Annotated in this window: 83 protein-coding genes, 1 tRNA gene and 2 pseudogenes (1 of these 86 running past the window's edge); 53 read left to right on the forward strand and 33 right to left on the reverse strand. The window is 63.8% G+C overall.

Going from position 1 to position 84618, the window contains the following annotated elements:
* The 13 genes from gbpA to gspM form a co-directional block, all read left to right on the forward strand.
* On the forward strand, positions 1-1068 hold the 3' portion of the coding sequence (gbpA, locus tag AC07Y9_RS19855) for an N-acetylglucosamine-binding protein GbpA (RefSeq protein ID WP_102679658.1). The gene continues 426 nt to the left of window position 1, outside the view; the window shows 1068 of its 1494 coding nt (coding positions 427-1494); its start codon lies beyond the left edge, outside the window; it ends in the stop codon at positions 1066-1068.
* A gap of 63 nt (positions 1069-1131) precedes the next feature.
* Entirely contained in the window at positions 1132-1653 is a 522-nt protein-coding gene (locus AC07Y9_RS19860; protein ID WP_102679659.1) for a cytochrome b, read from the forward strand.
* The gene (locus AC07Y9_RS19865) at positions 1650-2201 is read left to right on the forward strand and encodes a type II secretion system protein N (RefSeq protein ID WP_053262607.1); all 552 of its coding nucleotides are present in this window, start codon (positions 1650-1652) and stop codon (positions 2199-2201) included. Before AC07Y9_RS19860 ends, AC07Y9_RS19865 begins: the two co-directional genes overlap by 4 nt.
* A complete protein-coding gene (gene gspD / locus AC07Y9_RS19870) occupies positions 2198-4099 on the forward strand; it encodes a type II secretion system secretin GspD (RefSeq protein ID WP_102679660.1) in 1902 nt (633 codons plus the stop codon). Before AC07Y9_RS19865 ends, gspD begins: the two co-directional genes overlap by 4 nt.
* Positions 4096-5580, forward strand: a complete 1485-nt coding sequence (gene gspE, locus AC07Y9_RS19875) for a type II secretion system ATPase GspE (protein WP_102679661.1) — start codon at positions 4096-4098, stop codon at positions 5578-5580. Before gspD ends, gspE begins: the two co-directional genes overlap by 4 nt.
* Before the next feature lie 2 nt (positions 5581-5582).
* Positions 5583-6797 carry a type II secretion system inner membrane protein GspF gene (gene gspF / locus AC07Y9_RS19880; RefSeq protein WP_102679662.1) on the forward strand — a complete coding sequence of 405 codons (1215 nt, stop codon included), beginning with the start codon at positions 5583-5585 and terminating at the stop codon, positions 6795-6797.
* Between the two features lie 12 nt (positions 6798-6809).
* Entirely contained in the window at positions 6810-7244 is a 435-nt protein-coding gene (gene gspG / locus AC07Y9_RS19885) for a type II secretion system major pseudopilin GspG (RefSeq protein WP_009045575.1), read from the forward strand.
* A 1-nt stretch (position 7245) separates the two neighbouring features.
* The gene (gspH, locus tag AC07Y9_RS19890; protein ID WP_102679663.1) at positions 7246-7728 is read left to right on the forward strand and encodes a type II secretion system minor pseudopilin GspH; all 483 of its coding nucleotides are present in this window, start codon (positions 7246-7248) and stop codon (positions 7726-7728) included.
* Positions 7712-8086, forward strand: a complete 375-nt coding sequence (gspI, locus tag AC07Y9_RS19895; RefSeq protein ID WP_102679664.1) for a type II secretion system minor pseudopilin GspI — start codon at positions 7712-7714, stop codon at positions 8084-8086. The genes gspH and gspI overlap by 17 nt, the downstream gene beginning before the upstream one ends.
* On the forward strand, positions 8083-8685 hold the full coding sequence (gene gspJ, locus AC07Y9_RS19900; RefSeq protein ID WP_102679665.1) for a type II secretion system minor pseudopilin GspJ: 603 nt from the start codon (positions 8083-8085) through the stop codon (positions 8683-8685). The genes gspI and gspJ overlap by 4 nt, the downstream gene beginning before the upstream one ends.
* A complete protein-coding gene (gene gspK, locus AC07Y9_RS19905) occupies positions 8678-9550 on the forward strand; it encodes a type II secretion system minor pseudopilin GspK (protein WP_102679666.1) in 873 nt (290 codons plus the stop codon). Before gspJ ends, gspK begins: the two co-directional genes overlap by 8 nt.
* Positions 9551-9554: 4 nt before the next feature.
* The gene (gene gspL, locus AC07Y9_RS19910; RefSeq protein ID WP_102679667.1) at positions 9555-10637 is read left to right on the forward strand and encodes a type II secretion system protein GspL; all 1083 of its coding nucleotides are present in this window, start codon (positions 9555-9557) and stop codon (positions 10635-10637) included.
* A gap of 3 nt (positions 10638-10640) precedes the next feature.
* A complete protein-coding gene (gene gspM, locus AC07Y9_RS19915) occupies positions 10641-11111 on the forward strand; it encodes a type II secretion system protein GspM (RefSeq protein ID WP_053262616.1) in 471 nt (156 codons plus the stop codon).
* Positions 11112-11124: 13 nt separating this feature from the next.
* On the opposite strand, the gene AC07Y9_RS19920 is transcribed toward gspM, so the two are convergent.
* The 3 genes from AC07Y9_RS19920 to AC07Y9_RS19930 form a co-directional block, all read right to left on the reverse strand.
* Complete coding sequence (locus AC07Y9_RS19920) at positions 11125-11841, reverse strand: MOSC domain-containing protein (protein ID WP_102679668.1); 717 nt, start codon at positions 11839-11841, stop codon at positions 11125-11127.
* A gap of 130 nt (positions 11842-11971) precedes the next feature.
* A complete protein-coding gene (locus tag AC07Y9_RS19925; protein ID WP_007923205.1) occupies positions 11972-13189 on the reverse strand; it encodes an MFS transporter in 1218 nt (405 codons plus the stop codon).
* A 123-nt stretch (positions 13190-13312) separates the two neighbouring features.
* The gene (locus AC07Y9_RS19930; RefSeq protein ID WP_087092051.1) at positions 13313-14218 is read right to left on the reverse strand and encodes a LysR substrate-binding domain-containing protein; all 906 of its coding nucleotides are present in this window, start codon (positions 14216-14218) and stop codon (positions 13313-13315) included.
* 238 nt (positions 14219-14456) lie between these two features.
* Between AC07Y9_RS19930 and AC07Y9_RS19935 the strand changes: the two genes are divergently transcribed.
* The 7 genes from AC07Y9_RS19935 to AC07Y9_RS19965 all read left to right on the forward strand — a co-directional run bounded on the left by AC07Y9_RS19935 (position 14457) and on the right by AC07Y9_RS19965 (position 21011).
* Positions 14457-15575, forward strand: a complete 1119-nt coding sequence (locus tag AC07Y9_RS19935; RefSeq protein WP_102679669.1) for an ABC transporter ATP-binding protein — start codon at positions 14457-14459, stop codon at positions 15573-15575.
* Positions 15576-15590: 15 nt separating this feature from the next.
* Positions 15591-16511, forward strand: coding sequence for an ABC transporter permease (locus AC07Y9_RS19940; RefSeq protein ID WP_102679670.1), 921 nt, complete (start codon positions 15591-15593; stop codon positions 16509-16511).
* Positions 16508-17317 (forward strand): ABC transporter permease, encoded by an 810-nt coding sequence (locus AC07Y9_RS19945; RefSeq protein ID WP_162096075.1) that lies wholly within the window; start codon positions 16508-16510, stop codon positions 17315-17317. The genes AC07Y9_RS19940 and AC07Y9_RS19945 overlap by 4 nt, the downstream gene beginning before the upstream one ends.
* Before the next feature lie 27 nt (positions 17318-17344).
* A complete protein-coding gene (locus AC07Y9_RS19950; RefSeq protein ID WP_102679671.1) occupies positions 17345-18379 on the forward strand; it encodes an ABC transporter substrate-binding protein in 1035 nt (344 codons plus the stop codon).
* Positions 18380-18440: 61 nt separating this feature from the next.
* A complete protein-coding gene (locus AC07Y9_RS19955) occupies positions 18441-19904 on the forward strand; it encodes an amidase (protein ID WP_102679672.1) in 1464 nt (487 codons plus the stop codon).
* 78 nt (positions 19905-19982) lie between these two features.
* Positions 19983-20059: transfer RNA gene (locus AC07Y9_RS19960), tRNA-Met, on the forward strand.
* Between the two features lie 361 nt (positions 20060-20420).
* Complete coding sequence (locus tag AC07Y9_RS19965; RefSeq protein ID WP_007923204.1) at positions 20421-21011, forward strand: acyl-homoserine-lactone synthase; 591 nt, start codon at positions 20421-20423, stop codon at positions 21009-21011.
* A gap of 30 nt (positions 21012-21041) precedes the next feature.
* On the opposite strand, the gene AC07Y9_RS19970 is transcribed toward AC07Y9_RS19965, so the two are convergent.
* Positions 21042-21767 carry an autoinducer binding domain-containing protein gene (locus tag AC07Y9_RS19970; RefSeq protein ID WP_102679673.1) on the reverse strand — a complete coding sequence of 242 codons (726 nt, stop codon included), beginning with the start codon at positions 21765-21767 and terminating at the stop codon, positions 21042-21044.
* 429 nt (positions 21768-22196) lie between these two features.
* On the opposite strand from AC07Y9_RS19970, the gene AC07Y9_RS19975 reads away from it, so the two are divergent.
* The 13 genes from AC07Y9_RS19975 to AC07Y9_RS20035 all read left to right on the forward strand — a co-directional run bounded on the left by AC07Y9_RS19975 (position 22197) and on the right by AC07Y9_RS20035 (position 34765).
* On the forward strand, positions 22197-22688 hold the full coding sequence (locus tag AC07Y9_RS19975) for a PhzA/PhzB family protein (RefSeq protein WP_101339097.1): 492 nt from the start codon (positions 22197-22199) through the stop codon (positions 22686-22688).
* Positions 22689-22715: 27 nt separating this feature from the next.
* Positions 22716-23207, forward strand: coding sequence for a PhzA/PhzB family protein (locus tag AC07Y9_RS19980; RefSeq protein ID WP_007923191.1), 492 nt, complete (start codon positions 22716-22718; stop codon positions 23205-23207).
* A gap of 22 nt (positions 23208-23229) precedes the next feature.
* The gene (locus AC07Y9_RS19985; protein WP_007923189.1) at positions 23230-24432 is read left to right on the forward strand and encodes a 3-deoxy-7-phosphoheptulonate synthase; all 1203 of its coding nucleotides are present in this window, start codon (positions 23230-23232) and stop codon (positions 24430-24432) included.
* 15 nt (positions 24433-24447) lie between these two features.
* The gene (locus AC07Y9_RS19990; protein ID WP_102679674.1) at positions 24448-25071 is read left to right on the forward strand and encodes an isochorismatase family protein; all 624 of its coding nucleotides are present in this window, start codon (positions 24448-24450) and stop codon (positions 25069-25071) included.
* 20 nt (positions 25072-25091) lie between these two features.
* Positions 25092-26981: an anthranilate synthase family protein gene (locus AC07Y9_RS19995; protein WP_371858210.1), complete on the forward strand. Its 1890-nt coding sequence runs from the start codon at positions 25092-25094 to the stop codon at positions 26979-26981.
* 2 nt (positions 26982-26983) lie between these two features.
* Complete coding sequence (locus AC07Y9_RS20000; RefSeq protein ID WP_053262624.1) at positions 26984-27820, forward strand: PhzF family phenazine biosynthesis protein; 837 nt, start codon at positions 26984-26986, stop codon at positions 27818-27820.
* Positions 27817-28485, forward strand: a complete 669-nt coding sequence (phzG, locus tag AC07Y9_RS20005) for a phenazine biosynthesis FMN-dependent oxidase PhzG (RefSeq protein WP_102679676.1) — start codon at positions 27817-27819, stop codon at positions 28483-28485. Before AC07Y9_RS20000 ends, phzG begins: the two co-directional genes overlap by 4 nt.
* 111 nt (positions 28486-28596) lie before the next feature.
* Entirely contained in the window at positions 28597-30429 is a 1833-nt protein-coding gene (gene asnB / locus AC07Y9_RS20010) for an asparagine synthase (glutamine-hydrolyzing) (RefSeq protein ID WP_102679677.1), read from the forward strand.
* A gap of 304 nt (positions 30430-30733) precedes the next feature.
* Entirely contained in the window at positions 30734-32572 is a 1839-nt protein-coding gene (gene ggt, locus AC07Y9_RS20015) for a gamma-glutamyltransferase (protein WP_102679678.1), read from the forward strand.
* Positions 32573-32747: 175 nt separating this feature from the next.
* The gene (locus tag AC07Y9_RS20020) at positions 32748-33248 is read left to right on the forward strand and encodes a GNAT family N-acetyltransferase (protein ID WP_102679679.1); all 501 of its coding nucleotides are present in this window, start codon (positions 32748-32750) and stop codon (positions 33246-33248) included.
* Positions 33249-33688: 440 nt separating this feature from the next.
* The gene (locus AC07Y9_RS20025) at positions 33689-33979 is read left to right on the forward strand and encodes a DUF3077 domain-containing protein (RefSeq protein WP_102679680.1); all 291 of its coding nucleotides are present in this window, start codon (positions 33689-33691) and stop codon (positions 33977-33979) included.
* A gap of 106 nt (positions 33980-34085) precedes the next feature.
* Positions 34086-34388, forward strand: a complete 303-nt coding sequence (locus tag AC07Y9_RS20030; protein WP_007926255.1) for a type II toxin-antitoxin system HigB family toxin — start codon at positions 34086-34088, stop codon at positions 34386-34388.
* 5 nt (positions 34389-34393) lie between these two features.
* Entirely contained in the window at positions 34394-34765 is a 372-nt protein-coding gene (locus AC07Y9_RS20035; protein WP_092417716.1) for a helix-turn-helix domain-containing protein, read from the forward strand.
* A 6-nt stretch (positions 34766-34771) separates the two neighbouring features.
* On the opposite strand, the gene AC07Y9_RS20040 is transcribed toward AC07Y9_RS20035, so the two are convergent.
* Positions 34772-35254 (reverse strand): hypothetical protein, encoded by a 483-nt coding sequence (locus AC07Y9_RS20040; protein ID WP_081359787.1) that lies wholly within the window; start codon positions 35252-35254, stop codon positions 34772-34774.
* The gene (locus AC07Y9_RS20045) at positions 35254-36006 is read right to left on the reverse strand and encodes a hypothetical protein (protein ID WP_146021759.1); all 753 of its coding nucleotides are present in this window, start codon (positions 36004-36006) and stop codon (positions 35254-35256) included. Before AC07Y9_RS20045 ends, AC07Y9_RS20040 begins: the two co-directional genes overlap by 1 nt.
* Positions 36007-36229: 223 nt before the next feature.
* Between AC07Y9_RS20045 and AC07Y9_RS20050 the strand changes: the two genes are divergently transcribed.
* The 3 genes from AC07Y9_RS20050 to AC07Y9_RS20060 all read left to right on the forward strand — a co-directional run bounded on the left by AC07Y9_RS20050 (position 36230) and on the right by AC07Y9_RS20060 (position 38530).
* Positions 36230-37042 carry a MerR family transcriptional regulator gene (locus AC07Y9_RS20050; RefSeq protein ID WP_102679682.1) on the forward strand — a complete coding sequence of 271 codons (813 nt, stop codon included), beginning with the start codon at positions 36230-36232 and terminating at the stop codon, positions 37040-37042.
* Between the two features lie 108 nt (positions 37043-37150).
* On the forward strand, positions 37151-37867 hold the full coding sequence (locus AC07Y9_RS20055; RefSeq protein WP_102679683.1) for a purine nucleoside phosphorylase YfiH/LACC1 family protein: 717 nt from the start codon (positions 37151-37153) through the stop codon (positions 37865-37867).
* Between the two features lie 87 nt (positions 37868-37954).
* Entirely contained in the window at positions 37955-38530 is a 576-nt protein-coding gene (locus AC07Y9_RS20060; RefSeq protein ID WP_102679684.1) for a hypothetical protein, read from the forward strand.
* Positions 38531-38539: 9 nt separating this feature from the next.
* Here the strand turns inward: AC07Y9_RS20060 and AC07Y9_RS20065 are convergent, their stop codons facing one another.
* The 5 genes from AC07Y9_RS20065 to AC07Y9_RS20085 are packed head-to-tail and all read right to left on the reverse strand — an operon-like array spanning position 38540 to position 41408.
* The gene (locus AC07Y9_RS20065; RefSeq protein WP_009045601.1) at positions 38540-38893 is read right to left on the reverse strand and encodes a gamma-glutamylcyclotransferase family protein; all 354 of its coding nucleotides are present in this window, start codon (positions 38891-38893) and stop codon (positions 38540-38542) included.
* A 15-nt stretch (positions 38894-38908) separates the two neighbouring features.
* On the reverse strand, positions 38909-40003 hold the full coding sequence (gene ddlA, locus AC07Y9_RS20070) for a D-alanine--D-alanine ligase (RefSeq protein WP_102679685.1): 1095 nt from the start codon (positions 40001-40003) through the stop codon (positions 38909-38911).
* A 46-nt stretch (positions 40004-40049) separates the two neighbouring features.
* Entirely contained in the window at positions 40050-40529 is a 480-nt protein-coding gene (locus tag AC07Y9_RS20075) for a GNAT family N-acetyltransferase (protein WP_102679686.1), read from the reverse strand.
* A 49-nt stretch (positions 40530-40578) separates the two neighbouring features.
* Positions 40579-41220, reverse strand: a complete 642-nt coding sequence (locus AC07Y9_RS20080) for a LysE family transporter (protein WP_102679687.1) — start codon at positions 41218-41220, stop codon at positions 40579-40581.
* A 41-nt stretch (positions 41221-41261) separates the two neighbouring features.
* Positions 41262-41408, reverse strand: coding sequence for a helix-turn-helix domain-containing protein (locus tag AC07Y9_RS20085; RefSeq protein ID WP_102679688.1), 147 nt, complete (start codon positions 41406-41408; stop codon positions 41262-41264).
* A gap of 61 nt (positions 41409-41469) precedes the next feature.
* Here AC07Y9_RS20085 and AC07Y9_RS20090 point away from each other — a divergent pair, with 61 nt between their 5' ends.
* From AC07Y9_RS20090 to AC07Y9_RS20100, 3 genes are all read left to right on the forward strand, one after another.
* Complete coding sequence (locus tag AC07Y9_RS20090; protein WP_102679689.1) at positions 41470-41811, forward strand: DUF190 domain-containing protein; 342 nt, start codon at positions 41470-41472, stop codon at positions 41809-41811.
* A 67-nt stretch (positions 41812-41878) separates the two neighbouring features.
* Complete coding sequence (locus AC07Y9_RS20095) at positions 41879-42688, forward strand: AraC family transcriptional regulator (protein WP_102679690.1); 810 nt, start codon at positions 41879-41881, stop codon at positions 42686-42688.
* Between the two features lie 88 nt (positions 42689-42776).
* Positions 42777-43166, forward strand: a complete 390-nt coding sequence (locus AC07Y9_RS20100) for a cupin domain-containing protein (RefSeq protein ID WP_009045608.1) — start codon at positions 42777-42779, stop codon at positions 43164-43166.
* A 189-nt stretch (positions 43167-43355) separates the two neighbouring features.
* Here AC07Y9_RS20100 and AC07Y9_RS20105 read toward each other — a convergent pair whose 3' ends face one another.
* On the reverse strand, positions 43356-44759 hold the full coding sequence (locus AC07Y9_RS20105) for an MFS transporter (protein ID WP_102679691.1): 1404 nt from the start codon (positions 44757-44759) through the stop codon (positions 43356-43358).
* A 114-nt stretch (positions 44760-44873) separates the two neighbouring features.
* Here AC07Y9_RS20105 and AC07Y9_RS20110 point away from each other — a divergent pair, with 114 nt between their 5' ends.
* On the forward strand, positions 44874-45758 hold the full coding sequence (locus AC07Y9_RS20110) for a LysR family transcriptional regulator (protein WP_102679692.1): 885 nt from the start codon (positions 44874-44876) through the stop codon (positions 45756-45758).
* 177 nt (positions 45759-45935) lie between these two features.
* Here AC07Y9_RS20110 and AC07Y9_RS20115 read toward each other — a convergent pair whose 3' ends face one another.
* Complete coding sequence (locus AC07Y9_RS20115; protein ID WP_102679693.1) at positions 45936-46535, reverse strand: flavin reductase family protein; 600 nt, start codon at positions 46533-46535, stop codon at positions 45936-45938.
* Between the two features lie 167 nt (positions 46536-46702).
* On the opposite strand from AC07Y9_RS20115, the gene AC07Y9_RS20120 reads away from it, so the two are divergent.
* Both AC07Y9_RS20120 and AC07Y9_RS20125 read left to right on the forward strand, forming a co-directional pair.
* On the forward strand, positions 46703-47476 hold the full coding sequence (locus AC07Y9_RS20120; RefSeq protein ID WP_102679694.1) for an SDR family oxidoreductase: 774 nt from the start codon (positions 46703-46705) through the stop codon (positions 47474-47476).
* Positions 47477-47671: 195 nt separating this feature from the next.
* A complete protein-coding gene (locus AC07Y9_RS20125; RefSeq protein WP_053262645.1) occupies positions 47672-48589 on the forward strand; it encodes a LysR family transcriptional regulator in 918 nt (305 codons plus the stop codon).
* 38 nt (positions 48590-48627) lie between these two features.
* Here the strand turns inward: AC07Y9_RS20125 and AC07Y9_RS20130 are convergent, their stop codons facing one another.
* From AC07Y9_RS20130 to AC07Y9_RS20145, 4 genes and pseudogenes are all read right to left on the reverse strand, one after another.
* Positions 48628-49188 carry a methyl-accepting chemotaxis protein gene (locus AC07Y9_RS20130; RefSeq protein ID WP_256580935.1) on the reverse strand — a complete coding sequence of 187 codons (561 nt, stop codon included), beginning with the start codon at positions 49186-49188 and terminating at the stop codon, positions 48628-48630.
* A pseudogene (locus AC07Y9_RS20135) lies at positions 49171-49944 on the reverse strand (PAS domain-containing protein); the annotation flags it as partial. The gene AC07Y9_RS20130 and the pseudogene AC07Y9_RS20135, both read right to left, overlap by 18 nt.
* 236 nt (positions 49945-50180) lie before the next feature.
* Complete coding sequence (locus tag AC07Y9_RS20140; RefSeq protein ID WP_232539795.1) at positions 50181-50612, reverse strand: methyl-accepting chemotaxis protein; 432 nt, start codon at positions 50610-50612, stop codon at positions 50181-50183.
* Between the two features lie 108 nt (positions 50613-50720).
* Positions 50721-51788: pseudogene (locus tag AC07Y9_RS20145) on the reverse strand (PAS domain-containing protein); the annotation flags it as partial.
* Here AC07Y9_RS20145 and AC07Y9_RS20150 point away from each other — a divergent pair.
* A complete protein-coding gene (locus AC07Y9_RS20150; RefSeq protein WP_007928830.1) occupies positions 51712-52221 on the forward strand; it encodes a RidA family protein in 510 nt (169 codons plus the stop codon). The pseudogene AC07Y9_RS20145 and the gene AC07Y9_RS20150 sit on opposite strands and share 77 nt — an antisense overlap.
* On the opposite strand, the gene AC07Y9_RS20155 is transcribed toward AC07Y9_RS20150, so the two are convergent.
* Positions 52218-52550: a DUF2790 domain-containing protein gene (locus tag AC07Y9_RS20155; RefSeq protein ID WP_102679697.1), complete on the reverse strand. Its 333-nt coding sequence runs from the start codon at positions 52548-52550 to the stop codon at positions 52218-52220. The genes AC07Y9_RS20150 and AC07Y9_RS20155 overlap by 4 nt on opposite strands.
* A 333-nt stretch (positions 52551-52883) precedes the next feature.
* Between AC07Y9_RS20155 and AC07Y9_RS20160 the strand changes: the two genes are divergently transcribed.
* A complete protein-coding gene (locus tag AC07Y9_RS20160; RefSeq protein ID WP_102679698.1) occupies positions 52884-54212 on the forward strand; it encodes an OprD family porin in 1329 nt (442 codons plus the stop codon).
* A gap of 689 nt (positions 54213-54901) precedes the next feature.
* Here the strand turns inward: AC07Y9_RS20160 and AC07Y9_RS20165 are convergent.
* The 3 genes from AC07Y9_RS20165 to AC07Y9_RS20175 all read right to left on the reverse strand — a co-directional run bounded on the left by AC07Y9_RS20165 (position 54902) and on the right by AC07Y9_RS20175 (position 60806).
* Positions 54902-58066, reverse strand: coding sequence for an efflux RND transporter permease subunit (locus tag AC07Y9_RS20165; RefSeq protein WP_102679700.1), 3165 nt, complete (start codon positions 58064-58066; stop codon positions 54902-54904).
* A gap of 35 nt (positions 58067-58101) precedes the next feature.
* Positions 58102-59334, reverse strand: coding sequence for an efflux RND transporter periplasmic adaptor subunit (locus AC07Y9_RS20170; RefSeq protein ID WP_102679701.1), 1233 nt, complete (start codon positions 59332-59334; stop codon positions 58102-58104).
* 206 nt (positions 59335-59540) lie between these two features.
* Complete coding sequence (locus tag AC07Y9_RS20175) at positions 59541-60806, reverse strand: TolC family protein (RefSeq protein ID WP_053262653.1); 1266 nt, start codon at positions 60804-60806, stop codon at positions 59541-59543.
* 432 nt (positions 60807-61238) lie between these two features.
* On the opposite strand from AC07Y9_RS20175, the gene AC07Y9_RS20180 reads away from it, so the two are divergent.
* The gene (locus tag AC07Y9_RS20180; RefSeq protein WP_007930804.1) at positions 61239-61913 is read left to right on the forward strand and encodes a heavy metal response regulator transcription factor; all 675 of its coding nucleotides are present in this window, start codon (positions 61239-61241) and stop codon (positions 61911-61913) included.
* 126 nt (positions 61914-62039) lie between these two features.
* On the opposite strand, the gene AC07Y9_RS20185 is transcribed toward AC07Y9_RS20180, so the two are convergent.
* From AC07Y9_RS20185 to AC07Y9_RS20200, 4 genes are all read right to left on the reverse strand, one after another.
* Positions 62040-62945: a cation diffusion facilitator family transporter gene (locus tag AC07Y9_RS20185; protein ID WP_007930163.1), complete on the reverse strand. Its 906-nt coding sequence runs from the start codon at positions 62943-62945 to the stop codon at positions 62040-62042.
* 117 nt (positions 62946-63062) lie between these two features.
* Positions 63063-63611: a UDP-4-amino-4,6-dideoxy-N-acetyl-beta-L-altrosamine N-acetyltransferase gene (gene pseH / locus AC07Y9_RS20190; protein WP_007930162.1), complete on the reverse strand. Its 549-nt coding sequence runs from the start codon at positions 63609-63611 to the stop codon at positions 63063-63065.
* A 62-nt stretch (positions 63612-63673) separates the two neighbouring features.
* Entirely contained in the window at positions 63674-64195 is a 522-nt protein-coding gene (locus tag AC07Y9_RS20195) for a hypothetical protein (protein ID WP_256580933.1), read from the reverse strand.
* Positions 64196-64390: 195 nt separating this feature from the next.
* Positions 64391-65713: an MFS transporter gene (locus AC07Y9_RS20200; RefSeq protein WP_009045625.1), complete on the reverse strand. Its 1323-nt coding sequence runs from the start codon at positions 65711-65713 to the stop codon at positions 64391-64393.
* A 170-nt stretch (positions 65714-65883) separates the two neighbouring features.
* Between AC07Y9_RS20200 and panB the strand changes: the two genes are divergently transcribed.
* Entirely contained in the window at positions 65884-66699 is an 816-nt protein-coding gene (gene panB / locus AC07Y9_RS20205) for a 3-methyl-2-oxobutanoate hydroxymethyltransferase (protein WP_102679702.1), read from the forward strand.
* On the opposite strand, the gene AC07Y9_RS20210 is transcribed toward panB, so the two are convergent.
* The gene (locus tag AC07Y9_RS20210; protein ID WP_102679703.1) at positions 66687-68069 is read right to left on the reverse strand and encodes an aminotransferase-like domain-containing protein; all 1383 of its coding nucleotides are present in this window, start codon (positions 68067-68069) and stop codon (positions 66687-66689) included. The genes panB and AC07Y9_RS20210 overlap by 13 nt on opposite strands.
* A gap of 4 nt (positions 68070-68073) precedes the next feature.
* Positions 68074-68307 (reverse strand): Pathogenicity locus, encoded by a 234-nt coding sequence (locus AC07Y9_RS20215; protein ID WP_102679704.1) that lies wholly within the window; start codon positions 68305-68307, stop codon positions 68074-68076.
* A 114-nt stretch (positions 68308-68421) separates the two neighbouring features.
* Between AC07Y9_RS20215 and AC07Y9_RS20220 the strand changes: the two genes are divergently transcribed.
* The 3 genes from AC07Y9_RS20220 (at position 68422) to AC07Y9_RS20230 (ending at position 73147) form a co-directional block, all read left to right on the forward strand.
* Positions 68422-69840 (forward strand): short-chain fatty acid transporter, encoded by a 1419-nt coding sequence (locus AC07Y9_RS20220; RefSeq protein WP_085532497.1) that lies wholly within the window; start codon positions 68422-68424, stop codon positions 69838-69840.
* 269 nt (positions 69841-70109) lie between these two features.
* Complete coding sequence (locus tag AC07Y9_RS20225) at positions 70110-71810, forward strand: acid phosphatase (RefSeq protein WP_102679705.1); 1701 nt, start codon at positions 70110-70112, stop codon at positions 71808-71810.
* Positions 71811-71950: 140 nt separating this feature from the next.
* The gene (locus tag AC07Y9_RS20230; RefSeq protein WP_102679706.1) at positions 71951-73147 is read left to right on the forward strand and encodes a hypothetical protein; all 1197 of its coding nucleotides are present in this window, start codon (positions 71951-71953) and stop codon (positions 73145-73147) included.
* Between the two features lie 102 nt (positions 73148-73249).
* Here the strand turns inward: AC07Y9_RS20230 and can are convergent, their stop codons facing one another.
* Positions 73250-73894: a carbonate dehydratase gene (can, locus tag AC07Y9_RS20235; protein ID WP_007930139.1), complete on the reverse strand. Its 645-nt coding sequence runs from the start codon at positions 73892-73894 to the stop codon at positions 73250-73252.
* Positions 73895-74044: 150 nt separating this feature from the next.
* Here can and AC07Y9_RS20240 point away from each other — a divergent pair, with 150 nt between their 5' ends.
* Positions 74045-74440, forward strand: a complete 396-nt coding sequence (locus AC07Y9_RS20240) for a hypothetical protein (RefSeq protein WP_053262658.1) — start codon at positions 74045-74047, stop codon at positions 74438-74440.
* 109 nt (positions 74441-74549) lie between these two features.
* Here the strand turns inward: AC07Y9_RS20240 and rimI are convergent, their stop codons facing one another.
* Positions 74550-75002 carry a ribosomal protein S18-alanine N-acetyltransferase gene (rimI, locus tag AC07Y9_RS20245; RefSeq protein ID WP_007930137.1) on the reverse strand — a complete coding sequence of 151 codons (453 nt, stop codon included), beginning with the start codon at positions 75000-75002 and terminating at the stop codon, positions 74550-74552.
* A complete protein-coding gene (locus AC07Y9_RS20250; protein ID WP_053262659.1) occupies positions 74995-75780 on the reverse strand; it encodes a hypothetical protein in 786 nt (261 codons plus the stop codon). Before AC07Y9_RS20250 ends, rimI begins: the two co-directional genes overlap by 8 nt.
* A gap of 180 nt (positions 75781-75960) precedes the next feature.
* On the opposite strand from AC07Y9_RS20250, the gene mksB reads away from it, so the two are divergent.
* Genes mksB through mksF form a run of 3 tightly spaced genes read left to right on the forward strand, consistent with a single transcriptional unit; the run spans position 75961 to position 80775 of the window.
* A complete protein-coding gene (gene mksB, locus AC07Y9_RS20255) occupies positions 75961-77241 on the forward strand; it encodes an Mks condensin complex protein MksB (protein ID WP_172963000.1) in 1281 nt (426 codons plus the stop codon).
* The gene (mksE, locus tag AC07Y9_RS20260) at positions 77231-77935 is read left to right on the forward strand and encodes an Mks condensin complex protein MksE (protein ID WP_007930132.1); all 705 of its coding nucleotides are present in this window, start codon (positions 77231-77233) and stop codon (positions 77933-77935) included. Before mksB ends, mksE begins: the two co-directional genes overlap by 11 nt.
* Positions 77932-80775 carry an Mks condensin complex protein MksF gene (gene mksF / locus AC07Y9_RS20265; RefSeq protein WP_007930131.1) on the forward strand — a complete coding sequence of 948 codons (2844 nt, stop codon included), beginning with the start codon at positions 77932-77934 and terminating at the stop codon, positions 80773-80775. Before mksE ends, mksF begins: the two co-directional genes overlap by 4 nt.
* Positions 80776-80837: 62 nt before the next feature.
* Here the strand turns inward: mksF and AC07Y9_RS20270 are convergent, their stop codons facing one another.
* The 3 genes from AC07Y9_RS20270 to AC07Y9_RS20280 are packed head-to-tail and all read right to left on the reverse strand — an operon-like array spanning position 80838 to position 84403.
* The gene (locus AC07Y9_RS20270) at positions 80838-83141 is read right to left on the reverse strand and encodes a PqiB family protein (protein ID WP_102679707.1); all 2304 of its coding nucleotides are present in this window, start codon (positions 83139-83141) and stop codon (positions 80838-80840) included.
* The gene (locus AC07Y9_RS20275; protein WP_102679708.1) at positions 83134-83757 is read right to left on the reverse strand and encodes a paraquat-inducible protein A; all 624 of its coding nucleotides are present in this window, start codon (positions 83755-83757) and stop codon (positions 83134-83136) included. Before AC07Y9_RS20275 ends, AC07Y9_RS20270 begins: the two co-directional genes overlap by 8 nt.
* Positions 83744-84403: a paraquat-inducible protein A gene (locus tag AC07Y9_RS20280; RefSeq protein WP_102679709.1), complete on the reverse strand. Its 660-nt coding sequence runs from the start codon at positions 84401-84403 to the stop codon at positions 83744-83746. Before AC07Y9_RS20280 ends, AC07Y9_RS20275 begins: the two co-directional genes overlap by 14 nt.
* Positions 84404-84618 lie beyond the last annotated feature (215 nt).

An 84618-nucleotide genomic window follows, 5' to 3' on the forward strand; every position in this document is an offset into this window, starting at 1 on the left:
ATCACCAAGAAAGACTGGAACCCGAACCAGCCGCTGACCCGCGACTCCTTCGAGATGACCCCGCTGCTCAATGAAAACGCCGGTGGCGTGCGTCCGCCGGCCGGTGGCAAGACCCAGCACAAGGTCAACATTCCTGCTGACCGCAGCGGTTACCACGTGATCCTGGCGACCTGGAAGATCGCCGACACCGCCGCCACCTTCTACCAGGCCATCGACGTCAACATCGACAACGATGGCGCACCGATTCCCGACTGGAAAATCCTCGGCGCGGTACAGCCTGAACAACTGCGTGTCGGCGACAAGGTCAGCACTCGCGTGTTCACCAATGCCGGCGAACAGCAGAACCGCCAGACCCGCCTGAACATCGAGACCGCGGAACAGGCCCAGGCCAACACCTGGCCGTTCCTGTTGGCGGAAAAGGTCAACAAGGCCAATGCCGGCTATGTGATGGGCGAGCTCAACGCCAACAACGAAGTCGTGCCCAACTACGGCAAGAACACCATGTACGCCAAGAACAACAGCGACGTGGTGCGTGTGGAAATCCAGAAAGAGCAGCCGAGCATTCCTGGCGAGCTGAAACTTTCCGGCCTGCAGGCCGAGTACACCCTGAAGGACAACGCCACCGACCTGCACTTCAACGCCATTGCCCAGGGCGGCAAGTACACCATCAGCTCGACGGTCTTCAACGGCAAGAACGAAAGCATTGCTCACGTACAAGCCGAGCCTGGCAACAACACCCCGCACTTCTCCATCCCGCTGCGTAATGTCAGCGAAGGTGAGTACGACGTGGTGGTCGTGGCTAAGCCGGAGAAAGGCGAGCAGCTGCAACAAAGCCAGCGCATCACCCTGAAAGCCGAGGAAGTGGGCGGCGGCGGTGATTACGACTTCGTCTTCCCCAAAGGCCTGACCGGCTACAAGGCCGGCACCAAGGTCCTGGCCAAGGACGGCAACGTCTATGAGTGCAAGCCGTTCCCTTACAGCGGCTACTGCATCCAGTGGAACGCTGGCGCCACTCAGTTCGAGCCTGGCGTGGGCAGCAACTGGAAGGACGCCTGGATTCGCAAGTAATCCATAACCTGACCAACCGCAGCGTGGTGCCTCGGCACCGCGTTGCGGACCTTGGGAATCGACATGAATCACCCTCACTACTCAAGACCGCGCAGGCTGCTGCACTGGCTGTTCGCCGCCGTTGTGCTGTGGGCCACGATCAGCGGCTATGCCAGCGCCCTGTTGCAGCCGCCAAGCTCGGTCCAACAGGCGATCGCCTTTATCAATGTCTCGCTGACCACCCTGCTGGTGCCGCTGTTCGTCCTGCGGCTGTTCTACCTGGTGCGTCATCCCGCTCCGCCGGCGCCTGTCCACCAGAGCGCGGCTGAGCGCAAGCTGGTGCATGCCGGGCACGCCGCCCTGCTGGTCACCCTCGGCACCGTGCTGTTCAGCGGCGTGCTGATGATGTCGCGCCCGATCGACCTGTTCGGCCTGCAGCTCCCGCAACCCTTGCAGGACCCAGCGGCCATCACCTTTTTCGAAGAGCTTCACCACTACAGTTGCATGGCCCTGGCCCTGCTGGTGGCCGGCCATATCGCCGCGGTGATCCTCCACCAATGGCGCGGGCAGGGCGTGCTCAGACGCATGCTGCCCAAACGCCCATGAAAACGCTGCTCTCATGGCGCCCGCGCGGCGCCGGCCAGCGCTATCTACTGCCCGTAAGCCTGGTCGCCCTGGGTCTCTGGCTGACCTGGCTCGGCCTCGACAGCTGGACCTACCGGCAAGTCGTGGCGGGCCAGCCGGTGCCGAGCGCGGTACCGAGCGCCAGCGCCGAACAGCGGCTGCCCGCGCCCCTGGACGATCGCAACATCGCCAGGGTGTTCGGCGCCGTGCCGGTCGAATTCGACAGCGCGCAGGCCAGCCTGCCGCTGGTCCTGCTCGCCAGCCTGCTGGGCAACCAGCCCGAGCAATCCAGGGCCCTGATCCAGTACGCCGACAGCCGGGCCTTCTACTCCCCGGGCGAACGCCTGCCCGACGGCACGCTGCTCAAGAGTGTCAGCGCCGATCAGGTGGTGGTGCTGCGCAACGGCCGTGAACAGAACCTGCTGCTACCCGGGCGCCAACTGCGCCTGCTCAGCCCCCAGACAACCCCACCGGAGGTCGCCGACCGAAAAGCCACGGCCCTTCTGCGAGCGATAGAGAACACACCATGAAACTGTCCAAGATTGCAGGCGCCGTGCTCAGCCTCGGCCTTCTTTTGAGTGCCCTGCCCAGTACCGCGGCCCTCACCACCCAGCGCCTGTGGACGCTGAACATGAAGGACGCCGAACTGCGCGACCTGGCCAGCGAAGTCGGTGAAATCACCGGCAAGACCCTGGTGGTCGATGCCCGGCTGCAAGGCAAGGTCAGCGTGCAATCGTCCAGTGCGCTGGACAAGGACGGTATCTACTCGCTGTTCCTCAGCGTGCTGCGCAGCCAGGGTTTCGTCGCCCTGGACCAGGGCGACCGGGTGCTGATCGTGCCGGCGGTGGAAGCCAAGACCAAATCCAGCGAGCAATCGGGCGATGAGTTCGTGACCCGGGTCCTGGACCTGCGCAACGCCAACGCCGCGGAAATCTCCGGAGTGGTCCGCCCGCTGGTGAGCGACGACGCCTATGTCGCACCCTCGGCCAGCTCCAATGCCCTGGTGGTTTCCGATAGCGCCAGCAACGTCGAGCGCATCCGCCAGGTGGTCAGCGAACTGGACCAGGCCGGCAACCGCTCGTTCAGCACCGTGGCGCTCAAGCATGCCTGGGCCAGCGATGTGGCCCGCACCCTGAACGAAAGCATCAGCCAGACGGGCAACGGCCCCAGCGACGCCAAGGCCGTGGGCGACGCCCGCAGCAACCGGGTGATCCTCGCGGGTTCCGCCCAGGCCCGCCAGCGCATGGCCGATCTGGTCAGGGCCATCGACGTGCCGAGCAATGCCAATGACAGCGCGCGGGTGGTACGCCTGCACCACAGCGATGCGAAAAAACTCTCGAAGCTGCTCGACGGCATCGGCAAGCGCCTGGAAGACGGCAATCGCGGTGGCGGCGAAGGCAAGGGCAGCGGCAACTCGATACTGGTGAGCGCCGACGAAAGCCAGAACGCCCTGGTGCTGATGGCCGACCCGGCGCAACTGAGCATGCTCGACAAAGTCATCACCCAGCTGGACCAGCCACGGGCCCAGGTGCTGGTGGAAGCGGCCATCGTCGAAGTCAGCGGCGACATCAACGAAGCCCTCGGCGTGCAATGGGCGGCGCGCGCCGGCAACGTCGCCGGCGGCACCAACTTCAGCGGCACCGGCCTGTCGATCGGTACGTTGCTGAGCTCGGGCAAGGACAAGAACATCACCCTGCCGGACGGCGCCATCATCGGCATCGGCACCAGCAATTTCGGCGCGCTGGTCACCGCCCTGTCCAGCGACTCGAAGAACAACCTGCTGTCCACCCCGAGCCTGCTGACCCTGGACAACGAAGCGGCGGAAATCCTCGTCGGCCAGAACGTGCCGTTCCAGACCGGCTCGTACACCACCGACACCGCCGGCGCCAGCAACCCCTTCACCACCGTGGAGCGCCAGGACGTCGGCGTGACCCTCAAGGTGACGCCGCACATCAACGAGGGCAACACCCTGCGCCTGAAGGTCGAGCAGGAAAGCTCGGAGCTGGCCAGCGCCCCGCCCGGCATCACCACCAGCGACGTGATCACCAACAAGCGCTCGGTGAAAAGCACCATCCTCGCCGACGACGGGCAGATCATCGTGCTCGGCGGCCTGATCAAGGACAACGTCAAGACCCAGGTCAGCAAGGTGCCGGTGCTGGGCAGCATTCCCCTGCTCGGCCGGCTGTTCACCAGCACCAAGGACGTCACCGAAAAGACCAACCTGATGGTCTTCCTGCGGCCGACCCTGGTGCGCGGCAGCGCCGATGCCGTCAACGTCAGCCAGCGCAAGTACGACGACCTGCGCAAGCTGCGCGCCAACGGTGACAGCCGCAGCGGCCTGGCCCTGCCCGCCGACTCGCGCCAGCTGTTCGATGCCGCCCCGCAGGATGGGACCCTCGACATGCGCGCCAGAGAGCCACGCCGATGAACCCGGTCGCGCGCCTGCCCTTTGGTTTCGCCAAGCGCCATGGGGTCCTGCTGGAGCCCCTGGAGAGCGGCCTGCGGCTTTACTGCCGGGCCGACACGCCGGTGGAAATCCTCGCCGAGATCCGCCGCTGCCACGGCCCGCTGCTGGGCCACCGGATACTCGACGCCGAGGGTTTCGCCGAACTGCTGGCCGAGCACTATCGCGATGGACGCGACGACGCCATGCAAATGGCCGAGGGCCTGGGCGACCAGATCGCCGGCCAGGACGACCTGGCCAGCCTGGCCGAACAGCTGCCGCAGATCACCGACCTGCTGGAGCAGGAAGACGACGCGCCGATCATTCGCCTGATCAACGCGATCCTCGGCGAAGCAGTGAAGGTCAAGGCTTCGGATATCCACCTGGAAACCTTCGAGCAGCACCTGTCCGTGCGCCTGCGGGTCGACGGCCTGTTGCGCGAAGTGCTGCGCCCGCGCCGGGAACTGGCGGGCCTGCTGGTGTCGCGGATCAAGGTCATGTCCAAGCTCGACATCGCCGAGAAACGCATCCCCCAGGACGGCCGCATCGCCCTGCGCATCGGCGGCCATGAAGTGGACGTGCGGGTCTCCACCCTGCCTTCGGCCTACGGCGAGCGGGTGGTCATGCGCCTGCTCGACAAACAGGCCGGGCGCCTGGACCTGGGGCGGCTGGGCATGGCCGAGGCGATCTGCGACAAGCTGGAAGACGCCCTGCGGCGCCCCCACGGCATCCTGCTGGTCACCGGCCCCACCGGTTCCGGCAAGACCACCACGCTGTATGCCGGGCTCAGCAGCCTGAACAACCAGACACGCAACATCCTGACCATCGAAGACCCGGTGGAATACCACCTGGCCGGCATCGGCCAGACCCAGGTCAACACCAAGGTCGACATGACCTTCGCCCGTGGCCTGCGCGCCATCCTGCGCCAGGACCCGGATGTGGTCATGGTCGGCGAGATCCGTGACCGGGAAACCGCCGACATTGCCGTGCAAGCCTCCCTCACCGGTCACCTGGTGCTGTCAACCCTGCACACCAACAGCGCCATCGGCGCCGTCACCCGCCTGCTGGACATGGGCATCGAGCCCTTCCTGCTGTGCACCTCGCTGCTCGGCGTGGTCGCCCAGCGCCTGGTGCGGGTGCTCTGCGGCGATTGCAAGAGTGCCGCGCCCGCCGACGCCGCGGCCTGCCGCCAATTGCACCTCGACCCGCAGCAGGCCCCGGTGCTCTACCACCCGGTCGGCTGCCCGGCCTGCCAGCACAGCGGCTATCGCGGCCGCCAGGGCATCTACGAACTGGTGCTGTTCGACGAACCGCTGCGCCAGTTGATCCATGAGGGGGCTGGCGAGGCCGCCTTGACCCACTACGCGCGCCAGCATGCCCACAGCCTGTTCGCCGACGGCCGGGACAAGGTGCTGCAAGGCGTCACCAGCGTCGAAGAACTGCTACGCGTAACCCGGGAGCACTGATCGTGGCCGCCTACGAATACCTCGCCATGTGCAACGCCGGGCGCAAGACCCGTGGCGTGCAGGAAGCCGACAGCGCGCGGCAGGTCCGCCAGCTGCTGCGCGAACGCAACCTGATCGCCCTGCAGGTCAAGCCGGCCCGCGGGCAACAGGACCGCTCCGGCGCCACGCTGACCAGCAGCCAACGCCTCAGCCCGGCGCAACTGGCCTTGCTCACCCGCCAGCTGGCGACCCTGGTCCAGGCCGCTCTACCCCTGGAAGAAGTGCTGGCCGCCGTCGCCGCGCAATGCAGCAAGCGCGCGCAGCAAAGCATGATGCTGGCGATCCGCGCACGGGTGCTGGAAGGCCATGACCTGGCCCGAGCCATGGGCGAATACCCGTGCGCCTTCACCTCGATGTACCGGGCCACGGTGGCCGCCGGTGAACGCGCCGGCCACCTGGCCCAGGTGCTGATGCAGTTGGCCGACTACACCGAGGCCCGGCATGCCGCCCGCCAGCAGCTGCAGCTGGCCATGCTGTACCCGAGCATCCTGCTGCTGGCGGCCTTCGGCATCGTCGGCTTCCTGCTCAGTTTCGTGGTGCCGGATGTGGTCAAGGTGTTCATCGACAGCGGCCAGCAACTGCCGGTGCTGACCCGCGGCCTGATCGCCACCAGTGACTTCGCCCGGGACTACGGTCTGCTCCTGCTGCTGATGCTCGGCAGCCTCGCCGCCGGCCTGCGCGTGGCCCTGCGCAAGCCCGCCCTGGCCATGCGCTGGCATCAGGCCCAACTGCGCTTGCCGGTGATCGGGCGGGTCATCCAGGCCAGCAACAGCACCCGTTTTGTCAGCACCCTGGCGATTCTCGGACGCAGTGGCGTGCCACTTGTTGATGCTCTGGAGATTTCCGCCGAAGTGGTCGCCAACCAGCAGATTCGTACTCGTATGAAAGACGTGGCGCGTGCCGTACGCGAAGGTAGCGGGCTGACCCGGGCCCTGGAACAGAGCGGCGATTTCCCGCCGATGATGCTGTACATGATCGCCAGCGGCGAACGCTCGGGGGAACTGGACGGCATGCTCGAACGTGCCGCCCACCAGCAGCAGACCCAGCTGTCCAACGGCATCGCCATGCTGGTCGGGCTGTTCGAGCCGGCGATGCTGGTGTTCATGGGCGCCAGCGTGCTGGTGATCGTCCTGGCGATCCTGATGCCCATTCTCAACCTCAACCAACTCATCACCTGAAGAGCACACAACATGCGCAACCCTTCCCGCCAACGCGGCTTCACCCTGATCGAGATCATGGTGGTCGTGGTGATTCTCGGTGTCCTGGCCGCCCTGGTGGTCCCGCAGATCATGAGCCGTCCGGACCAGGCCAAGGTCACCGCCGCCCGCAGCGACATCAAGGCCGTGGCCACCGCCCTGGAAATCTACAAGCTCGACAACCATCACTACCCGTCGACCCAGCAGGGCCTGGAAGCCCTGGTGAAGAAACCGGCAGGCATGCCGGCGGCCCTCAACTGGAACCCCGACGGCTACCTCAAGCGCCTGCCCAAGGACCCCTGGGGCAACCCTTACCAGTTCCTCGCCCCGGGTCGCGAAGGTTCGGCCTACGACCTGTACTCCTTCGGTGCCGACGGCCGCAACGGCGGCGACGGCACCAACGCCGACATCGGCAACTGGGAGCCTTGAAGTGCGCAAGCCAATGGCGGGTTTCACCCTGCTGGAGCTGCTGGTGGTCATGCTGATCATCGGCTTGCTGGCCGGCATGGTCGGGCTGGTCCAGAGCGACTCGGGCGGGCAGAAGGCCCGGCGCGAGGCCGAGCGCCTGCAAAACCTCATTGGCTTGCTGCGCGAAGACGCGGTGCTGAACAACCTCAATCACGGCCTACGCCTGGCGTCCGACCACTACACAGTGCTGAGCCTCGACCGTGGCGGCCAGTGGCAGGCCGACAAACGCTTCAAGGAACACCGGCTGCCCGGCGAGCTGCGCCTGAACCTGCAGGAGCCACCAGGCCAGAATCAAAGCCTGGGCCAGGGCAAGGAGCCGCAACTCTGGGTGCTGGCCAACGACCAGATCTCGCCCTTCAATCTGCTGCTGGAATACCGCCAGCAACCGCTGCTGTCGCTGTCCAGCGACGGTGTCGAGGAGGTGCGTCTTGCCCCGGTGCAATGAACAGGCGGGCTTCACCCTGCTGGAAGTGATGGTCGCCCTGGCCATTTTCGCCGTGCTGTCGCTGTCGCTCTACAGCGCTACCGAACACCTGATCGGCAACAACGGCGGCCTCAGCGAACGGACCCTGGCGCAATGGCTGGCGGACAACCGCCTGAACGAGCTGCGCGCCGGCATGCGCCAACCCCAGAGCCAGCGCCAGGAACCGATCCGCTTCGCCGGGCGCGACTGGCTGCTGACCAGCGAAACCGCCGCGGCGCCCGACCCGCGCCTGTTGAAGATCGTGCTCGAAGTCTCCACCGACACCCCCATGCCGCGGCAGCGCGCGCGCCTGGCCGGTTACCTGGAGGCCCGCCCATGAAACGCCGGCAACAGGGCTTCACCCTGCTCGAAGTGCTGATCGCCATGGCCCTGTTCAGCCTGCTCGGCCTGGCCTGCTATCAACTGCTCGAACGCATGATGCACACCGACCAGCGGATTCATCAGCACGAACTGCAACTGCGGCGCCTGCAACGCGCGGTGGGCATCTTCGAGCGCGACCTGACCCAGGCCATCGCCTACCCGGTCAACGGCAGTTCGGCGCGCCAGGCCCTGATCGGCGAGCCCGGGCGCATCCAGCTGGTGCGGGGCGGCTGGAGCAATCCCTTGCAGCAGGCACGCAACGACCTGCTGCTGGTCACCTATCGCTGGAGCGACAAGCAATGGCTGCGCGAATACCGCAGCCCGGTGGACGGTCCCGACCTGTCCGGCACTGCCGCGCAACAACTGCTGCTCGATGGCGTCCGCCTCGAACGCCTGCGCTACATCGACGACCAGGGTCAGGCCCATTCCAACTGGCCCGTCGGCCAGGCACCGCTGAGCCTGCCCCAGGCCATCGAGCTGGAACTCGACGCCCCCGGTTATCCCGGCCTGCGGCGGGTGATCCTGCTGCCGGGCTTCAAGGGGCTGGACCATGGTTAAGGCTTGTAGACAACGGGGCATCGCGCTGATCAGCGTGCTGTTGATCACCTCCCTGGCGACCCTGATCGTCAGTGACATGCTGGCCCGCCAGCGCCTGAGCCTGATCGGCAGTTCCAACCAGCTGTTGCAGCAACAACTGTGGCAACTGGCGCTCAGTGGCGAAGCCTGGGCCCGCGGCCAACTGCGCGATGACTGGCGCGACGAGCCGGAACCCAAGCGCGTACACCTGGGCCAACGCTGGGCCCACAGCACGCCGACCTTCGACATCGACGGCGGGCGTATCCGCATCCAGCTGCAAGACCTCGGCGCGCGCTTCAACCTCGGCACCTTGCGCACGCCCAACGACCGCATCAGTCGCCTGCGTTATCAACGCCTGTTGCAAGTGCTCGGCCTGCCGCCCCACGACCCCAGGCGCCTGCCGCCGGTGCGTGGTTTCGACGGCAAGCCGCTGGCCTGGAACGACAGCAGTGAGCTGATGCGCCTGGAAGGCGTCGACACAGCGGTCATGGAACGCCTGCGGCCCTGGGTCAGGACCACGCCGGGAGCCCTGAACCTCAACACCGCCCCGGCCGAACAGCTGGCCAGCCTGGGCCAGCTCGACCTGGCCCAGGCCACCGCCCTGGTGCAGGCGCGTCCCGCCGATGGCTACAAGACGGTGCAGGAGTTTCTCGACGCCCCCGTGCTGAAACAGCACGAGATCAACAGCCAGGGGATCGATGTCAGCAGCCGCTATTTCCAGGCGGTGCTGGATGTCGAACTGGGCGACCGCCAATTGCGCCTGATCAGCCGCCTGCGCATCGAGCAGGACGGCCAAGTCAGCGTACTGCAGCGCACCCTCGCCGCCCCTTCCCGTTTTCCGGAGTAACCCCATGCAAGCCTGGCTTTACCTCGCCACAGTGAATGCGGACGACGAGTCGCCCGTCACCTGGTGGCAAACCAACGGCGAGCCGGTGCACGGCACGCTGCAACAGGCGGCGGTGCTGGCCGGCCAGCGCCTGACCCTGCTGCTGCCGGCGGAAATCGCCAGCCATCACCGCTTCGACGTACCGCCGCGCAGCGGCCGCTGGTTGCAGCAAGCCATCCATTCGGTGCTGGAAGAACGGCTGCTGGACGACCCCGAGCAGTTGCACCTGGCCCGTGGGCCGTTGCAGGCGCGGCGGCACTGTCGCCTGTTCGCCCTGCAACGGCAGTGGCTGGAGCAACTGCTGGAACGACTGGCCAGTCATGGCCTGACGGCCGAGCGCATTCATGTCGATGCCGACTGCCTGCCGGACAGCCAGGCCCTGGCCCTGCGCTGCCACGACCGCTGGCTGATCGGCGGGGCCTGCCAGCAACGCCTGGCGCTCGACGACCAGGCCTTCGAAGAGCTGGCCCCGCTGCTGCCCGACACCCTGCAACGCAGCGAGGAAACGCCCTGGTCGCTGTTGGCCCAGGGCAGCTCGCAAGCCATCGATCTGCGCCAAGGGGCATTCGCCCTGCGCAACCCGTCGCGCACGCCATGGCGGGTGCTGCTGGCAATCCTGGTCATCGCCTGCGGCGCTCAAGTGACCCAGGACGTGGGTCATCGCTGGTTGCTGCAACACAAGGCCGCCGAGGTGACCGAGGCCAGCCTGGAACTCTGGCGCCAGCGCTTCCCCGACGAGCCCCGGGTGATCGACCTCGCCCGCCAGGTCCAGGCCCGTGCCCAGCAGGCCGGCCAACCCCGGCAAAGCCTGGCACGCCGGCTCGACAGCCTGGCCAGCCAATGGACCGGCAGCGATGGCGGCGATACGCGAATCCGCCGGCTGGACTACCAACAGGCGCAAGGCTGGACCCTGCAAGTCAACGCGCCGGATTTCTCCACCCTCGAACGTCTGCGCGAAGCCCTCGCGCAGCAGGGCGCGAATGTGCAGGCCGACTCGGCCGTGCTCGCTCCCGACGGGGTCAGCGCCCGCCTGAAAATCACGGACTAACCCATGACCACCCTTTTCAATCGTTACTCGAACCGCTGGCAGCAGCTACCGGCCCGCGACCGCCTGGCCCTGAAGCTGCTCAGCCTGTTTCTGGCCGTGACGCTGTTCTGGACCCTGCTCTGGAGTCCTCAGCGCCAGGCCCTGCGCCAGGCTGAACAGCAGTTCCAGGAGGCCCTGCAGTTGCAAACCGATCTGCTCAAACTGCCCTCGTCCACCCAGGCCCGCGGCCCGCAGGCCAACGGTCGGACCCTGGCCGGCCTGATCACCGCCAGCACGGCCGCGGCCAACCTGAGCATCGAACGCATGGACAGCGAAGAATCCGGACGCCTCAATCTCAACCTGGGCGGCGCGCTGCAAGACCTGCTGACCTGGCTGGACGACGTGGAAAACCAGGGCGTCAACCTGGTGTCGCTGCAGTTGGAGGTCGACCCTCAGGCCCTGGTCCAGGCCCGCCTGACCCTGGAGGCGAACTGATCGCGCCCGCCGCTCAGCGGGCCGACTCCTCATCGACCCGCGCAGTGCCCAGCAGGCGCGGGCCCCAATCCTCGACCGCCGCCTGCTCGACCCGACGCTCCAGGGTGCGGCGCCAGGAGGGCACCAGCGGCAGCTCCAGGCACAGACGAATCTCCTCCACTGCCACCTCGCGGGAAAACAGCACCGCGCTCAAGCGCGACAGCGGCCACTGCTCGAAGGGGCGCTCGACCTGCTGCAACACGTCCCCGGCGCTCAGGCTGCCCGCCTCCAGCACCCGGTAATACCAGCCAGTGCGCCCACTCTGCTGGACCCGCAGCGACATGTCTTTCACGGCAAAGCGGTCATTGAGTTTCCAGCACGGCATGCGGCCCTGGGACACCTCCAGCAACACACTGCCGACCCGGACCCGGTCGCCCAGGCAGACGTTCTGCTCGGTCCAGCCGTGGCTACTGAAGTTCTCGCCAAAGGCGCCCGGCTGCTCCAGCAACGCGTGCGGCCCCAACTCGGCGGCCCAGGCGGCGTAATGCTCGCGGGGATAGTGATGAATGGCTTTCTCGGTGCCGCCATGCACCCGCAAGTCGCCCTGCTGGTCTTCCAGCAGGCCCAGGGGACCGACCTGCAGACTGCCGGTGCGCGGGGTCTTGGCGATCGCGCTCATGGACCCCGGCCGGCTGTAGGCCACGGCGCGGCCAGTCAACAGGGCATCGAGGGTTATACGCTCAGGGGTCATTACCTTACTCCATGGTTTCAGCGGCGAACGGATGTTCCCGGCAGATCAACTCACTGTCGGCAGGTGCCAGCGGCTCTTCGGCCAGGCCCAAGCTCGGCACGTCCCGGGCCCTTTGGTTCAAGGCCTGCACTCAGGCTTTTCGGGTCCGCGGCAGGAAGATCGCCAGCAGGCCGAACAGCGGCAGGAACGAGCACAGGAAGTACACGTACTCGATGCCGTGGATGTCCGCCAAGTGGCCCAGCAGCGCCGCGCCGATCCCGCCGAACCCGAACATCAGGCCGAAGAACACCCCCGCGATCATGCCGACGTTGCCCGGCACCAGCTCCTGGGCGTAGACCACGATGGCCGAGAACGCCGACGCCAGGATGAAGCCGATCACCACGCTGAGCACACTGGTCCAGAACAGGTCGACATGGGGCAGCAGCAGGGTGAACGGCGCCACGCCGAGGATCGAGAACCAGATCACCGCCTTGCGCCCGATCTTGTCGCCGATCGGCCCGCCGAAGAAGGTCCCGGCCGCCACCGCGCCAAGGAACAGGAACAGGTGCAGCTGCGAGCTGGCCACCGACAGGTCGAACTTCTCGATCAGGTAGAAGGTGAAGTAACTGGTCAGGCTGGCCATGTAGAAATACTTGGAGAACACCAGCAGCCCCAGCACCACCAGGGCGCTGAGCACCCGCCCCCTGGACAGGCCGTGGGTCGCCGCCTGCCCCTGCTTGAGCTTGAACAGCTTGAGGTGGTTGGCGTACCAGCGGCTGATGGCATAGAGCAGCGCCACGGCGAACACCGCCAACAGGCCGAACCAGGCCACATTGCCCTGGCCGAAGGGAATGATGATGGCCGCCGCCAGCAGCGGGCCGAAGGCCGTGCCGGCATTGCCGCCGACCTGGAAGGTCGATTGCGCCAGGCCATAACGCCCGCCGGAGGCCAGCCGCGCCACCCGCGAGGCTTCCGGGTGGAAGGTCGAGGAGCCGACACCGATCAGCCCCGCCGCCAGCAGGATCAAGGCAAAGCTGCCGACCTGGGACATCATCAGAATGCCGATCAGGGTGCAGACCATGCCCACCGGCAACAGGTACGGCTTGGGGTGGCGGTCGGTGTAATAACCGACCCACGGCTGCAACAGCGAGGCCGTGAGCTGGAAGGTCAGGGTAATCAGGCCGACCTGGGTGAAGGTCAGGCCGTAGCTGGCCTTGAGCATCGGGTAGATCGCCGGCAGCACCGCCTGGATCAAGTCGTTGATCAAATGCGCCAGCGCCACCGCGCCAATGATGCGCAGCACCAGGGGGCTGCTGTGTGAAGGCGCGGGAGTCGCCACGGAGGCGGACTGAACATTGCTGATAGCCATGAGAGTTTCCGTACAGCAGATGGATGCGCAGTTGCAGGGGTGGCCAATGTGCCATTTTTCGGTGCGCCGCGGCTATCCCCTTAGCTTGCTAACGACTTGAATATTTTCCTGAACTGTCCACGCTCACTGGCCAATCACCGCCTCCGGGAAGTCCGCTTCCAGCTCGGTTTTCAACCATTGGATAAACCACTGCACATCCGCCGAAAGCTCTTGCGACGGGGTCAACACCCGATAGCTTTCCAGCTTCACCTGATCGTCCAGTACCCGCATCAGCCTGCCCGCCTTGAGCTCCTCGCGCACCAGCACTTCGTTGGCCAGGGCAATGCCCTGGCCGCTTTCGGCCACCGACAGTGCATGGTCGTTGTTCACGTAGATCAGGTCGCTGGTGAGGTGGATATCCAGGCCGTTGGCGGCGAACCACATGTTCCACCACTCGCCGTCGTCGAAGTGGATCAGCTCGTGCTTCACCAAGTCGGCCGGGCTGTGGACAGCGTCGATGCTCGCCAGGTACGCCGGGCTGCAGATCGGAAACACCCGCGGGCAGATCAGCGTCGCCCGCGAGCCGGCGTATTGCCCGTCCAGGCCATAGGCGATGCCCAGGTCGGTGGTCTTGGCATCCACTTCGGTGAAGGTCGAGTTGGGCTCGATGGCGAATTTCAACCCCGGGCGCAAATGCCGCATGGCTTCCAGCCGCGGGGTCAGCCAGCGCTTGGCGAAGCCCGGCACCACCATGATCCGCAGCCAGCGTTCGGCGGCCTTGGGCCGCACATCCTTGCCGGCCTCGATGATCAGTTGCAGGGCCGCAGCGATCTTGCGGTGGTATTTCTCCCCCGCCGGCGTCAGGGTGACGCCGCGCGAAGTGCGCTCGAACAAGGGCGTGCCCAGCCATTCCTCCAGCAGCTTCACATGGCGGCCAATGGCCGGCTGGGTCACGTGCAGGGCTTTCGAGGCTTCGACATAGCTGCCCAGGCGGGCGGCGGCATCAAAGGCACGCACGGCGTTGAGCGGTGGCAAACGGTGCTCAGGCATGGTTGGAAACGCCTTTAGCTATTAAATTATTTAACAGCTGCTATGTTAAAATTGAAGTTTCGCCCCCGCAACCCCTCACTGATAATCGCCTGCAGCAGAACAATAAAGAGCCTGCAAGACCGGCTCGCCACACACCCGAACACATCTCGATCCTGCCCAGAACAATAATATCCATGGCCTTACCACGCAGCGTCGTGCAGACGTTTGCCAAGGGCGATGGGGGAATCGGAGGTTACGCATGAATGCCCTGCATTCGCTGCAAACGCTGGCTGTGTCTATCCGCGCCGTACGCAAAGTCTATGGCGATCCACACACCGGGCCGGTGGCGCTGAAAAGCATCGATCTGGACATCCGCGACAACGAATTCTTCACCCTGCTCGGCCCGTCCGGCTGTGGCAAGACCACCTTGCTGCGGATGATCGCCGGGTTCGAGTTTCCGACCCAGGGCGAGATCCTGCTCTACGGCGAGAACATCGCCGACCGCCCACCCTTCCAGCGCCCGGTCAACACGGTGTTCCAGCACTACGCGCTGTTTCCGCACATGAGCATCGCCGAGAACCTGGCCTTCGGCCTGGAATCCCAGCCCATGGGCAAGGTGCTGGGCAAGGCGCAGATCGCCGAACGGGTACGGGAAATGCTCGCCCTGGTGCAGATGGAACGCTTTGCCACGCGCAAGCCGAGCCAGTTGTCCGGCGGCCAGCAACAGCGTGTAGCCCTGGCCCGCGCCCTGGCGCCCCACCCCAAGGTGCTGCTGCTCGACGAACCGCTTTCGGCCCTCGACCTCAAGCTGCGCCAGGCCATGCGCGAAGAGCTGAAAAGCATTCAGGCCAGGACCGGCATCACCTTTATCTTCGTCACCCACGATCAGGAAGAAGCCCTGACCATGTCCGACCGCATCGCCGTGCTGTCGGAAGGCGAGGTACAGCAGGTCGGCCGACCCGAGGATATCTATGAACGTCCACGCAACCGCTTCGTCGCCGACTTCATCGGTGAAACCAACTTCATCGATGCCAGCGTGACCCGCGTCGAAGCCGGCCTCGCCTGGTTCGCCGGGCCGGCCGGGCATCCACTGCCCGCCCAGCCATGCAGCGACGTCAGGGTCGGCGCGACTGTGGCCCTGTCGGTACGCCCTGAACGCCTGCACCTGCTGCCACAAGGCAGCGAAGGCGCTCTGCCGTGCCGGATCGAGGCACAGGTCTACCTGGGCACCGACCTGCAATACCAGGTCAGCCTCAGCGATGGCTCGCGCCTCACGGTGCGCACACCCAACAGCGTCGACCAGAGCCAGCGCTTCGCGGTGGGCAGCCAGGCCGGCCTGTTGTTCGACCGAGGCAGCGCCAGCGTCCTGCTGGATTGAGCACGAGGGTTCGTCATGCACACATCATCGCTATCCAACACCCTGGAACGGCACAAGGCCTTGCACAGTTTTCTCGGGGTCAGCCCGGCGCTGCTGGCCATCGCCCTGTTTCTGATCGTGCCGATCCTGATCGTCATCGGCTACTCGCTGATGCAGGCCAACCCCTATGGCGGGGTCGACCCGGTCTTCAGCAGCGACGCCTACACCGCCCTGCTGTTCGAGCGGCAACTGGACGATAGCCTGGCCTTCGCCGACTCCTACCTGATCATCGCGCTGCGCTCGATCGGCATCGCCGGGCTGACCACGGTGATTACCCTGCTGATTGGCTTCCCGGTGGCGGTGTGGCTGGCCATGCAACCGCCACAGCGCCGCGGCCTGCTGATCTTCCTGATCACCGTGCCGTTCTGGGCCAACCTGCTGATCCGCACCTACGCCTGGATTCTGTTGCTACGCGGCAGCGGCGTGATCAACAACAGCCTGATGGGCCTGGGGCTGATCCACGAGCCTCTGCCAATGCTCTACACCGACGGCGCCGTGTTGCTGGGGCTGGTCTACACCTACGCGCCCTTCGTGGTGCTGCCGATCTACGCGACCCTGGAAAAAATGGACACCCGCTTGCTCGAAGCCGCCCAGGACCTGTATGCCGGGCGCATCCGCACCCTGCGCAAGGTGGTGCTGCCACTGGCCAGGCCGGGAATCCTGGCCGGCGCCATCCTCACTTTCGTGCCCTGCCTGGGGGCGATGATCGCTCCGGAACTGCTGGGTGGCGGTACCCGGATGATGCTCGGCAACCTGATCTTCCGGCAGTTCAGCGATGCGCGTAACTGGCCGTTCGGCGCCGCGCTGTCGTTGGTACTGATGGCGGCGGTGATGCTGGTCCTGACGCTGTATGCCCTGCGCGCCCAGCGCCAGCGCATTGCCCAGGGAGGTGTGTGATGCTGCGCCTGTTCAAGCGAAACGGCCTCGGCGTACAGGACTTTCCTGGCTTCGGCGGCTTCAGTTTCCTGTTCTACCTGTACCTCTACGCGCCGATCCTGGTGCTGGTGGTGTTCTCCTTCAACGCCAACCAGTCGGCCACAGTCTGGACCGGTTTCAGCCTCGACTGGTACCGCGCCGCCTTCGCCAACCAGGCGCTGCGTTCGGCGGCCGGCAACAGCCTGCTGATCGCCGTGTGCGCCAGCATGATCGCCACCGCCATCGCCACCCTGGCGGCGCTGGGGACTTCCCGCGGCGCGAAGTTCAAGGGCCTGCAACTGTCCATGGGCGCCATCATGCTGCCTCTGGTGCTGCCGGAAATCGTGGTCGGTGTGGCCACCCTGGCGCTGTTCTCCACCATCGGCCTGTCCTTGGGCTACGGCAACCTGATCATTGCCCACACGGTGTTCTGCATTCCGTTCGCCTACCTGCCGATCCGCGCGCGGCTCAACGACATGGACCTGTCCCTGGAACAGGCCGCGGCCGACCTCTACTCAGGCCCGTGGCGCACCTTCCGCAAGGTCACCCTGCCACTGCTGATGCCAGGGATCGTCTCCGGTCTGATGCTGGCCTTCATCGTCTCGCTGGATAACTTCGTGATCTCGATGATGGTCTCCCAGGCCGGCACCACCACCTTGCCGATCTTCATCTTCGGCCTGTTGCGCATGGGCGTGACACCCGACGTCAACGCCGTCTCGACCCTGATCCTGGGCGTCTCGGTGCTGTTCGTCAGCCTCTCTTATCTGCTGGGCAAAAAACACGCTTGAACCTTCCACTGACCTTGGGGAAAAGACATGAGCAAGTTGATCGCAAGCCTCGGCACCTCGCTGCTGCTGAGCCTGCCACTGGGTGTACACGCCGCCGAGAAACTCAACGTGGTGAGCTGGAGCGGCTACTTCTCGCCGCAGATCCTCGCCAAGTTCCAGAAGCAGACCGGCATCGAGGTCACGGTGGACTCCTACGATTCCAACGAAACCCTGCTGGCCAAGCTGAAACAGGGCGGCACCGGCTATGACCTGGCGATCCCTTCGCACCAGTTCGTTCCGATCCTGGTCAAGGAACAGTTGCTGGAGCGCTTCGACCCGGCCAAGGAACCCTACTACGCCGGCCTCGTCGACAATCTGAAAAAGCCCACCTGGGACCCCGAGGGCGCCTACTCCGTGCCCTTTATCTGGGGCACCACCAGCGTGGTGCTCGACGGCGAGCGCTACAAAGGCCCGGCCGACAGCTACAAGGTGCTCTACCAGCCACCGGCCGAGCTGCAGGGTCGGATCAATATGTTCGACTCGGTCAGCGAAGTGATCGACATGGCCAGCCTGTACCTGGACATCCCGCTGTGCAGCGAGGACCCCAAGCAGATGCAGCAGGTGCTGACCCTGCTCAAGGCGCAGAAACCCTTCGTCAAGACCTACAGCTCCAAGGCCGGCTCGATCCGCGAGAACCTGGCCTCGGGCGAGATCGACATGTCGATGTTCTGGGGCGGCTCGTCGATGCGCGCCCGGGAGATGAAACCCAGCCTGAAATACCTGTATCCCAAGGAAGGCGTGCTGGCCTGGGTCGACAACATGGTCATACCCAAAGGCAGCCAGAACCCGGCGAACGCCAAGGCCTTCATCGCTTTTCTCAGCGCACCTGAAAACGCCGCGATGACCCAGAACTTCCTCAAGCACCAGAGCCCGGTCAAGGGCGTGGAAAGTTTCCTCGACGCCGGCCTCAAGGACGCACCGGAACTGCACATTCCCGAAGGCACCAAGGTGGTGTTCAGCCAGACCTGCGGCGAAGGCGCGATCCGCCTGGCCGACCGCCTGTGGACCAACCTGATGCGTTGACCCGTACCGCCCCGCCAGCCCGGCGGGGCGCTTCTCCAGCCGTTTGAAAGGCAACCCTGCCATGACTTCCAATAACATCAGCGAACTGGTCCTGCTGCAGGCCCACGAACTCGCCGAACGCATCCGCCTGCGCCACGTCTCGTGCCGGGAAGTGATGCAGACTTATCTTGCCCATATCGAGCGGTTCAACCCCAGGGTCAATGCCCTGGTCAGCCTGCAACCGGCCGAGCAACTGCTGGCCCAGGCCGACGCCCGCGATGCCGAACTGGCCCGCGGGCAATACCGTGGCTGGATGCACGGCCTGCCCCATGCGATCAAGGACCTGTCCCTGACCCAGGGCATCCGCACCACCCTCGGTTCGCCGCTGTACAAGGATTTCGTGCCCGCGCGCGACGGCATCATGGTCGAGCGGGTCAAGGCCGCCGGGGCGATCATCATCGGCAAAAGCAACACCCCGGAATTCGGTCTCGGTTCGCAAAGCTACAACCCGCTGTTCGGCACCACCGCCTGCGCCTTCGATGCCAACAAGACCGCCGGCGGCAGCAGCGGGGGCGCCGCCGCGGCCCTGGCCATGCACCTGGTGCCAGTGGCCGACGGCAGCGACATGATGGGCTCGCTGCGCAACCCGGCGGCGTTCAACAACGTCATCGGTTTCCGCCCCTCCCAGGGCCGCGTGCCCTTCGACGACAGCAGCGACCTGTTCTTCGACCAACTGGGCTACGAAGGCCCCATGGGCCGCAGCGTGCGCGATACCGCGTTGCTGCTGTCGGTACAGGCCGGCACCGATGCCCGGGCGCCGCTGTCCATCGCCGAATCCGGCGCTGCCTTCACGGCCCCGCTGGAGCGCGACTTCAAGGGTACCCGCCTGGGCTGGCTGGGGGACTTCAACGGCTACCTGCCGATGGAACCGGGCCTGCTCGCGCTGTGCGAGGCGACCTTTGCCGACTTCGAAAATCTCGGCTGCCGCATCGAACCGGTGCAACCCGATTTCGCCATGCCGCAGCTGTGGAGCTGCTGGCGCACCTTGCGCCACTGGATGGTCGCCGGCTCCCTGGGCGCGGCCTATGCCAACCCGGACAAGCGTGCGCAATTGAAACCGGAAGCCTGCTGGGAAGTGGAAAACGGCCTGCGGCTCTCGGCCAGCGAAGTGTTCGCCGCCTCGGTACAACGCAGCAACTGGTACCGGGCGATCTCCCGGCTGTTCGAGGATTTCGACTACCTGCTGCTGCCCAGCGCCCAGGTCTTCCCCTTCGACAAGACCCTGGCCTGGCCCCAGAGCATCAATGGCGTGGCCATGGATACCTACCACCGCTGGATGGAAGTGGTAATCCCCGGCACCCTCTCCGGATGCCCGGTGGCCAACGTCCAGGCCGGCTTCAATAAAGACGGCCTACCCATGGGCCTGCAGATCATCGGTAAACACCAGGCCGACTTCGCCGTACTGCAACTGGCCCATGCCTACGAACAAGCCAGCCGCTGGTTCCAGCGCTGCCCATCGCCATTGCTACAGGAGGGAATTGGATAAACGGTTGATAGCGTAGATAATTTTTTTATAAAAAGCGCTTGACGCCTTACCGTTCTACGCGAATAATGCGCGCCACTTGGCTACATAGCTCAGTTGGTTAGAGCATAGCATTCATAATGCTGGGGTCCGGGGTTCAAGTCCCTGTGTAGCCACCAAGTACCTCAACAAAGCCCGCCTTGCGCGGGCTTTGTTGTTTCTGGCTATCTCTCCACCTTCCCTCCATGTATCTCCTATCCTCGCCAAATAATTGAACTGAGGGGGATGCAAGCCCAAAACGCCGCACCCCCTGCCCCATGAGCGCACCAGCCATTCTCTACGACTACCTGGGCCAGACTGCCGCCTTCAATGCCGACGGCCGGATCAACGCCACTGTCGTCGCCGCCCGCTTCGGCACAGTCCCCAGCGAATGGCTTCACCTCGATTCCACCGTTGCCCCTACCAGATCTTGCAGGTGCCAAGCCGGGACAAGTCCTCTATAAAACTGCACTCCCTTCATCCCTAAGGAAAACTTCAGTAATGCACATGGAAGAGCACACACTGAACGAAATGAGCGACGAGCTGAAACTCATGCTCGGCCGCTTTCGGCACGAACAATTCGTCGAGAAACTCGGATGGCGGCTGCCGGCCCATCCGAGCCAGGCAGGTTGCGAATGGGATCAATACGACACCGAGCACGCCCGCTACCTCCTGGCGTTCAATGAAGACCGCGCCATCGTTGGCTGCGCCCGCCTGATTCCCACCACGTTCCCCAACCTGCTTGAAGGAGTGTTCGGCCATACCTGCGCCGGGGCGCCGCCCAAGCATCCAGCCATCTGGGAAATGACTCGCTTCACCACCCGCGAACCGCAACTGGCGATGCCGTTGTTCTGGAGAAGCCTCAAGACGGCCAGCCTAGCGGGCGCAGATGCCATCGTCGGGATTGTCAACAGCACCATGGAGCGCTATTACAAAATCAACGGCGTCCACTACGAACGACTGGGCCCGGTCACGGTGCACCAGAATGAAAAAATCCTCGCCATCAAACTCTCGGCCCACCGCGAGCATCACCGCAGCGCAGTCGCACCGTCAGCCTTCATGTCCGACACATTATTGAGAGAGACCGCTTGATACAGGCCGAGTCGTCCTTCTTGAAGACCCTCAGATATAGCCCATCGCGACGGCGTAAGAGACTGCCTGCACGCGGTTACTGGCGCCGATTTTGCGTTGGATGTTGCGGTGGTGGTAATTCACCGTATCGGTGCACACCCCCATGATCACGCCGATTTCCTCCGAGGTCTTGCCGTCGGCCGTCCAGCGCAGCACATCACATTCCCGCCCACTGAACTCCACATCCGTATTGAAGACACGCACGTCGCTCTCCAGCTCGGAAATCTTCTCGTGGACCGCGGCAGCAAACGCTTTGATCACCAGCTTCAACGCTTCGAACTCCTGAAGACTGATGGGATTATCCTTGCGCGCCAGGCTTAACATCCCAACCCTCCCCTGGGTGTTGAACGAGGGTTGTGCCAGGCCGTAGCGTAAATTCGAGTCGTTGGCTTCGGACCACAGATCCGGGCACCCCCGGAACAACTCATTGCTCCACAAAATGGGGGACGACGAGACTTTGCTGTGCTTCACAGTGGGATCGATCACCGCGTAGTTAGCCGCCTGATATCGCTGCACCCAGTCCTCGGGATAATTGCCATACATATAAGTCCTGGGCCGCATGAACGGAGTCACGCTGCACATGCCGTAGGCAAAAAAATCAAACCGTAGTTCGCGCAAGGCCCTCAACGCGACAGCTGTAAACTCCTCCATATCCATGGTTCGCGCAAAGATACTATAAAAGTACGTATCCCATCCCAACTGCTGCCCTAATTCCATTCTGAGCACCACCAAAGTTGAAAACAGGCCGTTAGCCTAGACCAACCTGACCCTCTGTCAACAAGCAAAACCACACAGTCGTAGGCTGCTTCGCACTAGCACTAGATTTATTGCATCTAATACAACTAACCAAATAGAACATTGCATCCTGACGATGCTAGTAAGCCATTACCGCCTCTCAGCCGACGAATGAACCTGCCTCTTCATAATAATGCAACAGTTCATCCGGCGGACTGCAGCCTGCCCGTTCATGTCCTACATCACTACAAGATCTGGTAGTTCCACCCCCAAGAAATGCAGGTGTATAAACAACACCCGCTCGGCACGGCCACGAAGGAACAATAGTTAAAAACTGTAAACATTCACCCGCGCCAATTAACTAAATATTTACTTTCAAAAACACAACCCCAACTAAGGAGGATGCTGCCCATGCCTGCTTCGCTTTCCCCTAGCGGCTTTAATGATCACCTTGAACTTCGCCAAAAAAATCGCGCCACGGTCGAACAGTACATGCGCACTAACGGCAAAGATCGCCTGCGTCGTCATGAACTGTTCACTCAGGATGGCAGTGGCGGTTCCTGGAACACCGAAACCGGTGAACCCCTTGTGTTTAAAGGCCACACGAAGCTGGCTGCCCTCGGCGTATGGCTGGAGAAATGCTTTCCAGACTGGCAATGGCACAACGTCCGGGTGTTTGAAACCGATAACCCCAACCACTTCTGGGTGGAAAGCGACGGTCGCGGCAAGACCCTGGTTCCCGGTTACCCCGAAGGTTATTGCGAAAATCATTACATCCATTCTTTCGAACTGGACGACGGCAAGATCACGCAGAACCGTGAATTCATGAACCCCTTCCAACAACTTCGCGCCTTGGGCATCCCCGTTCCAAAAATCAAGCGTGAAGGTATCCCCGCTTCATAACCCCCCTTTATTCATTGGAGACTGAGCATGCCCAATAGCGCAGCGCAACAACTAACCGCTAGCGACATCACTGAACTTCGCCGCAAGAACCGCGCCACGGTCGAGCAATATATGCGCACCAAAGGCCAAGACCGCCTGCGCCGCCATGAACTATTTACCGAAGATGGTTCAGGCGGCTTATGGACCACCGATACCGGCGCGCCGATTGTAATCAGTGGCAAGGCCAAGTTGGCCGAACATGCTGTTTGGTCACTCAAGTGCTTCCCGGACTGGGAGTGGTACAACGTCAAAGTATTTGAAACCGATGACCCTAACCATATCTGGGTCGAGTGTGATGGCCACGGCAAGATCCTCTTTCCCGGTTATCCGGAAGGCTATTACGAGAACCACTTCCTGCACTCCTTCGAGCTGGAAGACGGCAAAGTAAAACGCAATCGCGAATTCATGAACGTCTTTCAACAACTGCGCGCCCTGGGTATTCCAGTACCGCAAATCAAACGCGAAGGCATTCCAACTTAATCCTCGTGAGAGTGATCGCATCATGGAAGACTTACTGAAACGGGTTCTAAGTTGTGAAGCGTTCCAGCAGCCTCAATGGAGCGAACCATCACAATTGCATGACGCGCAGGCCTACCTCAGGGACAGCGCCTCATTGATTCGAGTGGAAGACATCCTGGTGCTGCGCGCCACCCTGGCGCGTGTAGCGGCCGGCGAAGCGATGGTCATCCAGTCCGGTGACTGCGCCGAGGACATGGATGAAAGCACTCCCGATCATGTGGCCCGCAAAGCAGCGGTGCTGGACATCCTGGCCGGAGCGTTCCGGCTCGTGACCCAGCAACCGGTGGTACGGGTGGGACGGATTGCCGGGCAGTTTGCCAAGCCCCGTTCCAACAACAACGAACGCATTGGCGATCTCGAGTTGCCGGTGTATCGCGGCGACATGGTCAACGGCCGCGAGGCCGTCTGCGGCCATCGCCAGCACGATGCGCAACGCCTGGTTCGAGGCTATGGCGCCGCACGGGACATCATGCAGCACCTGGGCTGGAAAGCGTCGGCAGGCCAGGAGCAACTCATAGGTTCACCGGCCTGGACCAGCCACGAAATGCTGGTACTCGACTACGAACTGCCACAACTGCGCCAGGACGAACAGGGCCGGGTATTTCTCGGTTCTACCCACTGGCCGTGGATCGGCGAGCGTACCCGTCAGTTAACGGGCGCTCACGTGGCGCTGCTCAGCGAAGTGCTCAACCCAGTGGCGTGCAAGGTCGGCCCGGACATTACCCGGGACCAGCTGCTGAGCCTGTGTGAGCGCCTGGACGCCAAGCGCGAACCCGGCCGGCTGACCCTGATTGCCCGCATGGGCGCCCAGAAGGTCGCCGAGCGCCTGCCTCCACTGGTCGAAGCGGTATGCCAGGCCGGCCACAAGATCATCTGGCTGAGCGACCCGATGCACGGCAACACCATCGTCGCGCCCTGCGGCAACAAGACCCGCATGGTGCAGGCCATCACCGAGGAAATCGCCGCCTTCAAGCATGCCGTGACCTCTGCCGGTGGCGTGGCCGCCGGCCTGCACCTGGAAACCACCCCTGACGACGTCAGCGAGTGCGCTTCCGATGCCGCCGGCCTGCATCAGGTCGCCAGCCGCTACAAAAGCCTGTGCGACCCGCGCCTGAACCCCTGGCAAGCCATTACTGCGGTGATGGCCTGGAAAAACCAGCCCTCCTCAACCCTTGCCTCCTTTTGACTGGAGTTTGTCGTCATGACCGGCATTCCATCGATCATCCCTTACGCCTTGCCTACTAACCGCGACTTGCCCGTCAACCTCGCGCAATGGAGCATCGACCCCGAGCGTGCCGTGCTGCTGGTGCATGACATGCAACGCTACTTCCTGCGGCCCTTGCCCGACGCCCTGCGTGACGAAGTCGTGAGCAATGCCGCGCGCATTCGCCAGTGGGCTGCCGACAACGGCGTTCCGGTGGCCTACACCGCCCAGCCCGGCAGCATGAGCGAGGAGCAACGCGGGCTGCTCAAGGACTTCTGGGGCCCAGGCATGAAGGCCAGCCCCGCCGACCGCGAGGTGGTCGGCGCCCTGACGCCCAAGCCCGGCGACTGGCTGCTGACCAAGTGGCGCTACAGTGCGTTCTTCAACTCCGACCTGCTGGAACGCATGCGCGCCAACGAGCGCGATCAGTTGATCCTGTGCGGGGTGTACGCCCATGTCGGGGTACTGATTTCCACCGTGGATGCCTACTCCAACGATATCCAGCCGTTCCTCGTTGCCGACGCGATCGCCGACTTCAGCAAGGAGCACCACTGGATGGCCATCGAATACGCCGCCAGCCGTTGCGCCATGGTCATCACCACCGACGAGGTGGTGCTATGAGCCAGACCGCAGCCCACCTCATGGAACGCATCCTGCAACCGGTTCCCGAACCGTTTGCCCTGTTGTACCGCCCGGAATCCAGCGGTCCCGGCCTGCTGGACGTGCTGATCGGCGAAATGTCGGAACCGCAGGTCCTGGCCGATATCGACTTGCCTGCCACCTCGATCGGCGCGCCTCGCCTGGATGTACTGGCGCTGATTCCCTACCGGCAGATCGCCGAACGCGGTTTCGAGGCGGTGGACGATCAATCGCCGCTGCTGGCGATGAACATCACCGAGCAGCAATCCATCAGCATCGAACGCTTGCTGGGGTTGCTGCCCAACGTGCCGATCCAGTTGAACAGCGAACGCTTCGACCTCAGCGATGCGAGCTACGCCGAGATCGTCAGCCAGGTGATCGCCAACGAAATCGGCTCCGGGGAAGGCGCCAACTTCGTCATCAAGCGCACCTTCCTGGCCGAGATCAGCGAGTACGGCCCGGCCAGTGCGCTGTCGTTCTTTCGCCATCTGCTGGAACGGGAGAAAGGCGCCTACTGGACGTTCATCATCCACACCGGCAGCCGTACCTTCGTGGGGGCGTCCCCCGAGCGCCACATCAGCATCAAGGATGGGCTCGCGGTGATGAACCCCATCAGCGGCACTTACCGCTATCCGCCCGCCGGCCCCAACCTGACGGAAGTCATGGACTTTTTGGCGGATCGCAAGGAGGCCGACGAGCTCTACATGGTGGTGGACGAAGAGCTGAAAATGATGGCGCGCATCTGTGACGACGGCGGCCACGTCCTCGGTCCTTATCTCAAGGAAATGGCGCACCTGGCCCACACCGAGTACTTCATCGAAGGCAAGACCCATCGCGATGTACGGGAAATCCTGCGCGAAACCCTGTTTGCCCCGACCGTCACCGGCAGCCCGCTGGAAAGCGCCTGCCGGGTCATCCAGCGCTATGAGCCGCAAGGCCGCGCGTACTACAGCGGCATGGCTGCGCTGATCGGCAGCGATGGCAAGGGCGGGCGTTCCCTGGACTCGGCGATCCTGATTCGCACCGCCGACATCGATAACAGCGGCGAGGTGCGGATCAGCGTGGGCTCGACCATCGTGCGCCATTCCGACCCGATGACCGAGGCTGCCGAAAGCCGGGCCAAGGCCACCGGCCTGATCAGCGCACTGAAAAACCAGGCGCCCTCGCGCTTCGGCAATCACCTGCAAGTGCGCGCCGCATTGGCCAGCCGCAATGCCTACGTCTCGGACTTCTGGCTGATGGACAGCCAGCAGCGGGAGCAGCTCCAGGCCGACTTCAGTGGGCGCCAGGTGCTGATCGTCGACGCCGAGGACACCTTCACCTCGATGATCGCCAAGCAACTGCGGGCCCTGGGCCTGGTGGTGACGGTGTGCAGCTTCAGCGACGAATACAGCTTTGACGGCTACGACCTGGTCATCATGGGCCCCGGCCCCGGCAACCCGAGCGAAGTCCAACAGCCGAAAATCAACCACCTGCACGTGGCCATCCGCTCCTTGCTCAGCCAGCAGCGGCCGTTCCTTGCGGTGTGCCTGAGCCATCAGGTGCTGAGCTTGTGCCTGGGCCTGGAACTGCAGCGCAAAGCCATTCCCAACCAGGGCGTGCAAAAACAGATCGACCTGTTTGGCAACGCCGAACGGGTGGGTTTCTACAACACCTTCGCCGCCCAGAGTTCGAGTGACCGCCTGGACATCGACGGCATCGGCACCGTCGAAATCAGCCGCGACAGCGAGACCGGCGAGGTGCATGCCCTGCGTGGGCCGTCGTTCGCCTCCATGCAGTTTCATGCCGAGTCGCTGCTGACCCAGGAAGGCCCGCGCATCATCGCCGACCTGCTGCGGCACGCCCTCATCCACACACCTGTCGAGAGCAACGCTTCGGCCGCCGGGAGATAACCATGCACCATTACGTCATCATCGACGCCTTTGCCAGCGCCCCGCTGGAAGGCAATCCGGTCGCGGTGTTCTTTGACGCCGATGACTTGTCGGCCGAGCAAATGCAACGCATCGCCCGGGAGATGAACCTGTCGGAAACCACCTTCGTGCTCAAGCCACGCAACTGTGGCGATGCACTGATCCGGATCTTCACCCCGGTCAACGAACTGCCCTTCGCCGGGCACCCGTTGCTGGGCACGGCCATTGCCCTGGGTGCGCACACCGACAATCACCGGCTGTTCCTGGAAACCCAGATGGGCACCATCGCCTTTGACCTGGAGCGCCAGAACGGCAACGTCGTCGCCGCCAGCATGGACCAGCCGATACCGACCTGGACGGCCCTGGGGCGCGACGTCGAATTGCTCAAGGCCCTGGGCATCAGCGACTCGACCTTTCCCATCGAGATCTATCACAACGGCCCGCGTCATGTGTTTGTCGGCCTGCCGAGCATCGCCGCGTTGTCCGCCCTGCACCCCGACCACCGTGCCCTGTCCAGCTTCCACGACATGGCCATCAACTGTTTTGCCGGCGCGGGACGGCGTTGGCGCAGCCGGATGTTCTCACCGGCCTATGGGGTGGTCGAGGACGCGGCCACAGGCTCCGCTGCCGGGCCCTTGGCGATTCATCTGGCGCGTCATGGCCAGATCGAGTTCGGCCAGCAGATCGAGATTCTTCAGGGCGTGGAAATCGGCCGCCCTTCACTGATGTTCGCCAGGACCGAGGGCCGCGCCGATCAACTGACGCGGGTCGAAGTATCAGGCAATGGCGTCACCTTCGGACGGGGGACCATCGTTCTATGAACAGTTCAGTACTAGGCCAGCCGCTGCTGGGTAAAGGCATGTCGGAATCCCTGACTGGCACACTGGATGCGCCGTTTCCCGAGTACCAGACTCTGCCTGCCGATCCCATGAGCGTGCTGCACAACTGGCTCGAACGCGCACGCCGCGTGGGCATCCGCGAACCCCGTGCGCTGGCGCTGGCCACGGCGGACAGCCAGGGCCGGCCTTCGACGCGCATCGTGGTGATCAGCGAGATCAGTGACACCGGGGTGCTGTTCAGCACCCATGCCGGAAGCCAGAAAGGCCGCGAACTGACAGAGAACCCCTGGGCCTCGGGTGTGCTGTATTGGCGCGAAACCAGCCAGCAGATCATCCTCAATGGCCAGGCCGTGCGCTTGCCGGATGCCAAGGCTGACGAGGCCTGGTTGAAGCGCCCTTATGCCACGCATCCGATGTCATCGGTGTCTCGCCAGAGTGAAGAACTCAAGGATATTCAAGCCATGCGCAACGCCGCCAGGGAACTGGCCGACGTGCAAGGTCCGCTGCCGCGTCCCGAGGGTTATTGCGTGTTTGAGTTGCGGCTTGAGTCGTTGGAGTTCTGGGGTAACGGCCAGGAACGCCTGCATGAGCGCCTGCGCTATGACCGCAGCGATACGGGCTGGAAGGTGCGGCGTTTGCAACCCTGAATAACGCAGGTATTTGCACGAGACCCGCCTCGTTGACGAGTCAGCCAAGGTGGCATGACTCGCTCAATACAGAGCTGGCGCGGTTCAATGATTAATGACAGGAGTTACTAAATGTGTGGTCTCACAGGATGGGTAGACTATACGCGCAGGCTCGAAGGGGAAGACCCTGCGATTCGCGCCATGACCAATACGCTCGCACTGCGCGGGCCTGATGCGCAAGGCATATGGAAACATCGACATGCCCTGCTGGGGCATCGGCGGCTGGCGGTCATCGACCTGAGCGGCGGTACCCAGCCAATGGTCTATCGCTTTGCGGACGGCCAGGAGGTCTCGCTGGTCTACACAGGGGAGGTCTACAACCACGATGCGTTGCGCGACCAGCTACGACAGGCGGGGCATGAATTTCAGACCCGCAGCGATACCGAGGTCGTGCTGCATGCCTACCTGGAATGGGGCGAGCGTTGCTGCGATCACCTGACAGGCATGTTCGCCTTCGCCCTGTTCGACGGACGCGATGGCCACCTGCTGTTGGTACGCGATCGCCTGGGGATCAAGCCGCTGTTCTATGCCCGGCATCGCGAAGGGCTGCTCTTCGGCTCGGAGATCAAGGCCATCCTGGCTCACCCGGAGTTCACTACGGGGCTGGAAGTGACGGGGCTGGTCGACGTGCTCACGCTGTCGAAGGGAACCGCCCAGACGCCTTTCAGGAACCTGATGGAGCTGCTTCCCGGCCACTTCCTGTCCTGGCGCCCCAATGGGCAGATGAAGATCCAGTGCTACTGGAAAGTACGCCGCCAGGAGCACCAGGACGACCTGCAGACGACCGTGCAACAGACCCGCGAGTTGGTCACCCACGCGCTGGGTTCGCAGTTGTATGCCGACGTTCCCGTGTGCTCGCTGCTGTCCGGCGGGCTCGACTCCACCACCCTCACGGCCATCGCGCAACGTATCGTCAAGGCGAAGACCGGCGGGGATATCAATTCCTTTTCGGTGGACTTCACTGGCCAGTCCGCACAGTTCAAGAGCGACGACCTGCGTCCCGACCAGGACCAGCCCTTTGCCCTGTTGGCCGCGGAGTTCATCGGTAGCCGGCACCAGACCGTCCTCATCGACAACGAGGAACTGATCTCCGACCTGGCGCGCGAGGAGGTGTTCCGCGCCAAGGACGTACCGTTCACCTTCGGCGACATGGATACCTCGTTGAACCTGTTGTTCAGGGAAATTCGCAAGCACTCCACGGTGGCCATCTCCGGGGAGGGCGCTGATGAAGTCTTCGGTGGCTATGGCTGGTTCCGTGATCCTCAGGTCATCGCCTCCGCGTCCTTTCCATGGGCGTCGCGGGTGAAGTTGCCGGCCGCGTTTATCAATGCAGACTTCAACCGCCAATGCGATCTCGCCCAGTACCAACAGGCGAGCTACGACGATGCGCTGCGCCAGGTCGAACACCTGGCGCAAGACAGCCCGCACGAACGCCGGATGCGCGAGCTTTGCCACATGCACCTGAAACGCTGGATGGTGATGCTGCTGGATCGCAAGGACCGCCTGAGCATGTGCAACAGCCTCGAGGTACGTGTGCCGTTCACCGATCACCAATTGGTCGAGTACATCTATAACGTGCCTTGGTCGATCAAGAGCAAGGATGGCGAGGAGAAGTGGCTGCTCAAGCAGGCCTGTGCCGACTTCGTACCGGAGGCGGTGCTCAAACGCCGCAAGAGCCCCTATCCGACCTCAGCCGACCTGGGCTACGAACGCTTCCTGCGCCAGAGTGCCCGGCAGCTTCTGCAGGACACGGGGAACCCGGTGTTCGGCATCGTATCCCACGCCTATATGGCCGAGGAACTGCGCCAGCCCGAGGGCCACTTCAATACGCAAATGAGCCGGCACAGCCTGGAAACAGCGCTGGCGCTGGATGCCTGGCTACGTTTGCACGGGATCTCGCTCTGATACGAGCCTGAGGCAGCCACAGGCAGGCCCGCCGGCCTGTGGCTGCCATTGCCGGCACGGTGTTTCTACCTTGATTCAAGGCGCCCCGCGCCCCGCGCCTTCAATGCCAAAGCCCAAGCCCCCAGAAATCCCAGCGGCGCCACCGGCCGCCTCCAGGCCAGCGTCCGGCATCGGGCCTTGCCCGCAAGTACCGGCAATCCCGGCACCGTAGCGCCCAGCGAAAGGGTCAGCATGGGCCCGCTCACTGTTGTACATTCCTCCCCACGGACGACACATCATTTACCCAGTGAACGGAGTTCAACGCGTGTTCTCGACCCTCAATCCGCGTCACCGCCGGCTTGCCAGTTTCTCGCTGCTAGCCGTCGCCTTAAGCCTCGCCGCCTGCAACGCTTCCGCCCCTTCCCACACCGCCCTGCCCCCCGCCCCGGAAATCGCTTCGGGTTATCGCACCGACCTGCAAGTGCAACACGCCGACCGGCATATGGCCGCCGCGGCCAACCCGTTGGCGGCCGAAGCCGGGCGCGAAATGTTGCGCAAGGGTGGTTCGGCCATCGATGCGGCGATTGCCATGCAAGCGGTGCTGACTCTGGTGGAGCCGCAGTCGTCGGGGATCGGCGGCGGGGCCTTGATCGTGCTCTGGGACGGCAAGGCGGTGCGCACGTACGACGGTCGCGAAACCGCGCCAGCCGGGGCCACCGAGAAGTTGTTCCTGCAAGCCGACGGCAAGCCCATGCCGTTCCCCCAGGCACAGATCGGCGGCCGTTCGGTGGGTACGCCCGGTGTGCTCCGCGCCCTGGAACTGGCCCATAAAAAACATGGCCGCTTGCCGTGGGCGCAGCTGTTCGAGCCGGCGATTCGCCTGGCGGACCAGGGTTTCCCGATCTCCCCGCGCCTGCACAGCATGATCGTCGCCGATCCGTACCTGGCGAAATCGCCGGATATGGCCGCCTACTTCCTGCAGGCCGATGGCACGCCGAAAGCCGTCGGCACCCTGCTGAAAAACCCGCAGCTGGCCGCCGTGCTCGAACGCATCGCCAAGGAAGGCCCGAACGCCTTGTACCAAGGGCCGGTCGCCCGGGAAATCGTCGCCAAGGTGCAGGGCCACGCCAACCCGGGCAGCCTGTCGCTCAACGACCTGCAAGGCTACCGCGCCAAGGAGCGCGAACCGCTGTGCACCAACTACAAGCGCTGGCAGGTCTGCGGCATGCCGCCGCCTTCGTCGGGCGGGATCGCCCTGGCGCAGATCCTCGGCACCCTGCAGGCGCTGGAAGCCCGCGACCCGCGTTATGCGCTGCCACCGTTGAAGCCGGCCAAGACCCATCTGCCGGCCGGCCTCGAACCGGCGCCTGAAGCGGTGCACCTGATCGCCGAAGCCGAACGCCTGGCCTACGCCGACCGCGCTTTGTACGTGGCGGATTCAGACTTCGCCCCGGTGCCGATCGCCGGCCTGGTCGCCCCACAGTACCTGGCGCAGCGTGCCGCCTTGATCGGCGAACGCAGCATGGCCAAGGCCGAGCCCGGCAAGCCCCAGGGCATCCAGGTGGCCTACGCCCCGGACCGCTCGCCGATGCGCATCTCCACCTCGCAAGTGGTGGCGGTGGATGACCAGGGCGGCGCGGTGTCCATGACCACCACCGTGGAGGCGGCCTTCGGCTCGCACCTGATGGTCCAGGGCTTCATGCTCAACAACCAGATGACCGACTTCTCCTTCATCCCCGAAGAGAACGGCCAGCCGGTGGCCAACCGCGTGCAGCCGGGCAAGCGCCCACGCTCGTCCATGGCGCCGACCCTGGTCTTCGACCGCGACAGCGGTGAACTGCTGGCCACCGTCGGCTCGCCGGGCGGCTCGCAGATCATCGAGTACGTGGCCAAGTCGGTGATCGGCATGCTCGACTGGAACCTCGACCCGCAAGCCGCCATCAGCCTGCCCAACTTCGGCAGCCGCAACGGCCCGACCGAACTGGAACAAGGCCAGTTCACCCCTGGGTTGAAAGCGGCGCTGAAAGCCAAGGGCCATGAGGTGACCGACATCGACATGACCAGCGGCACCCAGGCGATCGTGCGGGTACGCGATGCCCAGGGTAAAACCTCATGGGCCGGTGGCGCCGATCCACGGCGTGAAGGGGCAGCGTTGGGGGATTGAGGCCAACGCAGGAAAACCCAAAGGGCTTGCCGCGAGGTGGGCCCTTTTTATTTTTTACGCCGCGCAAGCGCAGGCATGGGTGGTGAATGCTGTATGCCGATTTTTCCTGCGTTCTGTGTCTGACGCCGTCTTTCGATCGCTCCTAGCATCAGTTTTTTTGGCCGAGGTGCAGGCGATGAACCCGATTCCCGGCGGTATCGATTTTTCAGGCTTGGCCGTGCGCCGGCTGGTGGCCGACGACCTCGAACTGGTCCGCCGGCACCGCGAGGCGATGTTCCTCGAAGCCGGAGGCGAACCCGCGGCCCTGCAAGTGATGAGCGAACACTTCCGCCCCTGGTTGCGCGAGCGTTTGCCCGATGGCCGCTACTACGGCTTTGCCCTGCTGGACGGCCAGCAACCGGTGGCGGCCATTGGCTTGATGAGCATCGACTGGCCGCCCCACCCGTCCCATCCGACCCAGGACCAGCGCGGTTATGTGCTCAACCTGTATGTCGAACCCGCCTACCGGCGCCGAGGGCTGGCCTCGGCGCTGATGAAGCTGGCGGAAGCCGAATTCATCCAGCGCGGGCTGAGCTTCGCCGTCTTGCATGCGACCGAGGTGGGCAAGCCGGTGTATGCCGGATTGGGCTGGGCGGCCACTGCGGAAATGGCCAAGGTGCTGAACACAGGCCTGTAGCCGCTGCCGAGCCCGCGAGGCTGCGAACGACCCCGGCGGGGGCACAGGAATCGTGAGACCGCTGGAGGACCTTCGGTCCTATCGCAGCCTTCGGCAGCGGCTACAGAATCCTTTAGGGCTTCAAGAAATGCGCATATCTCACAGTCACAGAATGTCGCAGTAACAGCGTTGCGACTCCATCTCTTCCACCCTATGGTTCGACCATCGCTGCAAAACCAGCGAACAGGCTTGGCGGCCTGATAGAATCGAGGCGCACAAGCGCCCCCACCTTTGCAGGCGCTTTTTTTTGCGCCCGCATACCTGCGTTATGACGGGTTGCGTGGGAGAGCCTTCGGGTTCGCCGGTTGCCTTGATTCCCGGTCCGCCAATCCTGCGTAACCCGTCACCCTGATCTGTTTGGCGGCAGACGGTGATGATTCTTCGAATCAAGGAGGTTCACCATGAAACACACCCTCAATCCATCCCCTTCCTCCCTGCACACCCTCGGCAAAATAACCTTTGCCAATTGTGGCGAAGGCCAACGTCCGCTGCTGCGGGTCAACGCCGACGTCCCCCTGGCCGACGCCCTGGAACACGCCTCGTTGCTGCTACATCTGGCAAAACAGTTGACCCTGGATGCGGCCATGGAACCGCAGGCGGACCGCTATGCTTGGGCGGCACATTACCTGGGTGAGATGGGTAAAGCGGTGATGGATGATGTGCACACCGCGATGACGGCAGGCGCAGGTTGAAACCGAGCAACCCCTGCGGGACGGGCAACATCGATTGCTGTCCGTCCATCGCCTTCCTCTCTCACCCCATTGCTTAAGTCCCATGACGGGACTAGGATTTCGAGCCATGAGGATTATCGCCGTCAGTCATTTGAAGACGTTCTGGGAACAGCACCCGGATGTCGAACAACCGCTTCTGGCCTGGATCGATGAAGCACGCAATGCCAACTGGTCCAGCCCGGCGCAGATCAAGGACCAGTTTTGCAGCGCCAGCATTCTTAAAAGCCGTCGCGTGGTGTTCAACATCAAAGGCAATGACTACCGCTTGGTAGTGGCCGTGGCTTACCGCTTTGGCGCCCTCTACATCAAGTTCGTTGGCACTCACCAGCAGTACGATGCCATCGACGCCGACCGCGTTGAAATGGAGTAACGAGCATGCAGATTCGCCCCATCCACACCGACCAGGATTACCGCGCGGCGCTCAAGCAAGTGTCGGTGCTGTTCGATAACGAGCCCGAACCCGGCACCGCAGAAGGCGACTACTTCGACGTGATGATCACCCTGATCGAAGCCTATGAAGCCAAGCACTTCCCGGTCGACCTGCCCAACCCGATCGACGCCATCAAGTTCCGCATGGAGCAATCGGGCCTGTCGGCCGCCGACCTGGCTCCCGCCATCGGCCGAACCAACCGGGTCTACGAAGTGCTCAACGGCAAACGCGCCCTGACCCTGCCAATGATCTGGAAACTGCACCAACTGTTCGGCATCCCCGCCGAGAGCCTGATCAAGCCGGTGAAGTCAGTCTGAGTGGTTCTATCCGCGATCAGGCTTCAATGACTCAGGCTTTACACCCTCGCCCTTAGCGGGGGTGCTCCTGACCACGCATAAACTCCAGCCCTTGATGATTTCAGAGAGCACTATCACCCCCAACATCATCAGCGGGTTGTAGTTCGGAAAAAAATACGCGCCGATCAGAAGCACGGAAAAAGACGGCACGACAAACACCAAGCGCAAAGGAATCTGCGCAAGCCCCAGCCACTTGGCTTCTTTGCGCTGAAACAAAAACAGGAAAGCGCTGACGACTATCGACAGCTGCAAACCCCAATTGATCATCACCATAACCACAGCAGTGGTTCCATGATCCTTGAACACTTCAGTCGCCGCAGTCAGGTCATCCCAGAACGGAGTCTTGCCCAGCCGTACACTGCTCGTGACGTACCACAACAAATAGAGCGCATCGAGCCCGCCCCAAAACTGCCAGATCCGGGTCCGGCTCAACTTCCTGAAAAAAAACATTACCGCTCCTTTTTGTACTCATAGACAACATCAGCGGTCACTGGCTGCCAGTGCCAGGAACTCCCAGAGACAGGCCAGCTGTCTGCCCCTTCAATGAAGCGCTGACTGATATGACGCAACTCGCCATACCGATGAACAGCAGACTGACGTGAAAAATGAAGCTCTTCCTCAGTGAGAGGTACCCACTCTTGAATCAAGGTTCGGGAAGTATTCATAAAATCCTTTCCCTCTCCCAAAAACATCCGCCCCTCCTCGCCAAATGAAGTCAGCCGGTTGGCAAAGACCACTAATGAATTCCTGACACCATCGTAATCAATTCTCTTGAGAACCCATTTACCCGGACCGTCTACCTTCTGAGAATCTGTCGCCACCCTCTCCAGCGTGAGCACCTCACCCTGAACCAATGGCAAATCCGAGGCGGAAAGCTGGCGCAAGGTGTAACTCCCCAAAGAGAACGTCCTGCCCGAGAGGCTTGAGTATTTACCAAACGTATCAGCACTCAGGGGGCTGAAGGGATCATCCGACACTACCAACCAATCACCCAATTCAACTTTTTCCAGAACCTTGCACCGGTCTTGCTCGGTGTAGTTTTGCCCAACTGATAATCCACAAGCCTCAAACAGATCGCGCAGTCCCGTTAACCCCTCTGGATCTGCCAGTGCTCGCTTAACCTCATAAAGCGCAAAAAAAGGACTTTCTATTTGCGTCAGGGAATACCCCCCAACATCTCGATGGCAAACCAGTCGTTTCATGTTCATACCCACATAGAAATACAAAGCGCCAATGCTTCTTCTCAGCACTTGCGCGTTATAGGGTTATGAACAAAACCTGGCTGTCATCCCGCGCCTATTTACCCTCCAGACTTCTCTGAAAGACTCTCGGACACTTAAAAAATACCGTGGAACAGCCTTGAGCTTGCCCTTGGGTAAACCCCTAAAGTGCCGCTCGACCCTCACCACAAAAAAGGACGTTTGCATGCTCACCATCGGTCAAATGGCCCGCTGCCATGGCCTCACCACCAAGACCTTGCGCCACTACGACAGCATCGGTCTGTTCACCCCGGCGCTGACCGGGCAGGACAACGGTTATCGCTACTACAAGCCGGAGCAGATCGGCGTCCTCGGGCGCATTGTCTGGTTGCGGCAGCTGGGCATGGGGCTGGAGGAGATTCGTGGGCTGGCGGACAGCGGCGCGTTGCACAGTGTGTTGAGTCTGCGCCAGGCGTTGCAGGCCCATGCCGGTGAGCTGGAAACCCAGATTGCCCGCAGCCAGAACGTGCTCGGCCAGTTGCAGCGTTATCTGGCGCAGCCCGAACGCAGCCTGCCGGCGCCGCAGACGCCGGTGCGGGTGACGCTGGCGGCGCAGCGCATCATCGGCATGGCCTGGCAGCAGGATGACCAGGGCTCGATTGCCGAGTTGTGGCAACGCTTCGAACCACGGGAGCAGGAGATCCAGCGCCTGGCCGAACCGGTCGGCACTTACGGTATTTGCCAGCCCTTGAGCGACGGTCAGTGGCGTTACGTCGCCGGGCTGCCGGTCAGCGCCGAGGCGCCCTTGGTGGAGGGCATGGTGGAACTGGAAATCCCCGCCCGCCAGTACGCCCGGGTCGAGCACCGCGGCACGGTGCAGACCCTGCCGGAAACCTTCCGCGCCGCCTACAGCGAATGGCTGCCGGCCGCAGGGATGCAGGCCGATGAGGGGGTGGAATTCGAGTACGCCGGGGAGCGTTTTTTCGGGCCGATGCACCCGGACAGCGTGGTCGAACTCTATATTCCGCTGAAAAACTGATGCCCCGATCGGACAAGCAGCCGACCAGATGACAGGTCTCTGTCAGCAAAAGGACTCATGATCCCGCTATGCTCTGTAGCTAATCCACAGCAACAGAGCGAAGGTCCGATGAGTTTCCAGGCGCCAGTGTTGAAACAGATACCAGGCATCCGTCACGAGTTTTCTCGGATCGGGGCACCACTGCCTGCCAACCTGTTCTTCTGCTCCCAGGCCCACACCGGCGAGGTGGTCGAGGCCAGCACCACGCTGCCGAGCGGCATCATCCGCGGCGATGCGGTGTTCACCCGCACCGGCCGGCCTATAGCGGTGATGACAGCCGACTGCCTGCCGCTGCTGATCAGCAGTGAAGACGCCTCGTGGGTCGCCGCGGTCCATGCCGGCTGGAAAGGTCTGCACGGCGGCATCATCGACAACGTGCTGCAACACTTCGCTGCCAAGGGCATCGCCGCCCCTCAGTTGCGCGTGGCGTTCGGCCCCTCGATCAAGCCTTGCTGCTACGAAGTCAGCCCGGAGTTCATTAACACCCTGTCGGCCACCCAAGGCCACCTGTGGTCGCCGGAGCAGACACCCTGGAGCCAGGAGCGCCCCGCGCCACGGCTGCCCCCGGAGATTGCCCTGCCAGCGCCGACCCGGCCGGACTCGCTGTGGTTCGACCTGAGCCTCTATGCCCTGAACCTGTTGCGCGCGGCGGGTATCGATGAGGAGCAGATCGAACACTGCGAGCACTGCACCTACTGTTCCAGCGCGACCCTGGCCAGCTATCGCCGCCGCGGCCACCGGGGCGAGGAGAAGTCCTTCCAGTATTCCTGGATCGGGCGGGCCTGAAACCGCATCTTCAGATTTATCGCGATAGGTCCTTGGCACCGCACCGGGTTAATCTTGCGCGCCCTGTAGACCCACAAAGGAATGATCGTGTCTGACAAGCTCTATGCCCCGCCTCAAGCCCAGCTGGCCACTGCCAGCGACGTGCAGCGCCCTTTCTACGTAGTGTCCAAGACCAAGTTCATGACCCTGTTCATGCTGACCTTCGGCCTCTACCTGCTGTACTGGGCCTACAAGAACTGGCAGCAGTTCAAGCAGGCCAGCGGACAACCCATGTGGCCCATCGCCCGGGCGATATTCATGCTGTTCTACACTCACGCGCTGTACCGGGCAGCCGATGTCCAGATCAAGAAAAGCGGTCGCCGTTATGACTGGCTACCGTGGAATCTGGCCACCCAGTTCGTGGTGATGTTACTTATCAGCAAAGGCCTCGACGGCATGGTCAAAAGGAATACCGGTTATCCCCTAACAGACATAGCCAGTCTGGCCCTGTTGCCAATCCAGGCGCTGGTGACCTTCAAGGGCCAGCGCGGCCTCAACGAAGCCGCTGGCGACCCACTGGGTGCAAGCAACGACCGGCTCACCCCGCTCAACTATGTGGTTATGGTGCCAGGCGCACTAGTCTGGGCCCTGATGCTGTATGGGCTGTTACTGCTCGTGAAGTAAACCTGGGCCTCAAACGCTCACATACACCCACGCCTCGATCCCGGACTGCAGCACCACGCTCACGCGTTTGTAGTCCGCCACCTCGTAGCTGTCCGCCGCGGCCAGCTCCTGGGCAGTAATGCGAAACACCGTCCCCGGGATCGGCGCACTGGCCGCACTGCCCGGGCGCAGGATCGGGTGATGGGTCTTGCCGCTGGTGGCCAGCACCTGGGGGTCGGTGATCTGCACCCAGGCCTGTTCATACCCCGGCAGCGCGTCCGCGCTGCCCTCCAGCTCGCGACCGAAGTTGGCCAGTTGCACGGCCTTGTCCTGCAAGGTGCCGTAGGAAAACAGGTACTGCGACGCTTCAGTGGCAACGCTCATTGTTCACTCCGGAACTCAGCGGCTGATTTTCAATGCCTGGCGCGCCGCATGGCGCTCCAGCGCCAACTCGATCAGGCGACTGACCAGTTCGCTATAGGTCATGCCCGCGGCCTGCCACAGCTTCGGATACATGCTGATGCGGGTGAAGCCGGGCAGCGAATTGATCTCGTTGATCAGCACTTCGCCGCCCTGGGTCAGGAACACATCGACCCGCGCCAGCCCCGAACAGCCCAGCACCTGGAACGCCTCGACGGCCAGGGTGCGAATGCGCTCGCTGACCTCTTCGCTGAGGTCCGCCGGCACCACCACCTGGGCCGCCTGGTCGTCGATGTACTTGCTGTCGTAGGAATAAAAACCGCTGCCGACCACGATTTCCCCACAACCGCTGGCGATCGGCCGGTCGTTGCCCAGCACCGCGCATTCGATCTCGCGACCGCTGACCGCCGACTCCACCAAGACCTTTTCATCGAAGCCCAGTGCCAGCTCGATGGCCGCGTGGTATTCCGCCGCGCTGGTGACCTTGCTCACGCCCACGGACGAGCCCTGGTTCGCCGGCTTGACGAACATCGGCAGGCCCAGCTTGCTTTGCGCCAGGGCAAAGTCGGTGCGCGCCGCGGTGGCCCGGTTCAGGGTGATAAAAGGCGTCACCGCCAAGCCGGCATCGCGCAGCAGGCGCTTGCTGATGTCCTTGTCCATGCACACCGCCGAACCCAGCACATCGGAACCCACGAACGGCAGGTCGGCCATGCGCAGCAGGCCCTGCAGGCAGCCGTCTTCGCCGAGGGTGCCGTGGACGATGGGGAAAATCACATCGACGTGGCCCAGCAGTTCCTGGCTGGAGGTTTCCACCAGTTGCTGGCTGGCCTTGCCCGGCACCACCGCCAGTTCGCGGTTGGACCGGTTGAGGGCGATCAGCGCCGGGTTTTCCTGGTTGATCAGGAAGTTCGAGGTGTCGTTGAGGTGCCAGTGGCCGTTCTTGTCGATGCCGATCAGCACCGGCTCGAAGCGTTCGTGATCCAGCGCATCGACGATGTTGCGCGCCGATTGCAGCGACACTTCGTGTTCGGCCGAACGGCCACCAAAAATAATCCCGACCCGCAGCTTGCTCATGGTTTGTTCCCGTTAAAAAAGTGGTTCAGCGCTTGTATCGGACCGCTCAAGCCGGCTGATGTCGCAGGTGAATCAGCGCCACCCGCTGATTCTGTTTGTTCCGGCGCTCTTCGATGGCGAACGGCACGAAACCGAGCTTGGGATACAGCAGCAGGCCCGCCACGTTGTCATTGAAGCAGGACAGGGTCACCTGCGCGGCCTGGTGCTTGTCCCGGGCGATGCGCAGCATTTCGCCGATCAACTGCCCGGCGACCCCGGCGCCACGGGCCTCGGGATCGACGATGACATTGCCGATGGTGCAGGTGCCGTGGGTGCCCCATTGGTAGAAGTTGGCGAAACCCAGCACCTGGCCGTCCCGTTCGATCACTGTCGAATCAGAGCGCTGGGCAATGGAGTCGCGCAGTTGCTCGTGGGTCAGCGGCCAGGCGGCCGCCGGGAAAAAGAAAAACAACTCGCCGGGATCCCGGGCAAAACCACAGATCCGTGGAATATCCCGATCCTGCACGGGGCGAAAAGCAAAGCTCATGTCCTGTCTCCTGACCCTGAAAATCCATGGCGTGCGCCCAGCCCCGACTTCAGCGATTGGCCACCAGATGGGCGCCGAACAGCAGGTAGCAACTGCCGGCAAAACGGTCCAGCCATTTGCGTGAACGACTATAGACGGCAGCCATGCGGCTGCTGGCGAAGAACAGCGCGACGCAGCAGTACCAGGTGAACGACAGCGAAGCCATGGTGAGCACGGCCAGGGCCAGCAGCAACGGCGGCGGTGACGCCGGCATCGAGGTGGCAAAAATGGTAGCGACGAACAGCGCCGACTTGGGGTTGGTCATATTGCCGAGAAAGCCCAGGCGATAAGCCGAGAACAGGCTGCGGCCCGACCCGCCAGGCAAGCCATTGCCCGCCCCGGTCGGCGCCGGCTTGCGCCTGAACTGCTTGAGGCCAAGGTAAATCAGATAGCAGCCGCCGGCGATCTTGAAAGCCAGGTACAAGGCCGGTGCCGCGCTGAACAGCGACTTGATCCCCAGGCCACCGGCCAAGCCCCAGAGCACCGTGCCAGTGGCGACGCCCAGCGCGGCGGTCATGCCATGCCGGCGCGAGCAACTGGCGGCCAATTGCGCCGTGGTAAAAAAGTTCGGCCCCGGCGTGACCACGGCCACGGTCCAGAGCAACGCCAGCGACAGCAGCGGGCCGGCATACAGCCAATGTTCAAGCGCCATGACACAGACCGCCTTTTGTCACATGAGGGGGGACGCTGACGCTACTCCACCTCGGGCTCATGGATCAACAGGTCGCCCGACTGACTCTCCAGGTATTGGCAGATCGCGTCCAGGGTCAAGAACCGCAGCCCCTTGGACTTGACCTTGCGTCGGGTCCGTATCCCGCCCGGCAGAACGACATTGGACATAGCACTCCCGCCCTACCCCCGGGGCTATGCTGAAAGTAATGGAGGCCATTGGAGAACGCTCATGAACGGTTTCCTGGTGATTTTCTTCACCCAGCAGAATCGCCGCTACCACGGCAAAATGCTGGGGGACTGGCTCGTCGACCTGGCCAATGAACTGGGCCTGCGCGGCGCGACCATGAGCACCGCCATCGAAGGCTTCGGCCACACCGGCCGGCTGCACTCCGCCCACTTTTTCGAACTGGCCGACCAGCCCATCGAGGTCCGCCTGGCACTCACCGAAGAGGAGTCGGCCCGGCTGTTCAAACGCCTGGAGGACGAGGACATTGCGCTGTTCTACATCAAGACGCCGATCGAGTTCGGCACCCTCGGCAAAGAGGCCAAGGAAGCCGACGCGGGCGGATGATGCGCTGAAGACAGGTACGCCCTCCTGGGTTACCGTACTGGCCTGACGTTGTGTCGAGGACAGTTTCATGGGCAAGCCCGCCCCCCGCAAAGACTGGGTCCACCGCGCGCCTCCCGCCCGGGGGCTGGAGCGTATCGAGGCGTTTTTCGCCGGGCATGGCTACGACCTGCACCGTCACGACACCTACGCCATCGGCCGCACGCTGTCCGGCGTGCAGAGTTTCCAGTACCGCGGCGGCTGGCGCCATAACCTGCCGGGCGGGACCATGGTGCTGCATCCGGATGAAGTGCATGACGGCGAAGCCGGCACCCAGGACGGTTTCCATTACCGCATGCTGTATATCGAGCCGGCGCTGATCCAGCAGATCCTCGGCGGCCAGCCGCTGCCCTTCATCAAGAACGGCCTGTCCACCGACCCACGCTTGTTCGCCGCCACCGACACCTTGCTGCGCAGCATGGACGGCCCGCTGGACCCGCTGGAACAGGAAGACGCGCTGTTCGATCTGGCCCATGCGCTGAATGCCGTGTCCGGCGTTTCCCGGCCGGCGCAGCGCTTCGACTATCATGCCGCGGAGCGGGCGCGGGAATACATGCACAGCGCCCTGGACCAGAGCATCACCCTCGACGAACTGGCCACCCACAGCGGTCGCGACCGCTGGAGCCTGTCGCGGGACTTTCGCCTGCTGTTCGGCACCAGCCCCTATCGCTACCTCACCATGCGCCGCCTGGACCTGGTGCGGGCGCTGTTGCTGCAAGGCCAGTCGCTGGTCAGCGCGGCGCTGCTGGCCGGCTTTACCGACCAGAGCCACATGACCCGGCAATTCAGCAAGACCTACGGCCTGCCGCCGGCGCGCTGGCTGAAAATGCACGGCCGCTGAACCCCGCCCGGCACGCACAATCGTACAAGAACCGCAGCACCGCGCTGATTACCGTAGAGGCCCGATCACCTCTTTACGGAGCCGCAGCATGAACCCAGCCAACACCACGCCCATCACTTACCAGAGCCTGAATTTCGCCTACAAACTCAGCCTGTTCGACGACCACTGGCAAGCCCGTGTCATCGCCGAAATGAACGACTACCAGTTCAAACTGGTGAAGCTGCAAGGGGACTTCATCTGGCACGACCACCCGCACACCGACGAGACCTTTATCGTCCTCGAAGGCCAACTGCGCATCGACTTCGCCGACGGCCAGGTGACCATCAACCAGGGCGAGATGTTTGTCGTGCCCAAGGGCATGAAACACAAGCCGTACGCCGAACAGGAGGTCAAGTTGCTGCTGATCGAACCCAAGGGCGTGCGCAACACCGGTGAAGAAGGCGGCGAACGCACGGCCGCCAATGATGTGTGGATCTGAGCTCTCCGCTGACTCAGCCTGTAGCCGCTGCCGAGCACCGCGAGGCTGCGATCGGCAGCGCAGCGGCCGTAAAGACGGGCGATGCGTTCCTCTAAGGCAAACCGCATGCGCAGGATTGGCGAGGACTGCGTCCTCGTTCGCAGCCTCGCGGTGCTCGGCAGCGGCTACAGCACCGTCATCGGCTGCCACTCAACCGCGTTCGGCGGCTGCCGCCAGGCCTTGGCCTGTCGGCACCCGCAAACGCAGGGCCAGCAACGCCCCCAGCAGGGCGAGCAAGGCGCTGGCGCCCACCGCCTGCTCGATGCCGACGGCCTGTGAGCCGCCCAGCCCGGCGTTGGCCAGCGACACCAGCAGCGCCAGCCCCAGCGCCCCGCCGATCTGCTGGCTGGTGGAGGCAATGCCCGCCGCCACGCCCTGCTCGCCCGGCGCGATGCCCTGCCCGGCCGAGACCCACATGGCGGTCCAGGTCATGCCCTGGCCGATGCTCAGCACCACGATGCCCGGCATCAGGCTCCAGAACCCCGCCCCGTCGGGCAGCGCCACATACACCCCGCCAATGCCCAGTGCGCCCAGGAGCAAGCCGCTGACCAGGGTCGCCCGCAGCCCGAAGCGCAGCAACGAACGTTCGGCCAGCCAGATGCCCACGGTGCACAGCAGCGTCGCCGGCAAAAACGCCACGCCGCTTTGCAGCACGCTGTAGCCATAGACCTGCTGGAAATACAGGGCGAGGAAGTAGTACTGCACGCCGAAGCTGCTCATGAACAAGGCCGTAAGGAACATCGCCAGGCGCAGCTCGCGATGGGCCAGCAGGCGCAGCGGCATCAGCGGGTCGTGGCCACGCTGTTCGATCCACACGAACACCCCGAGCAGCAACAGCGCCAGCGCCCCGCAGCCCAGGGTCGCCGGGGCGCTCCAGCCCCATTCCGGGCCCTGGACGATGGCGAACACCAACAGCGTGCCGCCCACCGTCACGGTCAAGGCGCCGCTGAGGTCGAAACGCCGGCCACGCTCGCGCTGGCCATCGGCCGGAATCCAGCGCCGGGCCAGCAAGGCACAGGCCCCAGCCAGCGGAACGTTGACCAGAAACACCGCCTCCCAGCCCCACCATTGGGTCAGCACGCCACCGAGCAACGCGCCCAGGGCCAGGCCCGCCGCCGAGGCCGCGCTCCACACCGCGAACGCCCGGTTGCGCGCCGGCCCTTCGGGGTAATGGCTGTTGATCAGCGCCAGCGTCGCCGGGAACAGCATCGCCCCGCCGACACCCTGCACCGCCCGCGCCAGCACCAGCAGCAGTGCGCTGCCGCCCAGGCCGCCAGCCAGCGAAGCCAGGGCATACAGGCTTTGCCCGACGATATAGAAACGCCGCTTGCCCAGCAGGTCGGCCGCCCGACCGCCCAGCAGCAGGAAGCCGCCGAAGGCCACGCTGTAGGCACTGACCACCCATTGCAGCTGTTGCGCGGAAAACCCCAGGTGGCTGCCGATCTCCGGCAAGGCGACGAAGACGATGGTCGCGTCCAGGGCGATGATCAGCTGCGCACTGGCCAGCAGGAGCAGCATCCAGCCTGACGGCCTGACTGAAGAGGTGGCGGGCATCACGTCGAGTCCTTGTGTGGAAAATAAAGGGGGGATGAATCAAGGACCCTCAGTTTCTTTGATGCCGATTAGATGATAAATACCGTCATTGCTCTTTCAGTGATGACTTTAATCATGGATCTGAACGCCGTTCGTTTGCTGGTCCGGGTCGCCGAGACCCGCAGCTTTACCCGCGCCGCCGGCGATCTGCGGCTGACCCAGTCCGGCCTGTCACGGGCCATTTCGCGCCTGGAGCAGCAACTGGGCGTACGCCTGCTGCAACGCAACACCCGCAGCGTCAGCCTGACCCCGGACGGCCAGCTGCTGGTGGAGCGCGCCGCGCCGCTGCTGGCCGAACTGGCGCAGACCGAAAGCCTGCTGCTGGACCGTCGCGACTCGCCCACCGGGCTGCTGAAAATCAGCACGCCGTCGCTGTTCGGACGCAAGGTGGTGATGCCGCTGATCGGACGCCTGACCGAGCAATACCCGGACCTGAGCATCGAGGCGGTGATGACCGATCGGCTGGTGGACATCGTCGACGAAGGCTTCGACGCCATCCTGCGCACCGGCGAGATCCAGGACCAGCGCCTGATCGCCCGGCCCCTGGCGCCGCTGCGTTGGGTCACGGTGGCGTCCCCGGACTATCTGGCGCGCCATGGCACGCCGCAGACGGTGGAAGAGCTGCAACAGCACAACTGCCTGACCGTGCGCAATTTGCGCAGCGGGCGCCTGGTGGACTGGCAGTTCATGCGCGACGGCAAGGTGCGCGATGTCAGCGTGCCCAGCCGGCTGATCTTCGATATCGGCGACGCGCTGGTGGACGGTGTGCTGGGGGGCTTCGGCATCGCCCAGTTGATGAACTTCGCCGTCGAGGACGCCCTCGCCGACGGCCGCCTGGTGCCGATCCTGCAGGCCTTTTCCGGACGCAGCCGGGCACTGTCGCTGGTCTACCCGCCGTCGCGCCAGTACTCGCCGAAACTCAAGGTCTTCGCCGACGCCCTGAACACCGTCAGCTGGTAAGCCGCGCCTGTAGCCGCTGCCGAGCGAAGCGAGGCTGCGTTCGAGGACGCAGTCCTCGCCAAACCTGCGCACGCGGTTTACCTGGATGAATGCGGCGCCTGGTTTGGCGACCGCTGCGCGGTCGATCGCAGCCTCGCGGGCTCGGCAGCGGCTACGGGTGGTAGCGGCGCAGGCGATTCACGACGCCAGGGTCTTGCCGTCCAGCGCATCGCCAATCGTCAAGAAATGCCCGCCCGCCACATGGTGCAGGGTGCGCAAGGCATCGTGCCCGGTGAAATGCCAACGGCCGTCGCTGAACACTCGCTCATCGGCCTGGGCGGCGATGACCTCGCCGAGGAACAGGTCATAGCGTTCATGGTTGTGCGGTTCCGGCAGCAACCGGCATTCGAGCCAGGCCACGCAACCCTCGAGCAGCGGCGCGTCGATCAGCTCGCCGGCGAAGGTCGGCAGGCCATAGCGCTCGAACTTGTCGCGGCCCTGGTCGCGGTTCAGCTCCAGGCCGGAAGTGGAACCCACGGTCTGCGCGATATCGACCTGGGCGGCGCACGGCACGTTGAGCACGAAGGTGCCGGAGGCTTCCAGCAGTTGCCGGGTCCAGGTGGATTTGTCGAGCACCACGGCGACTTTCGGCGGCTCGAAATCCAGCGGCATGGCCCAGGCCGCGGCCATGATGTTGCGCTGGCCGCCATGGGTGGCGCTGACCAGCACGGTCGGCCCGTGGTTGAGCAGACGGTAGGCCTTGGCCAGCGGAACCGGACGACGATGGGATGGGCTCATGGGTAAGGCTCCAGGAGAAAAACGTCGATTGTAGCGACATCCCGGTTCGGCACAGCAGTCGGGATTGGGCAATTTCCCTGGACAATCCATCCAGATTGACCGGGCTTATCCCTGACTTGCGGCTGCTTAGACTGGGCCTTCACCTCACAGGCTGAAGGATTTTTTCCATGGCAGACCATTCTTTGAAAAACAAAGTGGCGTTGATCGCCGGTGGCGCGAAGAACCTGGGCGGCCTGATCGCCCGGGACCTGGCCGCCCATGGCGCGAAGGCCATCGCCGTGCATTACAACAGCGCCGCCAGCAAGGCCGACGCCGACCGGACCGTGGCGGCGATCAAGAACCTGGGCGTCGATGCCCACGCCTGGCAGGCCGACCTGACCGCCGCCGCGGCCGTGGAGCAACTCTTCAGCGACGCCAAGGCGCATTTCGGCAAGATCGACATCGCCATCAACACCGTGGGCAAGGTCCTGAAAAAACCCATAGTCGAGATCAGCGAAGCCGAGTACGACGACATGTTCGCGGTCAACTCCAAGAGCGCGTTCTTCTTTATCAAGGAAGCCGGCAAGCACCTGGAGGACCACGGCAAGCTGGTGTCGCTGGTGACCTCGCTGCTCGGCGCCTACACGCCGTTCTATGCCGCCTACGGCGGGGCCAAGGCACCGGTGGAACACTTCACCCGCGCCGCCTCCAAGGAATTCGGCGCCCGCGGCATCTCGGTGACCGCCGTGGGCCCTGGGCCGATGGACACGCCATTCTTCTACCCGGCCGAAGGCGCCGACGCCGTGGCTTACCACAAGACCGCCGCGGCGCTGTCCGGCTTCAGCAAGACCGGCCTGACCGACATCAAGGACGTGGTGCCCTTCATCCGTCATCTGGTCACCGACGGCTGGTGGATCACCGGCCAGACCCTGCTGATCAACGGCGGCTACACCACCAAGTGAGGCCCGGCCTTCTGATCGACGGTTGTCATCGACCCGAGTAATCCGCCAAGGGGCGAGGTAGATTGGCGTTTGCGAAAGGCTTGCGTAGGAGCGAGGCTTGCCCGCGATCAGGGGCTGTCTGACACAACGCTATCGCGGGCAAGCCTCGCTCCTACAGAAAATACGCACCACACGCCTCGGAACAACGCCCCATTCATGGATAAGCTCGAGCAGTACCGTGTATTCATCCAGGTGGCTGACATGGGCAGTTTCATCAAGGCCGCGCACGCCCTTGAACTGCCCCGGGCTACCGTCTCGGCAGCGGTACAGCAACTGGAAACCGCCCTCGCCACGCGCCTGTTGCACCGCACCACGCGCCAGGTTCAGCTGACCGCCGACGGCGCGGTCCTGCTGGAGCGCGCGCGTCTGTTGCTGAGCGATGCGGTGGAACTCGAGCAGCTGTTTCACACCCGTCAACTGGACGTCTGTGGCCGGCTCAATATCGACGTGCCCAGCCGCATTGCCCGGCGCCTGATCGCCCCCGCCCTGCCCGAGCTTTTCGCCCGCTACCCCAGCCTGAAGCTGGCGCTGGGCTCCACCGACCGTTCCATCGACCTGGTGCAGGAAGGCGTGGATTGCGCGATCCGTGTCGGCGCCCTGCGCGATAGCAGCCTGATCGTCCGGCGCCTGGGCCACCTGGCCCTGATCAATTGCGCCAGCCCTGACTATCTGGCCCGGCACGGCCAGCCACAAACGCCGGGCGACCTGGCCGACGGTCACTGGATGGTCGGCTACGGCTCCCCCAGCACGGGCCGCGAACTGCCCTGGGAATACCTGGCCGAAGGTCACGAGCTGGAACTGAATTTGCCCAGCCGGGTGATCGTCAACAACGCCGAAAACTACATCGCCTGCTGCAGGGCCGGGCTGGGCCTGATCCAGATCCCGCGCTTCGACGTGCAGTACCTGCTCGACCGGGGCAAACTGGTGGAAGTCCTGCCCGGTTTTCGCCCCGCGTCCATGGCGATCTCCGCGCTCTATCCCAATCGCAACCATCGCTCGCGCCGGCTGAACGCCTTTATCGAATGGTTCGAAACCCTGATCGCGCCCCATCTCGAAAACGACCGGCAGGACTGACAGCGGCCCCACCCAGGCTGCTGGCTGCAGCCAGCCCATCAGCCGGACAATTGATGGGCGAACTGGCCGACGGCGCTTACCACCTTCTGCGCGCCGTCCTGGATCTCGACGATCACCGTGCCGGCTTCGGCGGCCAGGCCCAGGCCCTGCTCGGCCTGGGTCTTGCCGTCGGCCATCAGCACCACCGCGTCGCGGGCCATGTCCTGGTTGCGCCGGACCACGCCGACGATTTCGTCGGTGGCCTTGCTGGTGCGCGAGGCCAGTTGCCGGACCTCGTCCGCCACCACCGCGAAGCCGCGCCCCTGGTCACCCGCGCGGGCCGCTTCGATGGCCGCGTTGAGCGCCAGCAGGTTGGTCTGTTCGGCAATGTCGCTGATGGTCTTGACGATGCTGCCGATCACCCGCGACTGCTCGTTCAGCGCCTCGATGCTGTCGCTGGCCTGCTGCATGTGGGTCGCAAGGTCGCGCATCACCTGCACCGCTTCGGTCACCACCGAGGACCCGCGCTGGGCGCTGCTGTCGGTCTGCTGCGAAATGGTGTAGGCGATCTCCGCGGCGTCGGCGACGGTCTGCTCCTGCTTGACCTGCTCGGTGATCACCGTGGCGAATTTCACCACCTTGTAGAGCTTGCCATTGGCATCGACCACCGGGTTGTACGAGGCATCGAGCCAGACCACGCGGCCGAGACTGTCGATGCGCTTGAAGCGGTCGGCGACGTAGTCGCCGGCATTCAGCCGCTCCCAGAACACCTTGTAGGCCGGACTGTTGTACTCCTGCGGCTCGCAGAACAGGCTGTGGTTCTGGCCCAGGATCTGCTCGAGGCTGTAGCCCATGCAGCTCAGGAACCGCTCGTTGGCGGTCAGTACCCGGCCCTTGAGGTCGAACTCGATCACCGCGGTCGAACGCAGCAGGGCCGCGATCAGGTTGTCATGCTCGCAGGCGGTTTCCACGGTTTCGGTCAGGTCATTGGCGATCAGGGAAAAGGACCTGAGTTGCCGCTCGGAGTTGAAGATCGGCTGCAGGATCACCCTCAGCCAGGCGTCATGACCGTCACCACGACGCAGACGCAGGGTATCGTCGAAAGGCTCGCTGCAGGCCAGCGCCGTCATGAAACGCGAGTGCGCCTCTTCGGGCCGGGCATCGTCCGGCAGCAGATTGTCGATGGGCCAGCCCAGCAGCGCCTCGGGGGAATAATGCATGCCCTGGGTGAAATTGCGGTTCGCCACCAGGATCCGGCGCTGCGGATCGAGATCGACACTGAGCTGGGTGCGCTCGAAACCTTCCTTGACCTGCTCGAGCGCACGAAACTCCTCACCCAACGCGAGGAGCTTCTGATTCAAACGTTTATTGAACATGGATACACCGATAGCCTGTGATTGGAGACTGCAGCAGCCTCACCATCGGCGTTGGAAACGCGTTCTTGACGCGCTCAAGGCTCTTTAGGATTTATCTTCCATAGAGACAGGAAACTTCCTAACCACCCGCGCAGGGCGCGCTGGCGTTGGAGCAGATCGTGGCCGTCGAGCTGGCGGCCACTCGATACCCGACGTCATGGCCTGGAAAAGGCCTGACGCCGGGTCCGGGACAGGACTCAGTTGGACAATTGGCTGGCGAACTGGCCGACGGCGTTCACCACCTTCTGCGCACCGTCCTGGATCTCGACGATCACCGTGCCGGCTTCGGCGGCCAGGGCCAGGCCCTGCTCGGCCTGGGCCTTGCCATCGGTCATCAGCGCCACGGCCTCGCGCGCCATGTCCTGGTTCTGCCGTACCACGCCGACGATTTCGTCGGTGGCCTTGCTGGTGCGCGAAGCCAGTTGCCGGACTTCGTCGGCCACCACGGCAAAGCCGCGTCCCTGTTCACCGGCCCGCGCCGCTTCGATGGCTGCGTTGAGCGCCAACAGGTTGGTCTGCTCGGCGATGCCGCTGATGGTCTTGACGATGGTGCCGATCACCAGCGACTGCTCGTTCAGCGCCTCGATGCCCTCGCCGGCCTGCTGCATGTGCTTGGCCAGGTCGCGCATCACGTTCACCGCCTCGGTCACCACGGTGGTGCCGCGCTGGGCGCTGTTGTCGGTTTGCAAGGAGGTGCTGTAGGCAATGTTCGCCGCCTCGGCGACTGCCTGCTCCTGGTTCACCTGGTCGGTGATCACGGTGGCGAACTTCACCACCTTGTACAGCCGGTTGTTGGCATCGACCACCGGGTTGTAGGAAGCCTCGAGCCAGACCACGCGGCCGTAGCTGTCGATGCGCTTGAACCGCCCGGCGACGAACTCGCCGGCGTTCAGGCGCTTCCAGAATGCCTGGTACTCCGCGCTGTTGTATTCCTCGGGCTCGCAGAAGGTACGGTGATGCTTGCCCTGGATTTGCGCCAGGCTGTAGCCCATGCCGTGGAGGAAACGCTCGTTGGCCGCCAGCACGTTGCCGTTGAGGTCGAACTCGATCACCGCCGTGGAGCGGACCAGCGCGCCGATCAGGTTCTCGTGCTCGCGAGAGGCTTCGATGGTGCGGGTCAGGTCGCTGGAGTAGATCGAGAACTGTTTGATCCGCCCCTGGGAATCGCGAACCGGCTGGGAGATCGAGCGCAGCCAGGCTTCCTGGCCGTTGCCACGCAGCAGGCGTACCGCGCCGGCAAAATGCTCGCCACGGGTCAGCGTCGCCTTGAAACGGTGGTGGAATTCATCGGTCTTGACGTGGGCCGGCACTATGTCCTCGATGTGACGACCGACCAGTTCGCTGCCCCTGTAGAGCATTTCCAGGTTGAAGTTGTCGTTGACCGACAAAATGCGTCCATCGGGATCGAGAACCAGCACCAGCATTTCGCTGTCGAGACTGTCCTTCACTTGCTGGAGGCTCGAGAGTTCTTCGCGTAGAGCCAACAGCTCTTGCTTCAAGCTTTTGTTGAACATGGGATGCACCGATGGGCTGTAATAGTGGGCAGCATTGTCTCTAGCCATCGGCGCTTGAGTATTTTTCTGAAGAGCCCATAAGACATATCCGACCAAAAAACTTTGAAACGCCTCGGGCCCCGGCCCTGCGGGGCTACAACCCATGCTCCGGAGCCCGGAAGAGGGGCTATAGTCGTGCTCTGGAAAATCAACGGCAATCGACGGAGTGCAATCTATGGAGGCTTCACGCAAGGCCCTGTTCGACCAGGTAGCGACGCGTCTGGGACACGCTTTCGACGGTGAAATGCGCATCGGCGGCAACTATGTGCCCGCGGTGCAGAACGGCGACGAGGTGTACGTCAGCGGGCAGATCCCCCGCATCGACAACACCGTGAAGGTGGTCGGGCGGGTCGGTGGCGATGTTTCGCTGGAAGACGGCCGGTATGCCGCACGTATTTGCACCATGCGCGCCCTGGCGATCCTCGCCCAGTTGCTGGGCGATCTGCAGCGGGTGAAAAAAGTCCTGCGGCTCAACGTCTATGTGCAAAGCGCCGCCGACTTCACCCAGCAGAGCGAAGTCGCCGACGCGGCCTCCGAAGTGCTCTATTCGATCTTTGCCGAGGCCGGGGTGCACACCCGCACGTCCCTCGGGGTCTATCAGCTGCCGAAGAATGCCGCGGTGGAAATCGACATGATCGTGGCCCTCGAACCGCTTCCCGCGCCCCATGAGGACGTTGAGGATTAACTACCATTGGTGCGGCACTGGCCCATGACCTGATACTCAACGGTCTTGAGCTGTCCGGCCGAATCCTCATAGGTCATGCGTGACGGCACCGGGTTGCAGGCCTTGGCCGGCGGCGTCACGTTGACCACCTTCTGGATGTCCAGGGGCATGCCGTAGCGATAGTTTTCCACCACCGGCGCCTCCTTGCCCTGCTTCGCCGCGTAGGCCGCCATGGCCTTCTCGTTCGCCTGCATGGCGCGGTCGAAGGTGCGGTCGCCGCCGCCTTCGGCCATGGCCAGGGACGACAAGGAAAGTACCAGGGTGGCGATACTCAATTTAAATAACTTCATGACTGCTTCCTCGTTTTGGTTAGTTGCAACGAGGATAACCAGCGGACCCTGTCGGGAAGATCACGGATACATTACTTATATGTAATAAACCCAAGACCGCTTCTTGCCCTTGAGAAAACCCCATATAAAACAAGGCCTCCAACTAAAAACAAATACAACTTACAATTTTTATCCTTGCAGAATTGTAATAACCGGGTCACCTCCGCGTTATCTGTTGTTTGCAACTATCGACGCTGACTCCAGCCGTTAACCAGACGGTTCGCGAGTACAACTAACAAGAACGCCCCAGGCGACATAACAGCTGATAGCTGCCCATATCCAGGAGCAAACAACATGCGCACTCAAACCCGCTGGTCCCTGTCCGTGTTTTCCGCGGTACTGGGGCTGAGCCCATTGGCCGTGAACGCGGCAGACGACCAGCCCGAAGGTTTTATCGAAGGCAGCAGCCTCAACGTGCTGGCCCGTAACTACTACTTCAATCGCGACGATCGCAAGGGCCAGTCCAGCCCCACCGGCAACGGCTATTCGGAGGCCTGGGCCCAGGGGCTGATCGGTAAGTTCGAATCCGGCTTTACCCAGGGCACCGTCGGTTTCGGCCTCGACGCCTTTGCCATGTATGGCCTCAAGCTCGACTCAGGCGCCGGCCGCAGTGGCGGTCGCGGGTCGTTCGGCATGCTGCCGGTGGACAGCGACAACCACCCGGCCGACAACTACAGCAAGGTCGGCGGCGCGGCGAAAATGCGCCTGCTCGACACCGTGATCAAGGTCGGCGATGTCTTCCCGAAAACCCCGGTGGTGCATTACGGCGACTCGCGCCTGCTGCCGGAAAGCTTTCGCGGCGCCACCTTCGAGAACACCAGCATCGACGGCCTGAGCCTCCAGGGCGGGCGCCTGCATAGCATGAGCCAGCCCGACAGCAGTAGCCTGCGCGACGGTTTCGCCACCTTCTATGCCGGCAAGGTCGACTCGCCCTGGGTCGCCTACTTCGGCGGCGACTACAGCCTGAACAAGCACCTCAGCTTCAGCCTCTACAGCAGCCGCCTGAAGGACGCCTGGGACCAGTACTACTTCGGCAGCGCGGCGACCTGGCCGATCTCGGACCAGTTCTCGCTGTTCGCCGGGTTCAACTATTACAAGGCGGTGGACGAGGGCAAGAAACTGCTCGGCGAGTTCGACAACGACATCTGGAGCGCCAAGATCGGCGCCACCTATGGCGCCCACACCCTATCCCTGTCGCACCAGCGCAACAATGGCGACGACGACTTCGACTACCTGCGCCAGTCGGACTCGATCTTCCTCGACAACTCGATCCAGTACAGCGACTTCAACTCGCCGAAGGAACGTTCGTGGATGGTCCGCTACGACCTCGACATGCAGCCCCTGGGCATCCCCGGCCTGTCGTTCATGACCCGCTACGGCAAAGGCAGCGACGCCGACTACAGCAACGCCAACGCGGTGTACATGCGCCGCGGTGCGGACGGCAATCCGCTGACCGACCAGCGCCGCTGGGAACGCGATATCGAAGCCAAGTACGTGGTGCAGGGCGGCACGCTCAAGGACCTGTCGCTGCGCATCCGCCAGGCCACCGTGCGCTCCAGCAGCTTCGAATCCGACCTGGAGGAATTCCGCCTGATCGTCGAATACCCGCTGGCCATTCTCTGAGCCCTTGCGCCGGGCGGGTTAGAGGCCCGCCCGACGTTAAAACTTCTTCACAGACGCCTGTCTTTCAGAACTGTAATATCGCCCTCACCTTCTCGTCAGGTTGGCCTTCGTATACTTGCCCGCATGCCCGAGCCGACAGCGCTTCGCTGGCGGCCAGCCACTTGCGGGAGATCATGTCTTGAAGCCTGCCCACCTGACTCCGCCTGGCCAGCCCAGCGCGCTTCCCAGCGATAACAGCAGCGAACGCGCCAGGCATGCCCTGGAACAATTCTGGCTCGGCCAGCAACAGCACAACGGCGAAAACAACCACAACGGCGCAACCGGCGCCGCCCCTCACAGAACCGCAGGGCCCAGGCATGCACAGCCTCCCGCTGACGCCGGCCCACCCCGAGCACATTCATCTCTGAAGCGTTTTTTCGAATGCTCCTTTGGAAAGAGATGAATTTTTAGCGTCCCGCATGGGACGCTTTTTTTTGCCCACCACTTCCCTCCCCGTAGCCGCTGCCGAGCCCGCGAGGCTGCGATCGACTGCGAAGCAGGCGCCGCTTCTGAAATCGCAGGAGGTCCTGCGACCAGCGTGGCCCGGACCATCGCAGCCTTCGGCAGCGGCTACAGGGTGCGTGCCCTCTCAATAAACAAAACCCCGCCTGCGTATGACGCAGGCGGGGTTGGTTGACGCCGGTCGCGGGTCAGTCGTTCAGCAGGTCCTGCAGTTCCTGCTCTTCTTCCTTGCGGTGCGCCCAGTGGTACAGCGCCGGCAGCACCAGCAGGGTCAGGGCGGTGGAGGAGATGATGCCGCCGATGACCACGGTGGCCAGCGGTCGTTGCACTTCGGCGCCGGTGCCGGTGGCCAGGGCCATGGGGATGAACCCCAGCGACGCCACCAGTGCGGTCATCAGCACCGGGCGCAGGCGGGTCAGCGCGCCTTCGTTGACCGCCGCGGCGAGCATCCGCCCTTCTTCGCGCAGGTTGCGGATAAAGGCGATCATCACCAGGCCGTTGAGCACAGCCACCCCCGACAGCGCGATGAAGCCCACCCCCGCCGAGATCGACAGCGGGATATCGCGCAGCCACAGGGCCATGATCCCGCCGGTCAGGGCGAAGGGAATCCCGGTGAACACCAGCAGCCCGTCCTTGAGGTTGTTGAACATCATGAACAGCAGGCCGAACACCAGCAGCAGCGCCACCGGCACCACGATCTCCAGGCGCTTGGAGGCTTCCTGCAACTGTTCGAACTGGCCGCCCCAGGTGATCCAGTAGCCGGTCGGGATCTGTACCTGATCACCAATGGCCCGGGTCGCCTCTTCGACGAAGGAACCCATGTCGCGCCCACGCACGTTGGCGCTAACGATCACCAGGCGCTTGCCGTTCTCGCGGCTGACCTGCGCCGGGCCGAGCACCAGGTCGACGCTGGCCACCTCCGAGAGGGCGATGAAACCCAGTTGCCCGTTGACGCTGCCCGCGGCCGCCGCCACCGGAATCAGCAGGCGCGACAGCCCGTCGATGTCGGTGCGCAGGCTGTCGGACATGCGCACCAGCATGTCGAAGCGCCGGTCGCCCTCATACAAAATTCCCGCCTTGCGCCCGCCCACGGCAATCGCCACGGCGTCCTGCACATCGCCGACGTTGAGGCCGAAACGCGCGGCCTTGTCGCGGTCGACATTCACCGTCAGCACCGGCAGGCCGGTGGTCTGCTGCACCTTCACTTCGGCGGCGCCGTCAATCTTCTGCAAGGTCTGCGAAATCTCTTCGGCGGTCTTGTTCAGCACCTCCATGTCATCGCCGAAGACCTTCACCGCGACATCGCTGCGTACCCCGGAAATCAGTTCGTTGAAGCGCAGCTGGATCGGTTGCGACAGCTCGTAGACGTTGCCCGGCAGGCTGTTACTGACCCGTTCGATGTCGGCAATGATCGCCTCGCGCGACTTGCCTGGGTCCGGCCATTGCGCCTTGGGCTTGAGCATCAGGTAGGCATCGGAAATGTTCGGCGGCATCACGTCCGAAGCGATCTCGGCGGTGCCGGTACGGGCGAACACCCGCTCGATTTCCGGGATCTGCGCCAGCAGGGTTTTCTCCAGGGTCTTCTGCATTTCCACCGACTGAGTGAGGCTGGCGTCGGGCACGCGCATCGCCTGCTGGGCGAAGTCGCCTTCGCTGAGGCTGGGGATGAACTCGCTGCCCATGCGACTGGCCACCAGGCCCGAGACCAGCACGCTGAGAACGGCCAGGGCAAAGGCCAGGGAACGGTGGCTCATCACCCAGCGCAGCACCGGTTCGTAACCCCGACGGGCGCCGCGCATGACGAAGTTTTCTTCCTCCTTGACCTTGCCGGTGACGAACAGCGCGATCGCCGCCGGGACGAACGTCACCGAGAGGATCATCGCCCCCAGAAGGGCTATCACCACGGTGAAGGCCATCGGGTGGAACATCTTCCCGGCCACCCCGGACAGGGCAAAGATCGGCAGATACACCACCATGATGATCAGTTGCCCATAGATCAGCGCCCGTCGCGCTTCCCTGGCCGCGGCGAAGACTTCATGCAGGCGTTCGGAGCGAGTGAGCATGCGCCCGTGATGCTGCTGGGCATGGGCCAGGCGGCGGATGGCGTTCTCGACGATGACCACCGCGCCGTCGACGATGATGCCGAAGTCCAGCGCGCCGAGGCTCATCAGGTTGGCGCTGACCTTGTTGGTGAACATGCCGGTGAAGGTGAACAGCATGGCCAGCGGGATCACCATGGCGGTGATCAGCGCGGCGCGGATATTGCCCAGGAACAGGAACAGAATGGCGATGACCAGCAGCGCGCCTTCGATGAGGTTTTTCTTCACCGTGGCCACGGCCTTATCCACCAGGTTGGTGCGGTCGTACACAGTGACCGCGGTCACGCCCTTGGGCAGCGAGCGATTGATCTCGGCGAGTTTTTCCGCCACCACCCGGGACACCGTGCGACTGTTTTCCCCCACCAGCATGAACACCGTGCCGAGCACCACTTCGCGGCCGTTCTCGGTGGCCGCGCCGGTGCGCAGCTCACGACCGATGTCCACGGTGGCCACGTTGCTGACGCGAATCGGCGTGCCGTCCACGGTATTGATCACGATGTTGGCGATGTCCTCGATGGACTTCACCTGCCCCGGCGCGCGGATCAGCAACTGCTGGCCGTTGCGCTCGATATAGCCGGCGCCGACGTTGGCGTTGTTGCGCTCCAGGGCGGTCATCAGGTCGCTCAGGGTCAGGTTGTAGGCCGCCAGGCGCCTGGGGTCCGGGGCGATCTGATAGAGCTTGGCGAAGCCGCCGATGGTGTTGATCTCGGCCACCCCCGGCACGTTGCGCAGTTGCGGGGCGATGACCCAGTCCTGGATCACCCGCAGGTCGGTTGGCGTATAGGCCGTGCCGTCCTCCTTGAGCGCGCCCGGCTCGGCTTCCACCGTCCAGAAGAAGATCTCGCCGAGGCCGGTGGAGATCGGCCCCATGCTCGCCTCCACGCCTTCGGGCAGCTGTTCGCGGGCCACCTGCAGGCGCTCGTTGACCAGTTGCCGGGCGAAGTACAGGTCGGTGCCTTCCTTGAAGATCACCGTCACCTGGGACAGGCCCGAGCGCGAAGTCGAGCGGGTCTGCTCCAGGCCCGGCAGGCCGGCCATCGCCACTTCCACCGGGTAGGTGATGCGCTGCTCGGTTTCCAGCGGCGAGTAGCCGGGCATGCTGGCGTTGACCTGGACCTGGACGTTGGTGATGTCCGGCACCGCGTCGATCGGCAGTTTCTGGTAACTGCCGATGCCCACGGCGGCCATCAGCAGCACCGCCAGCAGCACGATGATGCGCTGCTCGATGGCGAATTGAATGATGCGTTCAAACATGGGAAGTCACTCTCCAGGGAAACACTCAGTGCGGATCAATGGCCGTGCTCGGCCGAGCCCTTGCCCAGTTCGGACTTGAGGATGAAGCTCCCGGTGGTCGCCACCTGGGCCCCGGCGCGCAAGCCTTCGCGGATCTCGACGAAGCCGCCTTCGCTGCCGCCCAGCACCACGGGGGTGGCCTGGAAACCGTCGGCGATACGCACGAACACCGCAGGCTTGTCTTCCACGCTCTGGACCGCGCTCTGCGGCACGGTTACCCCGGCCTGGTAGGTGTCGGTCGCCACCTGCACCGAGACGAACAGCCCCGGCCGCCAGACATCGTCCGGGTTGGGTACGGTGACCCGCACCGTGGCGGTCCGGGTCTGCTCGCCCAGCAGGCTGCCGACATAGGCCACCGTGCCCTGCACCTGGGTGCCCAGCTCGGTGGACTGCACCCGGACCGGCTTGCCCACCCGGACCTTGTTCAAGTCCTTGGGAAACACGCCGAAGGTGACCCAGACCCGAGACAGGTCGGACAGGGTGAAGGCGGCGCTGGTCTCGCCCACCACCTCGCCGACGCTCAGGTGTTTTTCCACCACCACGCCGTCGAACGGCGCACGCATCTCATAGCGGTTGCCGCCCGCCAGCACCGCGCTGCCACTCAGGGCGTTCATCTTTTGCCGGGCATTGTTCAGGGCGATTTCGGCTTCCTGCAGGGTCTGGCGCGCCAGCAGGTAATCCTGCTCGGCGGAGATCTGGTCGACCCACAACTGGCGCTCGCGCTGGAAGGTGGTGCGCGCCAGCTCGACCCGGCGCTCGGCGGCGGCCAGTTCGCTGCGCTGGTCGGAGATCTGCTGGCTGGCGATCACCGCCAGCAGCTCGCCCTTCTTCACCGTCTGGCCGAGATTGACCGCCACCGACTCCACCACCCCGGCCGCGCGCGGCACGATGTGCGAGGTGCGGTCCTCGTCGAAGCGGATCTCCCCCGGCAGCGTCAGCAAGCTGCTGAGATCCCGCGGCGCGGCCTCGGCCAGCTGGATGTCGGCGGCCTTGATCTGCTCGGCACTGAGTTCGACCTTGCCCTCTTCCTCGGCATGCCCCTCAGCTTCCGCTTGCCCCTCTTCGCCTTCCTGATGCGCCTCGCCGTCCTTGTGCGTGTCCGCCTTGGCCGCGGGTTTCGCCTGCGCGGCCACCGGCGCCGCCTGGAACAGCTCCTGCCACATCAACCCGGCCACGCCGAGCGCGATCGCCACGGCCAACGCCAAGGCTGTGCTTCGTTTCTTGTCCATGCATGCTCCTGAAAAAATCGACTCGACGCGCCAACCGGCAACAGCGACGCGTCATGAGGTCTGTGGAAAAAAGAAATCGCCGAGCGCCCGATGCAGCTCATGCAGGCACCAATGGGACGCGCCCTCCTCGACCCGGCTCGGCAGCGGGACGCTGCAATCGGTGACCAACAGCGCGCCCAGGCACAACAGGACGAACAACGCGGTTCTCACAGCGTGCGATCGGGGCCGGCGAGATCGCCGTAGATGCGCTCGATGCGCACCCAGGCGTCGGTGGACTGGGCCACGGCGGCGATGTACTGGGTGCGGGCGCTGATCAGCGTGCGCTGGGCGTCGAGCACCTCGATGAAGTTGAACTTGCCCATCTCGAAGCCACGGGTCGCAGTGTCCACGGCGTTTTGCGCGGCCGGCAGGATCACCTGGTTGAACGACTGCACTTCGTTGCTGGCGGTGCTCCACTGATCCAGGGCCTGACGGGTTTCAGTGCGCAGGCGCAGCTCCGCGGCGTTGCGCAGATCGCGGGCCTGATCGGCGCGCCGCGCGGCCGACAGCACGTTGCCCTGGTTGCGGTTGAACAGCGGAATCGGCATCGACACCCCGACCAGGTTGACCCGCTCGCGCACGCTGGCGTCGTACTGGCTGCCCACGCTGATATCGAGGTCGGGAATGCGCTGGGCCTTTTCCAGCCCCAGGGACGCTTCGCGCTGCACCACCTGCATTTCGGCCAGGCGCAGTTCGGTGGTCTGTTGCAGGCGCGCCAGCAATTGCGCCGAAGGCGGCAGCGACGGCAGCCCGCTGGCCGGCTCCGCGACGGCGCTGAAGTCAGTGGTGGCGGCCCCGGTCACGGTCGCCAACTGGCGATAGGCGTTGGCCCGGTCCATCTCGGCGCGGCTCAGTTCCAGGCGGACTTCCGAGAGCTGGACCTGGGCGCGGGTGGCCTCCACGGGCGAGGCCTTGCCGGCGCTCACCCGGCCCTTGGCCACCGTCAGCCCGCGCTCGGCCAGGGCCAGGGAGCGGCCGGCCAGATCGCTGCGCTCCTGGGCACGCAAGGCGCCGTAAAAGGCCGCGATCACATCGGCGCGCAGCTGGTTGCGCTGGCGTTCCAGCTCCAGCGCCGCGGCGTCCTGGGCACGGCTGGCGACATCGATGCGCGCGCCGCGCTTGCCGCCCAGTTCCAGGGTCTGGCTGAGCTTGACGGTGGTGGTGCGCGAGCTGCGGCGGGTGTCTTCGGCGTCCCAGGACAACACCGGATTGGGGATCAACCCGGCCTGCTGGCGGCCACCCTGGGCGATGTCGATTTCCCAGCGCGCCGCCGCCAGTTCGGGGTTGTTGGCAAAGGCACTGGCCAGGGCGTTGTCGAGGCTCAGCACCCGGCTCTCGGCCGCCGCGGCGTCCTGCAGCGCGGCACTGGCCAACAACAGGACGCCGGACAATGCCCCGACTATCCAGGCAAGTTTTTTAATGAGGGTTGGCATAACGCGTTCTAGCCCCTTACCGGTACAGAGTGACGGCGGAGGCTCTGCGGTGCGAGGAAGTTGAACCGGCACGACGCATCCACACTCCACCCATAAAACAACTAACAGGTGAGTATTTAGTGCCGGCCAAATGTAGCCTTCGGTACTTATCGACAGGGTGGCGCAAAGATTACAAATCCGTTAGCAAACGCTCTGCCACGGGCTTATGCATTAACATCCCGGCCATCGACCCGAGAGCAAGCTCAATAAATCCACAACTTGAAATATAGAGAAACAACTTCTCCCCGCACGACACTTCGAAGCTTTTAAATTCAGAACATTTAAATTAATAACCTTGAAATCCACAACTTTGAAAGTTGAATCATCCAGCCCGTTACTTTCAACGAAGTTATGGGACTGCCCCACTGCATTAAACACCGAGGCTAATTCAGCATGCGCATTCTGGTGATCGAGGATGAACCGAAAACCGCCGACTACTTGCATCAGGGATTGAGCGAAAGCGGCTACGTCGTCGATTGCGCCAATAATGGCGCCGACGGCCTGCACCTGACCCGCCAGCACGCCTACGACCTGGTGATTCTCGACGTCAATCTGCCGGAGCTGGACGGCTGGGGGGTGCTGCAGCGCATTCGCCAGAACAGCAATACGCGGATCATGATGCTCACCGCCCAGGGGCGGCTGGTGGACCGGATCAAGGGCCTGGACCTGGGCGCCGACGATTACCTGGTCAAGCCGTTCGAATTCCCCGAGCTGCTGGCGCGGGTGCGCAGCCTGTTGCGGCGCAGCGAGCAGTCGCCGACCCCCGATGTGCTGCGGGTGGCCGACCTGGAGCTGGACCAGGGCCGCCACCGGGCGTTTCGCGGCAAACAGCGCATCGACCTGACCACCAAGGAGTTCGCCCTGCTGCACCTGCTGATGCGCCAGAGCGGCGTGGTGCTGTCGCGGACCCAGATCATCTCGTTCGTGTGGGACATGAACTTCGATTGCGACACCAATGTGGTGGAAGTCTCGATCCGCCGCCTGCGGGCCAAGATCGACGACCCGTTCGAAAGCAAACTGATCCACACCCTGCGCGGCGTCGGCTACGTGCTCGAAGAGCGCGACTGAAGCGCTGTAGCCGCTGCCGCAGCCTGCGATGGTCCGAAGGACCTCCGGCGCCCCAAAGAGCAGCGCCCGCTGCGCGGTCGATCGCAGCCTCGCAGGCTCGGCAGCGGCTACAGGGGCTACAGGTGATTAATGTACGTGCTCTTCGTGCCCCTGTTCGTGAAAGCCGGCCTGTTCGACCTGGACCGTCACATGGGAGATATCGAAGCGCTCGTGCATCAGTTCGGTGACCTCGGCGAGGATCTGCTGTTCGCTGCGCCGCCCCAGGTCGGCCACCAGATGCGTGCTCATCACGTTCTTGCCGCTGGTCAGGGCCCACAGGTGCAAGTCGTGCACCTCGGTCACCCCGTCGATGGCGCGGATGCCCTGCTCGACCTGATCGATATCGATGCCGTCCGGCACGCCTTGCAGCAACACGTTCATGCTCTCCCTGAGCAATGTCCAGGTGCGCGGCAGCACCCAGAAACCGATGGCCGCCGCCACCAGCGAATCGACCCAGCCCCAGCCGGTGTACATGATCACCAATGCCGCGACGATCACGCCGATGGAGCCGAGCATGTCGCTCCACACCTCCAGGTAGGCACCCTTGACGTTGAGGCTTTCGGCGCTCGCCGAGGCCAGCAGGCGCATGGAAATCAGGTTGACGACCAGCCCCAGCACCGCGATCACCAGCATGCCCGTGGACTGGATTTCCGCCGGCGCGGACAGGCGCTGCCAGGCCTCGAACAGGATGTAGAAGGCGACCACGAACAACAGGAGGGCGTTGAACGCCGCGGCGAGAATCTCGAAGCGCGCATAACCGAAGGTGCGCTTGCGATCGGCCGCGCGCTTGCCGACCTGGATCGCCACCAGGGAGATCGCCAGCGCCAGCGCGTCGGTCATCATATGGGCGGCATCGGAGAGCAGCGCCAGGCTGCCGGTGACAAAGGCGCCGATCACCTCGGCGATCATGAAACTGCCCGTCAGCCCCAGGGCCATCCATAACTTGCGTTCGTGTCCGGCCCGAACCTGTCCGTGACTGTGCCCTGCGCCCATGAAAGCCCCCACCTGTGGAAATCGTCGTGGCTGATGATAGCCGGCCCAGGCAGCCGGCCCCGGCAAAATGACGCAATGGTCATGCTGCTGCCATCTGGCGGTTATGGATGACGGCTTTCAGCGCCCCAGGCGCGCCATCACCGCGAGCATATCCGGGCGCCGGGCGGCCCATTCCTCGCGGGTGATGCCGAGCAGCACCACGTCGATGCGCTGGCCGTCCTTCTCGACGTTCTGCCGGCGCACGCCCTCGAGGGTGAAACCGAATTTCTGGTGCAGGCGGATCACCGCCTGGTTCAGCGCCAGCACCTCGCAGTTGAGCTTCGCAAGGCCGGCCGCGCCGAAGGCATGGTCGAGCAGCCAGAATTCCAGCTGGCTGCCCAGGCCCTTGCCCTGCAAGCCGCTGTCCAGGTAGAAGGCCCAGTCGGCGCTCTTGTGCAGGGCATTGATCGCGTTCAGCGACACCACGCCACAGGCGATTCCCTCTTGCAGCACCACGAACACCGACTGCCGCGGATTGCCCGCCAGCGAGTCGAGCCAGGCACGGTGCTCGGCCTCGGAAATCTCATGGGAGGTGTACATGTACTTGCGCACATCCGGCTGGTTACGCAGCTCGCGCACACGCGCCTGCACCTGTGCACAAGTCTCGAGTATCGGCACGACCTGCATGCGGGGCTCCTGGTCTGAAACGGATGCCGCACAGCCTAGGGGCAACGGTGCCCGGCGGCAATTCAAAAGATCCCGCTACCCGACGCGGGCTTGCGCCGGCGCAGCCCATGCAGGCCCAGGCACACCAGGCTGGTGCCGAACGCGACGATCAACATGCCCTGCGGCGTCTCGCGCTCGCGGCGGCTGTCCAGGCATTCCATGGCGTTGGCGCATTGCGCGATGCACAGCTCCTGGCCATCGAGGGTGCAGCTCAGCACCGCGTCGCGCAGGTGGGTGAAGCTCAGCGTGCGCCCCAGGATCTGGTCATGGCCGACGTTCAGATAGCTGATGCCACGAACCACCTTGAGCCGGGTGTATTCGCCACTCTCCGCGTCCTCTATCAGCATCCCGCCACGGTCGGCATACAGCACCTTGCCGCTGAGGGATTCGACGTTGGCACCGTCCAGCCCATAGTCGACAAGGTTGAAGATCCACAGATGAAGCAGGGCCATGAACAGGCCAATGGCAAAGGACAACCACGCCGCCTGCAGCAGCGGGGGCAGCGTGGGGAAATCACGCAGGGAACGAAGGACGGACCGGATCAAGGCAGCTCCCGAAAACTGGCGCGTGGACCGCGCGTTTTTTTCGAGAGATTAGCGGGTAAATGGGCCTTGGCTAAGCACAACTTTCAGCGGTCTTGGCCGGGCTAAAACGCGGGCTGGCAACGAAGGCTCTAGCCCGCGTTCCCCGGCGTCTGCAGGTGTTTTCGGGGGCGATTTTTTCCCTGCGCGAAAGCCCCTTCAGGACCCGGCACAGACCCCAGGCGCCCCACTGCCTGCCAGCCTCGGCATGCGCGTACCGAAGTACCCCGCGCTGACCACCCCGACCGCGCCCATCACCGCGCAATAGATCACGCAGATCCACGGGCTCCAGGGCATCAGGCCGATCAGCAGCAAAGGCGTGGTGCTCGCCCACAGCGCGTAGGCGATGTTGTAGGTAAAGGAAATGCCGGAGACGCGAATCCGCGCCGGGAACAAGCCGACCATCACCGATGGCACCGCGCCCACCACGCCACAGCCAAGGCCGGCGATGGCGTAGGCCAGGCCGACCCAGGCGCCGCCGCTGATCAGGCAACCGTAGAGCAGGCCGATGCCCAGCGGCAGCAGCAGGCTGTAGAGCATCACTGTGCGCCAGGCGCCGATGCGGTCGACGATCAGCCCGGCCAGCACGCAACCGATATTCAGGAACACGATGCCCAGGCTGCTCAGGGCGAAGGTGTGGCTGGCGCTCATGCCGAAGGTTTTCTGCATCATGGTCGGAGTGATGACCACGAACACCACCACCGCCGAGGTCAACACGCAGGTGAGAATCGCCGCCGGCAACAGGGCCAGGCGATGCTCGCGCAGCACGGTGCGCAACGGCAGTTCGACGGCGCTGTCGCGCTGTTCCTGCATGGCCATGAACACTGGGGTTTCGCTGAGCCAGCGGCGCAGCCAGACGCCGATCACGCCGAACACTCCACCGAGCAGGAACGGGTAACGCCAGGCGTGATCGAGGATTTCCGCAGGGGTGAAGAGTTGCGCCAGCAGGGTCGCGGTCAGCGCGCCGATCAGGTAGCCGAAGGTCAGCCCGGCCTGCAGAAAGCCCAGGGCATAACCGCGATGGCCGGCCGGTGCGTGCTCGGCGACGAACACCCAGGCGCTCGGCACTTCACCGCCCACCGCCGCGCCTTGCAGCACCCGCAGCGCCAGCAGCAACAGCGGCGCGAAATAACCGATCTGCGCGTAGGTCGGCATGCTGCCGATCAGCAGGCACGGCAGGGCCATCATCAGGATGCTCAGGCTGAACACCTTCTTGCGCCCCAGACGGTCGGCGAAGTGCGCCATGAGAATGCCGCCCAGCGGCCGCGCCAGGTAGCCGGTGACGAAAATCCCGAAGCTCTGCAACAGCCGCAGCCACTCGGGCATTTCCGGCGGGAAGAACAGCTGGCTCAAGGTCAGGGCGAAAAATACGAAGATGATGAAATCGTAGATTTCCAGGGCGCCGCCCAGTGCCGCCAGGCCCAGGGTCTTGTAGTCGGACCGGGAAAACGGCGCCGGCCGCGCGTCAGGGGAAAAGGACATAAAGCCACTCGGTATTGGGCGAAATTCAAGGCGCCCATGGTCTACGCAAACGCCGCGAGGGACAACCGCAACCCCCTTCTGGGTCGGTTTTTAGGCTTTTCCTGTGCATTGAATCGCCGCCGCGGACGCCAATAATCGGCGACTTTCCCACCCGCAACAGGAAAGCCGCCATGAGCATCCATACCCGCAGCAAACGCCTGACCGTGCCGCAACTGGTGGCCATGAAAGGCCAGCAGAAGATCGTCTCCCTGACCGCCTACACCAGCCACATGGCGCGGCTGATGGACCCGTTCGTCGATTTCGTGCTGATCGGCGACTCCACGGCCATGGTCGGCTACGGCCGCACCTCGACCCTGGACATGAGCCTGGAAGAGATCATCGGCCACACCCGCGCCGTGGTCGCCAGCACCCGGCTGGCCTGCGTGATCGCCGACATGCCGTTCGGCAGTTACCAGGAATCGCCGCAACAGGCCTACCGCAATTGCGCCGAGGTGCTGGCGCGCACCGGCTGTGACGCGCTCAAGCTCGAAGGCGGGCTGGCCCTGTCGCCGACCGTGGAGTTCCTGGTGCAGCGCGGGATTCCGGTTATGGCCCATATTGGCCTGATGCCCCAGTACGTGAATGTCATGGGCGGTTTCAAGGCCCAGGGCCTGAACGACGCCACGGCCCAGGCCATCGAGGCCGACGCCCGCGCCCACCTCGAGGCCGGGGCGTTCAGCCTGTTGCTGGAAGGGGTGGCGGAAAACCTCGCGCGGCGCATCAGCGACTTCTCGGCGATGCCGACCATCGGCATCGGCGCCTCCCCCGCCTGCGACGGCCAGGTGCTGGTGACCGAGGACCTGCTGGGCCTGGGCGGGCCCCAGGTGCCGCGCTTCGTCAAACAGTATGCCGATGTCGGCGCGCTGATCAGCCAGGCCTGCGAGCGGTTCGCCGCCGAGGTGCGCGACGGTCGCTTCCCCGAGGCGCGGCACTGCTATGGCGTCTGATCGATGGCCCGGGCCAGGCGTTGCACGGCGCCGGCAATGTCCTGGCGCCAGTCGAGGGTGAAACTCAGGCGCAGGTGATGGCGCCACAGGCCTTGCTGGCTGAACATCTGCCCCGGGGCGATGACGATGCCCTGCCCCAGTAATTGCTCATAGACCTGGAGCATCTCCACCGGGCGCGTGGCCTCGGCCCACAGGGTCGCGCCCCCGGCCGGGGTGACCACCCGCAACTGCTCGGCGGCGTGTTCGGCCAGCAGCGCCTGCAGCTGGCCCATGCGTTCGCGCAGCAGGCCGCGCAACTGAACCAGGTGCTGATCGACCCGGCCGCTGCCCAGCAGCTTGGCCACGGCCTTCTGGCGGATCGGTGACAGGCGGAACGCGCGCTCGAGAAAGTGCCGCTGCAAGCGCGCGCCCTGGCCACGGCACAACACATAGCTGAAGGGCGCCTCGGAACCTATGACTTTGTCGAAGGTGGAAAACACCAGCAGCCGCTCGGGATCGGCGTAATCGCGATACCGCGCCGGCCCCGGGGTGAAGCAGAACTCGCCATAGCTGTCATTTTCCAACAGCCAGATGCCGCGCTCCCCCAGCCAGCGGCACAGCTGCCGTTTGTCCGCCGCGGGCATCAGGCTGCCGTGGGGCGCGCTCAGGGTCGAAGACAGCAGCGCCAGGCGCACCGGTTCGCGTTGCAGCATCTCCTGCAGGCGCTGGCGATCGAAGCGTCCCGCGGCGTCCAGTGGCAGCTCGATCACGCGGATCTTCGCCGCCTGCAATTGCCGCAGGATCGCCCAGGAACAAGGCGACTCCACCAGGGCGACGCTGCCGTTCAGCTCCAGGGCATCCAGCGACAACGCCAGCACCGCGCGCAAATCCGTGCCGAGAAACACCTGCTCGGCCTGCCAGTAATCCGTGGTCGAGCGGGTGTAGCGCTCGGCCAGCGCCGTGCGCAGCTCCGCCTCGCCAAACGGCTGGTACAGCGGCGCCTGGGAGCGCGGGTACTGGCGCACCAGCTCGCGCTCGGCGGTCAACAGGGGATTGTCCAGCGACAGCAGCATCGCCGGAGCGTCGCTGCACAGCGCCAGCATTCCGGGCTGGCGGGCGTAGGCATAGACCCTGTCCAGCAGCTCCGTATCCGGCGCCAGCCCTGGCGCCGGCACGGGGCGGCTGAAGTAGCCCTGCTTGGGCCGGGCGTAGATCCGCCCTTCATCCTCGAGCAAGCCATAGGCGTACTTGGTGGTGGAAACCGAGACCTTGAGGCGCTGGGCCAGGGCGCGCAATGACGGCAGGCGCTGCTCGGCCGCGCTGGCGCCGTCCAGCCACTCCACCAGGTAGCGGTAGACCGCCTGATAGGCGAAAGGCGTTTCGCGGCTCACCGCTTCAGGCGCCCTTGGCCAGGGCGATTGCCGCCTGGATCGCCGCGCGGGCCTGGGGGCTGTTTTTCCAGCAGCTGGAACCGACCAGGGCCGAGGCCTGAGTGACGATCTCCAGGGCGTCGGCCCGGGCCAGCTGGGCGAAGGAATCGATGCCCAGCTGTTCGAGGCGGGCGACCACGGTTTCGCCGACACCCTTGACCTTGAGCAGCGCCTGGCATTCTTCGAGCGGGAATGGCATGTACTTCAATCCTTTGCAGTGGGTACCAATTGCCGCATTCTTGCACAGTTTTCGGCCGCCCCAGCCTGAGGCGACCGACCTCCTGACAATCATAAAAAGACTTGAGGTATCGACGTGTCCACAGACATTGAAGACAGCCGTTCCGCCCGTTTTGCCCTGCGCTGCTCGAACTGGGCCGAGCGCTGGTTCCCCGACTCCTGGGTGTTCGCCGCGCTGGCGGTGATCATCGTCGCCCTCGCCACCATGGCCATGGGCGCCAAGCCCACCGACACCGCCATGGCCTTCGGCGACGGTTTCTGGAGCCTGATCCCCTTCACCATGCAGATGGCCTTCGTGGTCATCGGCGGTTATGTGGTCGCCAGCTCGCCGCCGGCGGTGAAGCTGATCGACAAACTGGCGCGCATCCCGAAGAACGGCCGTTCCGCCGTGGCCTGGGTGGCGCTGATTTCCATGGTCGCTTCCTTGCTCAACTGGGGCCTGTCCCTGGTGTTCGGCGGCTTGCTGGTGCGGGCCCTGGCCCGGCGTACCGAGCTGCGCATGGACTACCGCGCCGCCGGCGCCGCGGCCTACCTGGGCCTGGGCGCGGTCTGGGCCCTGGGCCTGTCGTCCTCCGCCGCGCAATTGCAGGCCAACCCGGGCAGCCTACCGCCGTCGATCCTGTCGATCACCGGGGTGATTCCGTTCACCCAGACCATCTTTCTCTGGCAGTCGGGCGTGTTGCTGCTGGCCTTGATCGTCGTCTCGCTGGTCATTGCCTATGCCACCGCCCCCGGTCCGAGCTCGGCGCGCGACGCCAAGGCCTGCGGTATCGACCCGAGCTTCAGCATGCCCAAGCCACAACCGCGTACCCGCCCCGGCGAGTGGTTGGAATACAGCCCGCTGTTGACCATTCTGCTGGCCTTGCTGGCGGCCGGCTGGCTCTACCATGAGTTCGCCACCAAGCCGGCGATCACCGCGATTTCCGGGCTCAACACCTATAACTTTCTGTTCCTGATGCTCGGCGCGCTGCTGCACTGGCGCCCGCGCAGCTTCCTCGAAGCGGTGGCCCGCGCCGTGCCGACCACCACCGGGGTGCTGATCCAGTTCCCGCTGTACGGCTCCATCGCGGCCTTGCTGACGGTGGTCAAGGGCGTCGACGGCCAGACCCTGGCCCACCACATCTCGACCTTCTTCGTGCAGATCGCCTCCCACGACACCTACGCGCTGCTGATGGGGGTCTACTCGGCGGTACTGGGCTTCTTCATTCCGTCAGGCGGCGGCAAGTGGATCATCGAGGCGCCCTACGTGATGCAGGTGGCCAATGACCTGCAATACCACCTGGGCTGGGCGGTGCAGATCTACAACGCCGCCGAGGCACTGCCGAACCTGATCAACCCCTTCTACATGCTGCCGCTGCTGGGGGTGCTGGGGCTCAAGGCGCGGGACCTGATCGGCTTCTCCTTCGTCCAGTTGCTGGTCCACGCCCCCCTGGTGCTGGTGCTGCTGTGGGCACTGGGCACCACCTTGAGCTACATGCCGCCCGTGGCGCCGTAATCTGTTGCCAGCGGCTCGCTCCCCTGTAGGAGCGAGCTTGCTCGCGATCGGCCGCCAGGCCGAGGGTGCCCGCCATACCGTCATTGCGGGCAATCGAGCGTCGACCAGCCGCTCCTGCAGAAGCAGCCCTACACGCCTTCCAGCTTCCCCCTAGCAGCGTCTAAGCCCCATCCCAGAGCCTTTTCTGTAGTCTTTCCGTCATATTCGGTTGCTACCGTGCAGCCGAAATACTTTGTTACGAATTGATCGAAAGGTAATCAGGGACCCGCATGAGCGACGAACACTCGAAAGACCCAGAACATTCCCAGGCCACGGAGCCACCCACCGACACCAGCCGCCGGCGTTTTCTCGGCGGCGTGGCGGTGCTGGGGGTCGGCGCGACGCTCAGCGCCTGCGGCCACAACGACCCGGCGCCGGGCAAGCCGGTGGAGCGCCCGCTGTCGCCGGCCGAGCTGGACCGGGCCCTGCGCGACAACGTGAAGAACGTGGTGGTGATCTATGCCGAGAACCGCAGCTTCAACAACCTGTTCGCCGACTTCCCGGGGCTGGAAAAACCGCTCTCGGCCCTCAAGCCCGCCGACTATCAGCAACGCGACCGCGACGGCAGCCTGTTGTCGGTCTTGCCGCCGGTCTGGGGTGGCGTCGCCCAGGTCGGGCCCCAGGCCCTGGATGGCGTGACCTATCCGGTCGGCACCCAGTACCAGGAGCACCTGCCCAACGCGCCCTTCGCCCTCAAGGGCCCCGATGGCGAAGACCTGCCCCTGGGGTTGGTCACCCGCGACCTGTGGCACGTGTTCTACCAGAACCAGATGCAGATCAACGGCGGCAAGAACGACGGTTTCGTCGCCTGGGCCGACTCCGGCGGCCTGCCCATGGGGTATTACGCCCAGAGCCGCTATGAGCTGCGCTTGTGGGATGTGGCCCGGGAATTCGTGCTGTGCGACAACTTCTTCCAGGGCACCTTCGGCGGCTCGTTTCTCAACCACCAGTACCTGATCAGCGCTGCCGTGCCGTTTTATCCGGATGCGGCCAATTCGGTGGCCAAGCCACAGATCGCCACCCTGCAGAGCGACGACCCGCGGGACAGCCGTCTCAAGCCGCTGGAGCAATCCCCGGCCAGCGCCATGAGCGGCCCGCCGCAATTCGGCCCGAGCCTGCTGACCCCGGATGGCTACGCGGTCAATACCATGGCCCCGCCCTACTGGCCGACCTGGATCCGCGACCCGCAGCGCCCGGCCTATGCCAAGGCCGACCTGCCCAATGTGCTGGTGCCACAGCGCCACGACACCATCGGCGACAAGCTCTCGCGCAAGGACATCGACTGGGCCTGGTACGCCGGCGCCTGGCAGGTCACGCTGGACGCCTACAAGGATTCGGCGGGGATTCCAAAGATCCCCAACTTCCAGTACCACCACCAGCCGTTCAACTACTTCGCGCAGTTCGGTCCCGAGCATCCCAACGAACGTAACCACCACCTGCGCGATGCGGGCCTGGGCGATGAGTCGAGCAGCAATCGCTTCCTCGCCGATGCCGAGGCCGGCAAATTGCCGCCGGTGGCGTTCTACAAGCCCCAGGGCAACCTCAACATGCACGCCGGTTATGCCGATGTGGCCGCCGGCGACCGGCATATCGTGCGCGCCCTGAAGGTGCTGCGCGAAAGCCCGCAGTGGCAGAACATGGTGGTGATCGTCACGGTCGATGAGAACGGCGGCTGGTGGGACCACGTCGCCCCGCCCAAGGGCGACCGCTGGGGGCCGGGGACACGTATCCCGGCGCTGGTGGTGTCACCGTTCGCCCGCAAGGGCACGGTGGACCATACGGTGTACGACACCGCGTCGATCCTGCGGCTGATTACCCGGGTGTTCCAGCTGGAACCGCTCGACGGCCTCAAGCAACGGGACGCGGCGATGATCGCCCGGGGGCAGGCGCCCATGGGCGACCTGAGCAATGCCCTGCACTTCCCGGCCTGAACCGACGGCAGCGGCCGCCCGGGCGGCCGTTTGCGGGTGCAAAAGAAAGATTTATTCCACCCTTTTCCTTGTCACCCGCTACTGTTTCAGTACGGAACTTACCTCGCCCAGACGAGGCCAACGCTGACAAGGAGCCAAGCATGAAACTCGCAAGACTGTCCTTCCCCCTCGCCGCCCTGACCCTGGGCGGCCTGAGCAGCCTGACCTTAAGTAACATGGCCCAGGCCAACGTCGATCTGAAGCTGGGCAACACCCAGCGCGTCACCCAACTCTTCTCCTACCCCAACAACTGCAACGTGATCTGCTTCCGCAACTGGACACTGGAACAGACCGTCGAGCATTACCTGACCCAAAGCGTGAAGCGCGATGGCTACAGCACCGCCAAGGTCAAGGTGAAGACCGATAACAACCAGCTGTACGCCAACATCAGCGGTGTTCCGAAGGACTATGGCAAGCCGCTGACCGCCCTGCTGGATGCCGGCGACCTGGCCTACAAGGGCGCCAGCAAACTCAACAGCGACGGCAAATGGACCTACAGCTGGTACCTGTTCCTGCCCCTGGGCATGGCCCTGGAAAACCGCAAGAGCGTCGAGCTGCTGCACTTCCCGCCGGACTACTCGCTGACTCAAGCCCAGGACTACCTGAAATCGGCCACCACCGACCGCTGGGCCACCCTGCTGACGACCAATGGCATTCCAACCGAGCAGACGCCGGGCTACCAGACCATCATCGATATTGCGCCGATCGCCGCCCCGGCCACTGCCGGCAAGGACCTGGAAGGCGTCTACGGCTACTTCCAGGACTACCAGACCACCATGGTCAAGCAGATCAGCCAGAGTGCCAGCGGCGCCGCCCTGCCAATGGTGGCCTTCGGCGCGCCGGTGCGTAACTGGATCAAGCAGCAGTACGGCCCGACCGTGAACGTGCTGGGCCTGGCGCAGATCAGCCCGAGCGCGGGCCTGAAGGTGCCGGTGCTGGGCTCCAACCACCCGAGTTACATCTGGTACGCGGCGGATCCGGAGAACTACGACGGCGATGAGGCCAAGGCCGACGCGGCCGGTTTGAAGGTGATGGGGCAGGATCTGAGCGCGGCCTGCTGGCAGGCCGGGATGGGCAGCAAGCCGGGCAGCGACCCGACAGTGCAGCTCAAAAGCTGCACGCAGAACTGGCAGGTGACCAACAAAGAGCAGACCTGCGCCTTGTTCTACACCTCGATCCGTAAGCTGACGCCGGAACAGGCCCAGGCCAAGTGCGCCACCACGCCGGTGCAGACCCAGCTGAAGCAGCTGAAGGCGCCGGCACCGTCGATGAGTGCCGAAGTACCGCCGCATATCTGACGGACAAGCGGTAACAGCTACATCCCATCGCGAGCAAGCTCGCTCCTAAGAACGGCACATCGCCCGTAGGAGCGAGCTTGCTCGCGATGGGTTTTCAGCGCCTCAGAGCGCCCCGACCGGACGCAGGCGGTACTGCGGCGGCAGCTGCTCGAAGCCACTGATGGTGGCGTTCAGGCTCTTCCAGCGACCGTCCTTGATGCCATAGATGCAACCGTGGATCGACAGGCTCTGCCCGCGATGCCAGGCGTTTTGCACAATGCTGGTGTGGCCGACGTTGGCCACTTGCTGGATCACGTTCAGCTCGCAGAGGCGGTCGACCCGTTCTTCCTCGGTGGCCAGTTGTCCCAGTACTTCGCGATGTTCGTAGTACAGGTCGCGAATCGAGCGCAGCCAGCCGTCGATCAGGCCCAGCTGGCGATCCTGCATCGAGGCGCGCACGCCGCCACAGCCATAGTGACCGGTGACCAGGATGTGTTTGACCTTGAGCACGTCCACCGCGTACTGGATCACCGACAGGCAATTGAGGTCGGTGTGCAGCACCACGTTGGCCACGTTGCGGTGTACGAACAGATCCCCGGGAAGCATGCCGACGATCTCGTTGGCTGGTACACGGGCGTCCGAACAGCCGATCCACAGGTATTCCGGCGTCTGCTGGCGGGCCAGCTTGGAGAAGAATTCAGGATCTTCCTGCTTGATCGCTTCGGCCCAACGCTCGTTGTTATCAATCAGGTCTTGTAGTTCGTTCATGCTGTGAAACCTCAGGATTGATGCGTTGCTATGACAGACGACTGTCTATCGGGGTCACGCGCGTCTATGCAGATACCGCTTATCCACCCCTTTGAATCTTGCCGGGTCTGGTGGGTCCACTCTTTAAGCCCAAAAGTATGAGCAACCGTCATGACTGAATCACGACGTCCCTATGGCGCGCCTCAGCCCGAGCCCATCGACGACAACGAAGACCGCATGGGTTCCATGGAAGAGCTGGATTTCGATGAAGAAGAACCCGGCGCCAGGGTCGGCGACCCTGCTTCCAGCCCTGTGGAGCATCGTACTCCCCACAGGCACATCCATGGCTCCAGCCTGACCGGCAACGCCGAGGATGAGCCCAACGACGATGAGCTGACCCCGGAAAACCTGATCCGCGAAGACGGCGCCCGCTCCGCCCATGAAGCCGGTGAAGACCAGCCGGCCGACTGGGACCTGAGCATTGTCGATGAAGACGATATCGGCGGCGGCAATGGCCTGGACGAAGCCGAACTGGCCCAGCGCGACCCACTGGATGGCAAACGCTGATACCTGCCTTTAACAACTGTAGGAGCGAGGCTTGCCCGTGATAGCGGTTTGCCTGACACACCGCTATCACGGGCAAGCCTCGCTCCTACGATAGCGGCTCGATACGCCGTCAATCGACCAGGGTGCAGGCCATCACCAACGCATCTTCGCGCCCGCCTGTCGCCGGATAGTAATCGCGGCGGCGGCCGACTTCGTTGAAACCGTAGCGCTCGTACAGACGGTAGGCGGTCTGGTTGCTGGAGCGCACTTCGAGGAAGCATTCGCGCGCGTCTTTCTGGTAGGCGCGCTTCATCAACTCTTCCAGCAAGCGCAGGCCCAGGCCACGGCCCTGGTTTTCCGGCTTGACGGTGATATTGAGCAGATGGGCTTCGTCGATGATCACCTGGATCACCCCGTGGCCGACCTGCTGGCTGCCTTCGAACATCAGCCAGACTTCATAGGATTTCAGGGCATCGGTGAAAATGCCGCGGGTCCAGGGATGGCTGAACGCCGCGTATTCGATTTTCAGGATGGCATCCAGATCCGCCTCGGTGGCCTGGCGGAACGATAAAGCGTCACTCATTGCTACTTTTCCAACGCGCCATCAGCCGACGCATGGCTTGCCAGACATCAGCCTTACGCTGTGGCTCTTCCATTAATAGTTCCAGCCCAGGCAGCGCCCAGGCCGAGCCCAGGCCTTCGACCTGGAGTTCACGGTTGTAGGACTGCGCATCAGCCTCGCCCGCGAAACGCACCGCCGGCAGGCCGATCAGCCACAGGCAGACACAAGGTTCTTCTTCGACGCGCGCCCCGACAAAGGCCTGGACGAAATCCCGCGCCGCGTCCGGCCCCTGGTCAAGATTGCCGCGGGTCAGCATCGGCCAGCGCACCGGCTCGGCGAGGATCTGCGGGCTGTCCGGCAGGCCGGCGGCGCGCAGCATGTCCTTGAGCAGCAGATAGGCCGGGTCGCGGCTCTGGAAGGCTTCGCCTGTGGGTAACTCCACCAGCAGCAGGCAACGACCGGCGCGCAGCAATTGCAGGGCGAAACGCGGTGGCGGCACGGGCGGGGCCTTGACCGGCGCCGGGGCCTCCTCGGCATCGACCACGGGCTTGCTGACCGGACGAACGGCAGCGCCGGCGGGACGCGGCACTTCGATTTTCGGCCGTTCGGCAGGCTTGGCCACAGGCTCGGCAACCGTTTTGGCCACAGGTGCAGGGGCTGCCGGGGCCTCGACCACGGGCTCGGCAATCACCAGCAACTCGGGACGGGACGGCGCCGCAAAGGGCAATTCGGTGCGCGGCAGCCAGCTGACCACCTGCATGGCGGACAGATAAGCGCGACGGCGGGACTCGATAAGCAAAGGTCGGCCACTTGTGGATAACTGAAGTGGGGGGATTCTACCGTCCTTCGCCGAAGATCGCCCGCAGTTGATTCGTCACAAAAACACCGGTCCAGCCCATGACAAGACCGAGGGGTGAATCGTCAGCCTTCCGATGCAGTACAATCGCTGCTTTTCATTGCCAACCAGCCGGCCATTCCGATGATCGAACCCAAGCGCGTGTTGCGCGCCCTCGCCGAACACTGGGCACTTCTGGAGCCACTGTGCGAGCACTTCGACCAAGGCACCCTGAGCCTCGCCGAACTGCGTTCACAGCTGGCCACCCAGCAAATTGACAGTACGCCACAGGACATTACCAGCCTGCTGGACGTGTGGATCCGCCTGGATATCCTGGTTCCGGTGGCGAAAAGCCCGAACCGTTTCGAGCTCAACGCACAGATCCACGACTTCCTCGCCTACCTGCGGCGCGAGCACCGCCTGGGCCTGTGCCTGGAAATCGAAGCCTACCTGCGCCACCTCGAACGCCTGGCCGGTTACATCCAGGACGCCTTCGACATCCGCGACGGCCATGACCTGGCCCGCCAGCTGCGGTTGCTGGACATGCGCGTGCGCGATGTATTGAAAAAGCTCGCCAACGACGAACAGGCCCTGGTGGCCGTCGCCGAGCGGGCCAAGACCAGCGACCGGCAGATTCCCCTGCGCCAGCGATACGCCGAGGTACTGGCCACCTGGGACGAATACGTCGAGCCGATGATCCAGCTGGTGAACGCCGACGGCGCCTTCGAGCAAGGCGTGCGCAAGGTCGAGAACGTCCTGCTGCGCATGCTCACCGAACAGCAGCGCCTGGGCCACCTGGTGGACGACGACATGCTGCTGCGCACCCACGCGCGGATCCTGGAAATGCAGACCAGCGCCCAGCTGACCCTGCGTCACGCCCGGGAACTGCTGCTGCCGCTGCGTGAAGAAGCCCGCCGGCACAACGCCGTGACCCGCGGCGCGGCCCTGGCCCTGTCGGCCATCCGGCGCAAGGGCATCGACGCCGTGCCGCAAGCGGCCATGCCACTGTTCACCCGTCCGCAAAGCACCTTCCTCGGCAGCTCCGGCCAGGTCGAGGCTTATGTCTATGCCCTGGCCAGCTTCGAGCCGAAGCCGACGCGCTTTCCCAAGGCGCACAAGACCCACAAGGGCGGCAATGCGCCACGGGCGCCACGCACGGTCCGCGAGATGCTCGACCGCTGCGAAGACGCCCTGCCGATGCCGGACCTGATGACCTGGCTGCTGGAGCAGGAACCGGACGGTGCCACCGACGAGTTGCTGTACTGGTTCTCCCGCCTGTCGCGGGAAAAACGCTTCAAGCGCGAGCGTCTGGAACGCCGCGACTACCACACCCACGAGCACCAGGTCAGCCTGCGCTCCTTCGCCCTGCTCTCGGCCCGCGATGACGTGGCCGAGAATTCTGCGAGCACTCCACATGCATCTTGATCTTTCCGAACTGTCCCAGCTGGCGCCGATCTTTCGCGAGCTGTTCAAGGGTTATCACGTCAGCCGCCGCGACCCGGAGCTGTACTCCCAGCTGTCGAACTTCCAGGACCAGTACCGCACCCTGTTCAAGGCCCTGGGCTTCGAACTGGTGTGCGACACCCGTGGCTTCTACTACTTCGTGCCGGAGAACGCCGCCGCCCAGGTGAACAAGACCGCCCAGCGCCTGGCGCTGTTCACCTTCATCCTGGTGGAGCACCTGGCCGACCAGGGCCGCGACCCGGTCGCCGTGCTCGACGGCGGCAGCCTCGGCCGCGACGAACTGCCGTCGCTGCTGGAGAAGTACCGCGACCTGTTCATCCAGGCCGAAGTGCAGACCCATGAAGAACTGGAAGAAAAAATCATGCGGCGCATGACCCAACTGGGTTTTGCCGGCGAGGAGCCGGGCATCTACCGCTTCCTGCCGCCGATGCACCGCTTCCTCGATGTGTGCCTGTCGGTGCAGCAGGACCGTGACCTGGCCGCCAGCCTGCACAGCGTGCTGCCGTTGCCGACGCCGGTGCTGATCGACGAAGACAGCGACGAAAAACTGCTGCAGACCGACGACCCGCTGGACCTCAGCGAATTCGTCGAATCGGAAAGTGAAGAGGACGCACTGGCCCGCGCCATTGCCGAAGAACAGGAGCTCGACGCATGAGCAAGGAACGCTACGGCATCCGCCGCTTTGCCCTTTTGAACACCGCCGGCTACAGCCTGGGCCTGTTCCCGCTGGAAGAGCCGCTGTCGGTCTACGGCGCGAACAACCTGGGCAAGTCCGCCTCGATCAACGCCCTGCAATTCCCGATCCTGGCACGCATGTCGGACATGAGCTTCGGCAAGTACAGCCTGGAACAGTCGCGGCGTTTCTACTTCGCCACCGATACCAGCTACATCCTGGTGGAAGTGTCCCTGCCCCATGGCCCGCATGTGATCGGCGTGGCCGGGCGCGGTCCGGGCGGCAGTTTCGGTCACCAGTTCTTCGCCTATGCCGGCTCGCTGGACCTGGCGCACTACCAGAAAGACGACACCTGCCTGCGGCAGAAAGAGCTGTTCACCAACCTCGAGCGCCAGGGCCTGAAGGCCTATGAGCTCAAGCCGGATGAACTGCGTCGCCTGCTGGTGGGCGGACATACCTCGATTCCGCTGGACCTGACCCTGATCCCGCTGCGCTCCACCAGCGAGCAGAGCCTGAAGACCTTCCGCGCGTTGTTCATCAACCTGCTGCACATGCGCGAAATCACCGCGGCCAAGCTCAAGCAGCTGTTCCTCGATGCCTTCGAACACAGCCTGCGTTCCGGCAGCGTCGACTACATCGCCGCCTGCGAAGATGCCTTCCGCGACGTGCGCCGCATGGAGCAGGACTACAACTCGCTGGTGGCCGCGGGCCCCCTGGTGGAAGCCCTGGCCAACGGCGTGACACAGCGCGACATCCTGCGCGGCAAACTGCATCGCCTGTCGCCGCTGCTCGATTCGCTGCTGGGCACCTGGTCCGACTACGCCAGCGCGCGCAAGGAAGAGCTGACCATCCAGGCCGAGCACTACCGCAACGAACAGGACGCACTGCAGAACGACCAGCGCAGCAGCACCCAGGAAATGATGCGCCTGGAGCGGGAAATCACCGGCACCCAGCGCTGGCTCGGCGAGCTCTCGGTGCTCAAGCATCGTTTCGCCCTGGTGGACGACGTCAAGGTCCTGGAGCAGCAACTGCTGGCGGCCAAGGATGCCCATGACGAACTGGCCGGCGCCCTGGCCCAGTCCCGGCAGTTCTCCGCCGAAGACCTGGAAGAACGCCTGCGGGATCTGGAAAAACGCCTGAAGTCGGTCAAGCAGCAGCTCGATAACGCCGACAACAACAGCTATGCACGCCTGCGCGAGGAATTCTCGCAACAGGACGTCGAGCGTCTGATGCGCCTGTTCAACAGCCAGTTGTTCAGCCTGCCGCTGGGCGAACACGGCATCGCCCTGGACGAGAACGGCGACTGGGTCAAATCCGTGGAGCTGATCCTCGATGGCTTCAAGGGCGAGCGCTTCGAAGTGCCGGGGCTGTCCATCGACATTTCCCACATCGAACCGCCGGCCTTGCAGGCCCTGGCGGACCGCGCAGCATTGCGCGACCAGAAAGAGCGCCTGGACAAAGAACTCAAGCAGTTGAAAACCCAGGCCGCGGTGGCCGCCGACCGCGCCGCGAGCAAGACCCAGACCGAAGCGCTGTACCAGCAGGTGCTGGATGCGCAGAAAGCCCTGGAAGATTTCCGCCGCGCGCAGACCCTGAGCGCCGAGGAAGGCGAAAAGCTGGAACAGCTGGCGCAGATGGAAGCCGCCCAGGACGAACTCAAGCGCTCCAGCGACGCCTTCACCGAACGCGTCCAGCAGCTGTCGGCCAAGCTGCAACTGGTGGGCCGGCAGATCGGCGACATGGAAGCCAAGCAACGCACCCTCGACGATGCCCTGCGCCGTCGCCAGCTGTTGCCGGCGGACCTGCCGTTCGGCACGCCGTTCATGGAGCCGGTGGACGACTCCATGGACAACCTGCTGCCCCTGCTCAACGACTATCAGGACAGCTGGCAAGGCCTGCAGCGGGTCGATGGCCAGATCGAGGCGCTGTACGCCCAGGTGCGCCTCAAGGGCGTGGCCAAATTCGACAGCGAAGACGACATGGAGCGCCGCCTGCAACTGCTGATCAACGCCTATGCGCACCGCACCGACGAAGCCCTGACCCTGGGCAAGGCGCGTCGCGCGGCCGTCACCGATATCGCCCGGACCCTGCGCAACATCCGCAGCGACTACGACAGCCTCGAGCATCAGTTGGCGCTGTTCAACCGCGAGATCAACAAACGCCAGGTGTCCAACCTGCAGAGTTTCCGTATCGTGCTCGCGCCGAACAAGGAAGCCCTCAAGCACATCGACCAGATCATCCACAGCGCCGGCCAATACGAAGAAGGCGAGACCCTGTCGGTGTTCGACCTGAGCCAGAGCGCCGAGCAGGACAGCAAGAACGAAGAGGCCAAGGAATACCTGGCCCGCCTCGTAGCGGCCAACCATAACCAACTGGGCCTGAAGGACCTGTTCGAGCTGGCATTCGAGATCACCAAGGTCAATGGCCAGCCGGTGATCCACACCGATATCGATGGCGCGGCGTCCAACGGCACCACCATGACCATCAAGGCGCTGACCAACATGTACCTGTTGCTGCACTTGATGGACCGCGAGCAGGCCGGGCGCATCCGCCTGCCGTACTACCTCGACGAGGCCGCGGACATCGACGAGAAGAACCAGGCAGCGCTGCTGGAAACCAGCCTGCAACTGGGCTTCGTGCCGATCCTGGCCAGTGTGAAGCCGCAGGTGTCGGCCCAGGTCGCCATCGACCTGGAAGGCGGCAGCGGCCCGAACGGTATCTACATCGACGAGGCGGACTGGAAGTACATCCGCCGTCACGATCAGGTCAAGGCCACCCTGAACGTCGAGCCAGAAGCCGAAGCGGAGCTGGACGAGGTGTAACCGCCGAAGCCGTAAAACAAAAAGGCCGTGATCTTTCGATCACGGCCTTTTTGCTTTCTGGGTTATTTGCCCAGGGCGATTTTCGGTGCCCAGGTCAGCCATTCGTCCTCGAACTTGTCGAACAACGGGAAGGTCTGCTCCGGCCGCGCCGGGTTGCCCATACGCTCGCCATCCGGCGTGGCAAAGGCGATACCGCCCTGGATCAGGGTCTCCAGCGACTCGGTACGGACGGTTGCGCCCTTGAACAGGCCGATGTCGATACCGAACCCACTGCTGTTCCAGAAACGCGTACCGCCACGCACCAGCGGCGCGTACTTCGGCTCGATCAGGATATGGATCAACACCCGGTCGGCAGTCTGGCCCAGTTCGTAGCCCGTGACCTTGCCCACCGTTACCTCGCGGTAAGTCACCGGCACGCCGACCTTCAGCGAGCCGCGCCGCGCCGCGCTCAGCACCAGGCTCAGGCCGGCCTCGGCGACCGCGGTTTCCGGTGGCTGGGGCAAGGCGACAAAGCTGGTTTGCGCGCCGAGGTTCTTCGCCGCCGGCTGCACCTCGATGTACTGCCCGGTCACCAGGGTTTCCAGGTTGGCGGTCTTGATCAAGCCAAGCTCCGGCTTGACCACCCAGAACTGGCTGCCGACCCGCGCGATTCGCTCCGGCACCTCGGTGATCCGAGCCTTGAGCAGCACCGACTGCAGATCGCCGCTCAGGTCGACGTCTTCGACCTTGCCGACATCTAGCCCCTTGAAGCGGATAGGCGTGCCCGGACGCAGGCCATCGGCGCGATCGACCTTGATGCTGATCAGGGTGCCCTTCTGTGTCGCCTGCTCCTTGTCGGCATACAAGCGGAAACGTGGGATGCGCTTTTTCAGCGGCACGTTGGGTTCCGGCGTGTCGAAGGCGATACCGCCGGCCATCAGGCTTTGCAACGACTCGCTCTTGACCTGGATGCCGCCGGTCAGGCCACCGGTCAAGGTGACACCGCTGGCATTCCAGAAGCGCGTCGAGCCGTTCACCAGCCCTTCGTACTCCTTCTCGATGTGCACGCCGATGACCAACTGCTTGCGGGTCCGCGAAAACTGGTAGCTCTGCACCGAGCCGACCTTGACCTGCTTGTACAGAATCGGGCTGCCCACCTCCAGCGAACCGAGGTTTTCGGTGAACAGCACCAGGTGCAGGCCAGGGGAGCGCAGGTCCAGCGGCGGCGCCTTGGGCCGCGCCTCGAATTCGCGTTGCGGAGCACCGCCCTTGTCACCTGGGCGCACCGCAATGTAGTTGCCTTTGACCAGGGCTTCCAGACCGGTGATACCCGCCAGGGAGATCGAAGGCTTGACCACCCAGAACTGGGTGCCTTGCACCAGGTAATCCTCGGCCAGGGGGTCCAGGGTCAGCTCCGCCGTGGCGCTGGACAGATCCGGGTCGACCTTGAGGGCCTTGAGGTTACCGACCTGAATCCCCTTGTACATGACCGGCGTGCGGCCTGCCTGGAGCCCTTCGAAATCACTCAGCTTGACCTTGACCCGGATGCCCGCCTGCGCCGCGTCGAAGTCCTCGTAGAGACGGAACGGCAGGGTCGGGTCGGTTGGCGGGCTGTCCCGGCGATTCTCCGGGGTAGCGAAGGCGATACCGCCGGCGACGATGCTGGCCAGGGATTCGCTACGCACTTTCACACCGGACAGGTTGGCGTCGATGCTGATGCCGCTGGCGTTCCAGAAACGCGTATGTTTGCGCACCAGGTTGGCGTAGGTCGGCTCGATAAAGACTTTGATCTCAACCGTGTTCTGGTCTTCGGAGAGCAGGTAGCTTTTCACCTGCCCCACCTGGATCTGCTTGTAGAACACCGGGCTGCCGCGGTTCAACGATCCCAGGCGATCCGCCTTGATGGTCAAGTGCAAGCCCGGCTTGGCGTCTGATAACGGTGGTTCTTCGACCAGCGCCTTGAACTTGCGCGCAGGCTCGCCCTCTCCCGGGCTGATGGCGATGTAGTTACCTGAAACCAGCGTCTCCAGCCCGGTGATCCCAGCCAGGGTCACACTCGGCTTGACCAGCCAGAAGCGTGTGCTGCTCTTCAGGTATTGCTGGACGTCCTTGTTCATCTCGACAGTGGCAATCACCCCTCTGGTGTTGCCTTCGTCGTCCAGGGCCAGGGCCTTGACCTTGCCCACCGACATCCCTTTGTAGACCACCTCGGTCTTGTTGGCCTGGATGCCCTCGCCGCTTTCAAAGCGCACCTGGACCTCGATACCGGTCTGACTGTAGGCACGCCAGCCCAACCATCCGCCAATCAGCAACGCGATCAGGGGCAGGACCCAGATGGCCGACCAGTTCGAAGCCGGACGGGTTTTAGCTTTAGGCAAATCACTCATTGTCGTCGTCCGACTCCGTGTTATCCCAGATCAGTCGGGGATCAAAAGTTACTGCGGCGAGCATCGTCAGAATCACCACGCTGGCAAAGGCCACTGCGCCGAGATTGGCCTCGATACTGGCAAGCCGACCGAAGTTCACCACCGCCACCAGGATGGCGATCACAAAGATATCCAGCATCGACCAGCGGCCGATGAACTCGATAAAGCGGTACATCCAAATGCGTTGCCGCGCCGATAACGGCTGGTGGCGCTGGACCGAAAACAGCAACAGGGCAATCCCCACCAGCTTGAAGGTGGGCACCAGGATACTGGCGATGAACACCACCGCCGCAATCGGGATCATGCCGTGCTGCACCAATACGATCACCCCCGACATGATGGTGCTGGGGTCACCCTGGCCAAGTGACGTGACCGTCATGATCGGCAGTACATTGGCCGGGATGTACAGGATCGCCGCGGTAATCAACAGTGCCCAGGTACGCATGATGCTGTTGGGGCGACGAGCATGCACCAGGGCCCCGCAGCGAGTGCAGGTCTGCTCATTGGTATCGGGTTCCTGCCTGTTCAGCTCGTGGCATTCATTACAGACCAGAATGCCCGCATCAATCGCCCGCATGCGCATCCTCCCCGGCCAGGGCATCCCATATCTGATGCGGCGACATGACCACCTCCAGCCATACCTGAACCAATAACAGGCTGACAAAACACACCAACCCCAGGCCGACCGTCATGGCAGCCAGGTCCGCCAGCTTGACGATGGCGACCAATACTCCCATCAGGTAGACCTCGAGCATGCCCCAGTCCCGCAAGTGGTGATAAATGCGGTACAGCAACAGGCCGTAGCTGCGACCTATGTCCAAGCGAATGCTCAGGAGCACGAGCAACTGGCAGACCAGCTTGAGCAATGGAATGCCCATGCTGCAGAGAAACACCACCACCGCCACGCCTTGCATATCGGTATTGAACAAACCGATTACGCCGCTCCACACGGTGTCCTCAGAGGATTGTCCGAGTAGATTGAGCTGCATGATGGGTAAAAAGTTCGCGGGGACATAGAGCAGTAGCGCGGCAATAACCAATGCCAAGCTGCGATCCACGACATTATGGCGGTGTGCGTATAGCTCGTAACCACAGCGGGGGCACTGGGCTTTTTCTCCGTGGGCCAGCTCTGGCTTGCGCATCAGCAAGTCGCATTCGTGGCAGGCCACCAGGTCATCCAGCGGCAACTCCGACAGCCCGGGGGCGTCAACCGTATCTGACATACAAGGCTCTGGCTCTGAAAAGGCGTGAAGCTATTCTAGAGGTCCGTCCCGAAAATAACTGTGCAAAATTGTTTGGAGATAAGAACCGTTTTCTACGCGCAAAAACAAAACCCCAACTGCTTTCGCAATTGGGGTTTCGGAATTTAATCTTGACGATGACCTACTCTCACATGGGGAAACCCCACACTACCATCGGCGATGCATCGTTTCACTTC

It is taken from the genome of Pseudomonas sp. GW456-L12 (assembly GCF_059424045.1).

Excerpts from the sequence above, each read along its gene's own strand:
- AC07Y9_RS20140 (WP_232539795.1), bottom strand. The coding sequence starts at position 50,612 with ATGCGCGACCTGGCCAAGCACATGCAGCAGGCCGGCGAGGGCATCGAG.
- pseH (WP_007930162.1), bottom strand. The coding sequence starts at position 63,611 with ATGCAGGTCGTGCCGATACTCGAGACTTGTGCACAGGTGCAGGCGCGT.
- AC07Y9_RS20050 (WP_102679682.1), top strand. The coding sequence starts at position 36,230 with ATGCTCACCATCGGTCAAATGGCCCGCTGCCATGGCCTCACCACCAAG.
- AC07Y9_RS20125 (WP_053262645.1), top strand. The coding sequence starts at position 47,672 with ATGGATAAGCTCGAGCAGTACCGTGTATTCATCCAGGTGGCTGACATG.
- AC07Y9_RS20095 (WP_102679690.1), top strand. The coding sequence starts at position 41,879 with ATGGGCAAGCCCGCCCCCCGCAAAGACTGGGTCCACCGCGCGCCTCCC.
- AC07Y9_RS19965 (WP_007923204.1), top strand. The coding sequence starts at position 20,421 with ATGCACATGGAAGAGCACACACTGAACGAAATGAGCGACGAGCTGAAA.
- gspJ (WP_102679665.1), top strand. The coding sequence starts at position 8,083 with ATGAAACGCCGGCAACAGGGCTTCACCCTGCTCGAAGTGCTGATCGCC.
- can (WP_007930139.1), bottom strand. The coding sequence starts at position 73,894 with ATGAACGAACTACAAGACCTGATTGATAACAACGAGCGTTGGGCCGAA.
- AC07Y9_RS19950 (WP_102679671.1), top strand. The coding sequence starts at position 17,345 with ATGAGCAAGTTGATCGCAAGCCTCGGCACCTCGCTGCTGCTGAGCCTG.
- AC07Y9_RS19985 (WP_007923189.1), top strand. The coding sequence starts at position 23,230 with ATGGAAGACTTACTGAAACGGGTTCTAAGTTGTGAAGCGTTCCAGCAG.
- AC07Y9_RS20075 (WP_102679686.1), bottom strand. The coding sequence starts at position 40,529 with ATGAGCTTTGCTTTTCGCCCCGTGCAGGATCGGGATATTCCACGGATC.
- AC07Y9_RS20040 (WP_081359787.1), bottom strand. The coding sequence starts at position 35,254 with ATGTTTTTTTTCAGGAAGTTGAGCCGGACCCGGATCTGGCAGTTTTGG.
- AC07Y9_RS19940 (WP_102679670.1), top strand. The coding sequence starts at position 15,591 with ATGCACACATCATCGCTATCCAACACCCTGGAACGGCACAAGGCCTTG.
- AC07Y9_RS20160 (WP_102679698.1), top strand. The coding sequence starts at position 52,884 with ATGCGCACTCAAACCCGCTGGTCCCTGTCCGTGTTTTCCGCGGTACTG.
- AC07Y9_RS19975 (WP_101339097.1), top strand. The coding sequence starts at position 22,197 with ATGCCTGCTTCGCTTTCCCCTAGCGGCTTTAATGATCACCTTGAACTT.
- AC07Y9_RS20165 (WP_102679700.1), bottom strand. The coding sequence starts at position 58,066 with ATGTTTGAACGCATCATTCAATTCGCCATCGAGCAGCGCATCATCGTG.
- AC07Y9_RS20080 (WP_102679687.1), bottom strand. The coding sequence starts at position 41,220 with ATGGCGCTTGAACATTGGCTGTATGCCGGCCCGCTGCTGTCGCTGGCG.
- AC07Y9_RS20035 (WP_092417716.1), top strand. The coding sequence starts at position 34,394 with ATGCAGATTCGCCCCATCCACACCGACCAGGATTACCGCGCGGCGCTC.
- AC07Y9_RS20240 (WP_053262658.1), top strand. The coding sequence starts at position 74,045 with ATGACTGAATCACGACGTCCCTATGGCGCGCCTCAGCCCGAGCCCATC.
- AC07Y9_RS20215 (WP_102679704.1), bottom strand. The coding sequence starts at position 68,307 with ATGCCATTCCCGCTCGAAGAATGCCAGGCGCTGCTCAAGGTCAAGGGT.
- AC07Y9_RS20155 (WP_102679697.1), bottom strand. The coding sequence starts at position 52,550 with ATGAAGTTATTTAAATTGAGTATCGCCACCCTGGTACTTTCCTTGTCG.
- AC07Y9_RS20025 (WP_102679680.1), top strand. The coding sequence starts at position 33,689 with ATGAAACACACCCTCAATCCATCCCCTTCCTCCCTGCACACCCTCGGC.
- AC07Y9_RS19935 (WP_102679669.1), top strand. The coding sequence starts at position 14,457 with ATGAATGCCCTGCATTCGCTGCAAACGCTGGCTGTGTCTATCCGCGCC.
- asnB (WP_102679677.1), top strand. The coding sequence starts at position 28,597 with ATGTGTGGTCTCACAGGATGGGTAGACTATACGCGCAGGCTCGAAGGG.
- AC07Y9_RS20065 (WP_009045601.1), bottom strand. The coding sequence starts at position 38,893 with ATGAGCGTTGCCACTGAAGCGTCGCAGTACCTGTTTTCCTACGGCACC.
- gspM (WP_053262616.1), top strand. The coding sequence starts at position 10,641 with ATGACCACCCTTTTCAATCGTTACTCGAACCGCTGGCAGCAGCTACCG.
- AC07Y9_RS20185 (WP_007930163.1), bottom strand. The coding sequence starts at position 62,945 with ATGGGCGCAGGGCACAGTCACGGACAGGTTCGGGCCGGACACGAACGC.
- panB (WP_102679702.1), top strand. The coding sequence starts at position 65,884 with ATGAGCATCCATACCCGCAGCAAACGCCTGACCGTGCCGCAACTGGTG.
- AC07Y9_RS20105 (WP_102679691.1), bottom strand. The coding sequence starts at position 44,759 with ATGCCCGCCACCTCTTCAGTCAGGCCGTCAGGCTGGATGCTGCTCCTG.
- AC07Y9_RS19990 (WP_102679674.1), top strand. The coding sequence starts at position 24,448 with ATGACCGGCATTCCATCGATCATCCCTTACGCCTTGCCTACTAACCGC.
- AC07Y9_RS20100 (WP_009045608.1), top strand. The coding sequence starts at position 42,777 with ATGAACCCAGCCAACACCACGCCCATCACTTACCAGAGCCTGAATTTC.
- AC07Y9_RS19980 (WP_007923191.1), top strand. The coding sequence starts at position 22,716 with ATGCCCAATAGCGCAGCGCAACAACTAACCGCTAGCGACATCACTGAA.
- AC07Y9_RS20030 (WP_007926255.1), top strand. The coding sequence starts at position 34,086 with ATGAGGATTATCGCCGTCAGTCATTTGAAGACGTTCTGGGAACAGCAC.
- AC07Y9_RS20280 (WP_102679709.1), bottom strand. The coding sequence starts at position 84,403 with ATGTCAGATACGGTTGACGCCCCCGGGCTGTCGGAGTTGCCGCTGGAT.
- AC07Y9_RS20020 (WP_102679679.1), top strand. The coding sequence starts at position 32,748 with ATGAACCCGATTCCCGGCGGTATCGATTTTTCAGGCTTGGCCGTGCGC.
- AC07Y9_RS20110 (WP_102679692.1), top strand. The coding sequence starts at position 44,874 with ATGGATCTGAACGCCGTTCGTTTGCTGGTCCGGGTCGCCGAGACCCGC.
- AC07Y9_RS20230 (WP_102679706.1), top strand. The coding sequence starts at position 71,951 with ATGAAACTCGCAAGACTGTCCTTCCCCCTCGCCGCCCTGACCCTGGGC.
- AC07Y9_RS19865 (WP_053262607.1), top strand. The coding sequence starts at position 1,650 with ATGAAAACGCTGCTCTCATGGCGCCCGCGCGGCGCCGGCCAGCGCTAT.
- AC07Y9_RS20000 (WP_053262624.1), top strand. The coding sequence starts at position 26,984 with ATGCACCATTACGTCATCATCGACGCCTTTGCCAGCGCCCCGCTGGAA.
- ddlA (WP_102679685.1), bottom strand. The coding sequence starts at position 40,003 with ATGAGCAAGCTGCGGGTCGGGATTATTTTTGGTGGCCGTTCGGCCGAA.
- rimI (WP_007930137.1), bottom strand. The coding sequence starts at position 75,002 with ATGAGTGACGCTTTATCGTTCCGCCAGGCCACCGAGGCGGATCTGGAT.
- AC07Y9_RS20275 (WP_102679708.1), bottom strand. The coding sequence starts at position 83,757 with ATGCGGGCGATTGATGCGGGCATTCTGGTCTGTAATGAATGCCACGAG.
- AC07Y9_RS19860 (WP_102679659.1), top strand. The coding sequence starts at position 1,132 with ATGAATCACCCTCACTACTCAAGACCGCGCAGGCTGCTGCACTGGCTG.
- gspK (WP_102679666.1), top strand. The coding sequence starts at position 8,678 with ATGGTTAAGGCTTGTAGACAACGGGGCATCGCGCTGATCAGCGTGCTG.
- AC07Y9_RS20120 (WP_102679694.1), top strand. The coding sequence starts at position 46,703 with ATGGCAGACCATTCTTTGAAAAACAAAGTGGCGTTGATCGCCGGTGGC.
- AC07Y9_RS20170 (WP_102679701.1), bottom strand. The coding sequence starts at position 59,334 with ATGGACAAGAAACGAAGCACAGCCTTGGCGTTGGCCGTGGCGATCGCG.
- mksF (WP_007930131.1), top strand. The coding sequence starts at position 77,932 with ATGAGCAAGGAACGCTACGGCATCCGCCGCTTTGCCCTTTTGAACACC.
- gspE (WP_102679661.1), top strand. The coding sequence starts at position 4,096 with ATGAACCCGGTCGCGCGCCTGCCCTTTGGTTTCGCCAAGCGCCATGGG.
- phzG (WP_102679676.1), top strand. The coding sequence starts at position 27,817 with ATGAACAGTTCAGTACTAGGCCAGCCGCTGCTGGGTAAAGGCATGTCG.
- mksE (WP_007930132.1), top strand. The coding sequence starts at position 77,231 with ATGCATCTTGATCTTTCCGAACTGTCCCAGCTGGCGCCGATCTTTCGC.
- AC07Y9_RS19955 (WP_102679672.1), top strand. The coding sequence starts at position 18,441 with ATGACTTCCAATAACATCAGCGAACTGGTCCTGCTGCAGGCCCACGAA.
- gspL (WP_102679667.1), top strand. The coding sequence starts at position 9,555 with ATGCAAGCCTGGCTTTACCTCGCCACAGTGAATGCGGACGACGAGTCG.
- AC07Y9_RS20090 (WP_102679689.1), top strand. The coding sequence starts at position 41,470 with ATGAACGGTTTCCTGGTGATTTTCTTCACCCAGCAGAATCGCCGCTAC.
- AC07Y9_RS20200 (WP_009045625.1), bottom strand. The coding sequence starts at position 65,713 with ATGTCCTTTTCCCCTGACGCGCGGCCGGCGCCGTTTTCCCGGTCCGAC.
- gspD (WP_102679660.1), top strand. The coding sequence starts at position 2,198 with ATGAAACTGTCCAAGATTGCAGGCGCCGTGCTCAGCCTCGGCCTTCTT.
- AC07Y9_RS20150 (WP_007928830.1), top strand. The coding sequence starts at position 51,712 with ATGGAGGCTTCACGCAAGGCCCTGTTCGACCAGGTAGCGACGCGTCTG.
- AC07Y9_RS19930 (WP_087092051.1), bottom strand. The coding sequence starts at position 14,218 with ATGCCTGAGCACCGTTTGCCACCGCTCAACGCCGTGCGTGCCTTTGAT.
- AC07Y9_RS20045 (WP_146021759.1), bottom strand. The coding sequence starts at position 36,006 with ATGAAACGACTGGTTTGCCATCGAGATGTTGGGGGGTATTCCCTGACG.
- AC07Y9_RS20270 (WP_102679707.1), bottom strand. The coding sequence starts at position 83,141 with ATGAGTGATTTGCCTAAAGCTAAAACCCGTCCGGCTTCGAACTGGTCG.
- AC07Y9_RS20225 (WP_102679705.1), top strand. The coding sequence starts at position 70,110 with ATGAGCGACGAACACTCGAAAGACCCAGAACATTCCCAGGCCACGGAG.
- AC07Y9_RS19920 (WP_102679668.1), bottom strand. The coding sequence starts at position 11,841 with ATGACCCCTGAGCGTATAACCCTCGATGCCCTGTTGACTGGCCGCGCC.
- AC07Y9_RS20055 (WP_102679683.1), top strand. The coding sequence starts at position 37,151 with ATGAGTTTCCAGGCGCCAGTGTTGAAACAGATACCAGGCATCCGTCAC.
- AC07Y9_RS19925 (WP_007923205.1), bottom strand. The coding sequence starts at position 13,189 with ATGGCTATCAGCAATGTTCAGTCCGCCTCCGTGGCGACTCCCGCGCCT.
- mksB (WP_172963000.1), top strand. The coding sequence starts at position 75,961 with ATGATCGAACCCAAGCGCGTGTTGCGCGCCCTCGCCGAACACTGGGCA.
- AC07Y9_RS20180 (WP_007930804.1), top strand. The coding sequence starts at position 61,239 with ATGCGCATTCTGGTGATCGAGGATGAACCGAAAACCGCCGACTACTTG.
- AC07Y9_RS20115 (WP_102679693.1), bottom strand. The coding sequence starts at position 46,535 with ATGAGCCCATCCCATCGTCGTCCGGTTCCGCTGGCCAAGGCCTACCGT.
- AC07Y9_RS20175 (WP_053262653.1), bottom strand. The coding sequence starts at position 60,806 with ATGCCAACCCTCATTAAAAAACTTGCCTGGATAGTCGGGGCATTGTCC.
- AC07Y9_RS19970 (WP_102679673.1), bottom strand. The coding sequence starts at position 21,767 with ATGGAATTAGGGCAGCAGTTGGGATGGGATACGTACTTTTATAGTATC.
- AC07Y9_RS20085 (WP_102679688.1), bottom strand. The coding sequence starts at position 41,408 with ATGTCCAATGTCGTTCTGCCGGGCGGGATACGGACCCGACGCAAGGTC.
- AC07Y9_RS19995 (WP_371858210.1), top strand. The coding sequence starts at position 25,092 with ATGGAACGCATCCTGCAACCGGTTCCCGAACCGTTTGCCCTGTTGTAC.
- gspG (WP_009045575.1), top strand. The coding sequence starts at position 6,810 with ATGCGCAACCCTTCCCGCCAACGCGGCTTCACCCTGATCGAGATCATG.